At 73.5% G+C, this 113844-nt stretch carries 99 protein-coding genes, 1 pseudogene and 2 riboswitches (2 of these 102 only partly in view); of the genes and pseudogenes, 59 read left to right on the top strand and 41 right to left on the bottom strand.

The window, feature by feature from the left end; translation table 11 throughout:
* The 7 genes in view from HDG69_RS16340 to HDG69_RS16310 are tightly spaced (at most 25 nt apart) and all read left to right on the top strand, a layout consistent with a single transcriptional unit that may run on beyond the window.
* A protein-coding gene (locus HDG69_RS16340; protein ID WP_171784885.1) for an FAD-dependent oxidoreductase crosses the window boundary here: on the top strand, positions 1-950 show its 3' portion. It extends 259 nt beyond the left edge of the window; only the last 950 of its 1209 coding nucleotides appear in the window; its start codon lies off the left edge, out of view; the stop codon is at positions 948-950.
* Positions 947-1651, top strand: a complete 705-nt coding sequence (locus HDG69_RS16335) for a 4'-phosphopantetheinyl transferase superfamily protein (protein WP_171784884.1) — start codon at positions 947-949, stop codon at positions 1649-1651. The genes HDG69_RS16340 and HDG69_RS16335 overlap by 4 nt, the downstream gene beginning before the upstream one ends.
* Before the next feature lie 25 nt (positions 1652-1676).
* Entirely contained in the window at positions 1677-1913 is a 237-nt protein-coding gene (locus HDG69_RS16330) for a ferredoxin (RefSeq protein ID WP_171784883.1), read from the top strand.
* Positions 1914-3500, top strand: a complete 1587-nt coding sequence (locus HDG69_RS16325) for an ABC transporter substrate-binding protein (protein WP_216645790.1) — start codon at positions 1914-1916, stop codon at positions 3498-3500.
* Between the two features lie 10 nt (positions 3501-3510).
* Positions 3511-4476, top strand: coding sequence for an ABC transporter permease (locus tag HDG69_RS16320; protein ID WP_171784882.1), 966 nt, complete (start codon positions 3511-3513; stop codon positions 4474-4476).
* Positions 4473-5336, top strand: a complete 864-nt coding sequence (locus HDG69_RS16315) for an ABC transporter permease (RefSeq protein ID WP_171784881.1) — start codon at positions 4473-4475, stop codon at positions 5334-5336. The genes HDG69_RS16320 and HDG69_RS16315 overlap by 4 nt, the downstream gene beginning before the upstream one ends.
* On the top strand, positions 5333-6727 hold the full coding sequence (locus tag HDG69_RS16310) for an ABC transporter ATP-binding protein (RefSeq protein WP_171784880.1): 1395 nt from the start codon (positions 5333-5335) through the stop codon (positions 6725-6727). The genes HDG69_RS16315 and HDG69_RS16310 overlap by 4 nt, the downstream gene beginning before the upstream one ends.
* A 12-nt stretch (positions 6728-6739) precedes the next feature.
* Here HDG69_RS16310 and HDG69_RS16305 read toward each other — a convergent pair whose 3' ends face one another.
* The 6 genes from HDG69_RS16305 to HDG69_RS16280 are packed head-to-tail and all read right to left on the bottom strand — an operon-like array spanning position 6740 to position 18049.
* Complete coding sequence (locus tag HDG69_RS16305) at positions 6740-7444, bottom strand: methyltransferase (RefSeq protein WP_216645788.1); 705 nt, start codon at positions 7442-7444, stop codon at positions 6740-6742.
* Positions 7441-8214, bottom strand: a complete 774-nt coding sequence (locus tag HDG69_RS16300) for a thioesterase II family protein (RefSeq protein ID WP_171784879.1) — start codon at positions 8212-8214, stop codon at positions 7441-7443. Before HDG69_RS16300 ends, HDG69_RS16305 begins: the two co-directional genes overlap by 4 nt.
* Positions 8208-9452, bottom strand: coding sequence for a cytochrome P450 (locus tag HDG69_RS16295; protein ID WP_171784878.1), 1245 nt, complete (start codon positions 9450-9452; stop codon positions 8208-8210). Before HDG69_RS16295 ends, HDG69_RS16300 begins: the two co-directional genes overlap by 7 nt.
* Complete coding sequence (locus HDG69_RS16290; RefSeq protein ID WP_171784877.1) at positions 9445-11331, bottom strand: Gfo/Idh/MocA family oxidoreductase; 1887 nt, start codon at positions 11329-11331, stop codon at positions 9445-9447. Before HDG69_RS16290 ends, HDG69_RS16295 begins: the two co-directional genes overlap by 8 nt.
* Positions 11328-12545 (bottom strand): saccharopine dehydrogenase NADP-binding domain-containing protein, encoded by a 1218-nt coding sequence (locus HDG69_RS16285; RefSeq protein WP_171784876.1) that lies wholly within the window; start codon positions 12543-12545, stop codon positions 11328-11330. The genes HDG69_RS16290 and HDG69_RS16285 overlap by 4 nt, the downstream gene beginning before the upstream one ends.
* Positions 12542-18049, bottom strand: coding sequence for a non-ribosomal peptide synthetase (locus HDG69_RS16280; RefSeq protein ID WP_343036479.1), 5508 nt, complete (start codon positions 18047-18049; stop codon positions 12542-12544). Before HDG69_RS16280 ends, HDG69_RS16285 begins: the two co-directional genes overlap by 4 nt.
* A 126-nt stretch (positions 18050-18175) precedes the next feature.
* Between HDG69_RS16280 and HDG69_RS16275 the strand changes: the two genes are divergently transcribed.
* From HDG69_RS16275 to HDG69_RS16255, 5 genes are read left to right on the top strand one after another with little or no spacing between them, the layout of a single operon-like run.
* Positions 18176-19804, top strand: a complete 1629-nt coding sequence (locus HDG69_RS16275) for an AMP-binding protein (protein ID WP_171784875.1) — start codon at positions 18176-18178, stop codon at positions 19802-19804.
* A gap of 55 nt (positions 19805-19859) precedes the next feature.
* A complete protein-coding gene (locus HDG69_RS16270) occupies positions 19860-26516 on the top strand; it encodes a non-ribosomal peptide synthetase (RefSeq protein ID WP_171784874.1) in 6657 nt (2218 codons plus the stop codon).
* Positions 26513-28288 carry an ATP-binding cassette domain-containing protein gene (locus tag HDG69_RS16265; protein WP_171784873.1) on the top strand — a complete coding sequence of 592 codons (1776 nt, stop codon included), beginning with the start codon at positions 26513-26515 and terminating at the stop codon, positions 28286-28288. The genes HDG69_RS16270 and HDG69_RS16265 overlap by 4 nt, the downstream gene beginning before the upstream one ends.
* Positions 28285-30075: an ABC transporter ATP-binding protein gene (locus tag HDG69_RS16260; RefSeq protein WP_171784872.1), complete on the top strand. Its 1791-nt coding sequence runs from the start codon at positions 28285-28287 to the stop codon at positions 30073-30075. Before HDG69_RS16265 ends, HDG69_RS16260 begins: the two co-directional genes overlap by 4 nt.
* On the top strand, positions 30072-30620 hold the full coding sequence (locus HDG69_RS16255; protein WP_171784871.1) for a flavin reductase: 549 nt from the start codon (positions 30072-30074) through the stop codon (positions 30618-30620). Before HDG69_RS16260 ends, HDG69_RS16255 begins: the two co-directional genes overlap by 4 nt.
* Here HDG69_RS16255 and HDG69_RS16250 read toward each other — a convergent pair.
* The 3 genes from HDG69_RS16250 to HDG69_RS16240 are packed head-to-tail and all read right to left on the bottom strand — an operon-like array spanning position 30568 to position 34551.
* Complete coding sequence (locus tag HDG69_RS16250; RefSeq protein ID WP_171784870.1) at positions 30568-31107, bottom strand: hypothetical protein; 540 nt, start codon at positions 31105-31107, stop codon at positions 30568-30570. The two genes, HDG69_RS16255 and HDG69_RS16250, sit on opposite strands and share 53 nt — an antisense overlap.
* Positions 31100-31603, bottom strand: a complete 504-nt coding sequence (locus HDG69_RS16245) for a pyruvoyl-dependent arginine decarboxylase (protein ID WP_171784869.1) — start codon at positions 31601-31603, stop codon at positions 31100-31102. The genes HDG69_RS16250 and HDG69_RS16245 overlap by 8 nt, the downstream gene beginning before the upstream one ends.
* A complete protein-coding gene (locus HDG69_RS16240) occupies positions 31600-34551 on the bottom strand; it encodes a response regulator (protein WP_171784868.1) in 2952 nt (983 codons plus the stop codon). The genes HDG69_RS16245 and HDG69_RS16240 overlap by 4 nt, the downstream gene beginning before the upstream one ends.
* 159 nt (positions 34552-34710) lie before the next feature.
* Here HDG69_RS16240 and HDG69_RS16235 point away from each other — a divergent pair, with 159 nt between their 5' ends.
* From HDG69_RS16235 to HDG69_RS16225, 3 genes are all read left to right on the top strand, one after another.
* Positions 34711-35076, top strand: coding sequence for a response regulator (locus HDG69_RS16235; RefSeq protein WP_343036478.1), 366 nt, complete (start codon positions 34711-34713; stop codon positions 35074-35076).
* The gene (locus tag HDG69_RS16230) at positions 35073-35408 is read left to right on the top strand and encodes an Hpt domain-containing protein (protein WP_171784866.1); all 336 of its coding nucleotides are present in this window, start codon (positions 35073-35075) and stop codon (positions 35406-35408) included. The genes HDG69_RS16235 and HDG69_RS16230 overlap by 4 nt, the downstream gene beginning before the upstream one ends.
* A 191-nt stretch (positions 35409-35599) precedes the next feature.
* Positions 35600-35992 carry an Hpt domain-containing protein gene (locus tag HDG69_RS16225; protein WP_171784865.1) on the top strand — a complete coding sequence of 131 codons (393 nt, stop codon included), beginning with the start codon at positions 35600-35602 and terminating at the stop codon, positions 35990-35992.
* Here HDG69_RS16225 and HDG69_RS16220 read toward each other — a convergent pair.
* From HDG69_RS16220 to bla, 3 genes and pseudogenes are all read right to left on the bottom strand, one after another.
* A complete protein-coding gene (locus HDG69_RS16220) occupies positions 35968-36807 on the bottom strand; it encodes a response regulator transcription factor (RefSeq protein ID WP_171784864.1) in 840 nt (279 codons plus the stop codon). The two genes, HDG69_RS16225 and HDG69_RS16220, sit on opposite strands and share 25 nt — an antisense overlap.
* Positions 36808-36911: 104 nt before the next feature.
* A pseudogene (locus HDG69_RS16215) lies at positions 36912-37439 on the bottom strand (CGNR zinc finger domain-containing protein); the annotation flags it as partial.
* A gap of 124 nt (positions 37440-37563) precedes the next feature.
* Positions 37564-38631 carry a class A beta-lactamase gene (bla, locus tag HDG69_RS16210; protein ID WP_171784862.1) on the bottom strand — a complete coding sequence of 356 codons (1068 nt, stop codon included), beginning with the start codon at positions 38629-38631 and terminating at the stop codon, positions 37564-37566.
* 146 nt (positions 38632-38777) lie between these two features.
* Here bla and HDG69_RS16205 point away from each other — a divergent pair, with 146 nt between their 5' ends.
* Together HDG69_RS16205 and HDG69_RS16200 are read left to right on the top strand one after the other, a co-directional pair.
* Positions 38778-39611, top strand: coding sequence for an alpha/beta fold hydrolase (locus tag HDG69_RS16205; protein ID WP_171784861.1), 834 nt, complete (start codon positions 38778-38780; stop codon positions 39609-39611).
* Positions 39612-39877: 266 nt separating this feature from the next.
* Entirely contained in the window at positions 39878-41434 is a 1557-nt protein-coding gene (locus HDG69_RS16200; RefSeq protein ID WP_171784860.1) for a pectate lyase family protein, read from the top strand.
* Between the two features lie 11 nt (positions 41435-41445).
* On the opposite strand, the gene HDG69_RS16195 is transcribed toward HDG69_RS16200, so the two are convergent.
* Positions 41446-42177 carry a DUF2306 domain-containing protein gene (locus tag HDG69_RS16195; RefSeq protein ID WP_171784859.1) on the bottom strand — a complete coding sequence of 244 codons (732 nt, stop codon included), beginning with the start codon at positions 42175-42177 and terminating at the stop codon, positions 41446-41448.
* A 203-nt stretch (positions 42178-42380) separates the two neighbouring features.
* Between HDG69_RS16195 and HDG69_RS16190 the strand changes: the two genes are divergently transcribed.
* Positions 42381-42638, top strand: coding sequence for a hypothetical protein (locus tag HDG69_RS16190; protein ID WP_171784858.1), 258 nt, complete (start codon positions 42381-42383; stop codon positions 42636-42638).
* 20 nt (positions 42639-42658) lie between these two features.
* Here HDG69_RS16190 and HDG69_RS16185 read toward each other — a convergent pair whose 3' ends face one another.
* On the bottom strand, positions 42659-43432 hold the full coding sequence (locus HDG69_RS16185) for a GTP pyrophosphokinase (protein WP_246256700.1): 774 nt from the start codon (positions 43430-43432) through the stop codon (positions 42659-42661).
* Between the two features lie 74 nt (positions 43433-43506).
* On the opposite strand from HDG69_RS16185, the gene HDG69_RS16180 reads away from it, so the two are divergent.
* The 9 genes from HDG69_RS16180 (at position 43507) to HDG69_RS16140 (ending at position 53568) form a co-directional block, all read left to right on the top strand.
* Positions 43507-43824: a hypothetical protein gene (locus HDG69_RS16180; RefSeq protein WP_171784857.1), complete on the top strand. Its 318-nt coding sequence runs from the start codon at positions 43507-43509 to the stop codon at positions 43822-43824.
* Between the two features lie 528 nt (positions 43825-44352).
* Positions 44353-44628, top strand: a complete 276-nt coding sequence (locus HDG69_RS18725) for a hypothetical protein (RefSeq protein WP_216645787.1) — start codon at positions 44353-44355, stop codon at positions 44626-44628.
* Positions 44629-44762: 134 nt separating this feature from the next.
* The gene (locus HDG69_RS16170; protein WP_171784856.1) at positions 44763-46742 is read left to right on the top strand and encodes a carbohydrate-binding protein; all 1980 of its coding nucleotides are present in this window, start codon (positions 44763-44765) and stop codon (positions 46740-46742) included.
* A gap of 177 nt (positions 46743-46919) precedes the next feature.
* Positions 46920-47972 carry a LacI family DNA-binding transcriptional regulator gene (locus HDG69_RS16165; RefSeq protein WP_171784855.1) on the top strand — a complete coding sequence of 351 codons (1053 nt, stop codon included), beginning with the start codon at positions 46920-46922 and terminating at the stop codon, positions 47970-47972.
* A gap of 29 nt (positions 47973-48001) precedes the next feature.
* Positions 48002-49630, top strand: a complete 1629-nt coding sequence (locus HDG69_RS16160; RefSeq protein WP_171784854.1) for an FAD-dependent oxidoreductase — start codon at positions 48002-48004, stop codon at positions 49628-49630.
* 27 nt (positions 49631-49657) lie between these two features.
* Positions 49658-50965 (top strand): ABC transporter substrate-binding protein, encoded by a 1308-nt coding sequence (locus HDG69_RS16155; RefSeq protein ID WP_171784853.1) that lies wholly within the window; start codon positions 49658-49660, stop codon positions 50963-50965.
* Positions 50962-51894: a carbohydrate ABC transporter permease gene (locus HDG69_RS16150; RefSeq protein ID WP_343036477.1), complete on the top strand. Its 933-nt coding sequence runs from the start codon at positions 50962-50964 to the stop codon at positions 51892-51894. The genes HDG69_RS16155 and HDG69_RS16150 overlap by 4 nt, the downstream gene beginning before the upstream one ends.
* Positions 51884-52828: a carbohydrate ABC transporter permease gene (locus HDG69_RS16145; protein ID WP_171784852.1), complete on the top strand. Its 945-nt coding sequence runs from the start codon at positions 51884-51886 to the stop codon at positions 52826-52828. The genes HDG69_RS16150 and HDG69_RS16145 overlap by 11 nt, the downstream gene beginning before the upstream one ends.
* Positions 52829-52941: 113 nt before the next feature.
* Complete coding sequence (locus HDG69_RS16140; RefSeq protein ID WP_171784851.1) at positions 52942-53568, top strand: hypothetical protein; 627 nt, start codon at positions 52942-52944, stop codon at positions 53566-53568.
* Between the two features lie 206 nt (positions 53569-53774).
* Here the strand turns inward: HDG69_RS16140 and HDG69_RS16135 are convergent, their stop codons facing one another.
* Positions 53775-54701 carry an SDR family oxidoreductase gene (locus HDG69_RS16135; protein WP_171784850.1) on the bottom strand — a complete coding sequence of 309 codons (927 nt, stop codon included), beginning with the start codon at positions 54699-54701 and terminating at the stop codon, positions 53775-53777.
* A gap of 85 nt (positions 54702-54786) precedes the next feature.
* Here HDG69_RS16135 and HDG69_RS16130 point away from each other — a divergent pair, with 85 nt between their 5' ends.
* Positions 54787-55278 (top strand): low molecular weight protein-tyrosine-phosphatase, encoded by a 492-nt coding sequence (locus HDG69_RS16130; protein WP_171784997.1) that lies wholly within the window; start codon positions 54787-54789, stop codon positions 55276-55278.
* Here the strand turns inward: HDG69_RS16130 and HDG69_RS16125 are convergent.
* Genes HDG69_RS16125 through HDG69_RS16105 form a run of 5 tightly spaced genes read right to left on the bottom strand, consistent with a single transcriptional unit; the run spans position 55275 to position 59324 of the window.
* A complete protein-coding gene (locus HDG69_RS16125; RefSeq protein WP_171784849.1) occupies positions 55275-56363 on the bottom strand; it encodes an alpha/beta hydrolase in 1089 nt (362 codons plus the stop codon). The genes HDG69_RS16130 and HDG69_RS16125 overlap by 4 nt on opposite strands.
* A 50-nt stretch (positions 56364-56413) precedes the next feature.
* The gene (locus HDG69_RS16120; RefSeq protein WP_171784848.1) at positions 56414-57217 is read right to left on the bottom strand and encodes a Nif3-like dinuclear metal center hexameric protein; all 804 of its coding nucleotides are present in this window, start codon (positions 57215-57217) and stop codon (positions 56414-56416) included.
* A gap of 10 nt (positions 57218-57227) precedes the next feature.
* A complete protein-coding gene (locus tag HDG69_RS16115; protein WP_171784847.1) occupies positions 57228-57791 on the bottom strand; it encodes a DnaJ family domain-containing protein in 564 nt (187 codons plus the stop codon).
* Positions 57772-58989, bottom strand: coding sequence for an SMP-30/gluconolactonase/LRE family protein (locus tag HDG69_RS16110; RefSeq protein WP_171784846.1), 1218 nt, complete (start codon positions 58987-58989; stop codon positions 57772-57774). The genes HDG69_RS16115 and HDG69_RS16110 overlap by 20 nt, the downstream gene beginning before the upstream one ends.
* Positions 58986-59324 (bottom strand): hypothetical protein, encoded by a 339-nt coding sequence (locus HDG69_RS16105; protein ID WP_171784845.1) that lies wholly within the window; start codon positions 59322-59324, stop codon positions 58986-58988. Before HDG69_RS16105 ends, HDG69_RS16110 begins: the two co-directional genes overlap by 4 nt.
* Before the next feature lie 71 nt (positions 59325-59395).
* On the opposite strand from HDG69_RS16105, the gene HDG69_RS16100 reads away from it, so the two are divergent.
* Together HDG69_RS16100 and HDG69_RS16095 are read left to right on the top strand one after the other, a co-directional pair.
* Positions 59396-59749, top strand: coding sequence for a MerR family transcriptional regulator (locus HDG69_RS16100; protein WP_171784844.1), 354 nt, complete (start codon positions 59396-59398; stop codon positions 59747-59749).
* A gap of 40 nt (positions 59750-59789) precedes the next feature.
* Positions 59790-60959 (top strand): pyridoxal phosphate-dependent aminotransferase, encoded by a 1170-nt coding sequence (locus HDG69_RS16095; protein ID WP_171784843.1) that lies wholly within the window; start codon positions 59790-59792, stop codon positions 60957-60959.
* A 29-nt stretch (positions 60960-60988) separates the two neighbouring features.
* Here the strand turns inward: HDG69_RS16095 and HDG69_RS16090 are convergent, their stop codons facing one another.
* Positions 60989-61375: a CBU_0592 family membrane protein gene (locus HDG69_RS16090; protein ID WP_216645785.1), complete on the bottom strand. Its 387-nt coding sequence runs from the start codon at positions 61373-61375 to the stop codon at positions 60989-60991.
* A gap of 140 nt (positions 61376-61515) precedes the next feature.
* On the opposite strand from HDG69_RS16090, the gene HDG69_RS16085 reads away from it, so the two are divergent.
* The 7 genes from HDG69_RS16085 to HDG69_RS16055 all read left to right on the top strand — a co-directional run bounded on the left by HDG69_RS16085 (position 61516) and on the right by HDG69_RS16055 (position 68572).
* Positions 61516-62424: a LysR family transcriptional regulator gene (locus HDG69_RS16085; protein WP_171784842.1), complete on the top strand. Its 909-nt coding sequence runs from the start codon at positions 61516-61518 to the stop codon at positions 62422-62424.
* A gap of 51 nt (positions 62425-62475) precedes the next feature.
* Positions 62476-62736, top strand: coding sequence for a hypothetical protein (locus HDG69_RS16080; RefSeq protein WP_171784841.1), 261 nt, complete (start codon positions 62476-62478; stop codon positions 62734-62736).
* Between the two features lie 42 nt (positions 62737-62778).
* A riboswitch (glycine riboswitch) is annotated at positions 62779-62869 on the top strand.
* A gap of 149 nt (positions 62870-63018) precedes the next feature.
* Positions 63019-65937: an aminomethyl-transferring glycine dehydrogenase gene (gcvP, locus tag HDG69_RS16075; protein ID WP_171784840.1), complete on the top strand. Its 2919-nt coding sequence runs from the start codon at positions 63019-63021 to the stop codon at positions 65935-65937.
* A gap of 7 nt (positions 65938-65944) precedes the next feature.
* The gene (gene gcvT, locus HDG69_RS16070; RefSeq protein ID WP_171784839.1) at positions 65945-67114 is read left to right on the top strand and encodes a glycine cleavage system aminomethyltransferase GcvT; all 1170 of its coding nucleotides are present in this window, start codon (positions 65945-65947) and stop codon (positions 67112-67114) included.
* 95 nt (positions 67115-67209) lie between these two features.
* Entirely contained in the window at positions 67210-67578 is a 369-nt protein-coding gene (gene gcvH, locus HDG69_RS16065) for a glycine cleavage system protein GcvH (protein ID WP_171784838.1), read from the top strand.
* 242 nt (positions 67579-67820) lie between these two features.
* Positions 67821-68054 (top strand): helix-turn-helix domain-containing protein, encoded by a 234-nt coding sequence (locus HDG69_RS16060; protein ID WP_171784837.1) that lies wholly within the window; start codon positions 67821-67823, stop codon positions 68052-68054.
* Between the two features lie 104 nt (positions 68055-68158).
* On the top strand, positions 68159-68572 hold the full coding sequence (locus tag HDG69_RS16055) for a (deoxy)nucleoside triphosphate pyrophosphohydrolase (RefSeq protein ID WP_171784836.1): 414 nt from the start codon (positions 68159-68161) through the stop codon (positions 68570-68572).
* A gap of 25 nt (positions 68573-68597) precedes the next feature.
* On the opposite strand, the gene HDG69_RS16050 is transcribed toward HDG69_RS16055, so the two are convergent.
* The gene (locus tag HDG69_RS16050; RefSeq protein WP_171784835.1) at positions 68598-69131 is read right to left on the bottom strand and encodes a TetR/AcrR family transcriptional regulator; all 534 of its coding nucleotides are present in this window, start codon (positions 69129-69131) and stop codon (positions 68598-68600) included.
* Positions 69132-69211: 80 nt separating this feature from the next.
* On the opposite strand from HDG69_RS16050, the gene HDG69_RS16045 reads away from it, so the two are divergent.
* Positions 69212-70186, top strand: a complete 975-nt coding sequence (locus HDG69_RS16045; protein ID WP_171784834.1) for an SDR family NAD(P)-dependent oxidoreductase — start codon at positions 69212-69214, stop codon at positions 70184-70186.
* Positions 70187-70232: 46 nt separating this feature from the next.
* Here HDG69_RS16045 and HDG69_RS16040 read toward each other — a convergent pair whose 3' ends face one another.
* A complete protein-coding gene (locus HDG69_RS16040; RefSeq protein ID WP_171784833.1) occupies positions 70233-70820 on the bottom strand; it encodes a P-loop NTPase family protein in 588 nt (195 codons plus the stop codon).
* A gap of 42 nt (positions 70821-70862) precedes the next feature.
* Between HDG69_RS16040 and HDG69_RS16035 the strand changes: the two genes are divergently transcribed.
* Both HDG69_RS16035 and HDG69_RS16030 read left to right on the top strand, forming a co-directional pair.
* A complete protein-coding gene (locus HDG69_RS16035; protein ID WP_171784832.1) occupies positions 70863-71426 on the top strand; it encodes an MOSC domain-containing protein in 564 nt (187 codons plus the stop codon).
* A 23-nt stretch (positions 71427-71449) separates the two neighbouring features.
* Positions 71450-71668, top strand: coding sequence for a hypothetical protein (locus HDG69_RS16030; protein WP_171784831.1), 219 nt, complete (start codon positions 71450-71452; stop codon positions 71666-71668).
* 47 nt (positions 71669-71715) lie between these two features.
* Here HDG69_RS16030 and HDG69_RS16025 read toward each other — a convergent pair whose 3' ends face one another.
* From HDG69_RS16025 to HDG69_RS16005, 5 genes are all read right to left on the bottom strand, one after another.
* A complete protein-coding gene (locus HDG69_RS16025; protein ID WP_171784830.1) occupies positions 71716-72141 on the bottom strand; it encodes an Hsp20/alpha crystallin family protein in 426 nt (141 codons plus the stop codon).
* 177 nt (positions 72142-72318) lie between these two features.
* On the bottom strand, positions 72319-73776 hold the full coding sequence (locus tag HDG69_RS16020; RefSeq protein ID WP_171784829.1) for a ricin-type beta-trefoil lectin domain protein: 1458 nt from the start codon (positions 73774-73776) through the stop codon (positions 72319-72321).
* Between the two features lie 269 nt (positions 73777-74045).
* Positions 74046-74546, bottom strand: a complete 501-nt coding sequence (locus HDG69_RS16015; RefSeq protein ID WP_171784828.1) for an FBP domain-containing protein — start codon at positions 74544-74546, stop codon at positions 74046-74048.
* A 410-nt stretch (positions 74547-74956) separates the two neighbouring features.
* Positions 74957-77392 carry a 5-methyltetrahydropteroyltriglutamate--homocysteine S-methyltransferase gene (gene metE / locus HDG69_RS16010; protein ID WP_171784827.1) on the bottom strand — a complete coding sequence of 812 codons (2436 nt, stop codon included), beginning with the start codon at positions 77390-77392 and terminating at the stop codon, positions 74957-74959.
* A gap of 103 nt (positions 77393-77495) precedes the next feature.
* Positions 77496-78491 carry a methylenetetrahydrofolate reductase gene (locus tag HDG69_RS16005; protein ID WP_171784826.1) on the bottom strand — a complete coding sequence of 332 codons (996 nt, stop codon included), beginning with the start codon at positions 78489-78491 and terminating at the stop codon, positions 77496-77498.
* A 5-nt stretch (positions 78492-78496) separates the two neighbouring features.
* Positions 78497-78604, bottom strand: a riboswitch (SAM riboswitch).
* Position 78605: 1 nt separating this feature from the next.
* Between HDG69_RS16005 and HDG69_RS16000 the strand changes: the two genes are divergently transcribed.
* Positions 78606-78815 carry a hypothetical protein gene (locus tag HDG69_RS16000; RefSeq protein ID WP_171784825.1) on the top strand — a complete coding sequence of 70 codons (210 nt, stop codon included), beginning with the start codon at positions 78606-78608 and terminating at the stop codon, positions 78813-78815.
* Between the two features lie 24 nt (positions 78816-78839).
* On the opposite strand, the gene HDG69_RS15995 is transcribed toward HDG69_RS16000, so the two are convergent.
* Positions 78840-79013 carry a hypothetical protein gene (locus tag HDG69_RS15995; RefSeq protein ID WP_171784824.1) on the bottom strand — a complete coding sequence of 58 codons (174 nt, stop codon included), beginning with the start codon at positions 79011-79013 and terminating at the stop codon, positions 78840-78842.
* A gap of 171 nt (positions 79014-79184) precedes the next feature.
* Between HDG69_RS15995 and HDG69_RS15990 the strand changes: the two genes are divergently transcribed.
* From HDG69_RS15990 to HDG69_RS15965, 6 genes are all read left to right on the top strand, one after another.
* A complete protein-coding gene (locus tag HDG69_RS15990; RefSeq protein WP_171784823.1) occupies positions 79185-80444 on the top strand; it encodes an NYN domain-containing protein in 1260 nt (419 codons plus the stop codon).
* 47 nt (positions 80445-80491) lie between these two features.
* On the top strand, positions 80492-81139 hold the full coding sequence (locus HDG69_RS15985; RefSeq protein WP_171784822.1) for a 1-acyl-sn-glycerol-3-phosphate acyltransferase: 648 nt from the start codon (positions 80492-80494) through the stop codon (positions 81137-81139).
* Positions 81140-81194: 55 nt separating this feature from the next.
* Positions 81195-82565: a sensor histidine kinase gene (locus tag HDG69_RS15980; RefSeq protein ID WP_171784821.1), complete on the top strand. Its 1371-nt coding sequence runs from the start codon at positions 81195-81197 to the stop codon at positions 82563-82565.
* Positions 82562-83266, top strand: coding sequence for a response regulator transcription factor (locus HDG69_RS15975; RefSeq protein ID WP_343036476.1), 705 nt, complete (start codon positions 82562-82564; stop codon positions 83264-83266). Before HDG69_RS15980 ends, HDG69_RS15975 begins: the two co-directional genes overlap by 4 nt.
* 75 nt (positions 83267-83341) lie before the next feature.
* The gene (locus HDG69_RS15970; protein ID WP_171784820.1) at positions 83342-84460 is read left to right on the top strand and encodes a hypothetical protein; all 1119 of its coding nucleotides are present in this window, start codon (positions 83342-83344) and stop codon (positions 84458-84460) included.
* Positions 84461-84518: 58 nt separating this feature from the next.
* Positions 84519-85589, top strand: coding sequence for a class I SAM-dependent methyltransferase (locus HDG69_RS15965; protein WP_171784819.1), 1071 nt, complete (start codon positions 84519-84521; stop codon positions 85587-85589).
* A gap of 33 nt (positions 85590-85622) precedes the next feature.
* On the opposite strand, the gene HDG69_RS15960 is transcribed toward HDG69_RS15965, so the two are convergent.
* From HDG69_RS15960 to HDG69_RS15940, 6 genes are all read right to left on the bottom strand, one after another.
* Positions 85623-85991, bottom strand: coding sequence for a nuclear transport factor 2 family protein (locus tag HDG69_RS15960; protein WP_171784818.1), 369 nt, complete (start codon positions 85989-85991; stop codon positions 85623-85625).
* Between the two features lie 46 nt (positions 85992-86037).
* A complete protein-coding gene (locus HDG69_RS15955; RefSeq protein WP_343036475.1) occupies positions 86038-86718 on the bottom strand; it encodes a response regulator in 681 nt (226 codons plus the stop codon).
* Positions 86715-88121: a sensor histidine kinase gene (locus HDG69_RS15950; protein ID WP_246256734.1), complete on the bottom strand. Its 1407-nt coding sequence runs from the start codon at positions 88119-88121 to the stop codon at positions 86715-86717. Before HDG69_RS15950 ends, HDG69_RS15955 begins: the two co-directional genes overlap by 4 nt.
* Positions 88118-88306 (bottom strand): hypothetical protein, encoded by a 189-nt coding sequence (locus tag HDG69_RS18720; RefSeq protein WP_216645781.1) that lies wholly within the window; start codon positions 88304-88306, stop codon positions 88118-88120. Before HDG69_RS18720 ends, HDG69_RS15950 begins: the two co-directional genes overlap by 4 nt.
* A gap of 33 nt (positions 88307-88339) precedes the next feature.
* Positions 88340-89953, bottom strand: coding sequence for an SLC13 family permease (locus tag HDG69_RS15945; protein ID WP_171784817.1), 1614 nt, complete (start codon positions 89951-89953; stop codon positions 88340-88342).
* 75 nt (positions 89954-90028) lie between these two features.
* Positions 90029-91177 carry an App1 family protein phosphatidate phosphatase gene (locus tag HDG69_RS15940; RefSeq protein WP_171784816.1) on the bottom strand — a complete coding sequence of 383 codons (1149 nt, stop codon included), beginning with the start codon at positions 91175-91177 and terminating at the stop codon, positions 90029-90031.
* Between the two features lie 110 nt (positions 91178-91287).
* On the opposite strand from HDG69_RS15940, the gene HDG69_RS15935 reads away from it, so the two are divergent.
* Both HDG69_RS15935 and HDG69_RS15930 read left to right on the top strand, forming a co-directional pair.
* Complete coding sequence (locus tag HDG69_RS15935) at positions 91288-91749, top strand: DoxX family protein (protein WP_171784815.1); 462 nt, start codon at positions 91288-91290, stop codon at positions 91747-91749.
* A 30-nt stretch (positions 91750-91779) separates the two neighbouring features.
* A complete protein-coding gene (locus tag HDG69_RS15930) occupies positions 91780-92229 on the top strand; it encodes a hypothetical protein (RefSeq protein ID WP_171784814.1) in 450 nt (149 codons plus the stop codon).
* 419 nt (positions 92230-92648) lie between these two features.
* Here HDG69_RS15930 and HDG69_RS15920 read toward each other — a convergent pair whose 3' ends face one another.
* Complete coding sequence (locus HDG69_RS15920; protein WP_171784812.1) at positions 92649-93200, bottom strand: dihydrofolate reductase family protein; 552 nt, start codon at positions 93198-93200, stop codon at positions 92649-92651.
* Positions 93201-93529: 329 nt separating this feature from the next.
* Here HDG69_RS15920 and HDG69_RS15915 point away from each other — a divergent pair, with 329 nt between their 5' ends.
* On the top strand, positions 93530-94180 hold the full coding sequence (locus HDG69_RS15915) for a TetR/AcrR family transcriptional regulator C-terminal domain-containing protein (RefSeq protein ID WP_171784811.1): 651 nt from the start codon (positions 93530-93532) through the stop codon (positions 94178-94180).
* 10 nt (positions 94181-94190) lie between these two features.
* On the opposite strand, the gene HDG69_RS15910 is transcribed toward HDG69_RS15915, so the two are convergent.
* Positions 94191-94799: a DNA-3-methyladenine glycosylase I gene (locus HDG69_RS15910; protein WP_171784810.1), complete on the bottom strand. Its 609-nt coding sequence runs from the start codon at positions 94797-94799 to the stop codon at positions 94191-94193.
* A 77-nt stretch (positions 94800-94876) separates the two neighbouring features.
* The gene (locus tag HDG69_RS15905) at positions 94877-95803 is read right to left on the bottom strand and encodes a CPBP family intramembrane glutamic endopeptidase (protein WP_171784809.1); all 927 of its coding nucleotides are present in this window, start codon (positions 95801-95803) and stop codon (positions 94877-94879) included.
* Between the two features lie 520 nt (positions 95804-96323).
* Here HDG69_RS15905 and HDG69_RS15895 point away from each other — a divergent pair.
* From HDG69_RS15895 to HDG69_RS19440, 7 genes are all read left to right on the top strand, one after another.
* Complete coding sequence (locus HDG69_RS15895; RefSeq protein ID WP_171784808.1) at positions 96324-97346, top strand: substrate-binding domain-containing protein; 1023 nt, start codon at positions 96324-96326, stop codon at positions 97344-97346.
* Between the two features lie 82 nt (positions 97347-97428).
* Positions 97429-98709: a sugar ABC transporter substrate-binding protein gene (locus HDG69_RS15890; protein WP_171784807.1), complete on the top strand. Its 1281-nt coding sequence runs from the start codon at positions 97429-97431 to the stop codon at positions 98707-98709.
* Between the two features lie 25 nt (positions 98710-98734).
* On the top strand, positions 98735-99715 hold the full coding sequence (locus tag HDG69_RS15885) for a carbohydrate ABC transporter permease (protein ID WP_171784806.1): 981 nt from the start codon (positions 98735-98737) through the stop codon (positions 99713-99715).
* A complete protein-coding gene (locus tag HDG69_RS15880; protein WP_171784805.1) occupies positions 99712-100530 on the top strand; it encodes a carbohydrate ABC transporter permease in 819 nt (272 codons plus the stop codon). The genes HDG69_RS15885 and HDG69_RS15880 overlap by 4 nt, the downstream gene beginning before the upstream one ends.
* Before the next feature lie 13 nt (positions 100531-100543).
* Complete coding sequence (locus HDG69_RS15875) at positions 100544-102538, top strand: glycoside hydrolase family 127 protein (protein WP_171784804.1); 1995 nt, start codon at positions 100544-100546, stop codon at positions 102536-102538.
* 246 nt (positions 102539-102784) lie between these two features.
* Positions 102785-105466, top strand: coding sequence for a LamG-like jellyroll fold domain-containing protein (locus HDG69_RS15870; RefSeq protein WP_171784803.1), 2682 nt, complete (start codon positions 102785-102787; stop codon positions 105464-105466).
* 103 nt (positions 105467-105569) lie between these two features.
* Complete coding sequence (locus HDG69_RS19440; RefSeq protein WP_281360222.1) at positions 105570-109529, top strand: LamG-like jellyroll fold domain-containing protein; 3960 nt, start codon at positions 105570-105572, stop codon at positions 109527-109529.
* A 90-nt stretch (positions 109530-109619) separates the two neighbouring features.
* On the opposite strand, the gene HDG69_RS15860 is transcribed toward HDG69_RS19440, so the two are convergent.
* The 3 genes from HDG69_RS15860 to HDG69_RS15850 all read right to left on the bottom strand — a co-directional run bounded on the left by HDG69_RS15860 (position 109620) and on the right by HDG69_RS15850 (position 112146).
* Positions 109620-110819 carry a beta-ketoacyl-[acyl-carrier-protein] synthase family protein gene (locus tag HDG69_RS15860; protein ID WP_171784802.1) on the bottom strand — a complete coding sequence of 400 codons (1200 nt, stop codon included), beginning with the start codon at positions 110817-110819 and terminating at the stop codon, positions 109620-109622.
* Between the two features lie 82 nt (positions 110820-110901).
* Positions 110902-111423 carry an O-acetyl-ADP-ribose deacetylase gene (locus HDG69_RS15855; RefSeq protein ID WP_171784801.1) on the bottom strand — a complete coding sequence of 174 codons (522 nt, stop codon included), beginning with the start codon at positions 111421-111423 and terminating at the stop codon, positions 110902-110904.
* A gap of 108 nt (positions 111424-111531) precedes the next feature.
* The gene (locus tag HDG69_RS15850; protein WP_216645780.1) at positions 111532-112146 is read right to left on the bottom strand and encodes a TetR family transcriptional regulator; all 615 of its coding nucleotides are present in this window, start codon (positions 112144-112146) and stop codon (positions 111532-111534) included.
* Positions 112147-112207: 61 nt separating this feature from the next.
* Between HDG69_RS15850 and HDG69_RS15845 the strand changes: the two genes are divergently transcribed.
* Positions 112208-113110 carry an oxidoreductase gene (locus HDG69_RS15845; RefSeq protein WP_171784800.1) on the top strand — a complete coding sequence of 301 codons (903 nt, stop codon included), beginning with the start codon at positions 112208-112210 and terminating at the stop codon, positions 113108-113110.
* A gap of 73 nt (positions 113111-113183) precedes the next feature.
* Positions 113184-113844, top strand: the 5' portion of a protein-coding gene (locus tag HDG69_RS15840; RefSeq protein WP_171784799.1) for a hypothetical protein. It continues 359 nt past the right edge of the window; only the first 661 of its 1020 coding nucleotides appear in the window; its start codon is at positions 113184-113186; the stop codon falls past the right edge of the window.

Here is a 113844-nt window from a genome sequence, read left to right as displayed (position 1 = left end):
TCTCGGACGGCGGCATGCTGCTGGGCCCTCCGGACGGGCCCGTGGTCAGCGGAGCCCGGCTTGCCGCCAGGCTCCACGGCCTGCCCGTCGAGGTGCTGGAGGCGGCGGACGTCCGACGCCGGTACCCCGGCCACGCCACCCTGCCCGACGGGCACCTGGCCGTCGTCGAGCCGGAGGCCGCGCTCCTCGACGTCGACCAGGTGATCCGCGGGGCCCTCGAGCAGGCGCGCGACGCCGGCGCCAGGCTCCGCACCGGCGTCACGGTGCGCCGGGCCGAACGACGCGCGGGCGGGGTCCGGGTCGAGTGGTCCGGGCACGGGCCGGACGACGGCGGGACGATCGACGCGGACGTGCTCGTGCTCGCCGCCGGCGTCGGCAACGCCGGCCTCCTGCCGGACCTGGCACCCGGCCTCGTGCAGGCCGCGGGCTGGCGCACCGTCGTCATGCCGATGACGTTCCTGCGGGTCGACGACCCGGCCGGCCTGGGCGTCGACGACCTGCCGGTCTTCATGCGCGAGCTCGACGACGGGCGGGTGCTGTGGGGGCACGGCGTCCTCCCCGGCGCGGACCCGACGGTCGTCAAGCTCGGGGTCGAGGCCGCGACACCGCTACCGCCCGACGGCGAGGTGCGGCCGCTCGCTCCGCAGGACTGGGCGCCGGTGCTCGAGCGGGCACCGGTCGCCTTCCCCGGGGTGCGCGCCGAGGGCGTGACGGGCGCCGCCTGCCCGTACGACCGGACCCGGGACGGCCAGTTCGTGATCGGACCCGTCGACGACGGGCGGCAGGTCTGGGTGGCCGGCGGCTGCAACGCGCACGGCTTCAAGCACTCGGCGGGCATCGGCGAGGCCGTGGCCGAGGGGATCGTCGAGGGCCGGACGTCGTTGCCGGTCGGGGCGTTCGCGCCGGACCGGTTCGCCGGCACGGGCGCGCACGCCGTCGTCGGGGGGTGAGGCGGCTCGACCCGACCCTGCTGCCGGGCGGGCGCACCGGCACGCTGCGGGCCTGGGTGACGGACCGGATCGTCGACGACGGTCTGCTGCCCGCCGAGCGTGCCCTCGTCGCGGACGCCGTGCCTGTCCGGCGCGCCCAGTTCGCCTCGGCCCGGCGCTGCGCGCGTGCCGCGCTGCGGGACCTCGGCCGTCCGGCGGCGCCGGTCCTCCACGACCTGCGACGTCGACCCCGCTGGCCGGCCGGCGTCGTCGGTTCGATGTCGCACGGCACGGGGGTGGCCGCGGCGGTCGTCGGGTCGGCGGCCGCCTGGCAGGGCGTCGGGATCGATGTCGAGGCGGCGGTGCCACTGCCCGACGACGTCGTCGACATGCTCCTGACCCCGCAGGAGCGCCGCCGTCTGCACGGATGGGCACGACCCGAGGCGCCGGGCACCACGGTCGTGTTCAGCGTCAAGGAGTCGGCGTTCAAGATCTTCAGCCCGTTGACCGACGGCTGGCTGGACCCCGACGACGTCGACGTCCGCGTCGCGGCGGAGGGCGCGGCGACGGCGGAGCTCGCGCGGCCGCTCCCGGACGGGCGCACGCGGCTGCACGGGCGCTGGGGGGTGGTGGGGGGTGCGGTCGTCACTCTCCTCGCCGCGCCCGTCGTCGTGGATCGTCTCGGTGCGTGGGACTTTGCCGAGGGCACTGGTCAACGCTAGTTGGGAATGATTATCATGACCGCCTGTGGGAACGAGACTCGTGGTCGACCGCAGCCGGTGCATCGGCTCGGGGAACTGCGTGCTGGTCGCGGCAGACCTGTTCGACCAGGACGACACGCTGGGCGGGGTGATCCTGCTCCCGCCCGCTCAGGACGAGCTGACCGCTCAGGATGCCGCCGCCGCCCTCGAGGCGGTCGGGCGGTGCCCTGCCGGGGCGCTGCGTGTCGTTCCCACGGCCTCGAGCTCTGCTCATGCGACCTAGATGGGACCACGATCCACGATGAACGACGCGATGCTGACCCGACGCGGGCTGCTGCTCGCCGGTGGCCTCGGACTGGCGGCCGGCCTCGCCGGCTGCGCCATCTCCGGCTCCCCCTCCTCCTCCCCTGCCCCGGCGACGACCGCAGCCGGCGGAGGGACCGCCGGCGGGACGCTGCGCGCAGCCTTCCTCGGCGGAGGTGCCCAGGAGAGCCTCAACATCCTCCTCGGGCCCACCACCCTCGACTCGGTGCGGATGCGCTCGGTGCACGGCCAGCTCGGCTCGCTCGACCCCAGCGGCGAGGACGGCGTCCGGCTCGGGGTCGCGGAGCAGATCACCGCGGCCGGCGACCTGTCGACCTACACGGTGAAGCTGCGGCCCGGCGTGCAGTTCACCGACGGGAGCACGCTGACGGCCGCCGACGTCCTGCACTCCCTCCAGCTGCCGATGGTCCTGCCCGCGCTGCCCTACCTCCAGACGGTCGGGCAGAACTTCGACCTCGACTCGGCCCGCGTCCTCGACGACCTCACCCTCGAGCTGCCGACGCTGCAGCCCATCGCCGACGGCCACCTCCTGCTCTGCCAGAACAGCTTCATCGTCCGCGAGGGCACCGAGGAGTTCACGGTCGAGACGCCGAGCTGCGGACCGTTCCAGATCACGGAGTTCGTCCCCGGCGAGGGGACCGCTCTGGCCCGCTTCGACGACTACTACGGCGGCGGCACGCTCCTCGACGGGCTGGAGCTGCGCGGGATCCCCGCCACGGACGCCCGCGTCGCGGCGCTGCAGTCCGGCGACGTCGACTTCGCCGGCGACATCGGTCCGGTGCGGGCCCGGACGCTCGAGGGCGACGACAGCATCGTGGTCGAGTCGACCCAGGAGCCGTACCTGACGGCCCTGAACTTCGCGATGAACATGAACCACGAGCCGTTCGAGGACGTGGACGTGCGCCGCGCCTTCAAGCTGGCGATCGACCGCCAGGCTATCGTGGACACCGTCCTGTACGGGCGCGCCGAGGTCGGCAACGACCTGCCCGCCAAGGGCTTCCCGGACTACGCGTCGGACATCCCGCAGCGCGAGCACGACCCCGAGGCCGCCCGCGACCTGCTGCGCAAGGCAGGGGCCGAGGGTATGCGTGTCACGCTCACCACGGGCTCCGAGATCGAGGGCATGAACGAGGTGTCCACCGTCGTGGCCCAGCAGCTCTCCGAGATCGGCGTCGAGGTGGAGCTCAACTCCCTCCCCCAGGGCCAGCTCTACTCCGACATGGAGTCCTACTTCTCGGCCGACTTCGCCGCGGGCTACAGCCCGGCCACCCCGCTGCTGTCGGGGTACACCTCGACCCGCGTCGCCGGCGCGCCGAGCGCCTTCGGCTTCGACCGGCCCGACATCGACGAGCTGATCTTCGCCGCCCGTGGCACCGCCGACGCGGACGAGCGGGCCGCCAAGGCCCGTGAGGCCCAGGAGCTGATGTGGGACGAGGGCAACGGCATCACGCCGGTGTTCCTGCCGTCGGTGAGCGCGAGCTCCGCCGCCGTCTCGGGAGTGGTGCTGCGGTCGTGGCCGGACTTCTCCGAGGCGTCCCTGTCCTGAGCCCTCTCCGATGACTCCAGACCTCCTGACCGGCCGGGTCGGGTGGGTCCTCGGCCGCCTGCTCCTGGCGGCGGCGACCCTGCTGCTGCTGTCCGCGGTGATCTTCACCGTGACGGACGTGCTGCCGGGCGACGCCGCGGCCCGGCTCGCCGGCCCCGACGCCGACCCGGCGGAGGTGGCCCGGCTGCGGGCGGACCTCGGGCTGGATCGGCCCGCCCCGGAGCGGTACCTGGAGTGGCTCGGCGGTGCGCTGCGGGGCGATCTGGGGGTCAGTGCGATCTCCGGTCGCCCCGTGGCGGACGTCGTCGGCGAGCGCCTGCCGAACTCGGTCGTCCTGGCCGGGGTCGCCCTGCTGGTGGCGGCCCCGCTGGGCGTCGCGGCCGGACTCCTGGCGGGCATGCGGCCGGGGCGGCGCGCGGACCGCGCCGTGACGGGGCTGAGCGTCGTCGTCGTCGCGATCCCTGAGTTCGTGATGACGGTGCTGCTCATCGTCGTGCTGGCCACGACGCTCGGCTGGTTCCCGCAGGTCTCCACGGCCCCGCTCGGCGGGCGGCCGTGGGACGCCCCCGCCGCGATGGTGCTGCCGGTCCTCAGCCTGGTCCCCCTGGGCTTCGGGCTGTCGGCGCGCATGATGCGGTCGACGACGGCGGGCGTCGCGGCGACCCGCTACGTCGAGGCGGCGCGCCTGCGCGGGGTGACCGGCGGGGCGCTGGCCGTGCGCCACGTGCTGCCGAACGCCGTCCAGCCCGTGATCCAGGTCGTCGCGGTGCTGTTCGGTGGCCTCATCGGCGGGTCGATCGTGGTGGAGCTCGTCTTCAACTACCCCGGGATCGGACTCGAGCTGCAGCAGGCCGTCGGTCGTCAGGACCTGGTCATGGTGCAGGGCATCACTCTGGTCCTCGCCGCCCTGGCACTGGCCAGCCTGCTGCTCGGTGACCTCGTCGCGGGCCTCGTGGACCCCCGGGAGCGACGATGAGCACACGACGTCGGACGGCCCGCCCACGGCTCGCCGTGCCCGTCCCGCTCGGACGCCGCACGCGGAGGGCTGCGGGCGGGCTGGGACTGGCCGTGCTCCTCGCCGTGGCGTTGCTGGCGCTCCTCGGTCCGCTGTGGCCCGGGTCGCCGACGGCACAGGTCGGTCTGCCCTACACCGCGCCGGGCGTGGACGGCCGGCTGCTCGGCACGGACGGCATCGGCCGCGACGTCGCCCTGCGAGTGCTGCACGGCGGTGCCCGTCTCGTGCTCGTCGCGGCCGGGGCCACCGTCATCGGTGTGGTGGCGGCCGTCCTGCTCGGGGTCCTGCCCGCCCTGCTCTTCCCCCGGGCCGGTGGTGTCGTGATGCGGGGGGTGGACGCGCTCGGGGTGATGCCGGGGCTGCTCGTCCTGCTGCTGCTGGCCGCGGCCTTCCCCGGCGACGACCTCGTGCTCATGGTGGGCGTCGCCGTCGTCAGCGTGCCGTACTCCACCAGGGTCCTGCGGGCCGTCGCCCGCCAGATCTCCGGGGCGGGGTACGTCGAGGTCGCCCGGGCGCGCGGGGACCGCTGGTGGACGGTGATGCTGCACGACGTCCTGCCCAACCTCGCACCGCCGGTCGCCGCCGAGACGGGCCTGCGGTTCACCACGGCCCTGCACCTGAGCGCGACCGCCGGGTTCCTCGGGCTGGGCCGCGGCGCCCCGTGGCCGGACTGGGGGCTGATGGTCCAGGAGAACCTGCCGGGCATCTCGCTCAACCCGTGGGCCGTCGTCGTCCCCTCCGCGCTGCTCGTCCTGCTCATCGTCGGCGTCACCGTCGTCGCGGACCGGGCCGCCGCCCGCCTCGGGAGGGTGACCGCATGACCCGCGACCAGGACGCCCTGGCGACCGTGGACCGGCTGACGGTCAGCGCGGGCGGGCGCAGGATCCTCGACGGGGCCTCGTTGCGGATCGCCGACGGCGAGGTGGTCGGCCTCGTCGGTGCCAGCGGCGCGGGCAAGACCACCCTGGCGTCCACGCTCCTCGGGCACCTGCGTCCGGGCCTGCGGCGCGACGCCGGGACGGTGCGGGTGGCCGGGCTCGACCCGTTCTCCCCCGCGGACCGGCGGACGCTGCGCACCGACGTCGTCGCCTACCTGGGCCAGGACCCGGCGGTCGAGCTGAACCCTGCGTGGAGCATCGGGGCACAGCTGCGCGAACGCGCCCACCGGTGCGGCCGGCGGCTGACCCGTGCCGACGTCGACGACGCGCTGCAGCGGCTCGGGCTCCCTGACGGCTCCGCCGGGCGCCTGCCCCACCAGCTCTCCGGGGGGCAGGTCCGCCGGGCGGCGTTCGCGCTCGCCGTCGTCCACCGCCCGCGGCTGCTCGTCCTCGACGAACCGACGTCCGGCCTGGACACGGCCAGCGCCGAGCTGCTGGCCGGCCTCGTCGCGGAGCGCGCCGCCGACTGCTCGGTGCTGCTCATCACCCACGACCGCTCCGCGCTCGCGCGCAGCGCCGACCGCGTGCTGCACGTCGAGGCCGGTGCGGTGCGCGAGACCGCCGTCGCCACCCCGGAGGAGTCCGTCCGGCGGACCGACGGCGACCACTCCCGCGAGGTGCTCGTGGCCCGCGGGCTGCGCGCGGGCCACCGCGGCCGCCCGGCGCTGGCCCCGGTGGACCTGCGCCTGACCGCCGGCACGACGGCCGCCGTCGTCGGGCCGTCCGGTGCGGGCAAGAGCACGCTGGCGCGCGTCCTGGTCGGGCTGCACCGCCGGGACGGCGGAACCCTCGAGCTGCACGGCCGGCCGCTGCCCGCCACGCTCGGCGCCCGCAGCGGCGACCAGCGCCGCGCGGTGCAGCTCGTCCCCCAGGACGCGACCGGCTCGCTCAACCCGGCCGAGACGGTGCGGCGGACCCTGCGCCGTGCCCTGGCCGCCGGCGGGCGGGCCCGGACGGCGGACGAGCTGGCCGACGAGCCGGCCGGCCTGCTCGCGGCGGTGCGGCTGCACCATGACATGCTCCCGCGCCGGGCCGGCGAGCTCTCCGGCGGCGAGCGCCAGCGCGTCGCCGTGGCCCGTGCGCTGGCCTGCCGGCCGGCCGTGCTGATCTGCGACGAGATCACCTCGGCGCTGGACGCCGCGACCGCGACGTCCGTCCTGGAGGCGGTCGACGCGCTCCGGGCGGACGGCACCGCCGTCGTGCTCATCACGCACGACCGGGACGAGGTGGCCCGGTGGGCGCACCGCACCACCGAGATCGACGTCCCGGGGTAGGGAGCGACGGACTCAGGCCTCCAGGACCACGAGGGAGTCCGCCCCGGTGCCGACCGTGCGGGCGCGCAGCCCGCTCTCGGCCGCCAGCTCCTCCGGTTCGAGGACGTGCCACAGGTGCTCGTCGCCGACCTCCCGGCACACCCGGTCGCCCTCGAGGACCCGCCACCAGTTGACGTGCCGCACGACGCCGTCGCCCACGGGCTCGGCCGAGACCCACCACTCGTACGTCAGGCGGCCGACCGTCTCGTGCACGGTGCGGGTCGGGGGCATCGCCCGGGCCGACCCCATGAGCTCGACCACGAGGCACCCGCCGGGCACGAGGCGTTGCGACAGCCGCCGCCACAGCTCGGTGCGCTCGGGCCGCTCCAGGTGGCCGGCCACGCCGAAGACGACGGCGCACAGGATGCGGCCGGGCAGGTCGAGGTCCGGTGCCGACCGGGCGCTGACGGTGACCCGGGCCCGCAGGTCGGGGTCGGCCCAGGCGCGCGAGGTGAGCACGGCGCGCATCGGCGCCGACGGTTCCACCGCGAGGATGTCGACGTCCGCGATCGCCGCGGCGATCGTCCGGGTCACCCGGCCGGTCCCCGCCCCGACCTCGACGACGGGTGCGTCCGTCATCGGCAGGCCGCGCAGCACGTCGGCGAGGGCGGGTCCGGTGCTCAGCGACTGCCGGGCGGCGACGAGGTCGTAGAACTCGGCGATCTGGTCGTAGCTCACGGGCCGACCCCGGTGGTGGTCAGCGCCGGGTCGAGGCGGTCCAGGATCACCCGCAGCAGCGCGTCGCGGTGCGGTACCAGGTAGAAGTGGTCGCCGGGCAGCTCGACGACGTCGGTGTGCCCGGTGGTGAGGCGGTGCCAGTCGGCGACGTGCTCGGCGCGCAGCAACGGGTCGTCCTGGGCCAGCACGACCGTCGTCGGGCAGGCCAGGGGCGGTCCGGGCTGTGGGTGGTGGTTCTCGACGAGGCGGTAGTCGTGGTGGACGTACCGCAGGATGACGGCGGACAGGTCGGGGTCGGCGAGGACCTCCGGCGGGGTGCCGCCGAGCCGTTCGAGCTCGGCACGCAGGGCGGCCTCGCCGCCTCGGTGCACGTCCCCGCCGAGGAAACGGTCGGGGGCGCGCCGTCCGGAGACGACCAGGTGGTCGGGCTCGGGGCGCGCTGCGGAGCGCAGCGCCCGCACCGTCTCGTAGGCGACCGCGGCGCCCATGCTGTGCCCGAACACGACGGTGGTGCGGTCCCAGAAGGGGCGCAGGTCCGCGGCGAGCTGGGCGACGAGGTCGGGCATGGAGGCGGGCAGGGGGTCGGCGGAGCGGTCCTCGCGGCCTGGGTACTGCACGGACAGCACCTCGACGGTGTCGGGGAGCGCGGACGCCCAGTCACGGTAGGCGGTCGCGCCGCCGCCGGCGTGGGGGAAGCAGACGAGGCGGACGGGGGCCGAGGGCCGGGGCACCCACCGGCGCACGGAGGGGCGGGGTGCGGTGCTCACCATCGGACCGGCAGCTCCTCGATGCCGAAGGTGGCGGCGTCGTTGTTGAGCGCGACGTCGTCACCGGCGAGCTCCAGGCCGGGCAGCCCGGCGAACAGGCTGTGCAGGGCGACCTGCAGCTCGAGGCGGGCCAGGTGCTGACCGATGCACTGGTGGATGCCGAACCCGAACGCCAGGTGGTGGTTCGGCGTCCGGTCCGGGAACAGCCGGTCGGGGTCGGGGAAGGCCGCGGGGTCGTGGTTCGCCGCCGCGAGGAGGGAGATCACGCCCTCGCCCTGGCGGACCGGGTCGGCGGAGCCGGCGATCTCGTGGTCGGTGCCGGCCACTCGGATGGGGATGGAGTCGGCGACGCTCAGCAGGCGCAGGAGCTCCTCGACCAGCGGCTTCATGGCCTCGCCGCCGGCCTCGGCGACGGCCCGGGCCGCCGGGTCCTGCAGCAGCTTCCAGGTGCTCAGCGCGATCATCGACGTGGTGGTCTCGCGGCCGGCGATGATCGTGATCCCGACGGTGGACAGCAGCTCGTGGCGGGTCACCTCGCCGGTGAGCAGGTGGTTCTGCACGAGGGCGGACAGCAGATCCTCGCCCGGTTCCTGCGACCGCAGCGAGATGTGCTCGTCGAGCGTGCCGAACAGCGTGCCGAGCGCGGCGGTCACCTCCGCCTCGGTGCTCTGGCGCCCCCCGGAGATGCGGGTGATCTCGCGGAAGAAGTCGGGGTCGTCGTCGGGCAGCCCCATCAGGCCCAGGACGGTCGAGGTGGACACCACGTTGGCGTAGTCGCTCACGACGTCGGCGCGGCCCCGGGGCCGGAGCGCCTCGACGAGGTGGTCGGCGCGCTCGCGGATCCCGTCGGCCATGCGGGCCACGCGCCGCACGGTGAACTGGGCCTGGAGGATCCGCCGCTGGCGGGTGTGGTCCGGCGGGTCGGTGCGCAGGAAGGGCCGCGACTTCGCGGCAGCCTCCCGCTCGCCGAGCCCCAGGGCGGGCAGGGCCTCGTCGCGCGCGTCGGCGCTGGTGGTGCGGTCGGCGAGGAACCGGCGCACGTCCTCGTACCGGGTGAGCAGGCGTGCGGGGCGCCCGCCGGAGATCTCCACGTGCGGGGCGGGGTCGTGCTCGCGCAGCCGCGCGTAGTCCTCGGGCGGGGAGAACGGGCACGAGCGCGGCACCGGGAACGCCAGCCGGTCCTGCGGGCCGGAGCGGTTGCCCCGGGTCGGGGCGTCGGGGCGGGTGAGGGACTCAGACATGACTCTCCTGGGGCGTGAGCCGGAAGACGGCCATCGGGGTGGACGTGGGGTGCGACAGGTCGGCGTCGAGGGCGAAGCCGTGCTGTCCGGCGACCGCGGCGACGTCGGCCAGGGAGCTGGTGCGCCACCGGTGGGACGCCGTGCTCTCGCGGTCCGGGCCGTCCGGGGTACGGACCTGCCAGCGGCTCGACATCCGCACGTGGTCGGGGCCGTCGGGCCGCGCGGACCACCGCCAGTGGTAGGAGTGCCGGCCGACCTGCCGGGTGGCGAGCTCGGCCTCGTCGACGTGCTGCGGGGTGGCGAGGTGCATCAGCTCGACCACCACGGGTGCCCCGGGGGCGAGGTGCTCGCCCAGCCGGGCCCAGAGGCGGTCGTGCTCGCGGTCGTCGAGGTGGCCCAGGACACCGCAGAGCAGGACCGCCCCGGCGCGCTCGGGCAGCGCCACGGAGGCGGCGTCGTCGGGCAGCACGGTGACGCGCCGCCCCAGGCCGTGGTCGAGCACCCGGGCCATGAGCACGGCACGCATGGGCCCCGCCGGCTCGGCGGCCCACCACGGCACGTCCGCGGGCAGGGCCGACGCCGCGACCACGGTGAGCAGGCCGGTCCCGGCGCCGATCTCGACCACCGGGCGGCCGGGGCCGACCGGCGCGCCGGCCAGCGCCTCGACGACCAGGGGTGCGCTGACCGGGCCGACGTGGCCGGCGGCCGCCAGGTCGAAGAACTCGGCCTCGTCGACGTACGGCTCCCAGCCCGGAGCGTCCGCGTCCGGCGCTCCCGGCACGGACGGCGCTTGCGGCACGGGCGGGGCGGAGGTGGCGGCCGGTGTCGAGGCGCCGGCCGGCAGGTCGAGGACGGCGGCGGTGCCCAGCAGCGCGACCGGGCGGGCGTCGACGACCTCGGGCGGGCCGAGCGCCTCGGCGACCTGGTGCCACAGCTGGACGACGGACATCGTCCACGCCGCGGCGCGCAGCGGGTCGCGGCCGGTGTCGACGTCCTCGCAGAGCTCGTCGAGCACCCGCACCAGCGCAGCAGGCCACCGCTCGGAGAAGACCTCGTCGAAGGTGCCCGGGGCGCCCGTCGTCGACACGGTCGGCTCGTCCGTCGCCGTCTGCGGGCCCCGGCCGCCGATCTGCCAGCGGGGCGCCCACTCCACGGGCCCGTGCAGGTCGGCCAGCGTCAGCACGCCCGCGGGGAACCCGACGGCGAGGCGCGGCCAGCACACCGTGTGGTTGTCCCGGTCGCCGGGGCACAGCTGGTTCTGGACGCGCAGCGTCACCGGCACCCCGCCGAGCGACAGGGTCAGGACGGTGAAGGGCGAGCCGCCCTGCTCGGTGAGCACGTCCCCCACCACGACCGGCCGCGCGGCCCCGAGGGCTCCGGCGAGCAGGTCGAGCACGGGCAGCAGCAGGTGCACCGGGGTGACGACGTCGGCGAAGAGCGGCGCCTGGCGGTCGCGCAGCCTGGCGGCGGAGTCCAGGAACGACGGCGCGGGGTCCACCCACCGGTAGTGCAGGTTCATCCGGTAGGAGGTGCCGGTGCGGCGCGCGGTGCGCAGCAGGTCGGCGAGCTCGCGAGGGTGCACCGGGTGCTCCTGCACGACGTGGACGCCCCGCTCCAGCCATGCGGTGGCGATCTCGCTGCCGGGACCGTCCTGGATGGTCGAGCCGACGGCCACGCAGGCCAGGTCGGTGGGCGGGCAGTCCGCCACCGCGGTGACCAGCGGCACGCCGTGGCGCTCGGCGAGCGCGCGCGAGGCGGCAGAGCCGCGCCCGAGCACCGCGACCAGGCGCAGCCCGGGGTGGCGGTCGACCGCCTCGGCGGAGAAGCGACCGAACCGGCTGCCGCAGACGACCACCGACCGCGGGGGCGTCGGGCTCACAGCGCCCCCTCCTCGACCGGCGCCGCCGCGGCCACCGGTGCGAGCACGGGTGCGTCCCCGGGGCCGACCCGCAGGTCGATCCGAGGATGGCTCTCCAGGTCGGCGACCACCTCGGCGGGGTCGAGGAGGTCCGCGGCGAACCCCGCGCCGAGCCGCGGCCGGGCGAGCACCGTGCGGACCGCCCGTGCGGCGACCAGCGCGGTGACCAGCGACGAGGAGTCGGTGCGCAGCTCGGCGACCGTCGCTCGCCCGGACGCGGTGTGCTCCAGGCGGAAGCGCATCAGGTACCACGGCCGGCGGCCCAGCACGTCGAGCTCGGCGGCGCGGCACAGGTAGCCGACGACGTCGCGGGTGGAGGTGGTCGGGTCCTGCAGGAGGACCGGCAGGGTCGACAGCACCGACCAGGCGTGACCGTCGGGCCACAGGTTCCACCACTGCGCCGAGCGCAGCCCCAGCGCGGCCGCCAGGCGGGCCGTCTCGGCGCTGAGGAACGGCTGACCGATCACCGGGCCGCGGGCGCCGGGCACCCGGTGGGCGGGAGCGACCTCGAGGGCCCGCTGCCGCACCTCCCCGGCGAACCAGGCCGCCGAGGGAGTGCCGAACGGGGTGCCGTCCGGGCCGCCCCGGCTCAGGGAGAGCAGCATGTCCTCCGCGACGGTGGCCGAGCAGGACTCCATGCCTCCGACGTGCGCGGTCAGGGAGTCGCCCTGCGGCAGCAGCGAGGCCAGGTGCCGGGGCAGCAGTGCCGACGCCCCGGGCAGCGCACCGGAGGAGGCCACGACGGTCGGTGTCCCCGGCCCGCCGGGCGCCCGGCGGGCGAGCGACTCGAGCAGCGGGTCGTCTCCCCCGACGTCGACGTAGCCGGCCCCGGCGGCGACGGCGGCCAGCGCCACCCGGCCACCGACCCGGTAGGTCGGGCCGGCCACCGACACCACGACGTCGGCCCCCGCGCAGAACGCCGCCAGCGACCTGTCGTCCCACAGGTCGCACTCCTGCGTCTCCACGGTCGTGCGCCCGTGGCTCGCGGTCGCGGTGAGCCCCGCGGCGGTGGCGCGCAGGGCGTCCGCCCGGCGCCCGCCCAGACGCAGCCGCAGCGGGCCCGTCGTGGCGGCGCCACGGTCGGCCGCGAGCAGGCGCACCAGCTCGCCGCCGATGGAACCGGTCGCCCCGACGACGGCGACGGTCGGCACGGTCGTTCCCGGCGCCCCGCTCATCGCAGCACCGCCCCGTCGGTCGTGCGCTGCAGGATCTCCACGATCCCGGCCGAGTTCTCGGACGTCAGGCACGTGAAGTGGTCGCCGGCGACGTCGAGGATGTCGAGGTCGCCGAGCACCACCTGCTCCCACTGGGCGGTGACGGCCTCCTTGCTGCCCGGAAAGGGGTACGTGCCGCTGTGCCGGCAGAAGGTGACGTCGCCCAGGTAGGGGTCGGGGCGGTAGCGCGAGATCGCGAAGACGGACTGCCGGAACGTGCGCAGCAGCCGCATCATGTGCTCGGGCGAGTACATGCCGGCGTCGGCCGGCACGGCCTCGCACATGCGCTCGACGCGCTGCTCCACGGTCAGCTCCGCCAGGGCCCCGAAGGCGGCGCCGACGTCGGCGAAGTCGCCGTCGAGGGCGGCGAGCCCGCCGTCGGGGATGACCCCCGGGGAGCGGCGCAGCACCTCGTCGGTCGCCTGCGCGACGCGCAGCTCGTCGCCCGGATAGCCGAGGTCGGCCGGGTCGATGCCCATCATGACCGAGAACGAGTACTCGGCCAGGACCTCGTCGTCGAGCCGGAACGCGGGGCTGTGGCTCGACACGACGGTCAGGGACCGCACGTCGTGCCCGCGGTCGGCGAGGTGCCGGGCGACCTCGGTGGCGATCAGCCCGCCGAGGCAGTACCCGACCAGGTGGATCTCGCCGGGGTCGGAGGACACCAGCGCCTCGGCGTAGTCCGCGGCGATCCGCTCGATGAGGCCGTCCGGGTCGTCGTCCTGGAACGCTGCGAGGTCGCAGATCTCCAGGGCCGCGATCGAGGACGTCCCTGCCGAGCGCCGGCGGATGTCGGTGACGAGGGCCCGGTACGGCATCGCCGTGCCGGTGCCGGCGTGGACCAGCACCGTCGTCGGGCCGTCGCCCGAGCCGTGCAGCGGCACCAGCGGGCTGGTGCGCACGGCCGTGGGGGCCGCGGCGGCGGGGTCCTGCGCCCGGGACACCTCGGTGAGGTACCGGGCCAGGTGGGCCACGGTCGGCTGACGCAGCATGTGCCGCAGCACGACCTCCCACTGCACGGCGATGACGTCCGGGACGCGCTCGCGCAGCAGACCGACGAACCGCGCGACCAGCAGCGAGTCGCCGCCGAGGGCGAAGAAGTCGTCGTCGCGGCCCACGTGGTCGAGCCCCAGGAGCTCGGCCCACAGGCCGGCGATCTGGCGCTCCATGACGGACATCGGCTCGTCGGCACCCGCCGCGGCCTCGGTGGCGCGCGGGCCGGCCAGGGCCAGCAGGGCGGCGCGGTCGACCTTCCTGTTGGCCGTGGTCGGCAACCGGTCCAGCACCCGCCACCGGGAGGGCACCATGTACTCGGGCAGCCGTCGGCGCACCGAGCGCTCCACGTCCTCGGCGCGCACCGGGGTGCGGTCGGGCTTGGCGCGGGCCAGCACGAGGTGCTGGCCGGCGGTGGCCAGGCCGTCCTCCGGTGCCGGTCCCGAGACGACGGGCACCGCCCCGGCCGCCTCCAGGGCGTCGTGCAGCTCCGCGGTGTCCAGGAACAGCCGGTCCGAGGACGCCCGCCGGTCGTCGAACGGCCCGTGCGTCATCTCCAGCAGCTCCATCGACACGGCGAGCGCCGGGTCGTCGTCGCGCACGTTGTCCACGACCACGAGCCATCCGCCGGGGCGGAGCAGCTCGACGAGCCGGGCGAGCGCCGCCGGGACGTCGCGGCACGTGTGCAGGCTGTGGGCGGCGATCACGACGTCGACGGAGCAGGGCTCGCGGCCCTGCGCCGACAGGTCGACGTCGGGGTCGAACCGTTCGCAGCGCACCTGCTCGACGCCGTCGAACCGCTCGGCGAGCCGGGCCGCGGCCAGCGGGGAGGCGTCGGTGGCCACGACCGTCACGTCCAGGCTGGCCGTCGCGGCGACGACGGCCTCGGTGGTGTCGCCCGCCCCGGCGCCGACCTCCAGGACGGTGGCGCCGTCGACCAGGGCACACTGCTCGCCGATCGCGACGGCGAGGGCGTCGGTGAGCTCGGCGACGGCGAGGTTGTGCCGGTAGGCGGCGGCCATCACGGCGGTCCCGGCCTGCTCGCCGGTGCCGGGGGCGTCGACCAGCAGCGAGCGGATGTCCCGTTCCCCGCGCAGCAGCGCGGGCATCTCCTTGCCGCAGCGCGCCAGGAGCTCCGGCAGGGCGGTGCTCCAGCCGGCGGCGCCGGCACGGGCGGCGAGCTCGTCCGCGTGCCGGTCGACGGGCCGGTCGGACGCCTCGGGGGCGAGGCGGTGCCGGGGTCCGTCGGCGAACGCGAGGTCGTGGCGCGTCAGGACGCGCAGCCAGCGGCGCACCACGGACCGCATCTCGGGGGCGACGTCGAGCCGGTCGCTGATCTCCTCGGCGGTCAGCGCGGCACCGTCCCCCAGCGCCGGGGCGAGGGTGGTGACGATGACGTCGAGGCCGACCTGGTCGGCGGCCTCCACCGAGGCGGCGACCGCCGCGCTGTCGACCCGGGGGGTGACCAGGCGGGTCCGGAGCGAGGCCACCGCGGGCTCGGCGGAGGGGTCCGGCACGGGGCGGGCGGCCGGTTCGACGGCGGCGACCAGGTGGCGGCGCTCGTCGTCCACGACGACGGCGGCCTGCCCGACGCCGGGGTGGTCCAGCACCGCGGCCTCGACCTCGGCCAGCTCGATCCGGTAGCCGCGGATCTTGACCTGGGAGTCCTCGCGGCCCAGGAACTCCAGGGTGCCGTCCCCCACCCACCGGCCGACGTCGCCGGTGCGGTAGGTGCGCAGACCGTCGGTTCCGACGCCGAACCGCTCGCCGGTGCGCTCGGGGTCGCCGAGGTAGCCGTCGGCGACGCCCGCACCGATGATCTCCAGCTCGCCGGGGACCCAGGCGGGGGCGTCCCGGCCGCGGTGGTCGCGCACCGCGAACCGCTGGTTGCGCAGCGGGGTGCCGTACGGGATGCTCGGGCGCTCGCGGTCCACGGCCCCGACCGGGTGCCAGATCGACCAGATGGCGCCCTCCGTGGCGCCACCGAGGCTGACGACCTCCAGGCCGGGGAGCTGCTCACGGACCTGGTCCGGCAGCGTCACCGGGATCCAGTCGCCGGACAGCAGCGCGAGGCGCAGCGTGCGCAGCTGGGCGGCGCCGGAGGAACGGGCGTAGTCGGACAGCATCTGGAGCTGGCCGGGCACCGTGTTCCACAGGGTCACGCCGTGCTGCTCGACGAGCTCGGCCCAGTGGGCGGCGTCGCCGCGCCGGTCCGCCGCGGGCAGCACGAGGCGCCCCCCGGCACCCAGGACGCCGAAGACGTCCCACACCGACAGGTCGAACCCGAGGCCGGCCAGCCCCAGGACGGCGTCCTGCGGACCGACGGCGAACCTCTCGTCGACGTCCACGCAGGTGTTGCGGGCCGCGCGGTGCGCGATCATGACGCCCTTCGGCGTCCCGGTGGAGCCAGAGGTGTAGATGACGTACGCGAGGTCGTCCGGCGTGGTGCTCGTGCTCGGGGCGTCGTCGCGCGGCGGTACCTCGTCGACGGCGACCACGGGCACGTCCACGCCCTGCGACGCGGCGGTGCGCAGCGCCGCGACGGTCAGCACGGCGGTCGCGCCGGCGTCCGCGACGATGGCGGCGCGCCGGGAGGCGGGGGACGTGGTCTCGACCGGCACGTAGACCGCACCGGCCAGCAGGACGCCCAGCGCGGCCACGACCTGCTCGGGACACTTGTCCATGACGATCGCGACCCGGTCCTGCGGGGCGACGCCCTCGGCGGTGAGTGCGTGCGCGACCCCGCGGGCGCGGCCCACGAGCTCGCCGAACGTCAGCGAGCCGTCGGCGCCGACGACGGCGGTGCGGTCCGGGGCGGTGCGCGCCACGGTGAGCACGTCGTCGTGCAGCAGGCCGTCCGGCAGCGGCGCGTCGGTGGCGTTGGCGGCCTCGCGTCGCGCCCGGTCGGCGGCGGGGAGCCGGACCGGGTCCGGGTCGGACCAGGTCGAAGGGTCGTCGACGAGCCGGTCGACCAGGTCGACCCAGGCGGAGAACATGTCGTCGGTGACGCCGTCGGGCAGGACGCCGTCGCGCACGTCCCAGGACAGCACGAGGCCGTCGCCGTCGCGCATCACCTGGCAGTCGAGCCAGACCTGCGGCGACTGCGTCCGGGCGTGGGCGACCCGTCCCGCGGTGGGCGGCAGGTCCTGGTCGACGGTCGAGGTGAAGACGACGGGGAACAGCTCGGGGTTGCCGTCGTCGCGGCTGCGCTCGGTCTGCACCTGCGAGCCGCTGAAGCTGCGGTGCGCGAGGTCCTCCAGGAGCTGCGCCTGCAGCCTCCTGCCCCGCTCGACGGGCGTGGCGGGGCCGGCGGTGTCGACCGCGAGCAGCTCGGTGGCGGTGAAGTCGCCCAGCACGCGGTCGATGTCGGGGTGCGGCCGGGTGTCTCCGGCGATCTCCCGGGTGAACGTGGGGATGACGACGGTGAACCCGGGGCGCCGGCTCCAGCGTCCGACGACCTCGGCGTAGCAGGTCAGCAGGACCGTCGACAGGCTCAGGCCCGCCTCCCGCGCGCGCTCGGTCAGGGTGGCCGTGCGGACGGGGTCCAGGAGGGTGGCGTGGCGGCGGAACGGCCGGCCGGCCGGCGGCGGCGTGGTGGCCCACTCGGCGCGCGGCAGCTCGGGGGCGGGCGGCAGCGTGGCGAGCCGCTCCTGCCAGTAGGCCCGGTCGCGCTCGTGCTGCGGACCGTCCAGCTCGCCGCGCCGGGCGACGACGTAGTCGCGGAACGTGCATCCTGGCGGCTCGGGAGCGGCGTCGTCGAAGAGGCGCGCCTCGAGCTCGGTGACCAGCAGGTGCAGGCTCGCGTGGTCGAGCACGACGAGGTCGACGGACAGGTGCAGGAGCGTGTGGTCGTCGTGGTCGGTGACCTCGACGGCGATCAGCGGCCAGCGGTCCGGCTGCGGGACGCGCTGCTCGAGGCGCTCGCGGACCTCGTCGGCGAGCTCGCCCCGGTGCACGGGCACCGCCGGCGCCGTGACCTCGGGCAGGACGCTCTGGAACCCGTCGGTGTGGATGACGGCGCGCAGCATGTCGTGCGCCGACACCACGGCCCGCCATGCGACGTCGAGGCGTCCGTCGGTCAGCCGGGCGCGCTGCTCGGGCCGGTCGTACCGCAGCTCGAGGTAGGCGTGGCAGGCGACGCCGCCGTACTCGAACGCCGATCCGCGCCCGAGCAGGTAGGCCGCCTGGAGCTCGGTGAGGGGGAAGGGTCGGTGCCGGTCCTCGGGGGCGGGGACGAGGGCCGGGCCGGGGCGGTCGGCGCTCGCGAGCGCCGTCGTCGGGGTCTCGCGGGTGGCGCCGACGTGGCGCAGGTGGGCGAGCACCTCCGCCTTGTTCTCGGTCAACCAGGCCTTGCGACCCGCGTCGAGCGAGCCTGCCGGGGCCCGGAATCGAAGCTGTTCCCCGTCGGCCCAGAGGCCGACACCGTCCTGTGCCAGGTCGGTGATCGCTGCGGCGATCGACACGATGCTCACACTCCCGTCGTCGTGGTGGTGGTGACTCTAACTGAAAATCATTCTCGTAATCATTATCGACTAGGCTGCCCCGGGGATGCGGCCCCCACGGTGCGCCGCACCTGTCACCGGGAGGAGAGGACCGTCGTGAGCAAGGACTGGCCGGGCTGGCCCGCCGAGGACGCCGAGCGTTACCACCAGGCCGGGTGGTGGGCCGGGGAGACCTTCTCGGCCGCGCTGGGACGCTGGGCGGCACGTCGCCCCGAGCACGTCGCCGTCGTCGACCACCGCCGCCGGCTCACCTACGCCGACCTCGTCGCCGAGTCGCGCGCCGTCGCCGGCGGGCTCGCCGACCACGGCGTCCGGCGGGGCGACCGGGTCGTCGTCCAGCTGCCGAACGTGGCCGAGTTCCTCACGACCTGGTTCGCGCTGCAGCACCTCGGGGCCGTCCCCGTCCATGCGATGCCCGCCCACCGGTCCGCGGAGCTCGAGCACCTGACGGACCTCGCCGACGCCCGCGCCTACGTCACCACCGACGTCCACCAGGGCTTCGACCACCGCACCCTGGCGGACCACCTCGCCGCCGCGCGCGTCCGGGCCGGCCGGGAGGCGCCGCTGGTCGTCATCGTGGGTGAGGTCGGCGATCGCGACGCCGTCGCCTACGACCGGCTGCTCGCCGCGGCCGACCCTGCCGTCCCCGACCTCGCCGTCTCCAGCCGCGACCTCGCCCTGCTCCTGCTGTCCGGCGGGACCACCGGGCTGCCCAAGCTCATCCCCCGCACCCACGACGACTACCTCTACAACGCACGGCTCAGCGCCGAACGGTGCGGGATGGGCCCAGACACGGTGTTCCTGGCTGCGCTGCCCGTCGCCTTCAACTATTCCTGGTGCTGCCCCGGCGCGCTCGGGACCCTGAGCGCGGGCGGCACGGTCGTGCTGGCGCGAGACCCCAGCCCGGACACCGTGCTCGACCTCGTCGAGGCGGAGCGGGTCACGTCCCTGACGCTCAACCCGCCCCTGGCGGGCCTGTACGTCGAGGAGATCGGCTTCGGCGGCCGGGACACCTCGAGCGTGCAGGTCGTCGACGTCGGCTCCGCACGCCTGCCCGACGACGTCGCGGCGAGGGTCGGCCCGGCGTTCGGCGCCACGCTCCAGCAGGTCTACGGCATGGCCGAGGGGCTCATCTGCTACACGGGCCTGGACGACCCGGACGAGCTCGTCACCACCACGCAGGGCGTGCCGATGTCGCCCGGTGACGAGGTGCGCGTCGTCGACGGCGAGGGCCGGGACGTGGCCCCCGGTGAGCCGGGCGAGCTGCTCACCCGCGGGCCGTACACGCTGCGGGGGTACTGGCGGGCCGCCGAGCACGACGCCGTCGCGTTCACCCCCGACGGCTTCTACCGCACCGGCGACCTCGTGCGCCGGCTCGACTCCGGCCACCTCGTCGTCGTCGGACGGGTCAAGGAACAGATCAACCGGGGCGGCGAGAAGGTCGCCCCCGCCGAGGTCGAGAGTCACCTCGTGACCCACCCGCTGGTCGAGATCGCGGCCGTCTTCGGCGTGCCGGACCCGCTGTACGGCGAGCGGGTGGCCGCGGCCGTGCGCCCCCGGCCGGGCGGCCCCGCCCCCGACGCGGCGGCCCTGAGCGTGCACCTGCGCGAGCGCGGCCTGGCCGCCTACAAGATCCCCGAGAGCTTCACCATCGTCGACGACGTCCCGCTGACCGCCGTCGCGAAGATCGACAAGGCCGCCCTGCGCGAGGCCGTCCGGCCGTGACCCGGCTCGCCGCGCACCCCACCCTCGACCGCGACCGACCGGGAGCCCTGCTGCGATGACCGAGCCCGCCACCCTCACCGACCAGCCCGCCGTGCCGCGGTGGCTGCGCGAGACCGTCACCGCCGCCCTCCCCGACACCGGCGGCACTCCCGGCGACGACGACAACCTCTTCGCGCACGGGCTCGACTCCCTCGCCCTGATCCGGCTGATCGGCGGCTGGCGCCGCCAAGGCGTCCGCGCCCGGTTCGACGAGCTGGCTGCCACCCCCACGCTGCGCGAGTGGTCCCGGATCGTCACGCCCCCGCAGGAGACAGCCCCTGCCGCGCCCGGGACCGACGTCCTGCGCGTGCCCGACGGCGAGCCCTACCCGTTGGCGACCATGCAGCACGCGTACTGGATCGGCCGCGACCCGGACCAGCCCTGGGGAGGCGTCGCCGCGCACTACTACGTCGAGCTCGACGGGCGCGACGTCGACCCCGCCCGGCTGCGCCGGGCGCTCGCGGTGCTCGTCACCCGCCACGGCATGCTGCGCACCCGGTTCGGCGACGACGGGCTGGCCGTCACCACGCCCGTCGGCGGGGAGCCGGCGGCGAGCCCGAACGGCGACGTCGAGGTCCACGACCTGCGCTCACTCGGCGACGCGGCGGTCGCCGCGCGGCTCGACGAGCTGCGCGACCGCTACACCCACCAGCACCTCGACATCGCGGCCGGGCAGGTGCTGATGGTGGCGCTCAGCCTCCTGCCGGGCGGACGGACCCGGCTGCACCTGGACCTCGACATGGTCGCCGCCGACGCCCTGAGCATGCGCATCCTGCTGGCGGACCTGCGCGCGGCGTACGCCGAGCCCGAGCAGGTGGCCGCCCGGCCGGAGCCCGGCCTGGGGTTCGCCGACTACCTGGCCACCGAGCACCGCGACCGCACGGACGACCGCCGCGCCGACGCGGAGTACTGGCGTGGCCGCCTCGGCACGCTGCCCGGCGGGCCGCAGCTCCCCGTGGCTGCCGCGGCCGGCGACCGCCCGGCGCGCAGCCGTCGCCTGCACCACCGGCTCGGCCCGGAGCAGGTCGAGACGCTCGGGCGGCGGGCCGCCGAGCACGGCGTCACCCCGGCGGCCGTGCTGGCCACCGTCTTCGCGGAGACGGTGGGCGCCTGGAGCAGCAGCGGGCACTTCGTGCTCAACCTGCCGCTCTTCGGCCGCGACGAGATCCACCCGGACGTCGGCGCGCTCGTGGGCGACTTCTCGTCGTCGGTCCTCCTGGAGGTCGACCTGCGCCGTCCCGCCACGATGGCGGACCGGACCCGCGCGGTCGCGGACGGGCTCGCGCAGGCCGTGTCGCACGGCAGCCACCCGGGGGTCGAGGTCCTGCGGGACAAGGCACGGCAGGACGGGGCGCCGGTGCTGGCGCCCGTGGTCTACACCAGCGCGATCGGCCTGGGCGAGCTCTACGAGCGGACGGTGTGCGAGACGTTCGGCGAGCCCGTCTGGATCATCTCCCAAGGTCCTCAGGTGTGGTTGGACGCGCAGGTCACCGAGTTCCGCGACGGGCTCCTGGTCAACTGGGACGTCCGCGACGACGTGCTGCGCGACGGTGTCGCCGACGCGGCCTTCGCCTTCTACCGCTCCCTGATCGATGACCTGCTGGCCGATCCCGGAGCGTGGCAGCGGCCCGCGCCGGGCGGCCTGCCCGCGACGTCGCGGCAGGTGCGTGACCGGGTCAACGACACCGCCGTCGCCCACCCCCCGCAGCTGCTGCACACGACCGTGGCCGAGCTGGACCCCGCGTGGCGGGACCGGGTGGCCGTGGCCGACGCGCACGGCACGATGACCTACGCCGAGCTGGCGGCGGCCAGCGCCGGGGTGGCCGCGTGGTTGCGCGCGCGGTCCGTCGGCGCGGGGCGCACCGTCGCCGTCACGCTGCCGAAGGGTCGCGCGCAGGCGGTGGCCGTGCTCGGCGTGCTGCGGGCGGGCGCGACGTACCTGCCGATCAGCGTCGACCAGCCGGCGGCGCGCGCGGCCACGATGCGGCGCGTCGGGGACGTCGTCGCGACGATCGACGCCACCACCTACGACGACGCCGTCGCGTCCGCCCCCCAGGACGGGTCGGACGGCGGGTCGGACGGCGGGCCGCGCAGCGACCCGGCCACGGAGGGGAGCCGCCCGGCCTACGTCCTGTTCACCTCCGGCTCGACCGGCGAGCCCAAGGGCGTCGAGGTCAGCCACGCGGCCGCCATGAACACGATCGCGGCGCTCAACCGGCACCTCGGGCTCGGACCGGACGACGCGACGCTCGCGCTGTCCGCGCTGGAGTTCGACCTCAGCGTCTACGACCTGTTCGCCCCCCTCGCCGTGGGCGGCACCGCCGTGCTGGTCGGCGAGGACGAGCGCCGGGACCCGGAGGCGTGGTGGCGGCTGATCGGGCAGCACCGCGTCACCGTGTGGAACAGCGTGCCCGCGCTGCTCGGGCTGCTGCTGGCCGCCGCGCCGTCGGACACCTCCGACGTGACGCTGCGCGCCGCGCTGCTCGGCGGGGACCTCGTCCCCACCGACCTGGCCGACCGCTTCCACACCGTCGCGCCCCGCGGGCGCTTCCTGGCGCTCGGCGGGATGACAGAGGCGGCGATCCACTCGACCGTCGCGGAGATCGGCTCCCCCGCCGGCGCGCTGCCCGACGGCGTCCCCTGGGGCGTGCCGCTGGACAACGTCCGGTGCCGGGTGGTCGACGACCGCGGCGAGGACTGCCGCGACGAGGTGGTCGGCGAGCTGTGGATGGGCGGTGCCGGGCTCGCCGAGGGGTACCGCGGGCGCCCGGAGGCCACCGCGGAGAAGTTCGTGACTGTCGACGGCGAGCGCTGGTACCGCACCGGCGACCTCGCCTCGTACCGCGACGACGGGACGCTGCTGTTCCACGGCCGCCGCGACGCGCAGCTGCAGCTGCTCGGCCACCGCATCGAGCCCGGGGAGATCGAGTCCGCCCTGCGTGCGATGCCCGGTGTCACTGACGCCGCCGTGCGGGCCGTGCACCGGCGGGGGGCGACCCGCCTCGCGGCGGTGGTCGCCGCCCGCGAGCCGCGGCCGTCCGCGCAGGATCTGCGCGCCGGGTTGGCCGAGGCCGTCCCGGGGTACATGGTCTGCGACCCCGTGGTCGTCGTCCCCGAGCTGCCCCTGTCGGCCAACGGCAAGGTCCTCGGCTCCGCGGTCGAGACCCTGGTCGACGCGGCGCTCGACGGCGACCAGGGCGGCGGCGGGACGGCCGGGAGGCCCCCCGGCACCGCCTCGGAGCGGCAGGTCGCCGAGGTGTGGGCCGAGCTGCTCGACCCGCCGCGGCCGATCGGCTGCGGGGACGACTTCTTCTCCCTGGGAGGCGACTCCCTGCTCGCCACGCGCGCGACGGCCGCGCTGCGCCGCCGGGGGGCGCAGGGCGCCCGCGTCTCCGCGCTGCTGCGCGCCACCAGCCTGGCGGAGTACGCGGCGTCCCTGACCTGGCCGGTCGAGCCCGGCGAAGGCCCCGGAGGCGACGGGCACGTCACGGGGCGGGGTGTCGCGTCCGGCGTCGTCCGGCCGGTCGAGCCGCGACCCGAGGAGCGGCACCTGCCCTTCCCCGGCACGGACGTCCAGCAGGCCTACCTGCTCGGCCGGGACCCGGCGCTGCCGCTGGGCGGGGTCGGCACCTGGCAGTACGCCGAGTTCGACCCCCCACCCGGCGGGTTCGACGTCGCCGCCCTCGAGGGCGCCTGGCGCCGGCTCGTGGCGCGCCACGAGATGCTGCGCACGAGCGTCGCCGCCGACGGGATGCTGACCATCCACCCGGAGCTGCCCGGTGGGGAGCAGTGGGAGCTGCCCGTCCGCGAGGTGGGGTCCGCGACCGAGCTCGGACGACTGCGCGACGAGTGGTCCCACCAGATGCTCGACCTGTCCCGGCCGCCGCTGTGGCACCTCGAGCTCGTCCGTCACCCGGACGGGGAGCGCCTGGCGGTCGGGCTCGACTACATCGTGTTCGACGCCCTGTCGATCATGACGCTCTTCACCGAGCTCGACCTGCTCGTCGGGGACCCGGGCGCCGAGCTCGCCCCGATCGAGCTGTCCTTCCGCGACTACGTGCTGCAGCACCGCCCCGACCCGGCGGCCGTCGACGCCGACCAGCAGTACTGGCGCCGGCGGCTCGCCGAGCTGCCGCCCGGGCCGACCCTCCCGCTGAGCCGCACCGTGGACGAGGCGGCACCGCGGTTCGAGCGCCGCCAGCACCGCCTCGACCCGCAGGACTGGGGACGCCTGCAACAGCTCGCCCGCCGGCTGCGGCTGACCCCGTCGACGGTGCTGCTCGCGCTGTACGCGCACGTCCTCGGCCGGTGGAGCGACCGCGCTGACCTGACGGTGACGCTGACCATGTTCAACCGGCGCGAGGTGCACCCCGACATCTACCGCGTCCTCGGCGACTTCACCACCGTGTCCCTCGCGGACTACCGACCGGGCGACGGCGCCGACTGGCAGCAGGCGGCCACCGCCCTGCAGGCCAGGCTCGCCGAGGACCTGGACCACCGCGAGGTGGAGTCCTCGTGGCTGCTGCGCGAGCTCACCCGCCTCAACGGCCGCCTCGAGTCGGTCCCGGTGGTGTTCACCAGCGGCCTCGGCGTCGGGGGCCCGGGGGTCGGCATGGACATGTCGCCGTCCTTCGGGCGCCGTGTCCACGGCATCTCCCAGTCGCCGCAGGTGACCCTCGACAACCAGGTGACCGAGTCCGAGGGCGGTCTGCTCGTCACGTGGGACTCCGTCGTCGGGCTCTTCGCCGACGGCGTCGTCGACGCGATGTTCTCGCTGTACCGCGACGCGATCACGGCCTGCACCCAGGACGACGACTCCGTCGTCGAGCGGGTCGCCCGGGTGCTGGACACGCTGCCGATCGGGCAGCGAGCCGTGCGTGACGAGGTCAACGACACCGCCGTGGTGCGCGAGCCCCGCACGCTGCACGGGGCCGTGCTGGACGCCTCGACCGGGCGCGACGGGGTCGCGCTGCGCGGGGCCGACGGGACCACGGTCAGCCACCGCGACCTGCGCCCGCGGGTGCTCGAGCTCGCCGGGGCGCTGCGGGACCGGGGGGTCCGACCGGGTGACCGCGTCGGGGTGCGGATGCCGAAGGGCCCCGACCAGGTGCTGGCGGCGCTCGCCGTGCTGGCCGCCGGCGGGGCGTACGTCCCGGTCGGCGTCGACCAGCCGCCCGCGCGGGTCGGCCGCATCGCGGCGTCGGCCCGGCTCGTGCACACGGTCGAGGGTCTCGAGGACCTCACGGGGGCGGAGCCGCTCGGCGCTCCCCACGCCGGGGACCCGCACGAGGTCGCCTACGTCATCTTCACCTCCGGCTCGACCGGGGAGCCGAAGGGGGTGGAGATCACGCACGCCGCGGCGGCGAACACCGTCGACGACCTGGTCGAGCGCTGCGGCCTCACCGCGGACGACGTGGTGCTCGGCTCGGCGGCGCTGGACTTCGACCTGTCGGTGTTCGACGTCTTCGGCACTCTTGCCGTCGGCGCGGAGCTGGTGCTGCCGAGCGAGGCCGACCGGCGCGACGCGGAGCGCTGGGCCGAGCTCGTGAGCCTCCACGGGGTGACGTGGTGGAACAGCGTCCCCCTGCTGTACGACCTGCTGCTCGGCGTGGCGGAGCGGCACGACGGGTCCGCTTCGCTCGCCTCGTTGCGTCAGGTGCTGCTCTCCGGCGACTGGGTGGGCCTGGACCTGGCCGAGCGGTCGGCGGCACAGGCTCCGCAGGCCCGGCTGCTGGCCCTCGGCGGCGCCACCGAGGCGGCCATCTGGTCGAACGCTCAGCCGTTCGACCGGGCCGAGCCGCACTGGCCGTCGGTGCCGTACGGGCGCCCGCTGTCCAACCAGGAGTTCCGGGTCGTCGACGACCTGCGTCGCGACCGGCCCGACCGCGTCGTCGGCGAGCTGTGGATCGGCGGCGCGGGCCTGGCCCGCGGCTACTGCGGGGACCCCGGGCTCACGGCGGAGAAGTTCGTCGTCGACGCCGGACGCCGCTGGTACCGGACCGGTGACCTGGGCCGCTACTGGCCGGACGGCACCCTGGAGTTCTGCGGGCGGTGCGACGCCCAGGTCAAGGTGGGCGGGCACCGGGTCGAGCTCGGCGAGGTCGAGGCGGCGCTGGAACGTCTCCCGGGAGTCGAGAGAGGGGTCGCCGTCCTGGCCGACGACCGGTCGCGGCTGCTGGCGATGGTGACCACCGGAGCGGAGGCGCAGGTCGACGAGACCGCGCTGCGCGACCTGCTGCGCGAGGACCTGCCGCCGTCCGCCGTCCCCGCGCGGGTGGTCGCCGTCGACGAGCTGCCGCTGACAGCCAACGGCAAGCTGGATCGTGCCGCCGTCGCCGCGGAGCTCGCCGCCACCTTCGCCGGGCACGCCGCCGGGCACAGCGCCGGACGCGACCCCGGCGCGGTGCCGGCCGAGCCGGCCGAGCTCGTCGGGCTGGCCGGCGAGGTCGCCAGGCTGTGGGCCGAGGTGGGGGTCGTCGTCGACGGCGACCGGACGAACTTCTTCACCGCCGGGGGCAACAGCCTCGCCGCGCTGCGCTTCGTCCAGGCGGCCGGCCGGCGGTGGGACGTGGACTACACGGTCCGTGCCTTCCTGCAGCAGCCCACGGTGGACGCCGTCGCGGCCGAGCTGTCACGGCTCGGCGCGGGACAGATCGAGGAGGGTGCGCTGTGAGACAGGTACTGGGGCCGGTCCGGGGCAGGCTGCTCACGGCGACGGTGCTGCAGGCGGCGGGGAGCGTGGTCGGGACGGTCGCGCTGATCGTCCTGGCCGAGCTGGGCGCCCGGGCCGCCGACGCGGCCACGGGCGGGTCTCCGGTGGGCCGTGCCGAGGTCGTGGCGAGCGTCGGCTGGGCCGGTGCGGCGCTGCTCGCCGCCGCGGTGCTGGTCGGGGCGGCGACGACGGTCAGCCACCTGGCCGACAGCGACCTGCAGCTCTCGCTGCGGGCGCGTCTGGTGGACCGACTCTCCCGGGTGCGGCTCGGCTGGTTCGCCGGTACCGACGCCGGCCGGGTCAAGAAGGCGGTGCAGGACGACACCGGGTCGATGCACCACCTCGTCGCGCACGCGCTGCTCGACGCCGTGGGAGCCGTGACCGTCCCGGTGACGGTGCTCGTCTACCTGCTCGCCACGCGGCCGCTCCTTGGGCTGCCGCTCCTCGTGCTGGTCGTCGTGGCGGTCTGGACGTTCCAGGCCACGATGCGCGGGTCCGGGCAGCGGATGGCCGAGTTCGGGCGCCGGATGGCAGAGCTCAACGGGGCCGCGGTCGAGACGGTGGAGTGCATCGACGTGGTGCGTCTCTACGCCCGCCGCGGCGGTCAGGCACGGCGGCTCGAGCAGGCCGGCGAGGACTTCCACGGTTTCTTCCGCTCGTGGGTCGGGCAGACCAGCACGACGACGGCGGTCGCCTTCGTCCTCGCCCTGCCGCTCACCGCGATCCTCGTCGTGGTGCTCACCGCCGTCGGGCTCGTCGCGGCGGGGCTGACGGACGTCGCGGCGGTCGTGCCCGTGCTGGTGCCCGCGGTCGTGCTGGCACCGTTGTGCACCGCCCCGGTGAGCACGGTCGGGACGAGGCTCCCGGCGCTGCGCAGCGGCATGGCGGCCGCCGCGTCGGTGCAGGAGGTCCTGGACCTGCCCACGATGCCGACCCCGGGCCGGGCGACGGCGGAGCCGGACGGTCACGGCCTGCGGCTGGAGGACGTGACGTTCGGCTACGACGCCGAGCGCCCCGTGCTGCACGAGGTGTCGTTCGGGTGCGAGCCGGGGACGGTCACCGCCGTCGTGGGCGCCTCGGGGGCGGGCAAGTCGACGCTGGCCGCGCTGCTGGCCCGGTTCGAGGACGTCGACTCCGGCCGCATCACGCTCGGTGGCGTCGACCTGCGCGACCTGACGACGGAGCAGCTGTACGCACGGGTCGGCTTCGTCTTCCAGGACGTCGTCCTGCTGCGCGGCAGCGTGCACGACGCCGTCGCGTGCGGTCGCCCCGGCGTCGGGCGCGAGGACGTGGTCGCCGCGGCACGCTCGGCCGGCATCCACGACCGGGTCCTGGCGGAACCGCGCGGCTACGACGCGGAGATCGGCCGCGACGTCGAGTTCTCCCAGGGCGAGGCGCAGCGGATCTCCGTCGCACGGGCGCTGCTGGCCGACACCCCCGTCCTCGTCCTCGACGAGGCGACGGCCTACGCCGACGCCGAGTCCGAGGCGCACGTGCAGCGGGCGCTGTCGCACCTGGCCCGCGGGCGCACCGTCGTGGTGGTGGCGCACCGCCTGTCCACCGTCCGTCACGTCGACCAGATCGTCGTCCTGGACGACGGGCGCGTGGTCCAGCGCGGGACGCACGACGAGCTGCTGACCGACGACGCCGGGCGCTACGCGGCGCTCTGGCGTGCGCACGGGCACGACGGCGCCACCGGTGCCGACGCCGAACCGATGGAGGCGCGTTCATGATCGCCGAGATGTTCCAGGCCCTCGGACCGCAGCACCGCGGGCCGGTGCTGCGCCTCGTGGGGTGGATGGTCCTCGCCGCGGGGCTGCAGGCGGGCGCCCTGCTGTGCCTCGTCCCCCTGCTGCGCGCCGTGCTCGTGCCGTCGGCCGCAGATCCCCTGCGAGCCCTCGTCGTGCTCATCGTGGTGGCCCTGGCCGCCACGGCGGTCTCGGTCCTGGTCCAGCGGGGAGCGTTCCTGGTGGGTGCCGACATCGGCCGGGCGCTCCAGGCCCGCCTCGCCGCGGCGGTCGACCGGCTGCCCCGGTCCTGGTTCCGTCGCGGCCGGTCCGGTGAGGTGGCGCGGCTCGCCGGGGGGACGGTGACCGCCACGATGAACGTCCCCGCGCACTTCCTGCGCCCGCTGGTGACGGCGGTGGTGGCCCCGGTCGTCCTGGTGGGCGGGCTGCTCGTCGTCGACCCGGTCGTGGGCCTGGTCCTCCTCGCGGGCACGCCGCTGCTCGTGGCGTCGATCCTGCTCACCGACCGGATGGTGGCGGCGGCCGACGGCGGTCGGCACCACCTGGCCGACACGACGGCGGAGCGCGTCCTGGAGTTCGTCCGGGCGCAGCCGGTGCTGCGCGCCTTCGGGAGGCTGTCGCAGGACCGCGGGCGGCTGGGCGACACCCTCGTGGCGCAGCGTGCCGCGGACCGGCGGCTGATCCGGGTGGCGGTGCCCGCCGTGCTGGTGCACGAGCTCCTCACCACGGCGGTCTTCCTGGTCGCGGTCGGGGTGTCAGCGGTGCGGTTCGCGGACGGCGCGACGGGTGTCGTCGAGCTGCTGGCGGTGCTGGTGCTGGGGCTGCGGGTGGTGGACGCCGTCTCCGCCGCCGCGGCGCTGGCCGCGGGGATGCGGATGACCCGACGTTCCCTGGCGCAGCTCAACGAGGTGTTCGCCGCGGCGCGGGACGCCGGGCACGGGCAGCCTGCTCCGGCGGACGACGGCGTACCGCTGCCCGACGGTGCGCCGGGCGGTAGACCGGGTGCTGCCGTGCCAGTGGCCTTCCAGGGGGTCTCGCACCGCTACGGCGACGGCCCGGACGCGGAGTGGGCGGTGCGGGACGTCGACCTGGAGGTCTCCGCTCCGGGGATGACCGCCCTGGTCGGGCCCTCGGGGGCGGGAAAGACCACGCTGGCCATGCTGGTCGCCCGCACGGCCGACGCGACGCAGGGCGTCGTCACCGTCGCCGGCACGGACGTGCGCCGGTTCTCCGCCGACCAGCTGCTCGACCTCGTGGCGGTCGTCCCACAGGACTGCGTGCTGCTGGACGGCTCGCTGCGGCACAACCTGCAGGTGGGCCGGCCGAGGGCGAGCGAGGCCGAGCTGCTCGACGCCGTCGGGCAGGCAGGGCTGACCGAGCTGGTCGCGACCCGGGACGGTGGCCTGGACGCCCCGGTGGGGCCGCGCGGCTCGATGCTCTCCGGCGGCGAGCGGCAACGGGTGGCGCTGGCCCGCGCTGTCCTCACCGGGGCGCCGGTGCTGGTGCTCGACGAGGTGACGTCCTCGCTCGACGCCGTCCACGACGAGGCGATCACCGCCGGGCTGCGTCGTCTCGCCGAGACCCGCACCGTCGTGGTGGTGGCGCACCGGCTACGTTCCGTCGTCGAGGCCGACGCCGTCGTCGTCCTGGAGAGCGGCCGGGTCGTCCAGCGCGGTCGCCACGACGAGCTCGTCGCCGTCGACGGGCTCTACCGACGGCTGTGGACCACGCAGCAGGAGGCGGCCGGCTGGCAGCTCGTGGACGCGTCGTGACGAGCCCGCCGGAAGAGCTCGTCTCCCTCGGGACCGGGCTGCGCACGGTGTTCGCCGACCAGCCGGCGGCGGTCTCGGTGGTCCTGTGGTCCGGGCCGGACGGGACGGGCGGGATGACGGTGACCTCGGTGAACGCGGCGTCGCTCGACCCGCCGCTGCTGGTCTTCTGCGTCGACCGCCGCTCCTCCCGGCTGGCGGCGCTGCGCCGGACGCCGGAGATCTCGGTGAACCTGCTCGGCGCCGGGCAGGGGGATGTCGCCGACCGGTACGCGCGCCGGGGCGACCCGGGGCGCTGGGACGCGAGCACCGTCGCCGGGGGTGCCGGCCGCCCGCACGTGCCCGGCGCCCGGTGGAGCCTCCTGGGGCGGGTCGTCGCGGTGCACGACGTCGGGGCGAGCGACCTGTTCGTCGTGCAGGTGTCGGAGGTGCTGGAGGGCCCGTCGTCGGACCCGCTCGTGCACCACCAGCGCGCCTACGGCAGCGTCACGGGAATCAGTGGAACGTCGTCGCGTAGTACGTCTGCCGGTCGACCGTCTCCACGGTGACGTCCTGGGTGCGCTCGAGGTGGCGGCGCAGGTTGTCGGCGAACCGCAGGCCGTCGTCGTTGAACCGGGAGACGTCGTAGGCGCACACCACGCGGTGCTCGGCCAGGTGGGCGACGAGCGCGTCGATCATGTCCATGAAGGTGCGGGTCGCCCGGCGCCCCGGGTGGGCGAGGGTGAAGCCGACGTACCAGACGGCTCCGCGGGCGGCGTGCTCGGGGTACCGGGCGGCGAAGAACTCCGGGCTGACCCACGGCACGGCGGCGAGGTCGGTCGCGAGCGTGGTCAGCCCGACCGACTCGCCGGCGTCGTCGTGGGCGAGCAGCTTGAGGATGCGGGGGTCGGCCATCTCGTCGTCGAACTCCTCGCGGTGCAGCACGTGCCGTGCGGCGGCACGGGTGCGCAGGGGTTCGAAGGCCTCGAGGTACAGCTCCCAGAAGCGGTCGGCGACCGGCCCCTGGACGACGGGCTCGATCGTGACGTCAGCCATCGGCCAGACCTTCCCACCCGGCGCGCCGGAAGGTCGCGACGACGACGGCGCACACCGGCAGCGTGTCGCAGGTGATGCCGGTGACGCGTCGGCCCTCGGGGTGGTAGGCGCCACCGCGGGTGGCCGACAGGTCCTCCAGGCTGTGGGTCAGGTCGGTCGCGACCTGCTCGTGCGAGGGGCCCTCGTGCTCCACGAAGAGGCCGGCGCCGCTGCCGTCGTCGCGCCGTGACCAGGCGACGCCCGCCCACGCCTCGTGGCCCGGCAGGGAGGCGTGGGCCTCGGCGTACACGCAGAAGAGCGCGTCGCCGTGCTGCCCGGCCAGCTGTCCTGCGGCGTCCACGTCGAGGATCGTGCTGCCCGGCGGGACCACCGAGCTCAGCCGGACCAGGTTGAAGTCGCCGACACCGGCGGCGACGAGGGCGGCGTCGAAGGCCGCGAGGGTGGTCCGGCCGGTGCCGGTGCCGGTGCTGACACGGATCGTCAGAGGGTCGGTCATGAGGTCCTCGAGGGTGGGTCGTCGGGGGGATCGGCGCCGGGTCGGCCGGCGACGGCGTCAAGGAGGTCGAGCACGGGGTGGAGGAGCTGCTCCGGGGCCACGTGCTCCTTGGCCAGGAAGACAGTACGGCTTCGACGGAGGTCCTCGCGCTCCCGCGCGTCGAGCTGCGCACCGGAGTAGACCACGATCGGTACCCGTTGCAGGCGGCCGTCGCGCCGCAGCGCCTCCACGAGCTCGTGGCCGGGGCGGTCCGGGAGCATCAGGTCGAGCACCACCAGGTCCGGTCGCACGACGGACAGCGCCTCGTGGGCCTCGCCGGCCGTGCGTGCCTGGGTGACCATCAGCCCGCCGCCCTCGAGCACCGAGGCCACGACCCCGCGCAGGTCGTCGTCGTCCTCGACCACCAGGATCCGTTCGTGGTGGGGACGCAGCCGGATCACGTCCCGCACCGTGCTCAGCAGCCGGGCCGGGTCGACGGGCTTGACCAGCCACCCGTCGGCGAGCACGGCCGTCTCCCGGGCGTCGGCCGGATCGGTCCCCGAGACCACGACGACCGGGACCCGTGCCGTCGCGGCGGCGTGCCGCAGCTCGGCCAGCACCTCCGCCCCGTCCGTACCGGGCATCGCCAGGTCGAGGACGATCGCCGCGGGGTGCTCCTCGGCGACGAGCTCCAGGGCGGCACGACCGTCGGTGATGCCGACGGCCTCGTACCCGCGGTCCTCCAGCAGGGCGCTCAGCACCTCCACGACGTACGGGTCGTCGTCCACGACGACCACGCGGGGGCGGTCCCGGCCGTCCGCGCCGGCCCGCTGCACCGCCGTCGGCCGCGGGGCTCGCACCGCGGGGGCGCTCCCGGGTCGTGCCGTCCCGGGGCGAGCGCTGGAGCGTCCGCCGCGCCGCAACGTGAACCGCACGCTCGTCCCGGTCCCCACGCCGTCGCTGACGGCCCAGATCCGGCCGCCGTGCCGGTCGACGATGCTGCGGGCGATGGGCAGGCCGAGCCCGGTGCCGCCGCGTTCGCGGGCGTCGGAGGCGTCGACCTGCTCGAAGCGGCGGAACACGGCCTCCAGCTTCGCGGGCGGGATCCCACGCCCCGGGTCGTCGACGCGCACCTCGATCATGTCTCCGACCGGGGCGGCGCTGGTGCGCACGGTGCTGCCGGCCGGGGAGAACTTGACCGCGTTGGACAACAGGTTGACGAGGGTCTGCACGATCCGGTCGGCGTCGGCCCTGACGTGCTCGTCGGACGGTACGTGCTCGAGGGTGATCCCGGCGTTCTCCGCGAGGATCACGACCTGCTCCACCGCGGTGGCCACCAGCTCGTCCACCGCGTGGTCGGCCAGCTCCAGCGGTGTCGTGCCGGCGGTCATGCGCTCGATGTCGAGGATGTCGTCCACCAGCCGGCCCAGGCGCTCGCTGCTGGTCAGGGCGATGTGGACCATGCGGCGTGCCCTCTCGGGCGTCTCCTGCAGCACGCCGCTGTCCAGGAGACCCAGCGCGCCACGGATCGACGTGAGGGGGGTGCGCAGCTCGTGGCTGACGACGGAGACGAACTCGTCCTTGATGCGTTCCAGCTCGCGGCGCTCGGTGACGTCGCGGAAGACGACGACGGCACCGCGGATCACGCCGTCGTCGCGCAGCGGGCTGGCGGTGACCTCGACCGGGACGACCTTGCCGTCCAGGCGCCGGTAGACGTCCTGCTCGGAGGTGGTGGTGACGCCGTCACGCACCGCCTCGGTGATGTAGCACCCCTCGGCCGAGAACGGTGTTCCGTCGGACTTCGGCGCGTGGAACGTCCCGTGCGCGGAGCGCCCGATCAGGTCGTCCGGGGTGGCGCCGAGGGTTCGGGCTCCGGCGGCGTTGACGAAGGTCAGCAGGCCCGCGGCGTCGACGCCGTAGATGCCGTCCGCGACCGACTCGAGGGTGCGCTCGCGTTCTCCGGCGAGCGCGCGCAGCTGTGCGGTGCGTTCCTCGACCCGTCGTTCGAGGCCGTGGCGCAGCGACTCGTTGTCCACGACCACGAGGATCTGCCGTGCCACGACGGCCACCAGCACGGCGATCCACAGGGCGTTCGCCACCCAGGGGAAGTTCGCCCCCGACTGGACGACGCGGACGAGCGCGGCGGCGAGGAACAGCAGGAACGTCACGACGGTCCCGAGCACCGGCGAGCCGTCCCGCCGTCGGGTGTCGACCGGGCTGCCGGACGCCGCCGGGTGCCGGGCGGCCACGGCGATGGCGGTGTACCCGCCGACCCAGCCCAGGTCCACGGGGCTGCCGAACGCGAAGCCGCCCGTGGCGGAGACGAGCGCGAACGAGACGTCGGAGACGGCGAAGAGCACGAACCCGCCACCGACGAGCGCCAGCGGTACCCGTTCCCCGGCGCTGGAGCGGGTCATGACCAGCACGGCGAGAGTGGCGAGCAGCGCGTCGACCACCGGCAGGACGTAGGCGCTCAGGGCCGGTTCCGCGGAGAAGTCGCGCTCGCCGAGGACGACGGCGAAGACGGCGATGTACAGCACGGACCCGCCGACCACGACGCCGTCGAGCAGCATCCGCACGACCTCCTGGCCGCGCGGGCGCACGGTGGGGAAGGAGGCGAGGCCGAAGATGCCGAGCAGCAGCGCGGCGATGTAGGCGATGTCGCCCGTCGCCGGGTCGCCGACGACGCCGGCGTACACGTTGCCCAGGAGGCCGACGGCGCCACCGAGCGAGAGCGCCCCCCAGGCGCGGCGACGGCGCCCCGTCGAGCGGGCGGCACGCCAGCCACAGCTCAACGACGCCAGGATGGCGGCCACCACCAGGGCTGTCCAGGAGGTCATCTCGCGCAGGGACGCAGCGAAGGGTCCGGCGAGGATGACGGCGATCACGAGGAAGGCGGCCCCGGTGGCCCAGCTCCAGCGCAGGAAGGCGCCGTACGCCCGTGCTGTCGCGCCTCGAGCCTCGCCCATGGCCCGAGCGTAGGGGACCACCCCTCCCGACGCGCGTCCTCGCGGGCGGGCGACGGCGTCCTGACGTGGTGTGACGGGCGCGCGGGGCGCGCGCGCGGTACGGTCGACGACATCCGGTCACCGGGGGGGACGGAGCACGTGGGAAGCAGCGGGCGGTGCGTGGTGGTCGTCGACGACGACCCGTCGATCCGCGAGGTCGCGGCCCTGGCCCTGTCCGCCGTCGGAGGGCACGACGTGCAGACCGCGGGCGACGGCGCCGACGGCGTCGAGCTCGCGCTGCGGGTACGACCGGACGTCGTCCTGCTCGACGTCATGATGCCGACCCTCGACGGACCGACCGTGCTGGCGTGGATGCGCACCATCGACGAGCTGCGGGAGGTGCCCGTCGTCTTCCTCACCGCGAAGGTGGGGTCGCAGGACATCGACCGGCTCGACGGTCTGGGGGCGGTCGGGGTGATCACCAAGCCCTTCGACCCGCTCGGTCTGCCCGGACGGCTCGCCGACGTCCTCGGCTGGTCGTCATGAGCGCCGGACCGCCCGGCAGCGGTGCCGGGGGCGACGCGATGGACGACGCGGTGGCGCGCCTCGCCGCCGCCGCCCGTCGGCGCAACCTCGAACGTGCCGACCGTGTCCTGGACCTGGTCCCGCCCGGCGAGGACCTGTTCGACGTCGCGGCGCGTGACGAGGCGGTCCTGCTGTGCCACTCGATCGCCGGGTCGGCCGGGACGTTCGGTGACGGTGAGCTCGCCGAGGCCGCCCGGGACCTCGAGTCCCTCCTGCGTGACGGGCGCTCCGCGCGGCGTGTCCCGGCCCTGGGCCGCCTGCGAGCGACGGTGCAGGACCTGCGTCGTCGCTGACCAGGGGTGCTGCTGCGGTGATCTTGAGCGGATCCTGAGCGAATCCTGCTGAGATCGGCAGCCCTCCGCGAGGTGGGTTGGCCACGATCGAGGGGATGACGCCGATCGACCCTGGAGTCCGACATGACCGTCCTGCGCGCGCGACGCCTGTCACGTCCCGCCGCGCCGGGCGCGCCGACCGCCCGTCGGACATGATCGGCCCCGAGCCCGTCGCGGCCGTGGCCCGGGCGTGGCAGGGCCTGGTCGACGAGCTCGAGGGGGACGAGTCGGCGGTGGACCGGTTCGCGTCCATCTGGCTCGAGCTGCTCCCTCGCCGCCTGACCTCCTGCCGCAACGCGTTGGCGCGTGGTGACCGGGAGGCCGCGCGGGTGCGGCTGCTGACGCTGCACAGCTCGGCGGTGATGCTGGGTCTGGACGACTTCGCCCAGGCTGCGTGGCGTTGCCAGGCGGCGCTGGACGAGGGCCGGGGCGACGACGACGTGGCGTCCGCCCGCAGTCTGGCGCGCGACGTGATGGACGAGGCGCAGACGGCGGCGGCCCTGGTGCGGGCCGCGCTCGGTCAGGGCCGGTGGTCGAAGCGGTAGCCGACCCCGCGGACCGTGCGGATCCAGCGCGGTGAGGAAGGGTCGTCACCGATCTTGCGCCGCAGGTTCGCCATGTGGACCTCGATGCTGCGTCGGTCGGCGGGGGTGACCAGGGTGCCGGCGTCGTACTCGTCGCCCCACAGGACCCTGACGAGCGTGTCCTTGGACAGCACGCGGCCCGGGGCGCGGGCGAGGGCGGCCAGGAGGTCGAACTCGCTGCGGGTCAGGTGCACCTCCTCGCCGTCCACGCTGACGGTGCGGCCCGCTGTGTCGACGAGGAGGCCGTCGATGGTGCCGATGGCCGAGGCCTCCGTCGCGCCCGAGGCGTGGGGCAGCGCCAGGGCCGGTGCGGGCGCCGGGACGCCGTCCGGGGCGGAGCCGGTCGACAGGGCGCCCGGCGGGTCGGCACGGCGCTGGCGGCGCAGCATCGCCTCGATGCGGGCGCGGAGCTCGCGGGGGCGGAACGGCTTGGTCTGGTAGTCGTCCGCGCCGGCGTCGAGGCCCATGAGGGCGTCGATCTCGTCGGTGCGGGCGGTGAGCATGACCACGAAGGTGTTCGACACGGCGCGGATCCGGCGGCACACCTCGAACCCGTCGATGTCGGGCAGGGAGACGTCGAGCGTGGTCACCAGGGGGTTCGTGCGCGTCACGAGCTCCACGCCGCTGTGACCGTCGACGGCGGTGTACGTCACGAACCCGGCCTGCGTGAGGACCTCGTCGAGGAGTGCCCGGATCTCGGCGTCGTCCTCGACGATGACCGCGGTGCGTTCGTGGCCGGCGGCGTCCGTGCGTTGCTGTTCCGGTCCGGCGGTCATGGCGCCACGGTAGTGGGGGGTTGCCTGGAGCGCACGGTCATCGCTGGCGATTCGGTGAGCTGGTCGCCTCGGGGGAGGTCGACGGAGGCGCGGTTCCCGGCGCGTGCACGGGTCCGGTGCCGGCGGACGGCGGCCCGGTTGGCGCACCGGACCGAGCAGTAGCGCCGTCGTCCGTTGCGGGTGACGTCGACGACGACGGCGGTGCACGGGTCGCCAGGTTCCGTCCCTGCCTCGCACCGGCGCAGGCGGTGCATGCCGCGGGTGGTCAGGTGCAGGGCCGTGCCGACGCTGATGACGGCGTGCAGCACGTGGGGCAGCGACTGGTCGTCGTCGCGGTAGTGCAGGTGCCATCCCTCGCCGTCGTGGTCGGTGAGGCGCGGGTAGGCGGCGGCGGCGGCCATCTGGGCGTTGAGGAGGCGGGCCCGCTCGCCGGGGTCGTCGGCGTCGACGACGGCGAGCCAGTCGTCGACGACGCGCCGGGTGCGCGCGTGGTCGTCGGGTGCGACGGGGAAGGCCATGGTCATGCCGAACTCGCGGGCGCGGGCCTCGATGCCGTCGCGGTCGGCGGGCCAGTCGTCGGCGAGCGACGCGGCGAGCAGGACCGCGTACTCGCCGTAAGGGTTGAGATGCACAAGACCATGACACCACGCTGGGTGGCATGACGACTCTCGAGACCCACGGCGAACAGCACCTGACGACGGCGGCCACGCACGAGCACGGCTGGATCGTCGAGTCGAGCCACCCGGTCTCGACCGGTCACGTCCTGTACGTGCGCTGCGTCGACTGCGGCACGCGGCGCGTCGACCTGCAGGACCACCGGCACCCGGCGCCGGTGGCGCTGACCCGCGAGCTGCCGTGACGCCCGGACCGCTGGCTGAGCCGGTCCAGGACGGCGGCTGCGGTCCGTGCGACCAGCTCGTCGTCCGTGCCTGCGTCCGGGTCGTCCCGCTCGGTGAGGATCGTCACCACGACGGGGTCACGGCCCGGGGGCGTGACGACGGCGACGTCGTGGCGCAGCGCGCCCGCGCCCCCGGACTTGTCCGCGACCGTCCAGCCCTCCGGCGCACCCGCGCGGACCAGCGAGTCGCCCGTGGCGTTGCCCGTCATCCACCCGAGGAGCAGGTCGGCATCCTCCGGCGCGAGCCACCCGCCGTGCAGGATCGTGTCGAGGTCGGCGGTGAACGCGGCCGGCGTGGTCGTGTCGTCGGTGCTGCCCGGCTCGACCGTGTTCAGGTCGGGCTCCGTGCGCACCGGCTCGGTCGTCGTGTCATCGAGCAGCTCGAACGCCGCACGCAGGCCGTCGGGGCCGCCGATGCGCTCGAAGAGCAGGTTGGTGGCCGCGTTGTCGCTCTCGCGGACGGCCGCCTCGGCCAGCTCGTCGAGGGTCAGGCCGTCGTCGAGGTGCTCGCCGGTCACCGGGGAGTAGCCGGCGACCTCCACCTCCTGCGCCGACCAGGTGACCCGCTCGGCCCGCTGCTCGGCGGTGGTGGTGCGCAGCAGCTCGGCCGCGACGAAGACCTTGATCGTCGAGGCGTAGCCCCAGCGCTCGTCGGCCCGGTGCTCGACGCGCTCACCGGTGCCCGTGTCGAGCGCGGCGACCCCGATGCGGGCCTCGTACTCCTCCTCGAGGGCCGCCATCGCGTCGTCGACGGCGGGTGCGCCGTCCGCCGTCGGGCTCGGCGCGGGAGCCGAGGTGGTGGGGCTCGCGGTGGGACCGTCGGTCGGGCCCGTCGGCGGTCCGGCTGCGGACGGCTCGGCCGCCGTGCAGGCCGCCAGTGCCAGGACGACCAGGCCAGCCAGGGCCGGTCTGCGGGGGTATGGCACGGACGCTCTCTCCTCAGGGGTCGGGGCCTGCGTGCAGGGTGCTCCTGAGGAAGACTGCCACGGGAGGTGCCCGGCACGGGCCCAGGGGGGCACCGATGAGTCCCCGCGCGGACGGAGGTCGACCTGTCCGACGAGAGGACCGCATGATGACCGACCCGCACACGATCGACCTGCCCGACGGGCGACCCCTCGTGGTGCACGACAGCGCCCCGGGCGCCCAGGAGCGGAGCGTCCCGGTGGTCGTGTGGCACCACGGGTCGCCGCAGTCCGGCGCTCTGCTCGCCCCGGTGCTCGCCGCGGCCGAGGCGCGGGGGTTGCGCGTGCTGTCACCTGCTCGCCCCGGCTACGGCGGTTCCCCGCGCGTGCCCGGACGTTCGGTGGCGGATGCCGCCGCCGACGTCGCCCACGCCCTCGACGCGCTCGGGGTGACCCGCTGCGTCGCCGTCGGCGCCTCCGGGGGCGGCCCGCACGCCCTCGCGCTGGCGGCCGTGCGCCCCGAGCTCGTGACCGGCGTGGTGACCCTGGCCGGGATCGCACCGTACGACGGCACCGAGACATGGTTCACCGGGATGGCCGACGACGGCGGCCTGCGCGCCGCGCTCGACGGTCCCGCGGCGCGCGAACGGTACGCCGAGACGGCCGAGTTCGAGCCGTCGAGCTTCACGGACGGCGACTACGCCGTGCTCGCTGGCGCCTGGGCGGATCTCGGGGACGACGCCGCACGCGCCGGGCGGGAGTGGCCGGGCGGGCTCGTGGACGACGACCTCGCGTTCGTCCGCCCGTGGGGCGTGGCGCTCGCGGACGTCTCGGCGCCGACGCTGGTGGTGCAGGGCGGCGCCGACCGGGTGGTCCCCCGCCACCACGGTGAGCGGTTGCTCGCCGGGCCGCCCGCCGGCGAGCTGTGGCTGCGGCCGCGGGACGGGCACATCGGTGTGCTGGCGGCCCTCCCGGTCGCCCTGGACCGGTTGCGGGCCGCCTGATCAGCCCCCACGTCGTCCGGCAACTCGGCAGCGGGTGAATCTGTGGGTGAACTTGCGGTGCGAGAAACCGGTCTCTATGGTGAGAAAGCGGTTCCCCGTGAACGACCTCATCTGGGTGTCGTGATCCAGCGTCGGACCACGGCACGCGGGGGCTCTCTCGATGAGGCCACGCGTCGCCCCGGGCAGCGTTGCCCGACGGCGGAAAGTCCGCTGCGACGCGTCGCACCACCCGCAACGCCCGATTTCGATGACGAAGTGAGGCAACGATGACGAAGACAGCCGCAGCACGACTCACGGCGGCGGGGGCCACCCTGGCCCTGGCCGGCGCCCTGGGGGTGACCGCCCTGTGGACGCACGACGCGCACGCCGCGACCGGCAGCGCCACCGGGTTCGCCACCCAGAACGGCGGGACCACCGGCGGGGCCGGCGGCGAGACCGTCCGGGCCACCACCGGTACCCAGATCCACGCCGCGCTGTGCGACCGCGCCGCGAGCGACACCCCGATCGTCATCGAGGTGGAAGGGACGATCAACCACGGCAACACCAGCAAGGTCTCCGGCAGCAGCTGCAACACCGCCGACGACGTCATCGAGCTGAAGGAGATCAGCAACGTCACGCTCGTCGGCATCGGCGCCGGCGCCCTGTTCGACCAGCTCGGCATCCACATCCGCGACTCGAGCAACATCATCATCCAGAACGTGCACGTGCGGAACGTCAAGAAGTCCGGCTCGCCCACCTCCAACGGCGGCGACGCCATCGGCATGGAGAAGGACGTCAGCAACGTCTGGGTCGACCACGTGACCCTCGAGGCGTCCGGCGGCGAGGACGACGGCTACGACGCGCTGTTCGACATGAAGAACAACACGCGGTACGTGACCCTCTCGTACAGCATCCTGCGCAACTCCGGTCGTGGCGGGCTCGTCGGCTCCAGCGACAGCGACACGGGCAACGGCCCCGTGACGTACCACCACAACCTGTACCAGAACATCGACTCCCGGGCCCCGCTGCTGCGCGCCGGGACCGCCCACACGTACAACAACCACTTCGTGGGCATCACCAAGTCCGGCATCAACTCGCGAGTGGGCGCCCAGGTCAAGGTCGACCACAACTACTTCGAGGACTCCAAGGACGTCCTCGGCACCTTCTACACGGACAAGGGCGGCGACTGGGAGGTCGACGGCAACATCTTCGACAACGTCACCTGGTCCAGCCCCGGCAGCGACAACAACCCTGCCGGACCGAACCCGACGTCGACCACCACCGTCGCCATCCCCTACTCCTACGACCTCGACGACGCGAGCTGCGTGCCGAACCTGCTGGCGGCCACCGCCGGGGCGAACAAGGGGAACCAGGTCTCGGACGGCTCCTGCACCCCGCAGAACCCCGACCCGACCGACCCGACCGAGCCGACGCCGGACCCTGAGCCGACCGACCCTGAGCCGACCGACCCGCCCACCGGCACCAACCTCTCGATCGGTGCCGGCTCGGACGGCTCGTCGAAGGCCAGCGGCACCAGCTACGGCGACGTGCGCGACGGCGACATGAGCAGCTTCTGGTCGCCCTCGGGGTCGACCGGCCGGATCTCCGTCAAGTGGGGCAGCGACACCACCGTGTCGTCGATCAACGTCCGCGAGGCCGCGGACGCCGTCGGCAACATCGGGTCGTGGCGTGTGGTGAACAACGACACCGGTGCGGTGCTGGCCACCGGCAGCGGTGCCGGTGTGATCACGTTCCCCGCGACGACGCTGCGCAAGATCAACTTCGAGATCACCGGGTCGACCGGCACCCCGAAGGTCGCCGAGCTCGAGACCTACGGCGGCTGACCACCACCTCCCTACGGGGCCACGAGGGCCTCCCTGACCGGTCCCTCGTGGCCCCGACCGCCCTGCCGGCGTCGCCTGCGCACCAGCCACTCGGCCACTGCCAGGTTCGGCACCCAGCACAGGAACGGCACCAGGGCGTAGGCACGGTCGAACGCCGTCCCGGCGTCGAACGAGTCGCCCAGCGCCAGCTCCTGCGCGCCGACCAGCACCCCTGTCCAGACGCGGAGCGTGACCGCGGCGAAGGTGAGTGCGAAGGCGCGCGTCATCCACGTCCGGTGCGCCTCGACGTCGTGCCGCCGGATCGCCGCGAACCCGAGCCACGACGTCCAGAGCCACAGCACGCCGAGCGCCCCGAAGCCGAGCGTCCCGACCGTGCCGGCCTGGTTGCCGGGGGCGAGGACGAGCCCGGGCAGCCCGGCGACGGCGACGGCCGGCAGGATCGCCCGCCCCGTCCACCGGTGCAGCCGCGGGTGGCGACGACGAAGCCCCGGCCAGAGCTGCCACGGGCTGAGCAGCAGGGCGATGCCGCCTGCCACCACGTGGAGGTAGAACGCGACCAGGACGCCGACCGGACGGTCGACGTACCCGGCGGCCAGCCCGGCGTCGTCGGCAGCGAGCTCGGCGAGTGTCGTGGCGAGGTACGGCGTGACGGCGACGGCCGCGACGGTGACCGACAGCAGGGTGAGCGCGGTGAGGCTCCAGGTCCGGCGGCGGTCCACCGCGGCCGGTGCGGGCTGGTTCATGGCTCCATTGACCCAGCGTGCGTGGGGGCAGCACATCAGGGATCTGCCTGAGCCTGACCCTGGACGCACCCTGGGCATGGGCGCCCGGGACGGTGTAGGGGTGGACCTCGTCGGCGAGCTCTCTTGCCCGCACCGACGACCGTGTGCCAGCGTGTCCGCGATCCGCTCGTCGGCGGAAGCGGCCCGGACGTCTGGAGCGGTCCATGAACGGTGAGCAGCGCGTGTCGAGCCCCTGGAACGCCTCGGCGGTACCGGTCGGGGCGGCCATGTTCCTCGTGGCGCAGTTCGTGATGTTTGCGCTCTTCGCCACCCCGCAGGTCGCGCTGACGCTGGTCGCCGGGTGGTTCGTCGTCGCGTTCGTCGTCCAGTTCTGGGGCTCACGGACCGACCGGGTCGTCGCCCTCGTCGGACTGGTGCTCATGGCCCTCGCGGTGTACCTGCTGGTCCTGCTGGGCGGGTAGGCCCCCGTCGGCTCGACGGCCTACAGGGCGTCCAGGACGCCGTGGTCGCGCGGCCGGATCTCGTCGCGCAGCCGCCCCATGCGTTCGTCGAGCTCGGCGGCCACCCGACCGGCGTCCTCGATCTCCGCGGCCAGGTGCGACGGCAGCTCGTTGCGGTACTTGTAGAAGAGCTTGTGCTCGGTGCTCGCCCAGAAGTCCATCGCGATGGTGCGGATCTGCAGCTCGACCGGGATGTGCTCGACGCCCGCGGAGAGGAACACCGGCACCTCGACGATGAGGTGCAGCGAGCGGTAGCCGTTGGCCTTGGGCGCCGCGATGTAGTCCTTGGTGGCGAGGACGGTCAGGTCCTGCTGGGCGGAGAGCATCTCGGCGATCCAGTAGACGTCGGAGACGAAGCTGCAGGTGATCCGGATGCCGGCGATGTCGCGGATCTCCGCGCGGACGGCCGGCAGCGTCAGGTCGGTGCCCTGCCGCACGGCCTTCGCGAGCAGGCTGTCCGCCGACTTCAGGCGGGTGCGGACATGCTCGATCGGGCTGTAGTCGTGGATGCTCTCGAACTCCTGGCGCAGGATGTTGACCTTCGTCGAGACCTCGTCGATCCCGAACTGGTAGTAGAGCTGCAGCCGCGTGAACTCGTCGCGCAGCGCACGGAGCTGCGCGAGCATCGGGTCGATCTGTGCGGGGTCCGGTAGGTCGTCGGGGGTCCGGTCGGCCCATCGGGCGAGCAGCTGCTGCTCGAGGCCGGCCTCCGCGAAGGGGACGGCACCGGCGTCGGCGCTGTCTGTCGTGGTCATGGCCTGCTCCTCGGTGGTGGCGGTGGGCGGCGGGCATCGTCACCGGGTCCGGTCCGTCGCTCTATGCTCGTGGGATGAACGATCCGCGCCCGGCTGCCGTTCCAGGCAACGCCCTGTCCAAGAGCTTCCTCGTGATCGCGCTCGTCGAGGGCGCCGTCCTGGCGACGGCGGTGGTGCTGCTCTCGTTGGACGTCATCCCCTTCGGCATCTTCATCGGTGTGGTCGGGCTGTGCGTCGCCGGCACGGGGATCGCCATCCTGAGCGTGGTCCGTCGCGGCCAGGAGCGCGCGAGGGCGAACGGTGCCGGGACGGGGTCGACCGCCAGCAAGGACGCCGGGAGCACCGGCCCCGGCTCGACGATCGACCGGTCGAACCCGTTCACGCATCAGTGATGCGTCGTGCGGGGGTCACCGTCGGCTGGTTGCCGGTGTCCGGGGGGCGAGCAGACTGGCAGTGGATTCAAGAGTTATGAGTTGCCCGCAGGGCAGTCGTCGCACGACTCAAAGTGATGCATAGCCACGCAGTCCCCTGCTCGCCGCAGCTTTCAAGCGGGCCGGATCGGTCGAGCGACGGGGGAAGGGCGTCAACGGCATGTTCGAGCAGCAGTTGCGAGCCGGCCGTGACGCTCCCGACTACTCGCGGAGCACTCCCGATTCCGTGACGGTGACGGTCCCCCTCGGGACTGCGGACCTCGATCGCGTGCGTCTTCTCCTTGCGTGGGAGGACGAACGACAGCGAACTCTCGAGCTCCCGGAGCTCCTGGTGGTCCACGAGGTGAAGGGTGCGGGGTCGGCCAGCGGCGCCGAGATGGCGAGCGCTCCAGGACTGTCCCTCGCCAGGGCGCGCTCGGTGGTGCGACATGCCTCGTCGAACAGGGCATCCTCGAAGCCCGTGGGGACGGTCGGAACCGTCGGTACCACGTGACGGCACGCTTCTACGACCGTGCTGAAGACCGGAACGCCGACGTTCGGGTCAGGGGTGTCGATCCGTTGCAGCAGGAGCGAACGATCCTTGACCACGTCGGCGCCTTCGGCTCGATCACTCGTGGACGCGCCGCCGAGCTCTGCCAGACCTCACCGCCACAAGCCAGGACCATCCTGAAGCGGCTCGTCGACGGCGGGAGGCTCAAGGCCGTCGGCGAGAGGCGGGCGGCACGGTACGAATCCGCAGGGCCTGGGCCGTCGACGGAGGTCTGACCCTCGCCGGCTCGGCAGTAATAATGCGCATCATGTCGTTGACCTGAGTCGCAGGACCTCCGGAGACTGCCGGTGCCGGGCACGCCCCGGCGCCGACGGCGACGATGCCGTCGCGCTCACCGACGGAGGTCAACGTGACACAGCGACGATCCCGACGCGGACGCCGGTTCACGGCGCTCGCCACGACAGCGGTCCTGATGATCGGCGCTCTCGTGGCGCCGTCGGCGGCCACCGCCGCTCCGGGTGGTCCCGCCACGACGGCGGACGACGACGAGCCGCGGCTCCCGCAGTTCGCGTTCTCGGGCCGGATCATCGACAAGGACGAGATGATCTTCAACCCGACCGACGAGTTCATCTTCCCGAGCGTCTTCCACGCCGGCGAGCACCTCACCGACCCGCTCGGTGAGTGGTACCTGTACTACGCCCCGCACGACCCCCCGGGTGGCATCGCGCTGATGTACGCGGACTCCCTGGACGGCCCGTGGACCGAGCACGCCGAGAACCCGCTCATCGCGAACGAGTGGCCGCCGCACTACGACCGGGTCTCCCACGTGTCCTCGCCGGACGCCGTGTGGGACGACGCCGCCGGTGAGGTGCTGCTGTACTTCCACGGCGAGAACTCCACGACGCGGTGGGCGAGCTCGGACGACGGCGTCACGTTCGACGACTCGGGTGTCGCGGTGACGAACGCGGACGGGGGTCCGGGGACCACCGAGACGTCGTACGCCCGCGTCTTCGCGCACCCGGACCCGGGCTCCGCGTACCGGTGGGGCATGTTCTACATGCAGAACCGCACCGACGACATCCGCCGCATCAAGATGGCCGAGTCGGTCGACGGCAGGTCCTGGGACGTGCGCCCTGACCCGGTGGTGGTCCCCGACGCCGAGACCGGACGCAACGTCTCGGGAGGCAACCTCTTCCGGTGGCAGGGCCAGGACTACATCACCTACCACGGGTCCTCGGGCGTGACCTATGCCCGCACGGTCGACCCGACGGTCACGGAGGTCGGGCCGCAGCGGGTGCTGCACCGTGCTTCCGGGATCGGCGACGACGTCGGGCGGGTCGCCGCGCCGGAGATCGTCACGGACGGCGAGGACACCTACCTGTTCTACGAGTCGGGCGACCGGCTCGGCGCCACCATCGCCTACGCCACGCGTGTCGAGCCGTCGCCGCCCGACCCGGACCCCTTGCGGGAGCAGTGCAGCGGGGCGGCGTCGGACGAGTTCGGCGGCAGCACCCTCGACGAGCGCTGGGAGGTCGTCAACCCGGACGTCGCCCGGCACGCCGTGGCCGACGGCGCACTGACGGTCCCGACGTACGGCTCCGGGGTGGCGGGGGCCGCGTTCCCGGTGCAGCAGGTCCCCGAGGGCCCCTGGGAGGTCACCACCCAGGTGGACGTCGACCCGCGTGAGCGCTTCCAGCAGGCCGGCCTGATCCTGCACACCTCCGGCGACACCTACGCCAAGCTCGACTACGGGTACGGGACGAACGGGCTGCGCTTCTCGTACATCTGGCGGCAGGCCGGCTCGGAGCGCAACAGCTCGATCGACACCCCTCCGGTCCCGGCGGGCACGGGGACGACGGTCTGGCTTCGCCTGACCAGCGACGGCACCGACGTCCTCGCCCGCGCCTCGGTCGACGGGCAGGAGTTCGTCCCGGTCGGCCGTGCGGTGCCGCTCGCCGAGCTCGCGCCGACCGGCCTCGGCGTCTCGGCGCTGCGCGGTGCTACCGCGGCCCCGGAGATCGAGGCGACCTTCGACTGGTTCCGCTGGACGCCGACGGCGGCCGAGTCGGCCGCGTGCGACGCCCCCGGCGACGCGTGGGACGCCACGGCGGTGTACGTCGGCGGGGACGTGGTCGCGTACGACGACGCCACCTGGGAGGCGCTGTGGTGGAGCAGCGGCGACGAACCCGGTGCGAGCCTCCACGGGCCGTGGGCCGAGCAGGGCGCGGCCACCGGCTGCGGCGTCGCCTGGACGGCGAGCGCCGTGCACGGGGCGGGTGACGTCGTCGTGCACGACGGTCACCGGTGGGCGGCAGCCTGGTGGACCCGTGGCCAGGAGCCCGGGTCGTCGCTGTGGGGCCCCTGGCAGGACGAGGGCGCCTGCGTCTGACCGCCACCGACGCCAGGCGCTCGGATAATGCGCCGGGAAGGGCCCTCAGCCGCGAGATGCTGCGGCTGAGGGCCCTTTCGTGGGACCGATAATAATGCGCATAATCGTCTTGTTCCCGCCCCTCGCGCCGAGGCAGACTTCCGATCACGTCGCCGTCGACGGATCGAGGAGGATCGGATGCCGAAGCGCCGCATCACGCAGGCCGACGTGGCCGCCATGGCCGGTGTCAGCCAGGCCACCGTGTCGTTCGTGCTGAACGACCGGCTCCCCGCCGGCGTCCGCCTCAGCGCCGAGACCCGGCAGCGCGTCCTCGACGCGATCCGCATCACCGGCTACTCCGCCAACCCCGTCGCGCAGCGCCTCGCCGGGGGCCGCAACCAGATCATCGGCGTCTTCACCTACGAGGCGACGTTCCCGGGCGGCGGACGGGACTTCTACGGACCGTTCCTCGTGGGGATCGAGCACGCGGCCGAACAGCTCGGGATCGACATCCTGCTGTTCACCAGCGCCCGGGTGGTCGAGGGGCGACGACGCCTGACCCGCGACGGCTGGCAGCGGCTCGGCATCGCCGACGGCTGCCTGCTGCTCGGCCAGCACGAGGACCGCAGCGAGCTGCAGCACCTGCTCGACACGAACTACCCCTTCGCGTTCATCGGCAAGCGGTCCAGCGAGGGCGGCCGGCTCCCCTACGTCGGGGCCGACTACACCGGCGCCACCCGGCGGGTGGTGGAACGGCTCGTCGCCCTCGGCCACCGACGCATCGGCTACGTCGGCGCGATGGGCACCGACCAGCCGACCACCGACCGCTGGGAGGGCTACCGCGACGCCCTGCGCGACGCGGGCCTCGGCGCCCGGCTCGTGCCGGAGGAGGAGCCCGACGCCGTCGTGGCGGCCGTCGTCGAGCAGCGGCTCACCGCCGTCGTGCTGTCGCCCGAGCGGGACGCCGAGGAGCTGCACGACGCGTTGGCCCGGCACGGCCTGGACGTCCCGCGCGACGTCTCGGTGCTGCTGCTCGGTCAGCCGCACCACCGGCTGCGACGCCCGCAGCAGTGGTCCGGCTTCGCGATCCCCCGCGAGGAGATGGGTGCGCGGGCGCTGCTGCTGCTCTCGCGTCTCATCGCGGCCGACGACGTCCCGGACGCCGACCTGCACCGGCTCCTGGAGTGCACGGAGGTCGAGGGCGCCACGGTGGCCGCACCGACCCACCACGCCGAGCCCCTCGTTCCCTGAACCACCCCTCGACAGATCGGACCGCACCCGTGCCCACTCCCGACACCGACCTCACCACCGACGTCCTCGTCGTCGGCGGCGGCCTCGGCGGCGTCGCCGCAGCCCTCGCCGCCGTGGACCGCGGCGCCCGCGTCGTGCTCACCGAGGAGCACCCGTGGATCGGCGGCCAGCTCACCTCCCAGGGCGTCCCGCCGGACGAGCACCCGTGGGTCGAGGACTTCGGCGTCACCCGCCGCTACCGTGCCGTGCGCGACGGCATCCGCGAGGTGTACCGCCGCCGCTACCCGTTGACCGCCGCCGCACGGGCGCAGACCGCCCTCAACCCCGGCGCGGGCTGGGTCTCGAAGCTGTGCCACGAGCCGAGGGTCGCCGTCGGTGTCCTGGAGGAGATGCTGCTGCCCGGGCGTGCGTCGGGCCGTCTCACCCTGCTCGAGCGGGTCCGTCCGGTCGCGGCCGACGTCGACGGCGACACGGTGCGTGCCGTGACGCTGGAGTCGGTGCTCGACGGCGCCCGCACGACGGTCACGGCCGGCTACGTGCTCGACGCCACCGAGACCGGCGAGCTGCTGCCCCTGACCGGCACCGAGTACGTCACCGGGTTCGAGTCGCGGGACGTCACCGGCGAGCCCAGCGCCCCGGCCGAGGCGCAGCCGCAGAACGTCCAGGCGCTCAGCGTCTGCTTCGCCGTCGAGCACACCGACGGGGACCACACCATCGACCGGCCCGAGCGCTACGACTTCTGGAGCACCTACCGGCCCGGGCCGTGGAACGGAGAGCGGATGCTCTCGTGGCACGCGCCCAACCCCCGCACCCTCGCGATGGACGTCCGCAGCTTCACGCCCAACCCCGGCGACGACGCCGGAGCGGTCGTCGCCGACCAGTCGCGCGACCCTGGCGACGGGAACCTGTGGACGTTCCGTCGCATCCTGGCGCGCGACCAGCTCGAGCCGGGCGCGGTGGGCAGCGACGTCTGCCTCGTCAACTGGCCGGCCATCGACTACTTCCTCGAGCCGGTGCTCGACGTCCCCCGCGACGTCGAGCTCGCCCGGATCGAGGACGCCCGGCAGCTCAGCCTCTCGATGCTGTACTGGATGCAGACCGAGGCACCGCGCCCCGACGGGGGCACGGGTTTCCCGGGGCTGCGGCTGCGGCCCGACGTCATGGGCACCGCCGACGGCCTGGCGCAGGCGGCGTACCACCGCGAGGGCCGGCGGATCCGCGCCGTCACCACCGTGACGGAGAACGACGTGTCGTTCGCGGTGCGCGGGGACCGCGGTGCCACCCGCTACGAGGACAGCGTGGGCGTGGGCATGTACCGCATCGACCTGCACCCCTCCACCGGGGGCGACACCTACATCGACGTGCCGTCCACCCCGTTCGAGATCCCGCTGGGCGCGCTGCTGCCCGAGCGCACCACCAACCTGCTGGCAGCCGCCAAGAACATCGGCACCACGCACATCACCAACGGCTGCTACCGCCTGCACCCCGTGGAGTGGAACGTCGGCGAGGCTGCCGGCCATCTCGCGGCGTTCTGCACCGAGCGCGGCGTGCGGCCGCACGACGTGCACGCCAAGCCCGACCTGCTCGCCGAGCTGCAGGACGAGCTCGTCGCCGCCGGCGTCGAGATCCGCTGGGCGTCCGGCGCCCATCCGTACTGACCGTCCATCCAGTTCGAAGGAGCACTGATGCACACCACCCGACGCCGCGGCCTCGCCGCGGCTGCCGCGACCACGGCGGTCCTGGCCCTGACGGCCTGCGGCTCGTCCGACCCCGAGGCCGCCGGCGAGCCCGAGACCCCGAGCGAGCCGGTCCCGCTGACCATGACCGTCTGGACGGCCGACGAGGTACAGCTCGCCCTCTTCCAGTCGATCGCCGACGCCTACGTCGCCGAGAACCCCGACCTCGTCTCCGAGGTGACGTTCGAGGCGATCCCCTTCGACGACTACACGACGTCGCTCACGACCCGGCTCGCCGGCGGCAACGCGCCCGACCTCGCGTGGATCCTCGAGAGCTACGCGCCGGAGTTCGTGCAGAGCGGCGCGCTCGTGGACGTCGGTCCGGTGCTCGAGGGCACCGAGGGCTACGCCTACGACGACCTGCTCGACAGCTCGCTGGCGCTGTGGCAGCAGGACGGCGGGCTCTTCGCCTACCCGTTCTCCAACAGCCCGTTCGCGATGTTCGTCAACACCGACCAGGTCGAGGCGGCCGGGCAGGACTCGCCCGCCGATCTCGTCGCGGACGGGGAGTGGACGTACGACGCCGCCCGGGACGTCGCCGCCGCGGCCGCCGAGGAGTCCGGCAAGCAGGGCCTGGTGGTCCGTGACTTCGACTACAAGGTGTGGGAGAACCTCTCGACCGTCTGGGACGGGTGGGGCGCCGCGCCCTGGAGCGAGGACGGCGCCACCTGCACCTTCACCGACCCCGCGATGGTCGACGCGATGACGTGGATCCACGACGCCACGTTCGACGACGGCGCGATGCCCGGCCCGGGCACGACCGCCGACTTCTTCGCCGGGGACGCCGCCATGACGATCACGCAGATCTCTCGCGCCTCCGCGCTGGACGACAGCTTCGCCTGGGACGTCGTGCCGCTGCCTGCCGGGCCGCAGGGCCGGCAGAACGTCATCGGGCAGGCGGGCATCGGCGTCTTCGCCCAGGGGGAGAACCCGGACGTCGCGGCCGACTTCCTCGCCTGGTTCACCAACCCGGAGCACGCGGAGCAGCTCGCCCAGTACTTCCCGCCGCCGCGGGAGTCGCTGCTCACCGCGGACCTCCTGGGTGCGGCCAACCCGCTGCTGAGCGACGAGCAGCTGCAGGCGGTCGTCGTCGACGGCATCCAGGACGCCGTGACCAAGCCGGCGCACCCGAGCTTCGCCAAGCTGCAGGACACGGTCCGCGCAGGGCTCGACCCCCTGTGGACGGCGGGCGCGGACGTCGAGGCGGTGCTCGCGGACGTGTGCACGTCGATCGACCCGATCCTGGCCGGGTCGTGACCTCGGGACCGGTCGCCGTGCGGCCGCGGGTGCGCTCCTCGCGCACCCGCGGCTCCGCGGCGGAGCGAGACCGCCTGGTGGGCTACGCCATGGTGGCCCCGCAGGTGCTCGGCACCATCGCGTTCGTCGTCGTGCCGCTGGTCACCGTGGCCTGGTACTCGCTGCACGAGTGGAACGTCCTCGCGGGGACCTTCACCTTCAGCGGCACCGCCAACTACGAGCGGATGCTCGCCGACCCCGGGCTGCGCGACGCGCTGGCGGCGAGCCTGTGGTTCTCGATCGGCCTCGTGGTGCTCAACGTGTCGCTCGCCCTGCTCCTGGCGGTGCTGCTCGACCAGAGGCTGCCGGGCACGACGACGTTCCGCACGTTCTTCTTCTCGCCGGTGGTGGTCTCCCTGGTCGCCTGGACCATCGTGTGGGGCTTCCTGCTGCAGGACGACGGCGGGATCAACGGGTTTCTCGCGGCCCTGGGCGTCGACGGGCCGAACTGGCTGCGCAGCGGTCCCACCGCCATGCTCGCCGTCATCGTGGTGCAGGTCTTCAAGAACGTGGGCCTCAACATGATCCTGTTCCTCGCCGCGCTGCAGAGCGTGCCGGAAGAGGTCCAGGAGGCGGCGCGCATCGACGGCGCCGGGGCGTGGCGCCGGTTCCGGTCGATCACTCTGCCGCTCATCAGCCCCACGGTGCTGCTGGTCTCGATCCTCACCGTGGTGGGCTCGCTGGAGGTCTTCGCGCAGATCGACGTGCTCACCGGCGGAGGGCCGGGGAACTCCACCACGGTGCTCGTCTACTACCTGTACCAGCAGGCCTTCCGCTTCAACGAGTTCGGCTACGCGAGCGCGATCTCCGTGCTCCTGTTCGTCATCGTGCTGGCCCTGACCCTGATCCAGTGGCGCACGCGAAAGAGGTGGGTCCACGATGAGGTCTGACGTCTCCCCCGCACCGGTGGCCGGCCCGGCGACCGACGACCCGCCGGCGCTCGCCGGACCTCCGCCGGCCGTCGGTGACGTCCCGGTCGCGCGGCGCCGTCGTCGGCCACGGGCGGTCCGTGGTCTGCTCGTCGCGCTGCTGGTGGTGCTCAGCGTCCCGTTCGTCTTCCCCACCTGGTGGATGGCGACGTCGAGCCTCAAGCCGATGAGCGAGATCCTGCGGGTGCCGCCCACGCTGTGGCCGCAGGACGTCTCGTGGGGCGCGTACGCCGACGTGTTCGCCCTGCAGCCGTTCGCCCAGCAGTACTGGAACAGCCTCTACATCGCCGTGCTCGTCACGGCCGGCACGATCCTGGTGGCGTCGCTCGCGGGCTACGCGTTCGCGCGGATCTCCTTCCCGGGCGCGAACGTGCTGTTCGTGCTGGTGCTCGCCGGGATGCTGGTGCCGGCCGAGGTGACGATCGTGCCGCTGTTCCGCCTGGTCAACACCCTCGGCCTGATCGACACGCACTGGCCGCTGATCGTCGTGCCGATCTTCGGGGCACCGAGCGTGCTCGCGACGTTCATCATGCGGCAGTTCTTCCTCGGGCTGCCGCGCGAGCTGGAGGAGGCCGGGCGCATGGACGGGCTGAGCCGCTGGGGCATCTTCTGGCGGATCGCGTTCCCGCTGGCCCGCCCGGCGGTGGCCGCCGTCGCGATCTTCACGTTCCTCAAGTCCTGGAACCTCTACCTGGAACCCATCGTGTACCTGTCCAGCCGGGAGAACTTCACGCTGCCGCAGGCGCTGACCCAGTACGTCGACGCCTACGGCGGGCCGATGTGGAACGTCCAGCTCGCGGCGACGACGCTGACGGTGATCCCGGTGCTGGCGGTGTTCCTCGTGGCGCAGCGGCAGTTCGTCCAGGGCCTCGCTCACACGGGGCTCAAGGGGTGACAGGTGTCACACCGTTGCCGAATCGTTGTCGCCGTGATGCGGTTTCACCCTGTCGTGAAGCGCTTTCCATCGGATAGGTTGCGGCAGCGATGCGCAACGATGCGGGAGGTTCGATGTTCGACCGACGACGGTGGACGATGACGACGGCGGGCTGTGCGGTGCTGCTGCTGGCGGGGTGCGCGGGGGCCGACAGCCCCGGCACGGACGCCGCGGCCTCGCCGAGCGCCTCGGCCGAGACGGCGCCCGCCGTCGAGAGCAGCTGTGGCGACGGCGTGTCCGTCGAGTGGCAGGGCAGCCCGGGCTCGCAGGACCTCTACACGGCGGTGAAGGTGGTCAAGGTCGCCGCCGACGGCGCCACCACGGTGCGCAGCGAGTGGGTCCGCGGTGAGTCCGCCGGCGCCACCGCCACGTCCGGGGCGACGGAGAACCAGCAGGCGATGGTGCGCGACGCCGTGGCGGGCGGGCTGGTCGACGTGGCCGAGGTGCCCGACGTCGTCGAGTCCGACGGGCTGCTCGCCGACGTGGGCAAGGGCACCCACGTGCTCTACGCCTACGCCGAGCGCACCACGGGCGACGTGACGATCACCTGCGGCGACGGCAGCGACGCGGTGGACGCGGCGGTCATCTCGTTCGAGGAGCTCGAGGTGGACGTCGCGGACTGCGCGTCCTCGCCCGACCCCGTCACGCAGTACGTCGCCGCGGACGCGATCTCCGACTACTGCGAGCGCGGCAAGGGCTAGCAGGCACGGAAAGACCCGCGGGTCGGAGTCTTCTCCCGCCGTGCTGGACGATGGCACGGCACCCGCGGGTCCCGGTGGTCACGGGACTCAGCCCGCGACCACCTCGCTGGTCCGAAGAGTCTTCACTTCTCGGATCACCTCCCTTCGTTGGTGAGCACGACGCTATGCCCGACGGCGGAGCGTGCCAAGGGAATTACGGTGCCCCTTCAGCCCGGCCCCGCCCGACCGCCGTGCACCAGGTGCTGCCACTCGAGCGGGTAGTCGTCGATCCACTGCTCGAACGAGCGGGCCGGGCGCCCGACCAGGCGCGAGACGTCGTGCGACACGTGCTCCAGCTCCCCGGCCGCGATGGCCGTGTAGGACGTCACCCACCCCTCGAGCTCGACGTCCGAGGCCCCGAGACCTGCCCGGGACGCGTACGCCTCCTCGACGGTCTCCGCGTGGTACCGGATCTGGCGTCCTGTCGCCAGGGTGAGCAGCGCCGCGACCTGCGTCAGGCTCAGGGCGATCGGCCCGGTCACGTCGTACGTCACGCCGTCGTGCCGGTGGGGGTCCTCGTCCAGGAGGACCGCGGTCGCGACGTCCGCGACGTCGTCGTGCGCCACGGAGGCCACCAGGCCGTCACCCGCCGGGCCGCGGATCACGTCGTCGGTACCCACGAAGCTCGCCAACGCCTGGTGGTACAGGTTGTCGCGCAGGATCGTCCACCGCAGCCCGCTGCGCCGCAGGTGCTGCTCCGTCGCCCAGTGGTGCCGGGCGAAGGTGAACGTGGCGTCCGGCGCGGCACCGACGAACGAGACGTACACCAGGCGCTCGACGCCGGCGGCGACCGCGGCGTCGATGGCCGCGGTGTGCACGGCCACCCGGTCCGCGGACTCGCGGGCGCTCACGAGGAAGGCCGTGGGTACCCCGTCGAACGCCGCTCGCATGCCCGCGACGTCCTCGTAGCCGTCGGCGACGGCGACCTCGCACTCGGGCAGCGGACGGCCGTCACCCAGGCGTGGCACCCGCGTGGGGTCGCGCACCACCAGACGCTGGTGCGCTCCTTCGGCGGCCAGCCGGAACGCGAGACGCGAGCCCAGCCGTCCCGACGCACCCGTCACCGCGATCAGACCGTCCGCAGACCACCTCATGCAACAACGCTACGCGGCGGGCTGCCGACCCGCCCGGGCGGGGATCTGCGAGCATGTGGGCGTGAGCCCAGAGACCTTTCGCGTGATGACCGTCTGCACCGGGAACATCTGCCGGTCCCCCATGGCCCAGGTGGTGCTCCGCGACCGGCTCGCGGCGGCGGGCCTGGAGGAGGTCCAGGTCGACTCGACCGGGATCAGCGACGAGGAGCACGGCAACCCGGTGGACCCGCGGGCGCGCCGGGTGCTGGCCGCCCACGGCTACCCCACGGGTGAGGGGCACCGCGCCCGGCGGGTCCGTGCCGAGCAGCTCGGCGAGCGTGACCTCGTGCTCGCCATGACCGCGCGGCACGTCCAGTTCCTGCGGCGCCTCGCGAACGGTACAGACGCCGACATCAGGATGTACAGGTCGTTCGACCCGGCAGCCCCGACCGTCCCGGAGGGCGACGACGAGTCCGTGCTCGACGTCGACGACCCCTGGTACGGGGACCAGGACGGGTTCGAGGACTGCCTCGCCGAGATCGAGACGGCCGCCGACGGCATCGTCGAGCACGTCCGGACGGTGCTCGACGGCCGCTAGCCCCTGGGGGTCCGAGCCGGGAACCGCCCGGAGAACCAGCGACGCCAGCCCCGCGGTCCCGGCGCCGGCTCGGGAGCCGGGAGCGGCGGGACGTACGCGCGGAACCAGCGGGTGGTCTCGAACCACACCGCGTCGCGCACCTCGGGTGCGGACAGGGTCACGTCGTGCAGGGCACCGTCGATGCGGGCCAGGGTGGTGAGCGGGCCGAGCTGCGGCACCCGCGCCGCCACCCCGGCGACGTCGAGCACGGTGTCGGTGCGCATCATCTCGTCCGACCACCGCACCGGCGGCGTCGAGCGGGCGGAGAGGAGCACGAGGACGGGCACGTCGATCGACAGCCCCCGCGAGACCCGGTCGTGGCCCGAGAAGATCGCCGCCAACCAGGCAGGCGTGGTGCGCCAGCCGTCGTCGGGCCGCCAGGCGGGGTCGACCTCCCACGCGCCGTCGTGCCGGGCGGAGATCGAGCGCGCGTAGAAGCCGAGGTCGAGGTTCACCAGGTGGCTGCGTGGTGCGATGGCCGCCTGCGCCCGGATGCTCGGCTCCAGCACGAGGCGGCCGACCTTGCGCGTCTGGAACTCCAGCCACGGGCTGTTCAGGATCAGAGCGTCCGCACGGCCCGGCCGGTGGTGCGTCCAGAGGCTGAGGACGAGGCCGCCCGTGGAGTGCCCCATGAGCACCAGCCGTCGGTCCGTCCGGTCGCGCGGGCCGTGGCCGATCTCGGCCAGCGCCGCCTCGATGTCCTCGTCGTACGTGCGCAGGCTCGTGACGAAGCCCGGCGTGTGGTGCGGGCGCAGGCTCCGGCCGTACTTGCGCAGGTCCAGCGCGTGGAACCGGACACCCAGACCCTCCCAGAAGTCCGCCAGGTGGGTCTGGAAGAAGTAGTCGGTCCAGCCGTGGACGTACACCAGGTCGACGCCCGCGTCGTCGGCCGGTGGTGCGTCCCGGCGCGGCCGCACCAGGGTGGCGACGACGTCCCCCTCGAAGTCCGGCGCCAGCTCCAGGGTGCGTCGCTCGTAGCCCTCCAGGAGGTCGGGCTCCCAGCCGCGTGCCGCCGTCGGCCCGGGTGCCACGAGAGGTTCCTGCATGCCGGAAACCTAGGCCGCGCGCCGGGCGCGCGCGACCCGGCGGGCGCTTCTCACACCGCCGTCAGCAGGTCCGGCGTCGGCAGGAAGGCCACCGGCAGGCCCGGCACGACGGCGCGCAGCTCGTCGGCGAACAGCCTCATCCCCGCCTGCTCGCTGGGCAGGTGGCCGGCCACGACGAGGCCGGCGCCGCCCAGCCGGGCACGGTCCGTGGCGTACGAGACGGTCTCCCACTCGTGCGCCTCCCCCACCACCACGGCGTCGATCCCGGCCGACCCGAGCAGGGCGCGGTTGCGCGCGAACCCGCGGAAACCGAGGTCGAGGCCGACGCGACGCACCGTGCGGTGCGGGTCGCCCACGTAGCGCGTCTGCGTCGAGCCGAGCGTGTCGGCGACGTGCCGGGCCAGCGCGCCCACCGTCGTCGTCGGGACGTCGCACCAGGCGACGCCGGTCGCCGCGCCCTGCGGGTCCAGCGTCCAGCCCAGCGCCCGGGCCGTGCCGTCGTCGATGCCGTCGGGACGGCGGTCGTGCCAGGCGTCGTGCATCCGCCACACCACCAGCCCGTGCTCCGCGACGAGCGCGGCCTTGGCGGCGTGCACGGGGTCCGACTCACGGACCAGGTCCGCCGTCGCGGCGCCCTGGTGGTCGTAGAAGAGGGGCTCGTGCGTCACCACGACGTTCGCGCCGACGGCCACCGCCCGATCGAGGACCTCCAGGGAGGCCAGGGTGGTCACGGCCACGCCCCGGACGACGGCGGAGGGGTCGCCCGCGACCAGCCCGTCGACCGTCGTCGGGCGGGCGCGCAGCCTGAGGGCCGACGTCGTGCGCGTCACGAGCTCGGCGGCGGTGCAGGTCATGCGGGCGAGACTACCGACGCCGCTGGCGCCAGCGGGACACCTCGCGCTCCACGTCACGGGTCGGGGTGACGACCGGCGGACCGCCGGTGAGCTGGCGCCGCGCGTCGATCACCCGGGCGTTGAAGTCCGCGACGATCTCCCGGACGCGCTGCTCGTCGTGCTCCTGGTCCAGCGTCGCGTCCATCGCGGAGTGCTCCGCGCGCAGCTGCGCAGCGGGCAGCAGCCCGGTGATCTGCTCGCGCTCGACCAGGTTCTTCAACCACCAGTCGGGGTCGTGGCTGCCGCCGATGCCGGGCAGCGGCTTGCCCTGCAGGGGCAGGTCGTCGAACTCGCCGCGACGCATCGCCTGGTCGACGACCGTGTCGACCCACAGGGCGCGGTCGTCCATCCGGCGGCGTGGAGGTGCGTCCGGTGCGTCCAGGGCGTCCGGTGAACCGCCGTCCCGTCCTTGTCCGGCCTGCTCGCGAGCGATCTCGCGGTCCACGCGGTACTGCGCGGCCCGGCGGGCCGGGTCCTGGTCCGCGGCCTGGCCGCCCGGATCGACGGGGTGACGCTCACGCCGGTGCGCTTCCATGCGGCCACGGTACCCAGAGGTGCGCGGACGAGCAGGTCGTGTGCCCGCTGCCTGCGGCTGCTGCGCTCGAGCGGTGCGGGACGGTCACGGTGCGCAGGCCGGCACCCTCGAGGGTTCCCAGGAGGTACGCGCCGTCCAGCAGTGCGATGTTCGACACGGCGGGGTGGAAGCCGGTGAGCTGACGGACCGTCTCCCCCTCGGCGTCGACCGTGAGGATGGAGCCCGACAGTGGTTCCCGGGCACCGAGGACGGCGGGAGGTAGCCGGACCGTGACGTGCCGGAGCAGCGTGCCGGGCAGGACGAACCTGTCGAGCGCGTCGACGCGGTCGTACATGGGCAGGTGGATCAGGCCTGATTCGTCCCGGGTGATGCCGTCGAGGATGCCCGGGACGTCGTCGAGGAAGGTCTCCCGTTCACCGGCTCGGTCCCCGGCGATCCAGTGCCGGCTGATCCGGTAGCGCGTGGACTCCGTGACCAGCAGTGCGGTCTCGTCCTCGCTGAGCAGGATGCCGTTGGGGAAGTGGAGGTCCGTGACGAGCTCGGTGCTCTGTCCGGACGTCGGGTCGTACGCGATCACCCGGCCGGCTGCGCGCCCTTCCAGGAAGTCGTACAGCGAGTACGAGGCGAGGCCCGGGATCTCGGTGCTGTTGTACTTCGGGTTCGAGTCGGAGAGGTAGACCGTGCCGTCGCTGCCCACCGCGACGTCGTTCGCGGAGCGGATCGCACGTCCGCCGGCCCTGGTCGTGAGCACAGCCACCTCCCCCTGGGGCGAGACGCTCTGCAGGCCGATCCCATGGTTGGCGACGAGCAGGTCGCCCCCGTGGCCGAACGCGAGGCCGAGCGGTCGCCCGCCCACCTCGGCGAGGACCTCGGTGTCGCCCGAGGGCAGCACACGGACGATCTTGCCGTCCTGGGTCCCGGTGTACGGACGGCCGTGCTCGTCGATCTCGATGTCCTCCGGGCCGCGGACGGCTTCCCCGACGTACGGCGTCGTCGTCCCGGCGAGGTCGCGGTCGACCTTCGCCTCGTCGACCGAGAAGCCGGGACCGGGCGACCAGGCGGTGGGATGGAACGAGCCGCCTGGAGGCGGGAAGAAGAGGACGAGTGCGAGCACGGCGGCGACCAGCGCGGCGAGCGCCGCCATCGACACCCGTGTCGCCCGTCGCACGGCGCGGGGCAGGGACTTCGTGTGCGTCACGGCTTCTGCTCGACGGCGAGCGCGCGGGTCAGGAGCACCACCATCGCCAGGCTGAGGACCACGCCGAGGAGGCTCGCCAGCCCCAGGTCTCCCCGCACGGCGTAGGAGGCGACGGAGACGCTGAAGACCGCCGCGGCGGCAGCGAAGCCGGCGAGGAGCACCGGCCGGGCCGATCGCCGAGGGAGCAGCGCCCCGATCACGAGCACGAGACACAGCAGCAGGTCGGGGACGAGGAAGAGGTTGTCCAGCCGGAAGGTGTCGTGGATGAACAAGAAGGCGAAGGTGGCGGCGCTCAGTGCCAGCGCCACGGCACGGGTCGGTGCGAGCTCTTTCATCGGACCTCCTGGTCGGGATGTGTCGTGCGACACTGCCGACCATGAACCATGCAGCTGCTGCAAGGTCAACCATGTCGATCAACGAGCTCGCCACGCTCCACGGCCTGACCCCGGCGACGATCCGGCACTACGAGAAGCTGGGGCTCTTCGACCACCGCCACGTCGCTCGCCGACCGAACGGCTACCGTGCGTTCAGCCCGCTCGCCTCCGAGCGGCTGCAGCTGATCAGGCTCGGTCGGCTCGTGGGGTTCACCCTGCGGGAGATGGCCGGGCGGCTGCGGCACTGGGACGACGGCTCGATGACCGTCGAGGAGAAGAAGACGGTCCTGGGTGCGCAGCTCTCCCAGGTGCGCACGCGCATCGACGAGCTGCGCGACATCGAGGGCTACCTCGAGAAGAAGATCGCGAAGGAGTGCCCGCGCTGACCGGCTCGCTCAGCGCGCCGCGCGCGGCATCATGGTCCCCATGAAGGTCTCCCGCCGCAGCCACGTCCCGCCGTTCGCGGTCATGGAGGTGCTCGCCGCGGCCAACGCGCGCCGGGCCGCCGGCCACGACGTGCTCAACCTGTGCGCCGGGGAGCCGTCCACCGGCGCCGCCGACGTCGTCCGCGAACGTGCGGCCGACCTGCTGCGGCGCGGCGACCTCGGCTACACCGAGGCGCGGGGCGTGCCCGCGTTGCGCGCCGAGATCGCCGGGCACTACGCCCGCTGGTACGACGTCGAGGTGGACCCGGCGCGGATCGCCGTCACCACCGGCTCCAGCGGAGCGTTCGTCCTCGCGTTCCTGGCCGCCTTCGACGTCGGGGACCGGGTGGCGCTCGCCCGGCCCGGCTACCCGGCGTACAAGAACATCCTCGCGGCGCTCGGCTGCGAGGTCGTCGAGCTCGACTGCGGGCCCGAGACCCGCTACCAGCCGACGGTCTCCCAGCTCATGGAGGCCTACTACGGCGGAGGGCTGGACGGTGTGATCGTCGCCTCCCCCGCGAACCCGACCGGGACGATGATCGCCCCGGCCGAGCTCGACGCCGTCGCCCGCTGGTGTGCCGAGCACGAGGTGCGGCTCATCAGTGACGAGATCTACCACGGCATCGCCTACAGCCAGGACGTCCAGCAGGCGACGGCCGCCGTGCACACCGACCGTGGTGCCGTCGTCGTGAACTCGTTCTCGAAGTACTGGGCGATGACCGGCTGGCGGCTCGGGTGGTTGGTGCTGCCCGACGAGCTGGTCGGGCCGGTCGACGCGCTGGCCGGCAACGTCGCCCTGTCTCCCCCGGCGCTCGCCCAGCACGCGGGGATCGCGGCCTTCTCCGCCGCGGGCTACGCGGCCGCCGCCGAGAACGTGGAGCGCTACGCGGCGTCCCGCACCGCGCTGCTGGACCGTGTCGGCGAGCTGGGGTGGCGGCCCGTGGCGCCGGCCGACGGCGCCTTCTACCTCTACGGGAACGTGTCCCGGTTCGGTCTGGACTCGGTGACGTACTGCGCCCGCCTGCTGGCCGAGGCGGACGTCGCGATCACGCCGGGCACGGACTTCGACGGCGAGCGCGGCCACGACTGGGTGCGGCTGTCGTTCGCGGCCGCCCCGGACGTCGTCACGCGTGCCGTCGACCGGATCGTGGCCTGGCAGCAGAGCCTCTGAGCGGGGCCGCCCGCCCGTGGATCAGTCGATCAGCGGAGCACGGGTGCGGGGGCGGCGACCGCGAAGCGCTCGACCGCGGGCTCGGCGGGCGTCACGTCGATGCGCGTGATCGCCACGTCCTCCGCCACGAGCGGGAGCTCGACCGTCGTCGGGCGGGCCGCGCGGCGGGCGCGGGCGATCACCAGCAGCGCCTGGGCACCGATGACCATCCAGGCGATGTTCGCCGCCGCCGAGGGCCAGACGCCGTTCACCGCGGCCACGAGGAACATCAGCGACGTGGCGCAGAGGTTCGAGAGCTGGAACGGCAGCGAGGTCGGGGCCCAGCGACCCCGTGAGACCTGGAGGTAGGCGATGAGGCCGACGATCGCGCCGACCCAACCAAGAACAGTGACCACGAACAACAGGTACGGCGACATACGAGCCTCCTCACGGGGGATGGGTGGGGTGTGCGCCGGCCTCGGGCAGTGTTCTCCGGCGGGCGCCGTGGACCATGGTGCGACACGAAACTCGTTCAGCGCAATTGAATGTTTCTGCAGAACCAACTTAGTATTGCTACATGGCTACCGACCCACGAAGGCTTGCCTTCCTCCTTGCCGTGCACCGTGCCGGAGGCGTCCTCGCCGCGGCAGATCTTTTGCACGTGACGCCCTCTGCCGTGTCTCAGCAAATCGCGCGTCTGGAGTCCGAGGAGGGCTTCCCCGTGCTCGACCGAGGCCCCCGCGGAGTCAGCCTCACCCCCGCCGGGCGCGTGCTCGCCGACGTGGCCGAACGCATCGAGGCCGAGCTCCTCGAGGCGCGCCAGGAGATCGCGAACCTCGGCGAGGGCGTCACCGGAACGGTCAAGGTCGGCGCCTTCCAGTCCGCCATCCGCGCCGTCGTCGCGCCCCTGCTCGCACCGCTCGCCGAGGAGCACCCGGGGGTCACCATCGACGTCCGCGAGCACGAGCCCGCCGAGTCGGTGCGGATGCTCCGGGCCGGGGACCTCGACGTCGTGCTGCTGGAGCACGACGGCGACGTCGACGCCCCCGCCCCCCGCGGTGCGCACGACATCCCGCTGCTCGACGAGCCCTGGCGACTCGTGGTGCCCGTGTCGCTGCCGACGCCGGAACGGCTCGACGACCTGCGCGACCTGCCATGGGTCGGTGCCGTCGGCGGGACCGCCGCAGACCGCGCCCTGCGCCGCCTCGGCCGCTCCCTGGGGGCCACGCTCGAGCCGCGGCACGCCTACTTCGACTTCGACACCGCGCTCGCGCTCGTCGCCGCCGGGCAAGGCATCGCCATGCTGCCGGCGCTCGCCGTCGAGAGCGGCGAGCTGCCCGACGGTGTCGACGTGGTCGCGATGCCGGGCCTCGGGTCGCGACGGGTCATCGTGCGCCACCGAGCCACCCGGCACGAGCCCGGGCCGGCGGTACGGGCCGTCGTCGACGCGATGGTCGACGTCGCTCGCCAGCTCGAGCTCGGCTGAGGTGGGGCGGCGGTCCTACCGTGCGGACCCGGGCCTCGCTAGGCTGGTCGGGTGGACCCCCTGCCGCAGTTCGCCCCGGTCGCCTACGACGTCGGCTGGTCCGTCCTCGCGCTCGCCGCGCTGGCGTTGACGGCCTGGGCGCTGAAGGAGCTGTGGACCTCCACCTGGGCGACCGGCGTCGCTGGCGTGCTGTGGTTCCTGATCGTCCTGGCCGTGCCGGTGGTCGGCCCGGCGGTCTTCCTCCTGACCGACCGCTCGCGGGAACGGCTCCCCGCACCCGCCGGCGGCCGGCACCCGGGACCGCGTGGGTAGACTGACGCGCGGCCCCAGCGGCCGCACAACCGCATAGCCGCTCGAACCGCGTCGGGAGAGCCCGGCCCCGGCCGGCGCCGAAGGAGCAAACCCTCCCCGGGAATCTCTCAGGCCCCCGTACCGTCGCGGCGAGGCAACTCTGAAAAGTGGTCGGACGCCCTGGGGGCGGACGGCCCACCGACGGTGCAAGTCGGCGCGCCCCGCGAGGCGGACCGGCAAAACTCTCAGGTCCCATGACAGAGCGGGGAGGGTCCTCCTCCACCGACCCTCGGAGCGCTCCTCGTGACCCACTCCCCCTTCGACCCGGACCTCTTCGCCGACCGGCACATCGGCCCGCGCGGTCACGAGACGAGCGCGATGCTCGCCGAGCTCGGCTACGCGGACCTGGACGCGCTCGTCGACGCCGCCGTCCCCGCGTCGATCCGTGAGCGCGAGCCGCTCGACCTGCCGGCCGCGCGCAGCGAGGCCGAGGTGCTGGACGACCTGCGCCAGATCGCCGCGAAGAACCAGGTCAAGCGCCAGATGATCGGCCTGGGGTACTACCCGACCCTCACTCCCCCGGTGATCCGCCGCAACGTGCTCGAGTCCCCCGCCTGGTACACGGCGTACACGCCGTACCAGCCGGAGATCTCCCAGGGCCGTCTGGAGGCGCTGCTCAACTTCCAGCAGGTGGTCGAGGACCTGACGGGCCTGGCGATCGCCGGTGCCTCGCTGCTGGACGAGGCGACCGCCGTCGCGGAGGCCGTCGCCCTCATGTGGCGGGCGTCGCGGGCCAAGCAGGGGTACGTGGTGCTCGACGCCGAGCTGTTCGGCCAGTCGCTCGCCGTCACCCAGGGCCGTGCCGAGGCCGTGGGGCTGCCGGTCGTCGTGCTCTCGCTGGAGGACGGCCTCGACGCCGGGATCGCCGCGTTCGAGGCGGACGGCGGCACGCTCCCTCCGGGCCGGCTGGTGGGCGTCGTCGTGCAGCAGGCGGGGGCGTCGGGCCGCGTGCTGGACACGCGGGGCGTCGTGGCCGAGGCGAAGGAGCGCGGCGCGCTGGTCACCATGGCCACCGACCTGCTGGCATTGACGATGCTGGTCTCCCCCGGTGAGCTCGGTGCGGACATCGCCGTGGGGTCGGCGCAGCGGTTCGGCGTCCCGCTCTTCTACGGCGGCCCGCACGCGGCGTTCATGGCGGTGCGCAAGGGTCTGGAGCGCCAGCTCCCCGGGCGGCTCGTCGGGGTCTCGGTCGACGCCGACGGCGCGGTCGCGTACCGGCTCGCCCTCGCGACGCGCGAGCAGCACATCCGCCGCGAGCGGGCGACGTCGAACATCTGCACGGCCCAGGCGCTGCTGGCGATCGTGGCGTCGATGTACGCGGTCTACCACGGTCCGGACGGTCTGCGGGCGATCGGTGAGCGGGTGCACGGCCGGGCGGTCGCGCTCGCGGGCGGGCTGCGTGCCGCCGGCACCGAGGTCGAGCACGGGGCGTTCTTCGACACCGTGCGGGTGGCGGTGCCGGGCCGTGCCGCAGCGGTCGGTGCGGCCGCCGTCGAGGCGGGGTACAACCTGTACGTGGCGGACAGCGACCATGTACAGATCGCCTGCGACGAGACGACGACCGAGGCGGACGTCGTGGCGCTGCTCGGGCTGTTCGGCGCCGCACCGGCGGATGCGGCCGAAGGGGTCGGCCTGGACGACGCGCTCCTGCGCGGGACCGAGTACCTGCAGCACCCGGTGTTCCACCAGCACCGGTCGGAGACGGCGATGCTGCGCTACCTACGGTCCTTGAGCGACAAGGACCTGGCGCTGGACCGCACGATGATCCCGCTCGGCTCGTGCACCATGAAGCTCAACGCCACCGCGGAGATGGAGCCCATCAGCTGGCCGGGATTCGCCGACCTGCACCCCTACGTGCCCGCCGACCAGGCGCAGGGCTACGCGGAGCTGATCGGCACTCTCGAGCGTCAGCTCGCCGAGATCACCGGGTACGCCGCGGTGTCGGTGCAGCCCAACGCGGGCTCGCAGGGTGAGCTCGCGGGGCTGCTCGCCATCCGCGCCTTCCACGCCTCCCGGGGCGAGGAGGTCCGCGACCTGGTGCTGATCCCCGCGTCGGCGCACGGGACGAACGCCGCGTCGGCGGCCCTCGCCGGGCTGCGGGTGGTGGTGGTGGCCACGGCCGACGACGGCGAGATCGAGCTGGACGACCTGCACGCCAAGCTCGCGCAGCACGGTGACCACGTGGCCGGGATCATGATCACGTACCCGTCCACGCACGGGGTCTACGAGGAGCACGTCCGCGAGGTGTGCGCTGCTGTACACGACGCGGGCGGTCAGGTGTACATCGACGGGGCGAACCTCAACGCGCTCGTCGGGCTCGCCCGCCCGGGGCGCTTCGGCGGCGACGTGTCGCACCTCAACCTGCACAAGACGTTCTGCATCCCGCACGGTGGCGGCGGTCCGGGTGTGGGCCCCGTCGCGGTCGCCGAGCACCTGGTGCCGTTCCTGCCGGGCGACCCCGCGCCGTCGGGCACGGCGGCCGGCGGCGACGCGGCGGCCGGGGGAGTGCCGCCGGTGTCCGCGGCGCCGCACGGCTCGGCCGGCATCCTGCCGATCTCCTACGCCTACCTCGCGCTCATGGGCCCGGACGGGCTGACGGCAGCCACCGAGAACGCGGTGCTCACGGCGAACTACGTGGCCTCCCGGCTCCGCGGCCACTACCCGGTGCTCTACGCCGGGGCGAACGGCCTGGTGGCCCACGAGTGCATCCTGGACCTGCGCCGGCTCACCGCCGAGACCGGCGTCACGGTCGACGACGTCGCCAAGCGGCTGGTCGACTTCGGCTTCCACGCCCCGACGATGGCGTTCCCCGTGCCCGGCACCCTCATGGTCGAGCCGACCGAGTCCGAGGACCTCGCCGAGCTCGACCGGTTCGTGGAGGCGATGATCGCCATCCGCGGCGAGATCGACGCCGTCGCCGCCGGCCGCTGGTCGGTCGAGGACTCCCCTCTGCGTAACGCCCCGCACACCGCGTCGTCGCTGCTCGGGGCCGCGTGGGAACGCCCGTACTCGCGCGAGGACGGTGCGTACCCGGTCGCGAGCCTGCGCCGTGGCAAGTACTGGCCCCCGGTCCGCCGGATCGACCAGGCGCACGGGGACCGCAACCTGCAGTGCTCCTGCCCGCCCATCGACGCCTACGCCGAGCCTCTCGGTGAGAACTGAGGACGCCATGACCGAGAAGAAGACGCCGCTGCACGCCGAGCACGAGGCGCTCGGAGCGTCGATGACGGACTTCGGCGGCTGGCAGATGCCGCTGCGGTACACGTCGGACCTCGCCGAGCACCGTGCGGTCCGCGAGGCCGCCGGGCTGTTCGACCTGTCGCACATGGGCGGGCTGAGCATCGCCGGGCCGCAGGCCGCACGGTTCCTGGACCACGCGCTGGTCGGCAGCTTCAGCGCGCTGCGCCGGGGGAAGGCGCGGTACACGATGATCTGCGCCGCTGACGGGGGAGTGCTGGACGACCTCATCGCCTACCGCACCGGTGACGAGGAGTTCTTCGTCGTGGCCAACGCCGCGAACGCCGAGACGGTGCTTGTCGCGCTGCTCGAGCGGGCGGCCGGGTTCGACGTCCAGGTGCGCGACGTCTCGGCCGCCCAGGCGCTGGTCGCGGTGCAGGGCCCTCGAGCGGCCGAGATCGTCCGCGAGGTGCTGCAGGACGCGCAGGGCACCGACGGCGCCGCGTTCGACGAGCTGAAGTACTACGCGTGCCTGGGCATGCGGTTCGGCGACGAGGAGGTCCTCGTGGCCCGCACCGGGTACACCGGGGAGGACGGCTTCGAGATCTGGGTGGCGGCCCCGCACGCCGTGGCGCTGTGGCGGGCGCTGCTCGCGGCCGGCGAGCCGCAGGGCCTGGTTCCCGCCGGCCTCTCCGCGCGCGACTCCCTGCGGCTCGAGGCCGGTATGCCCCTCTACGGTCACGAGCTCGACACGACCACGACGCCGTACGACGCGGGCATGGGGCGCATCGTCAAGCTCGACAAGGTGTCCGACGACGGCACCCCGGTCGAGTTCGTCGGGCGCGACGCGCTGGCCGCACGCCGGGAGAGCGCGCCGGCGCGGGTGCTGGTGGGGCTGCGCGGCACCGCTCGGCGGCCGGCACGCGCGGGACACGCCGTCGTGCAGCCGGACCCGGCCCGGCCCGACGACGTCGCCGCCGCCCTGCAGGTCGGCACCGTGACGTCCGGGGCACCGTCGCCGACGCTCGGTCACCCGGTCGCGATGGCGTACGTGACGCCGGAGGTGTCCGCCGAGGGGACCGAGCTGGCCGTCGACGTGCGGGGGAGGGCGGAACCCTTCGTCGTCGTCCCGCTGCCGTTCTACCGCCGCGACCGCGGCTGAGGCGTCCGCACGCGCTCGACGCCACCCCGTGGCACCTTTGTCCGACAGAATCTGCTGAGTTCCCCGAGCCGCACCCTCATGACAGGAGCACCACCATGGCCGACTTCCCCGACAACCTGCGCTACTCCGTCGAGCACGAGTGGGTCGACGACGCGTCCCCCGCGACGGTGGGCGTGACGTCCGTGGCCGCCGAGGCGCTCGGCGACGTCGTGTACCTCGAGCTGCCGGAGGTCGGCGCGACGATTGAGGCGGGCACCGTCATCGGCGAGATCGAGTCCACCAAGTCGGTCTCCGAGCTGTACTCGCCCGTCTCCGGCACGGTGGTGGAGGTCAACCAGGCGGCGATCGACGACCCGGCCGTGGTCAACGCCGAGCCGTTCGGTGCGGGCTGGCTGTTCAAGGTGGAGGTCTCGGAGGCCGGGCAGCTGCTGTCCGCGGAGGAGTACGCGCAGCACGCTGGTTGATCGTGACCAAATCGTGATGATCGGACTTTCGTTGCTTCACGCAACACCGTGATAACGGTCTGGCCTGCGCAATCACCCCCACGGGAGCCCTGCGCAGGGCCCTGTGGGAGCGCTCCGACCGCGGTTGCACTCTCACGATCCGTGTGGCGCGCGTCATGAACGTGTTCCTCGACACTCTCCATACGTGACGGCAGATCCCCAAGTCGATCGTGGCGATCGGCGGCCGTCATGGAGGAAGAACGATGAGTGCAATCGAGATGGACCGTCCGGTCCTCGACCCAGGCCTGACGGTCCGTGAGCAGGTCGTGCTGTCCAACCTCTCCGAGGAAGTCACGCTCGAGCAGATCGCCAGCAAGCTTTTCGTCACGCGGAACACGGTCAAGTCACAGGTGCGCAGCGTCTACCGCAAGCTCGGGGTCTCGACCCGCGCGGACGCCGTCGCCTGGGCACGGACCGTCGGGATGCGCACGCCCTGACCGGCTGAGACCTCTGGCCCCGCCACCACTCGGGGGATGTTGGTGGCGGGGCACACGTCTCTTCTGGCCTGGGATCGTCGTGTCCTGATGGCAGACTCGCGGCCATGACCCGTCGCCTCGTCGTGGCCGCCGCCCTCGTCGACTCGCTCGAACGACCCTCTCGGCTGCTCGCTGCCCGGCGCTCGCGCCCGGCCGAGATCGCCGGGCGCTGGGAGTTCCCCGGCGGCAAGGCCGAGCCGGGGGAGGAGCCGCACGAGGCGCTGCACCGCGAGCTGCGCGAGGAGCTGGGAGTCTCCGTGGCGCTGGGCACGGAGCTGCGCGGCCCGGACGACGGTGGGTGGATCATCACCGACCGCCACGTGCTGCGGCTGTGGTTCGCCACGCTGCTCTCCGGCGAGCCGGAACCCCTCGTCGAGCACGACGAGCTGCGCTGGCTGGACGCCGGCACCCTGTGGGAGGTCGACTGGCTCGACGGCGACGTGCGGATCGTCAAGACGCTCGCCGACCTGCTCGGCTAGGCCGCAGCCGCCGGCAGTCGCGTGCTCAGGGCCGGAGCCCAGCGATCATCACGCCGAGCAAGAGGTCGCGGTCGTGGCCATCGCCCAGGCGGACGGCGTGCTCGACACCGCACACGAGGCGCTGGACCTGCTCGATCGAGACGTCCGGCCTGACCTGCCCGTCGCGGACCGCGGCGTCGAGCGCGACGGCGGACAGGTCGAGCAGCTCCTCCCGCAGCGCGCGGACCTCGGGGGAGACGTCCTTCGCGACGAGCACCGCCTGCAGCCCGTCGCGCGAGAGCTGCAGCTCGGCACCCGTCTTCACGAGGTCGGTGAACGCCTTGCCGGGGGAGGGGCTGCTGGCCGCGTCACGTGCGACCGCGACCAGTTCGCCCAGCGCGTCGCGGTGGAGGGCTTCGAGGAGCGACGTCACGGTCGGGAAGTGCCGGTACACCGTTCCGACCCCGAGGCCTGTGTCGCGGGCGAGGTCGTTGTGGCGGATGCCGTCGGGAGGCAGCGCGCGCGCCGCCTCGAGGATCCGGGCGCGGGAGCGGGCGGCGTCGGCTCTGAGGGCGGGCACGCCGCCATCCTAGCAAAGCGGATGGAACATCCGTCTGTGCTACCTTCAAGTGGATGATCCATCCGTTTCAAGGAGAGCGCATGAACTGGAACCCAGAGCGACTGCCCGACCTGACGGGCCGCGTCTACGTGGTCACCGGCGCGACTGGCGGCATCGGCTACTTCGCCGCCGAGCAGCTCGCGTCCGCCGGTGCGGAGGTCGTGCTCGCTTCTCGCTCCCGGGAGAAGCTGCAGAGGGCGAGCGAGGCCATCCGCGAGCAGGCTCCCGGGGCGGTCACGCACCACACCGCGATCGACCTGACGTCGCTCGCGTCGGTGCGAGCGGCGGCCGACCAGCTGGCGTCGCTGCGCCGCCTGGACGGCATCTTCCTCAACGGCGGCCCGATGCACTTCTCGCGCAGCGCGCGCACCGAGGACGGCCTGCCGCTGATGCTCGGCGCGCACACCGTGGCGAACGTCGCACTCGTCGCCAGGCTGTTGCCGGTCCTCGCTGACCAGGACGTGGACCGCCCCCGCCGTGTCGTCCACGCCTCCACCGGGTTCGTCCGGCAGTTCCCCACCAGCGTGGCCGACGTCGAGCGGACGCCGCGCACCGGCATCGGCGCCTACGTGAAGGCGAAGACGGCCACCGAGGTGTTCGCGTTCGAGCTGGACCGTCGACTGCGAGCGGCGGGCCTCCCGCTCGCGTCGATCGTCACGAGCCCGGGAGTGGGGGTGGATGCGCGCACGCCGCGCCGGGCCGGCATCCGGGACAAGACCGTGCCCTACCGGCGCAACCCGTACACGCCGTGGGCACAGGGCAAGGATGCCGCGGCGTGGTCGGGCGTGCGGGCGCTCACGGACCCGGAAGCAGCGGGCGGCGAGTACTACGCGCCGGCCGGGGGAGCGCGCGGCGAACCCGTGCTGATCGCTCCCGACCCGCGCACCAGCACTCCCGAGGGAGACGTCGCGGAGCGGGTCTGGAATCGGCTCGTCGAGCTGAGCGGTGCCGATCCCCTCCGGTTGAGCCGACTCCTGGCAGCGGCGCAGGGGGCGGGTGGTCCGTCCGCGTCCTGACGTGCTCCACGAGAGTCGCGGCGCGCCGCCCACGGGCGACCCGGAGTCAGCTGTTCGCCGCGCCGTCGCGACGCAGGGGAGCTCTGCCTCGGCCCGCGCGCGCAGCCACCGCCGCGAGCCACTCCTCGGCCTCGGCGTGGCTGCGCAGGCGCACGACCCGCAGGTGCGGCGCCCGCTCGGCCAGCAGGTCGTCGAGGCCGTCGAGCGTGCGGCGCGTCCGCCATGCCCAGCGCACGATGTGGTCGGCATCGGTCCAGAAGGTGCGCAGCGGAGGCTCCATGTTGCCGTTCCACAGCACGGTACGACGACGACGGCGGCGCACCGTGCGGCGGATCACCTGCGTCATCCGAACCCGCAGCGGCAGGTCGAGCCAGACCAGCAGCTCCGCCCGCTCCAGCAGCAGCGGCCGGGCCGTCCGGTACTGCCACTCGGTCACCCAGCTCTCGCCGACGACCAGGGTGCGGACGTCGTCGAGGAACTCGGCCCGGGGCGTCCACCCCGGGCCGTGGAACAGGGCGTCGATCTCCGTGTGGGGGATGTCGAGCGCCACCGCCAGACGCGTCGCCAGCGTGGTCTTGCCGGCGCCGGACGTTCCGGCGACCAGCACGCGGCGGGGGAGTCCGGGCTCAGGCATCCCGCGATCCTAGCGAGCGGGCCATGGTGCCAGACTTCAGGGGTGACGACGTTCGAGTACCCGGTCGAGATCGAGCACCTGCTCGTGTCGCCCGAGCACGCCTACTTCGGCCGCCCCCGGGACGGCGCGGCCGACGTGCCGACGTCCGCGCCCGACACGGTCGAGGTCGTGGCGGGCAAGGGGCTGGTGGGCGACCGGTTCTTCGGCAAGGCCGCTCACATGGACGCCGCGGTCACCCTCTTCGCGGCCGAGGCGCTCGAGGAGATCGCCCGTGAGCTCGGCACCGGGCCGCTCGACCCGGTGCTCACGCGGCGCAACGTCGTGCTGCGTGGCGCCGAGCTGGCCCCGCTGGTCGGGCACGAGCTGACGCTCCGCGCCGGGAGCGACTCCGTGACGCTGCGCGGGGGACGACCCGCGCACCCGTGCGCCTGGATGGACCGGATGCTGGCACCGGGGGTGCACGCCGCCATGCGCGGGCGGGGCGGGGTGCGCTGCATGCCTCTGACCGACGGGCTGCTGCGCCGCGGCCCAGCGGTGCTCGTGAGCCCGGTCGAGCTGGACCCCGGGCGCGCGGGTGCTGCCGTCCGCCGGCCGCGGCTGCCCTGAGCCGCTCGGGCTAGGCTGGCCCCATGAGCGACTTCAGAGTGAACCCGGCCCCGCAGAACGACGCCCCGGGCGCGATGCTCGGCCGCGTGATCGTCTCGATGGTGCTGTTCCTCGGTGGCCTGGTCCTCATCGGCATCGGCGCCACCGCCGACCCGGCGATCGCCCCGTTCGTGTTCACCGGCGGCATCCTGGCGACCTGCCTGGCGTTCGGGCTGCCGATGATCGGCGCCAGCAAGGGCTGAGCCCTCACCGGCGCCGATCCTCGGCGCTTCCGTGGCGGTGGTGCCCGTCAGCTCGTGCCGGCCTCGATCTCCTCGCGGTCCGACCGGTGGCTGACCTCGATGCGGCGCGGCTTCGCGTCCTCGGCCACCGGGATGGTCAGCGTCAGCACGCCGTCGGCGTAGGACGCGCTGATCTGGTCGAGCGCCAGCCCGCGACCCAGCGTGAGCTGCCGCGCCACGGTGCCGGAGGGCCGCTCGCGCAGGAGCCACTGGCCCTCGCCCGAGCGTGGGGTGCGCTCGGCCCGGATGGTCAGGGTGCGGTCCTCGCACGAGACGTCGATGCTGCCCGGGTCGATCCCGGGCAGGTCCGCGGCGAGGACGTAGTGGTCGCCGTCGCGGAACAGGTCCATCGGCATGCCCGGTGCGTTCCTCGACGTGGTGAGCGACCCGAAGAGTCGGTCCATCTCCTGGAACGGGTCCCAGTAGGTAGCCATCGCGCATCACCTCCTCGACGGGGGCCACGGGGTGCGGCCCCGACCGCGATCAACGCGCCGGTCCGTCCGGCGTCGTCTGGCTACACCTCCTGATTTAGCACTCTCGACCCGAGAGTGCCAAGGGGGCTGCTTTCGCTCTCGGCGAACACGTGCCTCCAGCGTCGGCGTCCGGCAGAGTCAGACGGTCCAGCGCTGGTTGGCGCCGCCCCAGCAGGAGTACTGCTGCAGCCGGGTACCGTTCGCCGTCGACCCGCTCGGCAGGTCGAGGCACTTGCCGGAGTGGCGGGCGACGAGCTCGTGGCCGCTGCCGGCGGCGCGCAGCTCCCACTGCTGGTTGGTGCCGCTGCCGCAGGTGTACTGGATGATCGCCGCGCCGTCGGCGATGGATCCGCCGGTGACGTCGAGGCACTTGTCGGAGTGCTGGGCGACCAGCTGGTGGTAGCCGTTGCCCAGGTCTCGCAGCTCGAACCGCTGGTTCGAGCCGCTGCCGCACGTGTACTGGACCACCTCGGCGGCGTCCGCCGTGGAGGCGGAGACCACGTCGACGCACTTGCCGGACGCCTCGCTGACGATCTGCGTCACCGTGCCGCCGGGCCCGCCGCCCGAGACGTCGTCGCCCCACCCGTACCGCAACCGGTCTGCCCCGGACTGGTTGCGCAGCGTGAGGCCGAGATCGGTGCCGCTGCCGCTCAGGGCGTACATCGAGTACCAGTCGTAGCCGATCTGGCCCGTCTTGCCGCCGACCGCCGGCCAGTACGTCCCGCCCATCGAGTTCTCCCGCATGACCTGGGTCACTGCGCGGAGATAGCGCACGAAGTTGTCCGAGCTGCCGGCGTCGGCGTAGTTGCGACCGTCGCTCATCGGGGCGCCGTACTCGGTCACGACCGCGCGTGAGGCGCAGCTGCCGAGCCTCTCGCGGACGTGGCTCACCCAGCTGTCGTAGGTCTGCGAGCCGTACAGGAAGGCGTAGTGATGGAACGAGAACAGCGTGTCCGCGAACCGGGAGTCGTCGCACAGGTCACGCAGGTCCTGGCTGAACCCTGTCCCGCCGATCAGCACCCGGCTCGGCACGGCCGAGTAGTGGTAGTCGAGCCAGTCGGCAGCGAGGTTCCGCCACGCGGTCGAGCTGTAGCCGTGCGGCTCGTTCATCGGCTCGAAGTACACCAGGCTGTTCGAGCCGTACTGCGACGTCACCTGCGACCACATCGAGTTCCACGCGGCGAGGTCGGTGATGCGGCCACCGGAGGCGGCGCCGTCCTCCCAGTACGCCAGGATGACCTTCCAGCCGCGGTCGGTCGCTGCGTCGATGGTGGCGCGGTAGCTGTTCCACCAGCCCGAGCCGACCGTGTGCGTGTTGACCGGCAGGCGGACGGTGTTCACACCGAGCGTGCTCTCCATGTCGTCGTACAGGGCGTTGGCCTTGGCCTCGACGGCCGCGTAGCTGTCGGAGCTGCTGAGGCCGTCCAGGACGAGCGGGCCGGTGACGAAGTTGTCACCCAGCACCGCCCAGTTCATCCCGCGGAAGTCCTCGGTGGCGGCGGCGGCCGGCGCGGCGGACACCGTCACCGCGGCGACCGGCAGCAGGACCAGCGCGGCCAGCCCCGCCAGGAGCCGGGACAGGAGCTTGTTCATCATCAGAACCTCTCGTGCGTCGTTGCAGGGGAGTGGGTTCACCGAGATGGCAGCCGCTTCGGCGCGACGACCACGTCGGTGCGCGTGCCGACCGGGTGGAGATCACGTCGCCCGTGTCGACTGGCTCCGCACGGTAGTGCATAGGCGGTCACCGCAGTCCCGTCGAGGGCAGGCTCAATCTCAAACAAACACTTTCGATCAGTCGGCGTGCGACGAGCTGCTGGACGGCGGAGATCGTCGACGACGCACAGAGCACCCCGACGACGGCGCGGTCAGGCGGTGCTGCGCACCTCCTCGAGGAACCGCCGGCTGCGTTCGCGCAGGCTCTCGATCCGACGGTCGACGACGGTGGCGCGTGCGGCGTCGTCGTCGACCCCGGACTCGGCGAGGGTGGGCCTGCGCCGAACGTTGCGCGAGCAACGGAAGTCCGTGCAGATCAGGGTCCCGATGGTGTTCCCCTTGCGACCGGGGGCACCGGCTCGCCGGGCGACGTACAGCGACGTGTCGTTGCCGTCGCCGACGTCCTCGCACCAGGCGCACATCGCGGCGCGGCGGCTGCTGGTCTCCGGGGCGCGGAGGATGATGCCGACGGGTTCGCCGTCGAGCTCGGTGACCGCGTAGGCGGCGAGCGGCTGCTTGCGGTCCCGCCACCCGAGGTAGTCGAGACGGTCCCAGCGGATCGCCGCCAGGTCGGGCAGGATCATCCGCTGTCGCTCGCTGCGCGTGGCGTTGACGAGGCTGGCGCGGATCTGCTGTTCGGTGAGGGGGTTCATGGGTCGGCCTTCAGGAGCGGGCACCACCCGGGGTCGACGGCGCGACGAGCGCAGCGGCTCGGCGCTCGGCAGGCGGTGGTGCGGGCGGAGGTGGGCACGGCAGGGCCAGGTCACCTCCGCGCACGATCCGGTGTCGGATCAGCGGCAGGCGGCCTGGGTCGACGGGGTGCCCGAGCAGGCCTCGACGGCCACCCCGCTCCCCGCGACGACGCGCTGCATCTCTCGCTCCTCGACTCGGTGTCCCGGCCCGCCACTGCGGCACGACCGTCCACCATGGTGACACACGACGGTTGCCCCGGACCATGGAATACGTCCGGCGCCCTGGACCGCCGAACATGCGACGGGGGCCCGTCCGGCTGACCGGACGGGCCCCCATCACATGCTCGGCACCGAGGGTGGGTGGTGGGTGGTCAGAGCCCGGCGCGCACCGTCCGTGCCGCCTCGACCAGGTGGCGCAGCGACGGCTCCACCTCGGCGTAGGCCCGGGTCTTGAGCCCGCAGTCCGGGTTCGCCCACACCACCTCCGGGTCGATCGACCTCACCGCGAGACCGAGCAGCTCGGTGAGCTCGGCGGCCGACGGCACGCGGGGGGAGTGGATGTCGTAGACGCCCGGCCCGACGCCACGCGCATACCCGGCCGCGTCCAGCTCGGGGACGACCTCCATGCGCGAGCGCGCCGCCTCGATGGACGTCACGTCCGCGTCGAGGCCGTCGATCGCCCCGATGACCTCGCCGAACTCCGAGTAGCACAGGTGCGTGTGCACCTGCGTGGAGGCGGCCGCCCCCGCCGTCGCCAGGCGGAACGACCCCACCGACCACTCCAGGTAGGCCGGCTGGTCCGCACGGCGCAGCGGCAGCAGCTCGCGCAGCGCCGGCTCGTCCACCTGCACGACGGCCGTCCCGGCGGCCTCGAGGTCACGGACCTCGTCGCGCAGGGCGAGGGCCACCTGGTTCGCGGTGTCCGCCAGCGGCTGGTCGTCCCGCACGAACGACCACGCCAGGATCGTCACCGGGCCGGTGAGCATCCCCTTCACCGGGCGCGGCGTGAGCGACTGGGCGTGGCGCGTCCACTCCACCGTCATCGGCGCCGGCCGGGTGACGTCACCCCACAGGATCGGCGGACGCACGCACCGCGACCCGTACGACTGCACCCACCCGAGGTCCGTCGTCGCGAACCCGTCCAGCAGCTCCGCGAAGTACTGCACCATGTCGTTGCGCTCCGGCTCGCCGTGCACCAGCACGTCCAGCCCGATCTCCTCCTGCAGCCGGACCACGCGCTCGATCTCGGCACGCATCGCCGCGGTGTACGCCTCGTCGCCGAGCTCGCCCTTGGCCCAGGCCGACCGCGCCTTGCGGATCTCGGACGTCTGCGGGAAGGACCCGATGGTGGTCGTCGGCAGCGGCGGCAGCCCGAGCCGCTCGCGCTGGGCGGCGACCCGCTCGTCGTGCGCGCCCCGGGCGAAGTCCGCGTCGGTCAGGGCGGCCAGGCGCTCGCGGACGGCCGGGACGACGACGCCGACCGCGGCCGCGCGCTCGGCCAGGGCCGCGCTCGCCGCGTCGAGGTCCTCGCGGACCGCGTCCGGACCGTCGCTCAGGGCGCGGGCCAGCACGGTCACCTCGCGGACCTTCTGGTCGGCGAACGCCAGCCAGCGTCGGAGCTCGGGGGTCCGCCCGGCCCGGTCGGCCGCCGTGCCCTCCCAGGTCTCGTCCTCCACGTCGTGCGGGACGTGCAGCAGGGACGTCGACGTGCCGACCGTGAGGGCACCGGCGCCCAGCGGGCGCAGCGCGTCGAGCGTGTCGAGCCGGGCGGCCAGGTCCGTGCGCCAGATGTTGTGGCCGTCGACGACGCCCGCCACGAGCGTCTTGCTGCCCAGGCCGGGCACCGTGCCGTCCGTGCCGTCGCCGGTCGGGACCGCCCCCTTGACCAGGTCGATCGCGATCGCCTCGACGCCGGTGCCCGCGAGCAGCGCCAGCCCGTCGCGAGCCGGGACGGAGCCGTCCGACGTGTCCGTGGCCAGACCGCCGAACGGGGCGGCCACGAGCACGGCCGGACGCTCGGTGCCGACGGCGAGGTCGGTCAACGCCCCGTACGCGCTGGTGATCGCGGCGTCGATGCGGGCGGCGGGTGCGTCGACGGTGTCCGAGACGAGGACGGGCTCGTCGAGCTGCACCCACGGCACCCCGGCCGCGGCCAGCGCCCGGAGCAGGTCCGCGTACGCGGCGACGACGTCGTCGAGCCGGTCGAGCGGGTGGAAGCCCTCACCGGCGTCGTCCGCGGCCTTGGACAGGGCGAGGAACGTCACCGGTCCGACGAGCACCGGGCGGGTGGTGATCCCGGCCTCCCGGGCCTCGGCGAACTCCCGCACGACGCGGTCCCCGGCGAACGAGACCGGTGTGGACTCGCTGATCTCGGGGACCAGGTAGTGGTAGTTCGTGTCGAACCACTTGGTCATCTCGAGCGGCGCGTCCTCGCCGCGGCCCCGGGCGACGGTGAAGTAGCCCGCCAGGTCGAGCGCGCCGTCGTCGGCGACGAGGTCGCGGAACCGCTCCGGGACGGCGCCGAGCAGCGCGACGACGTCGAGCACCTGGTCGTAGAAGGAGAAGGAGCCGGGCACGGAGCCGTCGTCCGGGTCCAGCCCGAGCTGGACGAGGCGCTGCAGGGTGGCGCGGCGCAGCGCGGCGGCGGTGTCCTCGAGCTCGGCGACGTCGGTGCGCCCGGCCCAGTACGCCTCGACGGCGCGCTTGAGCTCGCGGCGCCGGCCCACGCGGGGGTAGCCGAGGATCGTGCCGCCGGGGAAGGCGGTGCCGGCCGGCGTGCCGGTCGAGGTGGTGTCGGTGGTGGTCATGAGCACTCCTGGTGTCGGTTTTCCCGCCGTGTTCGTCGCCGACCAGGAGGTTGTGCCCGTTCTCGTCGATCGTTGCGGGCGCAACCTCCTGCTCGGCGCCGGGTCAGACGGCGGGAGCCTGTGTCGGGATGCTCGGTACCAGCGGCCTTCTGGCCAGGTCGGGGACGCCGTGCGGCGTCCGACCGCCGAGGTGGACACCCTCGAGCAGGTCCAGAGCGGGTCGGTACTTGTTGAACGTGTACACGTGCAGACCGGGCGCGCCCGCATCGAGCACGCGCTGCGCGAGCTCGACGCCGAACGCGGTCCCGTAGGCGTGCTGCGCCTCCGGGTCCGGCAGGGCGTCCAGGGCGTCCAGCAGGTGCTGGGGCGCCGGGACGCCGGTGAGCTCCTCGACGCGACGGAGCCGGCGCGGCTCGGTCGCGGGCATCAGCCCGGCGAGGATCGGGATCGTCACTCCGGCCGCGCGGGCCTCGGTGACGAAGTCGGTGTAGCTGTCCGCGGCGTAGAACAGCTGGGTGATCGCGAAGGAGGCGCCGGCCTGCTGCTTCTCCAGCAGGCGGTGCACCTCCTGGGCGCGGGTGGTCCCGGCCTGGCGGTTGCCGTCGGGGAACGTCGCGACGGCGACCGTCAGGGGGCGTGCGGCTCCTCGGACGGCCGCGGCGGGGTCGACGGCGCAGCGGCGGGCCTCGACCTCGCGCAGCAGCGCGACGAGCTCGATCGAGGAGTGCACGCCGTCGGCCGGCGGCCGCCAGTCGGGCTGGTCGCGCGGGGGGTCGCCGCGCAGGGCGAGGAAGCTGCGCACGCCGGCCTCGAGGAACTCGTCGACGACGGCGGAGACGTCCTCGCGGGAGGCTCCCACGCAGGTCAGGTGGGCGATGGGGAGCACCGGTGTGCCCTCGAGGAGGGTGGCCACCACCTGGCGCGCGGTGGCGCGGTCACCGCCCCCGGCGCCGTAGGTCACGGAGACGAAGTCGGGGTTCGTGGCGACGAGCCGGCGTGCCGTCTCCCAGAACTTCGGGGCAGCCTCGGGCCGCCGCGGCGGCATGAGCTCGAAGCTCACCGTCGGGCGGTAGCGGTACGTCAGTGCCTCGGCGACCATGCGTCACTCCATCGGGCCTGGTGTTGAGCACCTTCGTCCTCGGGAGGCTTCCGTCGGAGAACGGGTTGCTGCGGCGTCGTCGAGCCAGGACTCTCGGCCGCTCTGGATGGCTTCGTGACCGACTCTACGCACCGACCACCCTACGGACAACCGCGACCGCATGATGAGATCGCGTCGCGGACGTCGATCCTCCGCCGCGCCGGCGACCTGCTCGACGACGCCGGCCACCGGGTCCTGCGGCTGCGAGGCGCCCGGGCCCTGCGCGACCGGGCCCTCGAGGCGCTCGCGGTGAGCGGGCTCGGTACCGAGCGGCCGGCACGGTGACGGTGCTCGGGGCCGAGCGGCGGCTCACCGGCTCGGCTCGGGGACCGCACGGCGACGCCGGGCCATGACCCGCACGATCGTCAGCAGCGCGAGCCCTGCGACGACGAGCGTCCAGGCTCCGACGATCCCGTAGACGGTGGCGGCCGCGCCGGTCATGGCCAGCGCTCCGCCCGATCCGATGGTGGTTCCCTGGTACATGGGTCTCCCTCCCTGGTGGTATGACCACACGGTCGGTCGGGATCCGGGGCCTCCAGCGGGCCCGGTCGGTCGGCTGGGCGGAGCGCGGCGAGGATCTGGGCGGAGCGCTGTGACGGGATGGGTGGTCCCGGGACCACGCAGGGTGTCCCGCGCACCCGTAGGCTGGCGGGCATGGACACCGAAGAGCGCCTTGCCGTCTTCCTCGACTACGAGAACCTCGCGCTCGGCGCCCGGGAGCACCTGGGTGGCATGCAGTTCGACTTCCAGCCGATCGCCGACGCCCTCGCGGTGCGCGGCCGGGTGGTGACGCGGCGCGCGTACGCGGACTGGTCGTACTTCGACGAGGACCGCCGGATGCTCACCCGCCACCAGGTCGAGCTCATCGAGATGCCGCAGCGGATGGGCGCCTCGCGCAAGAACGCTGCTGACATCAAGATGGTCGTCGACGCCATCGAGATGGCCTTCGAGCGGGAGTACATCTCGACCTTCGTCATGTGTACAGGCGACTCCGACTTCTCCCCGCTGGTGCACAAGCTGCGCGAACTCGACAAGCGCGTCATCGGCGTCGGCGTCGAGAAGTCGACCTCCCGCCTGCTGCCCTCCGCCTGCGACGAGTTCCTCTTCTACGACCGCCTCGAGGGTGTGGACGTCCCCGACGAGAGCGAGTCGCGGCCCAAGAAGAGCACCACGAAGCGCTCCGGCTCCGGCCGTGCCGGCACCCGTACCGCCGGCACCAGCACCGGCCGGGCCAAGACCGCACCCGTGCCTGACAGTGCCCCGGCCGACGCCGCGGCCACCCCGGCCGACGCCACCGCCGACGCGCCGTCGGGCACGGCGTCCGGCACGACGGGCAGGACGCGACGCAAGAAGCCCGAGATCACGCTCCCGGAACCCGTGGACGTGCCCGACCGGGCGCCCGAGCCGGCCAACGACGAGGACGACGACGCCCCCGCGGGCGAGCCGCCCACCATGGAGGTCAAGGTCGCCCAGACCCTCGCCGGTCTGCAGGGGTCGGCCTCCGGCTCCGTCACCGCCTCCCAGCTCAAGCGCACGCTCGTGCGCAAGGAGCCGACCTTCAGCGAGTCCGACTACGGCTTCCGCACCTTCGGGGAGTTCCTGCGCTACCTCGCCGACCGCGACGTCGTCGTCCTCACCGACGGGCCGTCCTCCGGCGACCCCGTGGTCGAGCTGCCCGAGCAGCCCGACAGCGCCAAGGCGTTCGACCTGCTGCGCACCGTCGTCCAGGAGGCGGGTGGCACCGCCGCGCTCTCCGGCCTGAAGAACCACGTGCGCAAGCGCCGGCCCGACTTCTCCGAGAAGGCGCTCGGCTACGGCGGGTTCCTGCAGTTCTGCAAGGCTGCTGCTGCCGCCGACGCCGTCGCCCTGGCCTGGGACGACGACGCCGAGGACTACCTCGTCACGCTCGGCTGAACCGAGAGGGGGGTGCCTCGGGCAGCGACCGGGGGCACAATGGGCCGGTGACGTACCGCATCCTCAAGCTCGTGCTGTCGCTCCTGGTGTACGTGTTCCTGCGTCCCCAGGTCACCGGCCTGCACCACATCCCCCGTCGCGGTCCCGTCATCATCGCGAGCAACCACCTGTCGTTCATCGACTCGATCATCCTGCCGCTGGTGGTGCCGCGGCACGTCACCTTCATCGCCAAGGCGGAGTACTGGACAGGTCGGGGCGTGCGGGGCCGCGTCTCGCGCTGGTTCTTCACGACCATGGGGCACATCCCCGTGGACCGCGAGGACCCGCGCGCCGGGCAGCGGTCCCTCGAGGACGCCCTGCAGGTGCTCCGACGCGGCGACGCGTTCGGCATCTACCCCGAGGGCACCCGGTCCCGGGACGGACGGCTGCAGAAGGGCCACACCGGGGTGGCCTGGCTGGCGCTCGCCGGCGCCGCACCCGTGGTGCCGGTCGCCCTGCGCGGCACCGACAAGGTGCAGCCCGTCGGCAAGCGGATACCTCGGCTCACCCGGGGGATCAGGGTCGACTTCGGCACCCCGATCGACCCCTCCCGGCAGATCGAGGCCGGCGCGCGGCCGGCCCAGGCGCGACGCCGGCTCACCGACGAGGTCATGACGTCGATCCACCGGATGAGCGGCCAGCAGCTCGCCGCCTGAGACGTTCCCCCGACCGGGGGAGGCGCTGCGCCGACGTGCTCGGCAGACTGGCCGAATGGCGACCCCCACGGCCCGACGACGGCGCCCCGGACCGCGGGGCGCCCTGCGCCCGCTGACCAGCGCGTCGACCGTGCGGGCCGGGGTCTACCTGATCATCGGCGGCGTCCTCGCGGGCGCCTACCTGACGCTGGTCGTCGGATTCGTGCAGATGCTCGCCGACACGGGGGTGCCCCGCGCCGCCGTCGTCGTCCTCGCCCTGCTGTCCGCCGCGATCGTCGGGACACCGCCGTTCCTCGAGCCGGTCCGCACGCTCCAGGTCCTGGCCGTGCGGACCTTCCTCGACGTGGACGCCGTCGACCTCCCCGAGCCGTCGGGCCGGCCGAGCCCCGCCACCCGGTGGCGGGGCGCCGCCTGGTACGTCCTGCACCTGGTGCTCGGTGCCGCCGTCACCGTCGGCCTCCTGCTCGCGGTGCCGCTGGCCACCCAGCTCGTGCTCTCCGCGGTGGGGGTCGACCGGGACTTCCTGCGCGTCACCGTGCCGATGATCAGTGACAGCCCGGTCGCCTGGGTCGCGCTGGCGGTCGTCCTGCTGCTCGCGCTGCCGTACCTCGTCGCGCTCGCCCGCCGGGTGCTGCGGCAGGCGGCGGTCCCCCTGCTCGGGCCCGACCAGTCGGCACGCATCGCCGAGCTCGAGGCCGACGCCCGCCGTGCCGCCGAACGGGGCCGGCTCGCCCGCGAGCTGCACGACTCGGTGGGCCACGCCCTGACGATCACCACGTTGCAGGCGGCCGCGGCCGCACGCCAGATCGACTCCGACCCCGAGGCCGCCCGCCGGGCGCTCGCCGCCGTCGAGGAGACCGGTCGCACCGCGATGGCCGACCTCGACCACGTGCTCGGGCTGCTGCGAGCGCACACCGGGTCCACCGACACGCCACCGACCGGCACCCCCGTCCCGGCGCCACCGGCGCGCGGCCTGCGCCACCTGGCCGACCTGGTGGCGGAGGCACGGCGCGCGGGGACCAGCGCCGTGCTGTCCACCGACCCGCAGGTGGACCGGACCGACGTGCCGGCGGCCGTGTCCCGGGAGGCCTACCGCATCGTGCAGGAGGCGCTGACCAACGCCGTCCGGCACGCGCCGGGCGCCACGGTCGAGGTCGCTCTGGCGGTGCAGGACGAGGCGTTGGAGATCGAGGTCTTCAACGCGGTCCGGCCCGCGACGTCGACGCCGGTGGGCGGCGCCGCAGCGGGCCGTGCGGCAGGCGGGGGTCGTGGCCTGCCCGGGATGGCCGACCGGGTGCGTCTCCTCGACGGCCACCTCGCGGCTGGGCCCGAACCGGCGGTCGCGGCGCCGGGGGACCGGGACGGCGCGCACCGGTGGGCGGTGCGGGCGCGCCTCCCGCTGGGTGCGAGAGGATCCGCCACGTGAGGTCCTTCCACGGTGACGGTGACGGCGACGGCGCAGCGACCGGCGCAGGACCGGTGCGGGTCGCGATCGTCGACGACGAGCCGCTGGTGCGTGCCGGGCTGCGGGTCGTGCTCGACGCCGAGCCGGGCCTCCGGGTGGTCGGGGAGGCCGAGGACGGCACGGGCGTCCTGCGGCTCGTCGCCGACACGACGCCCGACGTGGTGCTCATGGACGTGCGGATGCCGCGCGTGGACGGCATCGCCGCGACGCGAGCCCTCCTCGACCCCGCCCGACGAGGGCCCACGCCCCGGGTGCTCGTGCTGACCACCTTCGAGAACGACGACCACGTGCTCGACGCCCTCCAGGCGGGCGCGCAGGGGTTCCTGCTGAAGCGAGCGCGTCCCGACGAGATCGCGCGGGCCGCCGTGCACCTGGTCGCCCGGGGCGACTCGCTGCTGTTCCCCGACGCCGTGCGACGCCTCGCCACCGCACGGCCGCCGTCGGGCGACGCGCTCGCCTCGGCCCGGCTCACCGAGCGGGAGGGGGAGGTGCTGCGGCTGATGGCGGACGGGATGTCGAACGCCGAGATCGCGGCCGCGCTATACCTCGGTGTCGAGACGGTGCGCACCCACGTGGGCAACGTGCTGGGCAAGCTGGGCGTCCGGGACCGCACCCAGGCCGTGGTCCGGGCGTACACCTCGGGGTTCGTGCAGGCCGGCTGACGTTCCCCCGACCGGGGGAGGGGAGTGGTCGCGGCGGGGGATCCGCCGTCCTCCGGCTCCCGCGAGGCTCGAGGCATGACCACGAACGAAGCACCGCACCGGTCCTCACCGCCCAGCGTCCCGCCACCCAGGGCCCCGCCACCCAGGGTCCCGTCACGAGGGGGCCGCCGGGTCGAGACCCTCGCCGTCCTGTGGTGGCTCGCCGGCCTGGCCCTCGCCCTCGTCCTGCGGGGGACGGTAGGCCCCGCGGTCGCCGCACCCGAGGCGATCAACCACGGGCTGCTCCGCGACGTCTCCGCTACCACCCTTGCCGGTGGGGTCGTGGCGCTCGCAGCCCTCGGGTCGCTGCTCGCGGTGTGGATGCGTGCGGGGCGGCCGACCGGGCGCGGCGCGCGCGTCGTCCTGGTCGGTGGCACGAGCGTCGTCCTGCTGGCCTGCCTGCTCCTGGTGGACGCGACGGTCCTGGCCGGTCTCGGCTACCTGCCCGCGCTCGTGGTGACGTCGGCGTTCAGCGCCGAGGTGCGCGAGGCCCTCGGCTACTACGGGGAGCCGGCGTTCCTGCTCCAGGCCGGGGCGCTGGGCGGCGCGGTGCTGCTCGCGGTGGCCACGGTCCGGTCCGCGCGGCGCGGCAGAGGAGCGTGCGAGCGGTGCGGGCGCCGGCACGACGGCGTGGTCCCGGCGTGGACGACGCCGGCAGCCGCGCTGCGACGGGGCCGCACCGCGGCGCTCGTGGCTGCGGCCGTCCCGGCGTTCTACGGCCTCACCCGCATCGCGTGGGCACTGGGGATCCCGCTGGGCTTCTCGCGGGAGGAGGTCGAGTCGATGCGCGGGGTGGACCTGCTCGGGCCGGTCGGGCTGGGCTCGTTCGCCCTGCTGGGCGCGGTGCTCACGCTCGGTCTCTACCAGCGCTGGGGCGACGTCTTCCCCCGCTGGACGCTGGGCCTCGCCGGCGAGCGGGTCCCGGTCGGTCTCGCCGTCGTCCCCGCGACCGTCGTCGCGGTGGCCGTGCTTCCCGCCGGGGTGTCCATGATCGCGATCGGTCTGTCCGAGGGACTGTTCGGGCTCGACGCCGAGACGTGGGCTGCCGTGGGACCAGCCTTCCTGTGGCCGCTCTGGTCGCTCGCCCTCGGTGCGGCCACCTACGCCTACTGGCTGCGGCGGCGTGGCACGTGCCGCACCTGCGGGCGGGGCTGAGCGCAGATTCACCCTGCGGCGCGGTCGCGAGCGCCGGGACGAGGCGCACCATCGAAGGATGGGCATCGACGCGCCCCTCGCCGACCGGGTCTTCGAGACCGGCGTCGCGATGATGGAAGGGCTCAGCATCTACCTCGGGGACCGGCTGGGCTGGTACCGCGAGCTGGCTGCGGTCGGCCGGCTCACCCCGGCCGAGCTCGCCGAGCGGACGCACACCCAGGAGCGCTACGCCCGGGAGTGGTGCGAGCAGCAGGCGGCGGCGGGATTCCTCACCGTCGACGACGGAGGGGTGTCCGGAGGCGGCGGGGCAGGCCCGCGCTTCGGCCTCGACGCGGAGGGTGTCGCCGTGTTCACCGACGTCCGCTCGACCGATCTCCTCGCGCCGTTCGTCCGGCTCGTCGCAGCCTCCGCGGTCCAGCTCCCCGCCCTGGTGGAGGCGTACCGCCACGGCGGCGGGGTGTCGTGGGACCAGCTCGGCGACGACGCCCGCGAGGGTCAGGCGGACATGAACCGGCCGTGGTTCGAGCAGGTGCTGCCCGGTGAGCTCGCCGGCGTGCCGCACCTGCACGAGGCGCTCGGCCGGCCCGGGGCGGCCGTGGCGGACGTCGGGTGCGGGTACGGCTGGTCGACGGTCGCGCTGGCACGCGCCTACCCGCAGGCCAGGGTGGTGGGCATCGACGTCGACGGCCCTTCGGTCGAGCGCGCCCGGACCATCGCCGCGGAGCGGGGCGTCGAGAACGTCGAGCTCGTCCACAGCGCCGGGGAGGACGTCGAGGGTGGTCCGTACGACGTCGTGTTTCTCTTCGAGTGCCTGCACGACATGCCCCGCCCGGTGGAGGTGCTCACCGCGGTGCGCAGGTCGCTCTCCGACGGGGGCTTCGTCGTCGTCATGGACGAGGCCGCCGACGACGCGCTCACCACCCCCGCCGACCTCGTCCAGCGCGCGCTGTACGGGTTCAGCACGTTGTGCTGCCTGCCCGACAGCCTCAGCCACCCCGGCAGCGCCGGCACCGGGACGGTGATGCGGCGTCCTGTGCTGGAGCGGTACGCCCACGAGGCCGGCTTCAAGGACGTGACCGACCTGCCGATCGAGGACTTCGGCTTCTGGCGGTTCTCCGAGCTGCGCTGAGCAGGGGGGCGGAGGGGCCTGCGGCCTCCGCCGTCACTCCGGCCGGGACCCCGGCGGCGGGGTCTGGTCGACGTCCGTCCACACCTCCGTCATCTCGGTGACGAGCCCGTCGTGCACCGTGACGAAGCTCGCCACCTCGAAGTGCTGCCGCTCACCGGCGCTCGTCCCGGTGACGTGGGCGCGCGAGACCGCCCGGTCGCCCTCGGCGACGCAGTCGAGCAGCTCGAACCGCTCGAACCCCGGGTACTCGGCGTTGAGCCGCACCCACCCGACGCGGTCGAACGTCTCGCCGGTGTGCACCAGCCGGCAGGTGAAGTCCGGGTGGAGCAGACCGGGCAGGTCCTCCCAGCGGTGACCGTCGATGACCTCGGCGAGCTGCTCGATCACGTCTCTCGATGACATGAGCCGAGCGTCCCAGGCGGCTCCGACATCCCTGGGCCGACGGCGCTCAGGAGCGCCAGCGGTAGATGTGCTCCGGGCGCCCGGGCCCGCCGTACCGGGGGACCCGGACGGCGAGGTCGTGGTGCGCGAGGTGCTCGAGGTAGCGGCGCGCCGTCACCCGTGCGGTGCCGAGCCGGTCGCCCAGGTCGGCGGCGGACAGGCCCGCCTCGCCGGCCGCGCGCAACAGGTCCACGACGGCGTCTAGCGTGGCCTCGCTCAGGCCCTTCGGCACCGCCGCCTGACCGCCGCCTCGCAGCGCCGCGAACGCGCGGTCGACGTCCTGCTGGGCCGCCTCGGTGCCGTGCTCGGTGAGCTGGTCGCGGAAGGCGGCGTAGCGCTCGAGCTTGTCCTTGAAGGCGGCGAGCGTGAACGGCTTGAGCAGGTACTGGACCACGCCGTAGGCCACGACCGACCGGACCACGCGGATGTCCCGGGCGGAGGTGACCGCGATGATGTCGACCAGGTGGCCCTTCGCCCGCAGGCCCCGGCAGACGTCGAGCCCGGTCATGTCCGGGAGGTAGAAGTCCAGCAGGACGAGGTCGACGTCGTGGCTCGCGACGAACTCCCAGGCCTCCTTGCCGCGGTGCACGACGCCGGCAGTGGTGAAACCGGGGACGCGCGTGACGAACTCGGCGTGCGCCGCGGCGATCTGCGGGTCGTCCTCCACGACGAGCGTCCTGATCGTCACGCCGCATCACCTCCGGGTCGCGTGCCGGGCAGCCGCACGGTGAACGTCGTCGCGCCGTCGTGCGTCACGTCGACGCTGCCCCCGTGCCGGCCGATGACCTGGCGGACGAGCGCGAGGCCGAGGCCCTGACCCCGGGCGCCGGCGGCTTCCTTGGTGGTCCATCCGCGGGTGAAGATGTCGTCCACCCGGTCCGCGTCCACACCGGCACCGGAGTCGGAGACCTCGAGCACCAGGCCGCCCTGCAGGCCCTGGGCCGTGACGGTGACCCGGCGCGGTGGCGGTGCGGCCAGCGCCGCGTCGATGGCGTTGTCGACGAGGTTGCCGACGACGGTGACGAGGTCGCGGGGCGGGACGTCGACGTCCCGCACCTCGGTGTCGTCGGTGACCACCAGCTCGACCCCCTTCTCGTGGGCCTGCGCCGCCTTGCCGAGCAGCAGCGCGGCGAGGGCGGGCTCGTCCACCGACCCGACCACCTGGTCGGCGAGCTGCTGGGCGGTGGCGAGCTCGACGGTGGCGAGCTCGACCGCCTTCTCCGGCTGGCCGAGCTCGATCATCGTCACCACGGTGTGCAGGCGGTTCGCCGACTCGTGCGCCTGGGCGCGCAGCGCCTCGGCGAACCCCCGGGCGGAGTCGAGCTCGTCGTTCAGGGTCTCGAGCTCGGTGTGGTCGCGCAGCGTGGTGACCACACCGAGCACCGTGCCGTCCTTCGTCGCCGGCTCCGAGCTGGCGACGAGGACCCGGTCGCGGTACACGAGCAGCCGGTCGCTCACCGGCTCGCCGGAGATCAGCAGGGAGCGCAACGGCTCGTCGAGCCCGAGCTCGTCCACGTCCCGTCCCTGCGCGTCCTCGGGAAGGTCGAGGAGACGGGCGGCCTCGTCGTTGGCGAGCGACAGCCTCCCGTCGAGGTCGACGATCAGCAGGCCCTCCCGCACCGCATGGAGCACGGCGTCGTGCTGCTCGTACATGCGGGTGATCTCCACGGGTCCGAGCCCCAGGGTCTGCCGGTCCAGCCGCCGGCTGATGGCCCAGGAGCCGAGCGCGGCGACCGCGATCGCGGCACCGGCCACCCCCAGCAGGGCCGGGACCCTCGCGAGGAGCTCCTGGCCGATCTGCGTGCGCAGGACGCCGATGGAGAGCAGCGCCGCGACCTCGCCCTCCTCGTCGTGCACCGGCAGCACGGCCCGGACCGACGGGCCGAGCGTGCCCTCGTAGGTCTCGGTCACCGTGCCGCCCTCCAGGGCCGGTCCCACGGTGCCGAGGAACGCCTCGCCGATCTGGTCCGGGTCCGGGTGGGTGTAGCGGGTACGGTCGGTGGCCATGAACACGACGAAGTCGGTGCCGGTGGCCTCGCGCACCGACTCGGCGACCGGCTGGAGGGCCGCCGACGGATCGTCCTCGGTCAGTGCGGAGCGGACCTCGGGCAGCTCGGCCAGGGCCGAGCCAGGGTGAGCACCCTGCGCTCGGCCCCGGCCTCGCTGACGCGCTGCGCGTCGAGGAACGCGACCAGCGTCCCCGCACCGACCAGGAGCACCACCACACCGACCTGCAGCAGGAAGAGCTGTCGAGCCAGGCTCGTGCGACGGCGCATGGGTTCAGTGTTCCAGGCCTCGTGGCGCGACCGTCAGACGGTGATGCCCAGGGCCCAGCCGCCGAGCAGCAGCATCGCCCCGGTGATCAGCACCGTGCCGATGAGGTTGAGCCAGACGCCGGCGCGCAGCATCTGTCCCATCGTGACGTAGCCGGAGCCGAAGACGATCGCGTTCGGGGGCGTGCCCACCGGCAGCATGAAGCTGCAGGTGGCGGCGAAGGCTGCCGGGACCAGCAGCAGCATCGGGTCGATGCCGATGCCCAGCGCCACACCGGCGAGGACGGGCAGGAACGTCGCCGCGGTGGCGGTGTTGCTGGTGAGCTCGGTGAGGGCCAGGACCACCAGGCACACCGCCGCCACGAGCAGCACGGCCGGCAGGACGCCCAGCCCGTCGAGCTGGGTGCCGATGTAGCCGCTCAGCTCGGTCTCCTGCACGGCCCGGGCCAGGGAGAGGCCGCCGCCGAAGAGCAGCAGCACGCCCCACGGGATGCCGGACTGTGCGGTGCGCCAGTCCAGCGTCATGACGGGCTTGCCCTGCTTCGACGAGGCGGGGACGAGGAACAGCACGACCGCGGCCGCGATGGCGATCATCGCGTCGTCGACGTGCTCCATGAAGGGCAGCAGCCCCGAGTCGGTGAGCACGTCGCGGAACACCCACAGCAGCGCCGTCGTGGTGAAGACCGCCGCGACGATCCACTCGCCGCGCGACATCCGGCCCAGCTTCGCGAGCTCGGCGTCGATGACCTCCCGCCCACCGACGACGTCGGTCAGCCTGGTCCGGTAGACGACCCTCGTCAGCAGGAGCCAGGCCACCACGAGGAACACGGCCGACAGCGGGACGCCGATCTTCATCCAGTCCGCGAACCCGATCGTCATGTCGAGGCTCTCCTCGGCGAACCCGGCCAGGATGAGGTTCGGCGGGCTGCCGATCAGGGTCGCGAGGCCTCCGATGGTCGCGGCGAACGCGATGGAGAGCATCAGGCAGACGGCGAAGTTCCGGGTGTCCTTGTCCCCGAACATCTGGGACACGGGGCCCTTGCCCTCGGCAGGGCCGGCAGCGCCGGCATCGTTCGTGCGGGTGTCCTTGTCCTGGCTCGCGACCAGGGCGAGGACGCTGATGCCGATGGGCAGCATCATCAACGTGGTCGCGGTGTTGCTGACCCACATCGACAGGAACGCGGTGGCGATCATGACGCCGAGCACGAGCTGGCGTGGCTTGGTCCCGATCGCTCGCATCACCACCAGCGCGATCCGCTTGTGCAGGTTCCACTTCTGCATGGCGAGGGCGAGCATGAACCCGCCCATGAACAGGAACACCGTCGGTGAGGCGTAGGGCGCCGTGGCGTCGTTGACGGACAGGACCCCGGCGACGGGGAACGCGACGATGGGCACCAGCGAGGTGACCGCGAGCGGCAGCGCCTCGGTCATCCACCACACGGCCATCGTGATCGCGACGGCGGCGGTGGCGCGGGCGCCGTCCGTGAGCGCCGCGTCCTGGGGCAGCAGGAGATAGGCGGCCAGCCCGAGGACGGGGCCGAGGACGCGCCCGATCCACAGCCGCGCCCCCGGCAGGTGTTCCTCGTCAGCTCCTGGTCGTGGGCCCGCCGAGCGGCGGGCTCGTTCCTCGGTCACCTCGAGCGTGGTCATCGTCGACACCTCCGTGTTTGCCTCGTTGCCCTGCGAAGGTGACACGGATCACGCTGTCGAGTCTCGCTACTGTTCCTAACGGTCGCGGGGGGAGGGGAGCACGCCGGGCACGTCGCGCAACCGGTCGGCGAGCTCGTGGCCGTCCGTCCCGGTGACGGTCGGCACGGCGGACCGCCGTCCGGAGCCCTCGAGCGCCGCACCCTCCGGCCCGGCCCCCGGGCCGCCGTCGGGCGGGTTGCCTGCGAGCACGTGCTCGGTGCGTCCGAGCCGGCGGATCGCGACGGCTGCGACCTGGCCGGGCCGCCGCTCGACGGCGCGGGCGTAGATGCCGGTGTCGTGCTGGCCGTCGTCGCCGACCAGCAGCCACCGCACGTGCGGGAACCAGTCCATCAGGAGGGCGAGGCTCGCGTCCTTGTGGGCCTCCCCGCTGCGGAACCAGCCGGTCATCGTGGGGCCCCAGTCGGTGAGCAGCAGCGGCCCCGGAGGATAGGCGTTGCGGGCGAGGAACGCCCGGAGCGTCGCCGCGGTGTTCCAGGCGCCGGTCGAGACGTAGACGAACGGGCTCTCGGGGTGGGCGTCGCGCAGCTCCCGGTAGAGCTCGGGCATCCCCGGCACCGCGCGCCGTGCGCTGGAGTGGCGCACGAACGTGTTCCACGCGGCGAGCAGCGGGCGCGGCACCGACGTGACCATCGTGGTGTCGTCGATGTCGCTGACCACGCCGAACCGGGTCTGCCCGTCGATGACGAGGAGCGGCGCGTCGACGGAGCTCCGGGGCCCGACGGCGCCGCGCCCGGCCGCGTCGTCCGCCGTCGGCGGCGCTCCGACGTCCCGCAGGCGCGCACGCTGCCATCCGGGCGGCAACGGCGGGTCGGCCGGGACGTCCACCTGGACGTCGAGGTAGCCCGCGCGGTCGGTGAGGACGACCTCGTGGGCCCCGCCGACCTGCACCTCGACACGGCGGTGGGGGGCGGGCACGGTGAGGAAGTGCCGGAAGCCGCGCCGCCCGGCCCGCGACGCGGAGTCCCCCGCGACCCGGCCGGGCCGGGCCAGCAGCACCCGGGCGAGCACCCGTACCCGCTCCGGCGACCCGTACCCGGTGTAGGCCTCGATCCAGGGCCGCCAGCCGGCACGGGCGAGCAACCAACCGGCCACGTCGTAGAAGCGGTCCTCGATCACGGCGGCCAGGTGCGGCCGCTGCGACGGGTGCGGTGTCTGGGTCATCATGCGGACTTCCTCCGATCGTGGACGGCCGGGCGTGCCGGCCCCTCCGGAGCCGTCCACGCCGCTATCAGACCAGGTCGCGGGCCTCCGCGCACGGTGCCACCATCGCTGCCATGGATCTCTCCGTGCTGACCCGGCCCGCCCCTCGTACCTCCGTGCCGCGTACGCTGACGCGGATCGTGCTCGGGCTGGCGCTCGTGGGTGCCGGCGTGTCGCACCTGACGACGGCGCGCGGGGAGTTCCAGGCTCAGGTGCCCGGCTGGTTGCCGGTGGACGAGGACGTCACGGTCCTGGCCTCGGGCGTGGTCGAGATCGTCCTCGGCGGGTCGCTGGTGGTGCTGTCGCGCTGGAAGGTCGCCGTGGGGCTGGCGGCAGCGGCGTTCTTCGTGGTGATCTTCCCCGGGAACGTCGCCCAGTGGCTCGAGGGCAAGGACGGGTTCGGGCTGGACACCGACGCCAAGCGGCTCGCGCGGTTGCCGTTCCAGGCGGTGCTGATCGCCGCCGCACTCTGGTCGACGGGCGCGTGGTCCGCGCTGCGCGGCACCGACGAGCCGGGCCGCCGCTCCGACGGGTGAGCAGGTCGCTCCCGTGCCTAGCATGCGGCGATGAGCGACACCGACCTGCCCGACGGCGAGCACCAGACCCCCGCGGGGGTCACGGACGCGACCGTCGAGGCGCTCGGGATGCTGAGCGAGGCGTTGGAGACCGTCGAGCGTGCCCGCGGGCACCTGTACACGTTCCACCAGCTCACCGGCGAGGCCGACCTGGCCCTCGGCGACGCGGTGGACAAGCTGCGCGAGGCGGGGCACGACGACGTCGCGCGCCGGATCTCCGAGGACCTCGTCGGGCGCAACGTGCTCCCCGGCCGGTGGACGTTCCAGATCGTCGAGGACTACGACGACGGGTACTGGCAGGTCTTCCGCGACCACGAGCGCAGTGCGCGCGAGGCGCTCGCAGGCGGGGTGCGGCACCTGTGGGAGGCCCGGATGAAGCAGGAGCGCCGGACGCGAGGCCGCCCGGGGCACGAGGTGGCTCCGGGCGACGCGGACGGTTAGCCCGCTGTCGGCCGGTCGCCTGCCGGGTCGGCCGGCAGGCCCTCCCACAGCCGGGAGGCGACCGCCGCGGCACCCTCGGCGTCTCGCGCCGCGCAGAGGCTGATGAGTTCCTCGTGCCGCTCGAGCGAGCCCTGCGCGTACTTCCCCGGCGGCGTCGTGACCCTCCGGCACCAGTTCGAGCTCGACGCCGGACGCGTCACGCGGCTCGCCATCGAGGTGTGACCGCTCGCACGACCGCCACCCGAGCGGACGCCGGTGCGGTGAGGCCGGCCTCGTCAGGTGACCGGCAGGACGCCCGGGTGGCGCGTCGCGGCTGAGACGGGTGTCTCGCGCACCGCCGACGCGGCCTCGGGTTTCGACGACCTCCACACCGGCATCGGCGGCCTACGCCCCATCGACCGCGTCGACAACGTGCCGAGTCAGTACACCGAGCGAAGGACGCGGTAGCGAAGGTGGGTCTCGCTCGCGAAGGCCGACGTCTCGAGGCGTTCCAGCTCGATGCGCTGACCCAGACCGGCGAAGAGCGAGATGCCCTCACCGAGCAGGAACGGTGCGACGTCGAGGTGGAGCTCGTCGACGAGTCCGAGCCGGAGGCACTGCCGCGAGATGCTTCCTCCGAGCAGGCTGACCCACTTGTCGCCCGCCGCCTGCTTGGCCGACTCGACCGCCCGCGCGACGTCGTCGACCACGAAGGTGTAGGTGATGCCGTCCCGCTCGATCGGCTCGTGCGCGGTGCGGGTCATGAGGTACACCGGCACCTTCAGCATGCCGCCGTAGGGGATCTCGCCGTCGACGATGGTCTGCGTCGTGTTCGCTCCTCCGACGACGGCCCCGATGCGGCGGACGACCTTCTCGACGACGTCGTCGTCCTCGGGAGCAGAGGGTCGGCCGAACATCCAGTCGACCCCGCCGTCCGCGTCCGCGATGAACCCGTCGACGGTCATCGTTGCGTGGACGATCACTCGGGCCATGATCTGCTCCTCCGGTAGAGGTGAGTCAGGCGACTTGCCTCTACCGAAAGTACCGGTTGCCATGAGGTGAGTCAACCGACTCGCCTCCAGGACCGCTGGGGTGCTGGGCGTAACGCCTTGCGCGCCGCACGCCGGCCGGCCTCCAGCCTGGCGATGACGTCGCCGGCACTGGTCGTGGCCCATCGGGGCGGTCGTCGCGTCCCAGGGTCTTCATCGAGACCCCACATGAGGCCGATGAGGCCCGCAGTGCCAGATCACTCACCTCAACTGCGTGGAACCGCTGAACGCTTCATCCTGATTCGTGACTACTGAGTCGACATACTGGGCGAGTGACACGTCCGCTCCCCTCGTACCACCGCGATGTCGCCGCGACGAACCGCGCGGCGATCCTCGACGCGGCGGTGCGACTGTTCCTCGAGTCCGGGTACGACCGCACGTCGCTGGCACGCGTCGCCCAGGACGCGGGCGTCTCCAAGGCGACCCTGTTCAAGCAGTTTCCGACGAAGGCCGAGCTGTTCGAGGCGACGGTGCTCACAGCGGGCGGGCCGCCCGACGCCGAGGTCGCGGACCCTCGGACGGGGGACCTCCACGCAGGCCTGGTGGCGCTGGGTCGCGCGTATGCGGAGCTGTTGACCCGCCCCCGCATGGTCGCCCTGATGCGGGTGGTCATCGCCGAGTCGCCACGATTCCCCGAGCTGCGTGAGCGCACCTTCGACTTCGGCACGTTGCCCGTGCTCGCGGCCCTCGGACGCTATCTCCGAGCGGAGCACGAGGCGGGATCCGCCAGGATCGAGGACCTGGACACTGCGTCGGCCCAGTTTCTCGGCATGATCGCGTCCGCGATCTTCTGGCCGCGCCTCGTGCACGGGACCTGGACGATCACCGACGACGAGCAGCTCCGCGCCGTCGACGAGGCCGCTCGCACGATCGCCGCACGCTATGCCGCGCCCGCGGGCTCGACTCCTTCGGCGACGGCTTAGCCCCGCCGGCTCAGAGCGTCCGGCCCTCGGGCGCGGACGGGCTCGCGCCGGTGACCGTCGGGCACGTGGCGAGGTGGTCGTCGACCAGCCCGCACGCCTGCATGGCCGCGTACGCCGTCGTCGGCCCGAAGAACCGGAAGCCCTCCTTCTTGAGGGCCTTGGCCAGCGCCTTCGACTCGTCGGTGGCCGCCGGGACGTCCTGCCAGGTGGCGAGCCGTTCTGTCCGGGGCGGGGGAGCGAAGGACCAGAACAGCTCGTCGAGTGTGCGGCCGGACTCGTGCAGAGCCAGGACGGCGCGGCCGTTGGAGACGGTGGCCTCGACCTTGGCGCGGTTGCGCACGATGCGGGCGTCGCCCAGGAGCCGCTCGACGTCGTCGGGCGTCATCGCCGCCACCCGCTCGGGCGCGAAGCCGTGGAACACCTCCCGGAACGCGTCGCGCTTGCGCAGGATGGTCAGCCAGGACAGCCCGGACTGGAAGCCCTCCAGGGCGATCCGTTCGAGGAGCTCGGCCTCGCCGTGCACGGGGTGGCCCCACTCCGTGTCGTGGTACGCGGCGTAGAGCGGGTCGCCGTCGCCGAAGCAGCGTCCGACGATGGCCGGCGTCGTCTCCTGGGTCATGGGCACAGCCTGCCGGACGGGACCGACAGAGGCGGTCCCGCTGCGCGAGGGGAGGACCCCTCGCGCAGCGACACCACTCAGGTCGACGGCGTGGTCACCGGGCCTGACCGCCGGGTACGAACCCAGACCACCGCGACGATGATGGCGAGGGCGAGGGTCACGGGCACGAACAGCGCCGGGGTCATCGCACCCACGGACCGGTCGAACCGGTCGGCGAGGTCGGCGTGCGGCACGAGCCCGAGGCTGAAGTAGAGGACGTTGAACACGCTGTGGATGACGACAGCGATCTCGATCCCTCCGGTGCGCCACGTGACGAGTGCCGTGGCGACGGACACGACGACGTAGAGGACGTTCCACCAGGGGTCGGCTGCGAGGTGCAGCACGGCGAACACCAGCGCAGACATCGCGATGCCGATGACGAGCGACGCCGTGCGACCGCGAGCCCAGCTGCCCGCGACGCGGAAGACGAGCCCGCGGAGGCCGTACTCCTCACCCGCGGCCTGGAGCGGCACCAGGAGCACGACGACGAGGAACACCCCGATGATGTCCTGGCGGTCCCACACGCCGGTTCCGGCGGGTTCCACGAACTCGGTGACGGAGAGCGCGACCGCGAGGAGCGGCACGATCAGCACCAGCGCACGCCCGAACAGGTCGAAACGGAAGCGGCTCTCGACCGAGTGGAGCGACGCGGGCGACACCCCGTAGAGCCAGCGCTGGATGATCATGCTGAACGGGATGAGCAGGGCGACCCCGATCAGGCCCGAGGCGAGCAGCACGGGCGAGGTGTACATCGAGCCCGGCTCTCCTCCGGATCGCAGGAGCCCGTCGGCCCACGAGGCGACGATGCTCAGCAACGCGGTCGCGCCGAACATGCCGATGAACAGCAGGGCGATGGCGAGGATGCCGCGGCCGATGCGTCGCTTCTCTCCCGCCAGCACCCGGTGGTACTCCACCCCCGGCGGGACGAGCCTCGGTGCCTGTGATGTCGGTGCTGGAGCTGTCATGGTCCTTCTCCCTCTCTGAGCCGTCGATCAACTCAGCCGAGTACAAACCATGACGTCGCGTCGGGGTCAAGGCCCTCTCGGACAGGTGCCGCGACAGGTGAACCGAGGCGTGCCAGGCACCAGCCCGACAAGGGCCGGGGCGTCACGTCAGCAGGCGGCCTCCCCGACCACGACGGCGTCCTCGACGTCCGCGAAGGTGTCCCGCAGACCGCCCCTGACGATCGGGTGGTCGTCGACGATCAGGAGCCGGATCATCGGTCGGCCTCCTGCGTGGCGCTCGCGCCCCCGGGGCGATCGCCGGGACGCGCGTACTGCTCTGCACCTCGACGTGACCGCCGACCCCTCGGACGCGCTGGCGCATGCTCGTCAGGCCGGAGTCCGTTGAAAGAGGCGAATCGGTTCGATGATTGCCGCGGAAAACGGCTGGATCACGGTCGTGTCACGCCCCTTGCGTGACCTGGAACACGTAGGTTAGTGTCGAACCGGTTCGCAAGAGTTCAACGGAGATCGAGGAGGCACGGTGGCCACCATCGGGGACGTCGCCCGCGTCGCGGGGGTCTCGCGCAGCACGGCGTCCTACGCGCTGTCCGGCAAGCGCACGATCTCCGTCGACGTCCGTCGCCGCGTCGAGGACGCCGTCCGCGAGCTCGGCTACACCCCGAACGCCGGTGCGCGGGCCCTCGCCACCTCGCAGACCCGCGTGATCGGTCTGCTCGCCCAGTTCCTCGAGGACGAGTTCGCCCCCGCGATGCTGCAGTACATGCTCGGGGTCTCGAACACCGCCCGCGAGCTCGGCTACGACATCCTGCTGTCCACCGAGGCCGACGGCCGGAACGCACTGCGCCGCATGACCGACTCGCGCATGGTCGACGGCATCGTGCTGCTCAACGTGGCCGAGCACGACGACCGCCTGCCCATCCTGCGCGACGCCCCGCAGCCGGGTGCGCTCGTCGGGCTGCCCGCGGACTGCACCGGCGTGGACGTCTTCGACCTCGACTTCGAGGACGCCGGCCGCACGATGGTGGAGCACCTGCACCGCCTCGGCCACCGTGAGCTGGTCCTCGTGTCGCAGCCGGAGCACGTCGTCGAGCGCGGCGGCGCCTACGTCTGGCGGCTGCAGAACGCCGCCGTCGAGGCCGCGCGCGCCCGGGGCATCACCCTGCACGCCGCGTTCGGCGCGGCGCACCAGCCCGACGTCGGCCGCGACCTGCACGCGCTGCTGGACGCCCATCCCCGCGCCACGGGCCTGCTCATCAACAACGAGGCCGCCGCGGCGGCGCTGCCGACCGTGCTGCACGACCGCAAGCTCTCCGCGCCGGCCGACCTGTCCGTCGTCGGGCGCTACTCGGACGAGTTCGCCCGCACGTTCTCCCTGCCGTACTCCTCGATCGAGAGCGCACCCGACCGTCTCGGCCGCATGGCCGTGCGCGAGCTCGTGCGCCGCATCGAGGGTCAGGCGGGACCCGACGAGCCGCACCTGGTGCGGTTCGTCTCGCCCGAGCTGATCGACCGGGGCAGCACGGCCGCCCCGCGAGGGGACTGATTCCGCGCACCGACCCGTCGGTGCTTCTCGCACGACACGTTTCGAACCGGTTCGACAGTCATATCCGTTCAAGGAGGAACACATGATCCCCACCCGGCGCACCCGCACCACGCTCGCGGCGACGACAGCGCTCGCCGTCGTCGGCGTCCTCGCCGCCTGCTCGTCCGACGACGGCGGCGGCGGCACCGGCGAGTCCACCGGCGAAGCAGCCGGCGGCACCTACACCTGGTGGGACCCGTACCCCCAGCACGAGGGCTCCTCCGACTGGGAGAGCCGCGTGCAGCAGTGCGGCGAGGACGCGGGGGTGACGATCGAACGCACCGCGTACGACACCACCGCGCTGACCAACCAGGCGCTGCTCGCCGCCCAGGAGGGCACCTCGCCCGACGTCATCCTGCTCGACAACCCCGCAGTGTCCACGCTCGCCGAGACCGGCATGCTCACCACGGTGGACGAGTTCGGCCTGGACACCTCGGCGATCGACGCGAACCTCCTCGACGCCGGCGTCCTCGAGGGCGACGCGTACGGCATCCCCATCGGAGCCAACACGCTGTCGCTCTACTACAACGCCGAGATCCTGGACGAGGCCGGCGTCGACCCGGCCTCGATCACCGACTGGGACTCCCTGACCGCCGCGCTCGCGCAGGTCGACGACGCGGGCCACCGCGGCATCACCTTCGCCGGCATCGGCACCGAGGAGGGCTCCTTCCAGTTCCTGCCGTGGTTCTGGGGCGCCGGCGCGGACCTGAGCCAGCTCGACTCCCCCGAGGCCGTCGAGGCCCTCGAGCTGTGGACGGGCTGGCTCGACGAGGGCTACGCCCCCAACTCCGTGATCAACAACTCCCAGAACACCGTGTGGGAGGAGTTCCTCACCGGCGACTTCGCGTTCGCGGAGAACGGCACCTGGCAGGTCAACAGCGCCGCGGAGGCCGAGTTCGAGACCGGCATCGTCCAGCTCCCGGGCAAGGACGGCGGCGTCGCGCCGGCCCCGACGGGCGGCGAGTTCATCGTGGTGCCGGTCCAGTCCGACACCGCGCGCTACGACGTCACCCGCCAGATCGTCGAGTGCATGACGACGCCGGAGGGCTTCGTCGAGACGGCGAACACCTTCGCGTACTACATCCCGCCGACGGCGGAGGGCCAGGAGCAGCTGCTCGCCGAGAGCGCTGGGGACGCCGACCTCGAGCCGTGGGTCGAGGCCGTGCAGAACGCCAAGGGCCGCACCAGCGACAACCTCGGCACCGACTACCCGAAGATCTCCGAGGCCCTGTGGACGGCCGTGCAGAACGCCCTGTCCGGCGCTGCCACGCCGACCGAGGCCCTGGAGACCGCGCAGGCCGACGCCGAGGCCGCTCGCAGCTGACGCACCACCGACGAAGGACGGCACCATGAGCAGCACCCCGACAGTCGTCGGGTCGCGCGAGGAGCCGCGCGGCGCGGCGGGCACCCGGCCCGCCGTGCCGCACGGCCGGCGACGACGACGGACGCTGAACCCGAGCCAGTGGACGGCCCTGGGCTTCGCCGCACCGCTCCTGACCTACCTCGTGGTGTTCTACGCCTACCCGCTGTGGCGCAACATCGACCTGTCGCTGCACGACTACACGATCCGCGCCTTCGTCCAGGGGGACGCCGAGTTCGTCGGGCTCGAGAACTACGCCGAGGTCTTCAGCTCCTCGACGTTCACGACGGCGCTGGTCAACACCGCCCTGTTCACCATCGGCTCGATCGTCTTCCAGTTCGCGATCGGCCTCGCGCTGGCCGTCTTCTTCCGGTCGAGCTTCCGGCTGTCGAACGTGCTGCGTGCCCTGTTCCTCGTGCCGTGGCTGCTGCCGCTCATCGTCTCGGCCTCCACCTGGGCGTGGATGCTCAACAGCGACAACGGCATCGTGAACTCGGTGATCCAGGCGTTCGGCGGCGAGCAGATCAACTGGCTCACCTCGCCGGACACCGCTCTGCTGTCGGTGACCATCGCCAACATCTGGCTCGGTATCCCGTTCAACCTCGTCATCCTCTACTCGGGGCTGCAGAACATCCCCGGCGAGGTCTACGAGGCGTCCTCGCTGGACGGCGCGGGCCCCTGGCGACAGTTCTGGAGCATCACCTTCCCGCTGCTGCGGCCCGTCTCGGCCATCACCATCCTGCTCGGGCTGATCTACACGCTCAAGGTCGTCGACGTCATCTGGGTGATGACCACCGGTGGGCCCGGCGACGCCTCGACGACGCTCGCCATCTGGTCCTACCGGGAGGCGTTCGGTACGGGGATGCCGTCCTTCTCGCCCGCGGCCGCGGTCGGCAACCTGCTCATCGTCATCGCGCTCGTCTTCGGGTTCCTGCACCTGCAGCTCCAGCGCCGACAGGAGGCCTCATGACCACCCAGCGCGCCTGGTGGAAGACGGCACTCGGCGTCTTCTTCACCCTCGTGATGCTGTTCCCCGTCTACTGGATGGTGAACGTCTCGTTCACCGAGACGCGTGACCTGCGCTCCTCCCCGCCGCACTGGTTCCCCTGGAACCCCACGTTCGAGGGGTACGAGGCAGTCTTCGCCCAGCAGCTGCCCGCCCTGGGGACCAGCCTGCTGATCGGGCTGGGCTGCGTGGTGCTGACCGTCGTCATCGCCGCACCAGCCGGCTATGCGCTGGCGCTGCTCAACCTGCGCGGCGGACGCACCCTGAACTTCCTGCTGCTGGTGGCGCAGATGATCCCGGCGGTCGTCATGGCCATGGGCTTCTACGCCATCTACAACAGCCTCGGGCTGCTCAACAGCGTCGGTGGCCTCATCATCGCGGACTCCACGATCGCGGTGCCGTTCGGCGTGCTGCTGTTCACCGCGTTCATGTCCGGCATCCCGCGCGAGCTGCTGCAGGCCGCCCGGGTGGACGGGGCGGGCGCCTGGCGGACCTTCCGGGCGATCGTCCTGCCGATGAGCCGCAACTCGATCCTCACGGTCTCGCTGTTCGCGTTCCTGTGGGCCTGGTCGGACTTCATCTTCGCCTCGACCCTCAACCGCAACGGCGACCTCATCCCGATCACGCTCTCCATCTACAACTACATCGGCAACAACACCACGCAGTGGAACGCGATCATGGCGACCGCCGTCGTCGCCTCGATCCCGGCGTCCATCCTGCTCGTCGTCGCCCAGCGCTACGTCGCGGCGGGGGTGACCGCCGGTGCCGTCAAGGACTGACAAGGACATCTTCGTGACGAACACCCTCCTCACCAGCGGCGAGCAGGCTCGCCCGGTCGCCCCCGGCGGCAGCCGGCGCGGCGTCGGGATCGGCGAGCTGCGGCTGGACGGCGGATTCTGGGGCGCGCTCCAGGAGACGAACGCCCGCGCGACCCTCGCGCACTGCCTCGACTGGATGGAGCGGCTCGGCTGGCTCGCCAACTTCGACCGGGTCGCTGACGGCACCGCCGGCACCCCCGGCACGCCGCGCCCCGGCTGGCAGTTCTCGGACTCCGAGGTCTACAAGCTGCTCGAGGCGGCGGCCTGGGAGCTGGGCCGGACCGCCGACCCCGCGACCGAGGCCCTGTGGACGAAGGTCGTGACGCGCGTCGCGGCCGCCCAGGACGACGACGGCTACCTCAACACCTGCTACGGCCACGGTGGGCAGGGCGCGCGGTACTCCGACCTGTCCACCGGGCACGAGCTGTACTGCACCGGGCACCTGCTGCAGGCGGCCGTCGCCCGGGTGCGCACCCACGGCGAGGACCAGCTCGTCGAGGTCGCCCGCCGCGCCGCCGACCACGTGTGCCGGGAGTTCGGTGCGGACGGCCGGGCCGGCATCTGCGGCCACCCCGAGATCGAGGTGGGTCTCGCGGAGCTGGGCCGGGCGCTCGGCGAGCCCCGGTACACCGAGCAGGCCCGGCTGTTCGTCGAGCGGCGCGGGCACGGCACGCTCGCCCCGATCGCGCTGCTGAGCCCGGCCTACTTCCAGGACGACGTCCCGGTCCGCGAGGCGGACGTGTGGCGCGGGCACGCGGTCCGCGCGCTGTACCTGGCGGCCGGCGCGGTGGACGTCGCCGTCGACACCGGGGACGACGAGCTGCGCGCCGCCGTCGAACGCCAGTGGACGCGCTCGGTGGAGCGGCGCACCTACCTCACCGGGGGCATGGGCTCGCGGCACCAGGACGAGGGGTTCGGCGACGACTTCGAGCTGCCTCCGGACCGTGCCTACTGCGAGACCTGCGCGGGCATCGCCTCGGTGATGGTGTCGTGGCGGCTGCTGCTGGCCACCGACGACGTCCGGTACGCCGACCTCGTCGAACGCACCCTGTTCAACGTGGTCGCGACCTCGCCGCGCACCGACGGCCGGGCGTTCTTCTACGCCAACCCGCTGCAGCAGCGCGAGGAGGGTGCACGGATGCAGCCCGACGCGGTGAACCCGCGTGCCGAGGGCGGGGCCCGCGCCCCGTGGTTCGACGTCTCCTGCTGTCCCACGAACGTGGCACGCACGCTCGCGTCGTGGCACACCTACGCCGCGTTCGTCGAGGAGGCCCCCGACGGCGCGTCCGTCGTCACGCTCGCCCAGTACGCGAGAGGGGACCTGCGGGTCGCCGTCGCCGACGGTGAGCTCGCGCTGCGGGTCGACACCGACTACCCGGCGGCGGGGACGGTGCGGGTCACCGTGCTCGAGACCCCCGACCGGCCCGTGACGCTGCGCCTGCGGGTGCCGCACTGGGCTGCCGGTGCCACGGCCGACGACGGCGCGACGCTCGCGACGTCGTCCGGCTCGGCGGGCACGGGCGACGCGGCGCCGCGACCCGTGGAGCCCGGCTGGGCCGAGGTGGCGGCGCTCGCGGTCGGCGACGTCGTCGTGCTCGAGCTGCCCGTCTCGCCGCGCCTGACCTGGCCGGACCCGCGGGTGGACGCCGCGCGGGGCACCGTGGCCGTGGAGCGCGGACCGCTCGTGCTGTGCCTGGAGTCGGTGGACCTGCCGGCCGGCGCCGCGCTGGAGGAGGTCCGCCTCGACGCGGCGGCCGGGGCGCGAGCGCACGACGACGGCGCGCTGGTGCGGGTGCGCAGGCTCGCGCTGCCCGACGGCGGCACGGGGCTGCCGCCGTTCACCTCCGGCCCGTCCGGCTCGGCGGCCGACGGCGGTCCGGCGGACGCGATCGACGTCCCGCTCGTGCCGTACCACCGGTGGGCCGAGCGCGGCCCGTCGACCATGCGCGTGTTCCTGCCGACCACCTGACCACGGATCCGAGGAGACCTGGCGACGACTCGACACAGCCCCTGGGCGAACCGGTTCGACGACGAGTGACGAGGAGGGAGGAGGCACGGCCCCCCGGACGCCCGGGGGCAGATCGACGACATTCGAACGATCACGTCTGCGGAGGGCACGACGCCGTGCCGTCCGCCTCACACGAGGAGTACGAAGATGTCTCTGACGAGAAGATCACCGGCGCCTTCCTGGCGTCGGCGGACCGCGTTGACCGCCATGACGGCCGCGAGCGCCGTAGCCCTCGGCACCGTGGGCGCCGCCCTGAGCACGACGACGGCGGCCGCTGAGCCGGGCCCGGAGTCCACGCTGGTCGTCGACGCCGACGAGCCGTTCCGTGAGGTCTCCCACGTGGCGACGGGTTCGCTCTACGGCATCGCCGACGAGGGTGTGCCGTCCGACGACCTCATCGCCCCGATCAAGCCGAACACGTTCGTCCAGATGCCGCCTGGCGGTCGGCAGCAGCCGACCGGCGACACGCTCAAGGTGTGGGAGACGGCCGCCCGCCACGACGCGGGGATCGTCGTTCGGATCGTCGACTACTACCCCGGGTGGCCGTACCAGTTCAGCTGGGAGAACACCGCCGACCGGAAGGCCTGGGAAGACGTCATCCGAGACGTCGTGGCCGACGTCGAGGCGTCCGGAGCGACGAACATCGTGGCGTATGCCCCGTGGAACGAGTCGGACCACACCTGGCTGGAGGAGAACGGCACCTTCGAGGAGCTGTGGGAGTTCAGCTACAACGTCTTGCGCGAGGAGCTGGGACCCGACGTGCCGATCCAGGGGCCGAGCTTCTCCGACAACATCACCGACATGCGGCAGTTCCTCGAGTTCGCGAAGGAGACGGACACCGTCCCCGACGTGCTCGAGTGGCACGAGCTGATCCGGTCGTCGAAGATCAAGGGCGACGTGGAGTCCGTGCGTGCCATGCTCGACGAGCTGGGTCTGCCCGATCTGCCGATCGACATCGCCGAGTACGCCTCCCCGCAGGAGGTGGGACTGCCCGGACCGCTCGTCGGGTACATCTCCAAGTTCGAGCGATTCGGCATCGACCGCGCCGAGCTCGCCTTCTGGAACCAGTCCGGAACCCTGGGCGATCTGCTCGTGGAGCGCGGCGGCGCACCCAACGGCGCCTACTGGCTGTACACCTGGTACGCCGACATGGTCGGGGACATGGTCACCACGACCCCGCCGTCGAACGAGAGCCCGTTGGACGGCGCGGCGTCGGTGAACGACGCCAAGGACGAGGTGCGGGTCATCGCGGGCGGAAACAGCGGGCCGACCTCGATCCAGGTCAACGGTCTCGACCAGCTCGCCCTCGGTGAGGACGTCAACGTGAAGCTCGAGGTCACGCCGTCCTACGGGCGAACCACGCCCACCGCGGGGCCGATCACCGTCTCGGAGACGACGTATGCCGTCGGCGAGGACGGTTCGATCACCGTCCCGGTCGTGATGAACCCGGCGTACGGCTACCACGTCGTCGTGTCCGAGGCCGGGGAGGCCGAGAGCCTGGCGGGGACGTACAGCCTGGACAACGTCCACTCCGGCCTGCCCCTCGGCTCGGGCGACGGCGGTGCCGTCCAGGCCGCGGCCGGCCAGGGCAGCACGTGGGAGATCCGTGACGCCGGCTCAGGCCTGTACACCGTCATCGACACTGCCAGCGGACTGCTCCTCGGCGCGCAGCCGGGGGCGATCGGCAACGGCGCACCTACCGTCCTTCAGGAGGAGGACGGTAGCGGGGACCAGCTGTGGCAGCTCGTCCCCGACGGCCAGGGCAACGTCCGGCTGGCCAACTACGCGACCGGCCTGACCGCCGCCGTCGACCAGATGAGCACCGAGCCGGGTGCAGCCGTGGTCCAGTGGACGGACGGGACCCCGACGTCGAACTGCACGCCCGCCGGTCCGCGGCAGCCGGGACGGTTCGGGACGGCGCTCGACATGTGCGGCACGAACTCCTACGTCACGTTGCCGGACGGCGTCGTCGACGGGCTCGACGGCGACTGGTCGGTCTCGACCTGGGTCAAGCCGTCCGCGCTGCCGACGTGGGCGCGGGTCTTCGACATCGGCTCGGGATCGGGGTCGAGCATGTTCCTCACCCTGAACGCCGGGAGCGGGCCGCGGTTCGTCATCACCACCGGTGGAGCAGGAGGCGAGCAGCGGCTCGACTACCCGGGGCAGAACCTGCCGTTGAACGAGTGGACGCAGGTGACGGTCACCGTCTCGGGGACCACCGGCACGCTGTACATCGATGGCGAGGCCGTCGTGACGAACGACCAGATCACGATCTCACCGGCCGACCTGGGTGCCTCGAACGGACGGAACTGGCTCGGCAGGTCGCAGTACGGCAACGACCCGACCTTCGACGGCGCCCTGGACGACTTCGCGATCCACAGCCGGGCCCTGTCCGCCGCCGAGGTCTCCGAGCTGGCTGCGGGGCAGCCCGCTGACGGTGACGTGGTCGCCTACGCCTTCGACGAGCCCGACGGCGGCACGACGGTGGTGGACTCCTCGGGCAACGGGGCGGACGGCATCATCACGGTCGGGCTCGGCGCCGGCGACAGGACCACGGCGACCGACGAGGAGACCGCCGACCGGTTCTGGACGCTCACGCCGGTGGACGCCGGCCCTGTGGACCCCAGCCCGGTGGACGTTGCCGTCGCGACGCAGTGCCGCGGCGCCCAGGCGTTCGTCGTGGTCCGGACGACCAACGCCTCGGACACCCGCACCGACGTGACCGTCAGCCTGCTGGGCGACTCGAGAGCACGCGACGTGCTGAAGCCCGGCAAGACCTGGCAGACGCCCTTCGCGGCGGGCGCTCCCACGCTCGACGCCGGATCGGTGACCGTCCTGGCCGATGGCGTCGTGACCACCCACCCGTACGAGGGCATCAGGTGTCGCTGACGAACGCCTGAGAAGTGCGCTCGGTCGGCGCCCGGCCAGGGCGTCGACCGAGCGCCGCCCGTGTGCGACCCCCAGAGAAGACCGAACACCAAGGAGGCACTCGATGACGAGCACGACACCTTCACGGGGCAGACCGCGGCGGACCGCCGTCGCGCTGTCCGCCGTCCTGGCGCTCGGCGCCGGGGCAGGCGCCACCGCGCTGCCCGCCGCGGCCGACGAGGTCCCGGCACCCGACCTGCACTACACGATGGACGACGTCGCCGACGGCGTCGTCCCCGACACCTCCGGCAACGGACACGACGGCACGATCTCCGGCAGCACCGAGATCGTCGAGGGGGCCGGGGCTGACGACCTGGCGCTCGACCTCGCCGGCGGGACGGACGGCGGGTACGTCACCCTGCCGCGCGAGGTGCTCGAGGGCGCCGGCGATCTGACCGTCTCCGCCCGGGTCCGCTGGGACGGCGGAGGCGCCTGGCAGCGGGTCTTCGACCTCGGGAGCAACACCAGCCGCTACCTGTTCACCACGCCGTCCAACGGCGACGGGAACCTCCGTACCGCCGTGACCACCGGTGGTGGCGGCAGCGAGGCCCAGGTCACCGGGTACGGCGCGCTGCGGACCGGTGAGTGGGCCACCATCACCACCACGCTCGACACCTCCGCGGGCAGCGTCACCACCTACCTCGACGGCGTCGCCGTCGCGATCGCCCCCACCCCCCTCCAGGCCGGGGAGCTGCTGACCGGTGGGGCGACGTCGGCCGGGTACATCGGCCGCTCGTTCTACCCGGACCCGCTGTTCGACGGCGCGGTCGACGACTTCCAGGTCTACCGCACGGCTCTCAGCGGGGAGCAGGTCGCCGGGCTCGTCGACGAGGTTCCCACGCTCGACTCGCTGCCCACGGAGCAGCTCGAGGTGCGGACCGTCGTCGCCGCCGCGCCCGACCTGCCCGCCGTCGTCCGCGCCGGCTACTCCGACGGCTACGACCGCGCGGTCGCGGTCGTGTGGGACGAGATCGACCCGGCGCAGTACGCGCAGACCGGGACCTTCACGGTGGACGGGGAGGCTGCCGGCCAGACGGTCACGGCCACGGTGACCGTGCATCGCGGTGGTCTGGAGGTCGACCTCGGGAGCGACACCGGGGAGTTCCACGGCGGCGCCTCCGGGCTGCTGTACGGGCTGTACACGGAGGGCATGCCGACGAACAACCTCGTCGAGGGCATGGGCGTGCGGACCATCGCGACGAAGGCGCAGGACGGTGCCCAGCACCCCGGCTCCGACGCGCTCGAGGTGACCCGACAGCTCGCCGACACCACCGGCGGGGACGTCTACCTGCGGGTCACCGACTGGTACCGCGGGTTCCCCTACCAGTGGCCGTCCCCCGACGCGCCGAACGCCTCGCCCGAGGAGAAGCTCGCGGACTACGCCCGGGTGCTCGACGAGCAGCTCGACATGATCGAGTCGCTCGAGCCCGAGTACCGCGACAACCTCGTCATGGAGCCGTTCAACGAGCCCGAGGGGAACATGTTCGGCACCGGGCCGTGGAGCCTGGACGGCACCTCGTGGCGCACCGACCCCACGGACTACTTCGCTGCCTGGGACGAGACCTACCGCACCATCAAGGAGCGGTTCCCCGACATGCGCATCTCCGGGCCGAACACGAGCATCCTGTACAACGAGGTGCGCGGCTTCATGGACCACGCCGTGGCCGAGGGGACCGTGCCGGACATCATCTCGTGGCACGAGCTGAGCCACCCGCAGAACATCCGCAACTCGGTGGAGCGGTTCCGTGACTGGGAGGCGGCGGCGTTCGAGGGTACGGACTACGAGGGCACCGAGCTGCCGATCAACGTCAACGAGTACGCGTTCAACTACCACACGTCGGTCCCCGGCCAGATGATCCAGTGGATGTCCGCCATCGAGGACTCCAAGGTCGACGCGATGATCGCGTTCTGGAACATCAACGGCAACCTGTCCGACTCCGCGGTGCAGACCAACCGGGGCAACGGGCAGTGGTGGCTGTACAACGCCTACTCGCAGATGACCGGCCGCACCGTCGAGGTCACCCCGCCGTTCCCCGGGGAGAACTACACCCTGCAGGGCGTCGCCTCGCTCGACGAGGACCGCGCGGTGTCCCGGACGATCCTGGGCGGGGCCGACGGCGCCGCACCGGTCGACCTGGTGAACGTACCGGCCGACGTGTTCGGGGACGACGTCCGGGTCACCGCTCGGGAGATCCCGTGGACGGGCCAGCTCGGCGACTCGGCACCGCCGAGGACCCTCGCCGAGTGGACCACCGCCGTCGACGGCGGCACGGTGACCCTGGACTTCGACGGCGGGGACCTGCCGCTGCTGGACGAGTCGTCGGCGTACGAGATCGTCGTGACGCCCGCCGGGGTCGGTGAGACCACGCAGGTCGCTCCCACCCTGTGGGCGGGCTCGTACGAGGCGGAGGACGCCGCGCACTCCGGCTCGGGGCACTCGGTCAACGGCCCGGAGGGCTCACCGGCCGACGTGGGCAAGTTCTACACGTCCGGCGGGCACAACGTGGGCGGTCTGCGCACGGGCTCGGACGTCGTTCTCGACTTCGAGGTCACGGTCCCGGCGGACGGCACGTACGACCTGTCCGTCTTCGCGAACAGCCTCAACACCCACGACCTGGTCGCCGACCAAGGACCCACCAACGTGTTCCTGCGGGTCGACGGCGCCGACGAGCAGGAGCTGTTCCTGCCGCTCGGCTACAAGTGGGTGGTGTGGGACCACGCCGACACGACCGTCGAGCTGACCGAGGGGACGCACACCATCTCGCTGGCGGCGCAGAGCCTCGACGGGACCGGTGCGACGCAGGGCGACGCGCTGATCGACCGCATCACGCTGTCGTTGCCCGACCCGGAGGCCGCCACGGCGGTCTACGAGGCCGAGCACGCGACGCACGAGGGTACGGCTGCTTACACGGCGCCCGACGGCGTCGGTGCGGACGAGGTCTCCGGTGCGGGTTCCGTGGCCCTGGCGGACGGCGAGCCGGTGACCTTCTGGGTCTACGGCGAGCAGGACGCCGAGGCGACGCTCGGGGTGGACGTGCTCGGCGCGGCGTCCGGCACGGTCACGGTCAACGGCCGTGACGTGCTCGACCTGGCCGACGCCGACGAGGTCGCCGTGCACCTCGCCGGTGGCGTCAACAAGGTGGTCGTGACCGGTGGCGCCGACGGCGCCGTCGTCGACCGGCTCACCGTGGCCGAGGGCACCGGTGCGCTCCCGACGACGGAGCACCAGGCCGAGGACGCCGAGCTGGCCGGCGACGCGCACGTCGTCGACCTCTCGCTGGCCGAGGGTGGTCAGGCCGTCGCGGGCGTCGGCGGTGAGCCGGGCAACGACAGCACGCTGACGTTCCAGGTCACGGCTGACGCGGCCGGTCCGCACGCCGTCGCCGTCCGGTTCTCCAACCCGGAGCAGGTGGACGGGACGCACTACAACCCGAACCCGGTCGCCCGGCACGCCGACATCTCGGTCAACGGCGGTGACGCCGACCGGGTGATGTTCGTGCCGACGCTCCACGAGAACAACTTCTGGGAGCGGACGATCGTGCTCGACCTCGACGAGGGGGAGAACTCGATCGAGTGGCGCTCGGAAGAGGCGACCAACTGGGACGGGGAGACGCTCGCGTCGGAGATCTGGCCCGCGGACTACCTGCTGAGGGCGGACGAGGCACCGATCGTCGACCGGATCACCGTCTCGCCGCTGGCTGCGGTCGAGGGCTCGTCGGAGGAGCCGCAGGCACCCGCCTGGGACGCCGCCGCGACGTACACCGCCGGTGACCAGGTGTCGTTCGGCGGGTCGCTGTGGGAGGCGACCTGGTGGACCCGGGACCAGGAGCCGGGGTCCTCACCGTGGGGTCCGTGGCAGGAGATCGCGGTCACGGCCGACGGGACCGCCGTCTGGACGGAGTCGCGGATCTTCACCGCCGGTGACGTCGTCGAGCACGGTGGCGACCGCTTCGAGGCGCAGTGGTGGACCCGCAACCAGGAGCCGGGCGCCTCGCCGTGGGGCCCCTGGAAGCCCACTTCCTGACACCACTCCCACCACGAGCGTCTCTGTCCGTCAGGAATCAGCCACTGATTCCTGACGGACAGAGACGCTCGTGCGTCCTGGCCGCGCAGCTCAGCTGCGCGCGAGCACCAGCGCGGCCGAGTGGCCGCCGAAGCCGAACGCGTCGACCAGAGCGACCTCCGCCGTCGTCGGCCGCGACTCGATGACCAGGTCCAGATCGGCCTCGGGGTCCAGGTCGCAGGTGTGGAGCGTGGGCGGCACGACGCCGTCGCGCATCGCGCCGAGCGCCGCCAGCACCCCGAGCGGCCCCGACCCGCCCAGCAGGTGCCCCGTGGAGGCCTTCGTCGCCGTCACGGGCGCGGTCACCCCGACCGAGCGCAGCGCACGGACCTCGTTGAGGTCGCCCGCCGGGGTGGACGTCGCGTGGGCGTGCACCAGGCCGACGTCCGACGCCGCGACATCGGCGGAGCGGAGGGCCAGCTCGATCGTCCGGGCCTGGTTCGACGGCTCCCCGCCGACGATGTCGTGAGCGTCCGAGGTGAGCGAGAAGCCCTCGACCGCAGCGAGCACCTGTGCCCCCCGGGCGCGGGCGTGCGACTCCTCCTCCAGCACGACCATGACGCTTCCCTCGCCCATGACGAACCCGTCGCGGCTCGCGTCGAACGGGCGCGACGCCGTCTCGGGGTCGTCCTGCGTGGACATCGCCCGGGCCCGCGAGAAGGCGGAGACGACCAGGTCGAGCACGCTCGCCTCCACCCCGCCGCACACGAACATGTCGGCCTCGCCGGCCAGGATGGCCTGCCGGCCCATGCCGATCGCCTCGGAGCCGGCCGCGCAGGCGGTGACCGGAGCGCGGGCCCCCGCCTTCGCACCGAGGTCGATCGACAACCAGGCGGCGGGGCTGTTCGCCATCACCATGGTCACGGCGTGCGGCGACACGGCCCGGTGCCCACGGTCGTCGAGCAGGGCGTGCTGGGCCAGGGTCGTCCCGTAACCGCCGTTCGCGGTGCCGACGGCGACGCCGAGCCGCTCGGGCTCGATGTCCGGGCTTCCGGCGTCCGCCCAGGCTGCGCGACCGGCCACCAGGGTCAGCTGGGCGACGCGGTCCGTCCGGCGCACCTCGCGCACCGTCAGGGCGTCGGCGAACCCGTCGTCCACGCGGGCCGCGACGTGCACGGGCAGGGCGTCGGCCCAGGGTTCCTTGAGCGCCGTCACCCCGTTCACCCCGCCCCGCAGACTGGCCCAGGTCTCGCTGGCCGTCAGTCCCAGGGGCGAGACCGCCCCGATCCCGGTGATGACTGCTCGTCGCACGTGTGCTCCATCTCTCGTCAGGTGCCCCCTGCGCGATGGTGCGCATGTTTTCACGGGCAACAGGAGAGCGCCACAGCGACGGTCAGCGCCCGCATGCTTCCTCGAAGGCCTCCAGCGCAGCAGCGCTCGAGAGCACGAACCGGACCTCGTCGACGGCGCCCAGGTTCTCCGCGTCCCAGGACCGCACGGCGTCGACCGCCAGGCGGGCGACGTCGTCCACGTCCCAGCCGTACGCCCCGGCGCCCACCGCGGGGAACGCGACGCTGCGGGCCTTGGCGTCCGCGGCGGCCCCCAGCGAGGCGGTGAAGCACGAGGCGAGGAGCTCCGGGTCGGTCTCGTCCCGGTGCCGGTTCGGTCCGACGGTGTGGACGACCCACGCGGCCGGCAGGTCGAAGCCCGGCGTGACGACGGCGTCGCCGACGCCCAGGCCGTCCGGCAGGGTGGTGCGGCGCAGCTCGCGGCAGGCGTCCAGGAGCCGCGGCCCGGCCGCGGCGTGGATGGCGCCGTCGACGCCGCCCCCGCCCAGCAGCGTGGAGTTCGCGGCGTTGACGATCGCGTCGGTGGTGGAGGTGGTCAGGTCGCCGTGCTCGAGGTCGATGCGCATGGTGCTCCTCGCGGTGGTCGGGCGGTGCGTCCTCCTCCGACGCTAACGTGCGGAGCGGCCACCCGGCCCGGCGATGGTGACGCCGTCGGCTGCCAGGTGTACCGACGGCTAGGGCATCTCCGGTGGTGCCGGACGCGCTCCTCGCACGAACTGTTCGACCGCTCGGTCCACCAGGTCGTCGAGCAGCTCCGGTTTCACCATGTCGCCGTTGATCAGCGTGGCGATGCCCTGCATCGTGGCGAACAGGACGATGCCGAGCTGCTCGACGTCTCCGGGGGCGAGCTCGCCCGCGGCCTGTCCCTGGGCGATCTGCTCGTACATCAGGGTGAAGGACGGCACGGCGGCCGCCATGACCTGATCCGCACCCGGCCTGTGCTTGCCGGTGAACATCAGCTCGAGCAGTGCCGCGTCCTCGGTGGCGAAGCGGATGTACGCGGCGACCGTGGCCTTCAAGCGTGACGTGAAGTCCTCGGCGCCGTCGGCGGTTGCCGTGCGCAGCCGGTTGTCCAGGCGCTCGAAGCCTGCGACGGCCAGGGCGTCGAGCAGAGCCTGTCGATCGGGGAAGTGGCGGCGTGGGGCGGCATGGCTGACGCCGACCTCCCGGGCGAGCTCCCGCAGGGAGAGCTGATCGACACCACCCTCCCGCACGGTGCGCATCGCGGCGTCGAGCAGGGCGGATCGCAGCCGGCCGTGGTGGTACGCCCGCTCGCTCACGTCAGACACGGGTCGATCCTAAGCGATGTTGGCATTGACAACAGAGTAGACACTGCCTACATTCGTCCACATGGCTACCTTCTCGCTCGCGGACATCCCGGACATGACGGGCCGGACCGCCGTCGTCACCGGCGCCAACAGCGGCCTCGGCCGCGTGACCGCCCGTGCTCTCGCCGCTCGAGGAGCTCGGGTCGTGCTGGCCGTGCGAGACCCTGCCAGGGGTCGCGAGGCTGCCGCGACGATGGACGGCGACGTCGAGGTCCGCCGCCTCGACCTTGCCGACCTCGCGTCGGTCCGCACGTTCGCCGACGGCCTCGACGAGCCCGTCGACCTGCTCGTCAACAACGCCGGCGTGATGGTCCCGCCGCTCGGGCGCACCGCGGACGGGTTCGAGCTGCAGTTCGGCACCAACCACCTCGGGCACTTCGCGCTGACCAACCTGCTCCTGCCGACCCTCAGGGAGCGCGTGGTCACGGTGTCGTCCAACGGGCACCGGGCCGGCTCGATCGACCTCGACGACCTCAACTGGGAGCGTCGGCCGTACCGGGCGACCAGGGCCTACGGGCAGTCCAAGCTCGCCAACCTGCTGTTCACGGCCGAGCTGCAACGACGACTCACGGCGATCGGCTCACCGGTGCTGGCGACGGCCGCCCACCCGGGCATGGCGTCCACGAACCTGCTGCGCCCGCCGGGCGAGCGACCCCGGCTCGAGGCGATCCAGCAGCGGATCGCCCACCTGATGGCCCAGAGCGACGAGGACGGTGCCCTGCCCACGCTCTACGCGGCCGTGGCCGACGTCCCGGGCAACAGCTATGTCGGGCCGACCGGGTTCCTGCAGGGCCGCGGCGCGCCAGGGCTGGTGAACCGGTCCAGGAAGGCCGCCGACGGCGAACTCGCAGCCCGCCTGTGGACGGTCTCGGAACGGCTCACCGGCATCACCTTCCCGCTGCGAGCGGCTACCGTTCGGCCGTGACGCCCTCGCCCGCCGGGGGCTGATCGTCCGCACCCCGGGACGTGGACGTCCCGGCCGAACCGGAGGACCGCTCGTGCTCCCTCGTGCCCTCGTCGCCGTCGCCCTGGGCGGCGTCGCCGCGCTCGTTCCCGCACCCGCCGCCGTGGCGGCGACCCCGTCGCCCGAGGCGGACCAGATCACCTGGTCGGTCGTCCCGGCGGACGCGTCGGGGCCGGACGGGCGCAGCGTCATCGACGTGGAGCTCGACGGCGGGCAGAGCACGCTCGAGCACGTGGCCGTGACGAACCACGGGGAGAAGGCCGTGACCTTCGCGATGAGCGCGAACGACGGCTACCTCACCGCGAACGGCTCGTTCGACATGCGCCCCTCGGGCACGCCGGCCACCGACGGCGGGTCCTGGATCGCCGTGCCCGACGAGGTCACCGTGGACGGTGGTGACACCGCCGTCGTGCCCGTCGAGATCGAGGTGCCCACCGGCGCCACCCCGGGCGACCACCCGGCCGGCGTGGCGGCCTCGGTGGTGAGCAGCGAGAACCAGGTCGACGTCGAGCACCGGGTCGGGGTGCGGGTCGACCTGCGCGTGCCGGGGGAGGTCGTCGCCGCGCTCGACGTGTCGCAGGTGCGCGCCACCTTCGAGCCCTCCTGGAACCCGTTCGAGCCCGGCACCCTCGACGTCACGCTGGACGTGACGAACACGGGCACCGTCCGCCTGGACGCCACGGCCGAGGTGGAGG

It is taken from the genome of Isoptericola halotolerans (assembly GCF_013149785.1).
Lineage (GTDB): Bacteria > Actinomycetota > Actinomycetes > Actinomycetales > Cellulomonadaceae > Isoptericola > Isoptericola halotolerans.
Note: the sequence above shows the minus strand (reverse complement) of the source record. Positions and strands in the feature narration are given on the sequence as shown.

Bases quoted from the DNA above. Each gene is read 5' to 3' on its own strand.
- HDG69_RS16020 (WP_171784829.1), bottom strand. From the start codon at position 73,776: ATGATGAACAAGCTCCTGTCCCGGCTCCTGGCGGGGCTGGCCGCGCTG.
- gcvT (WP_171784839.1), top strand. From the start codon at position 65,945: ATGACCGAGAAGAAGACGCCGCTGCACGCCGAGCACGAGGCGCTCGGA.
- HDG69_RS15995 (WP_171784824.1), bottom strand. From the start codon at position 79,013: ATGTACCAGGGAACCACCATCGGATCGGGCGGAGCGCTGGCCATGACC.
- HDG69_RS16225 (WP_171784865.1), top strand. From the start codon at position 35,600: ATGATCGGCCCCGAGCCCGTCGCGGCCGTGGCCCGGGCGTGGCAGGGC.
- HDG69_RS15960 (WP_171784818.1), bottom strand. From the start codon at position 85,991: ATGTCATCGAGAGACGTGATCGAGCAGCTCGCCGAGGTCATCGACGGT.
- HDG69_RS16025 (WP_171784830.1), bottom strand. From the start codon at position 72,141: ATGGCTACCTACTGGGACCCGTTCCAGGAGATGGACCGACTCTTCGGG.
- HDG69_RS16260 (WP_171784872.1), top strand. From the start codon at position 28,285: ATGATCGCCGAGATGTTCCAGGCCCTCGGACCGCAGCACCGCGGGCCG.
- HDG69_RS16130 (WP_171784997.1), top strand. From the start codon at position 54,787: ATGACCGTCTGCACCGGGAACATCTGCCGGTCCCCCATGGCCCAGGTG.
- HDG69_RS16300 (WP_171784879.1), bottom strand. From the start codon at position 8,214: ATGGTGAGCACCGCACCCCGCCCCTCCGTGCGCCGGTGGGTGCCCCGG.
- HDG69_RS16060 (WP_171784837.1), top strand. From the start codon at position 67,821: ATGAGTGCAATCGAGATGGACCGTCCGGTCCTCGACCCAGGCCTGACG.
- HDG69_RS15910 (WP_171784810.1), bottom strand. From the start codon at position 94,799: ATGACCCAGGAGACGACGCCGGCCATCGTCGGACGCTGCTTCGGCGAC.
- HDG69_RS16045 (WP_171784834.1), top strand. From the start codon at position 69,212: ATGAACTGGAACCCAGAGCGACTGCCCGACCTGACGGGCCGCGTCTAC.
- HDG69_RS16205 (WP_171784861.1), top strand. From the start codon at position 38,778: ATGACCGACCCGCACACGATCGACCTGCCCGACGGGCGACCCCTCGTG.
- HDG69_RS16240 (WP_171784868.1), bottom strand. From the start codon at position 34,551: ATGGGCGAGGCTCGAGGCGCGACAGCACGGGCGTACGGCGCCTTCCTG.
- HDG69_RS15920 (WP_171784812.1), bottom strand. From the start codon at position 93,200: ATGGCCCGAGTGATCGTCCACGCAACGATGACCGTCGACGGGTTCATC.
- HDG69_RS16190 (WP_171784858.1), top strand. From the start codon at position 42,381: ATGAACGGTGAGCAGCGCGTGTCGAGCCCCTGGAACGCCTCGGCGGTA.
- HDG69_RS16085 (WP_171784842.1), top strand. From the start codon at position 61,516: ATGGCTACCGACCCACGAAGGCTTGCCTTCCTCCTTGCCGTGCACCGT.
- HDG69_RS16090 (WP_216645785.1), bottom strand. From the start codon at position 61,375: ATGTCGCCGTACCTGTTGTTCGTGGTCACTGTTCTTGGTTGGGTCGGC.
- HDG69_RS16285 (WP_171784876.1), bottom strand. From the start codon at position 12,545: ATGAGCGGGGCGCCGGGAACGACCGTGCCGACCGTCGCCGTCGTCGGG.
- HDG69_RS15855 (WP_171784801.1), bottom strand. From the start codon at position 111,423: ATGCGCATCGACCTCGAGCACGGCGACCTGACCACCTCCACCACCGAC.
- HDG69_RS19440 (WP_281360222.1), top strand. From the start codon at position 105,570: ATGACGAGCACGACACCTTCACGGGGCAGACCGCGGCGGACCGCCGTC.
- HDG69_RS16315 (WP_171784881.1), top strand. From the start codon at position 4,473: ATGAGCACACGACGTCGGACGGCCCGCCCACGGCTCGCCGTGCCCGTC.
- HDG69_RS15870 (WP_171784803.1), top strand. From the start codon at position 102,785: ATGACGGCCGCGAGCGCCGTAGCCCTCGGCACCGTGGGCGCCGCCCTG.
- HDG69_RS16180 (WP_171784857.1), top strand. From the start codon at position 43,507: ATGAACGATCCGCGCCCGGCTGCCGTTCCAGGCAACGCCCTGTCCAAG.
- HDG69_RS15890 (WP_171784807.1), top strand. From the start codon at position 97,429: ATGATCCCCACCCGGCGCACCCGCACCACGCTCGCGGCGACGACAGCG.
- HDG69_RS15945 (WP_171784817.1), bottom strand. From the start codon at position 89,953: ATGACCACGCTCGAGGTGACCGAGGAACGAGCCCGCCGCTCGGCGGGC.
- HDG69_RS15940 (WP_171784816.1), bottom strand. From the start codon at position 91,177: ATGATGACCCAGACACCGCACCCGTCGCAGCGGCCGCACCTGGCCGCC.
- HDG69_RS16155 (WP_171784853.1), top strand. From the start codon at position 49,658: ATGCACACCACCCGACGCCGCGGCCTCGCCGCGGCTGCCGCGACCACG.
- HDG69_RS16040 (WP_171784833.1), bottom strand. From the start codon at position 70,820: ATGCCTGAGCCCGGACTCCCCCGCCGCGTGCTGGTCGCCGGAACGTCC.
- HDG69_RS16165 (WP_171784855.1), top strand. From the start codon at position 46,920: ATGCCGAAGCGCCGCATCACGCAGGCCGACGTGGCCGCCATGGCCGGT.
- HDG69_RS15970 (WP_171784820.1), top strand. From the start codon at position 83,342: ATGACCACGAACGAAGCACCGCACCGGTCCTCACCGCCCAGCGTCCCG.
- HDG69_RS15905 (WP_171784809.1), bottom strand. From the start codon at position 95,803: ATGACAGCTCCAGCACCGACATCACAGGCACCGAGGCTCGTCCCGCCG.
- HDG69_RS15965 (WP_171784819.1), top strand. From the start codon at position 84,519: ATGGGCATCGACGCGCCCCTCGCCGACCGGGTCTTCGAGACCGGCGTC.
- HDG69_RS16295 (WP_171784878.1), bottom strand. From the start codon at position 9,452: ATGTCTGAGTCCCTCACCCGCCCCGACGCCCCGACCCGGGGCAACCGC.
- HDG69_RS16195 (WP_171784859.1), bottom strand. From the start codon at position 42,177: ATGAACCAGCCCGCACCGGCCGCGGTGGACCGCCGCCGGACCTGGAGC.
- HDG69_RS16125 (WP_171784849.1), bottom strand. From the start codon at position 56,363: ATGCAGGAACCTCTCGTGGCACCCGGGCCGACGGCGGCACGCGGCTGG.
- HDG69_RS16200 (WP_171784860.1), top strand. From the start codon at position 39,878: ATGACGAAGACAGCCGCAGCACGACTCACGGCGGCGGGGGCCACCCTG.
- HDG69_RS16245 (WP_171784869.1), bottom strand. From the start codon at position 31,603: ATGACCGACCCTCTGACGATCCGTGTCAGCACCGGCACCGGCACCGGC.
- HDG69_RS15885 (WP_171784806.1), top strand. From the start codon at position 98,735: ATGAGCAGCACCCCGACAGTCGTCGGGTCGCGCGAGGAGCCGCGCGGC.
- HDG69_RS16220 (WP_171784864.1), bottom strand. From the start codon at position 36,807: ATGACCGCCGGACCGGAACAGCAACGCACGGACGCCGCCGGCCACGAA.
- HDG69_RS16270 (WP_171784874.1), top strand. From the start codon at position 19,860: ATGACCGAGCCCGCCACCCTCACCGACCAGCCCGCCGTGCCGCGGTGG.
- HDG69_RS16310 (WP_171784880.1), top strand. From the start codon at position 5,333: ATGACCCGCGACCAGGACGCCCTGGCGACCGTGGACCGGCTGACGGTC.
- HDG69_RS15845 (WP_171784800.1), top strand. From the start codon at position 112,208: ATGGCTACCTTCTCGCTCGCGGACATCCCGGACATGACGGGCCGGACC.
- HDG69_RS18720 (WP_216645781.1), bottom strand. From the start codon at position 88,306: ATGCGCCGTCGCACGAGCCTGGCTCGACAGCTCTTCCTGCTGCAGGTC.
- HDG69_RS15930 (WP_171784814.1), top strand. From the start codon at position 91,780: ATGAGCGACACCGACCTGCCCGACGGCGAGCACCAGACCCCCGCGGGG.
- HDG69_RS16320 (WP_171784882.1), top strand. From the start codon at position 3,511: ATGACTCCAGACCTCCTGACCGGCCGGGTCGGGTGGGTCCTCGGCCGC.
- HDG69_RS15935 (WP_171784815.1), top strand. From the start codon at position 91,288: ATGGATCTCTCCGTGCTGACCCGGCCCGCCCCTCGTACCTCCGTGCCG.
- metE (WP_171784827.1), bottom strand. From the start codon at position 77,392: ATGACCACCACCGACACCACCTCGACCGGCACGCCGGCCGGCACCGCC.
- HDG69_RS16250 (WP_171784870.1), bottom strand. From the start codon at position 31,107: ATGGCTGACGTCACGATCGAGCCCGTCGTCCAGGGGCCGGTCGCCGAC.
- HDG69_RS16135 (WP_171784850.1), bottom strand. From the start codon at position 54,701: ATGAGGTGGTCTGCGGACGGTCTGATCGCGGTGACGGGTGCGTCGGGA.
- HDG69_RS15990 (WP_171784823.1), top strand. From the start codon at position 79,185: ATGGACACCGAAGAGCGCCTTGCCGTCTTCCTCGACTACGAGAACCTC.
- HDG69_RS16030 (WP_171784831.1), top strand. From the start codon at position 71,450: ATGAGCGACTTCAGAGTGAACCCGGCCCCGCAGAACGACGCCCCGGGC.
- HDG69_RS16005 (WP_171784826.1), bottom strand. From the start codon at position 78,491: ATGGTCGCCGAGGCACTGACGTACCGCTACCGCCCGACGGTGAGCTTC.
- HDG69_RS16325 (WP_216645790.1), top strand. From the start codon at position 1,914: ATGGGACCACGATCCACGATGAACGACGCGATGCTGACCCGACGCGGG.
- HDG69_RS16115 (WP_171784847.1), bottom strand. From the start codon at position 57,791: ATGGAAGCGCACCGGCGTGAGCGTCACCCCGTCGATCCGGGCGGCCAG.
- HDG69_RS15880 (WP_171784805.1), top strand. From the start codon at position 99,712: ATGACCACCCAGCGCGCCTGGTGGAAGACGGCACTCGGCGTCTTCTTC.
- HDG69_RS16055 (WP_171784836.1), top strand. From the start codon at position 68,159: ATGACCCGTCGCCTCGTCGTGGCCGCCGCCCTCGTCGACTCGCTCGAA.
- HDG69_RS16145 (WP_171784852.1), top strand. From the start codon at position 51,884: ATGAGGTCTGACGTCTCCCCCGCACCGGTGGCCGGCCCGGCGACCGAC.
- HDG69_RS16185 (WP_246256700.1), bottom strand. From the start codon at position 43,432: ATGACCACGACAGACAGCGCCGACGCCGGTGCCGTCCCCTTCGCGGAG.
- HDG69_RS15980 (WP_171784821.1), top strand. From the start codon at position 81,195: ATGGCGACCCCCACGGCCCGACGACGGCGCCCCGGACCGCGGGGCGCC.
- HDG69_RS16140 (WP_171784851.1), top strand. From the start codon at position 52,942: ATGTTCGACCGACGACGGTGGACGATGACGACGGCGGGCTGTGCGGTG.
- HDG69_RS16105 (WP_171784845.1), bottom strand. From the start codon at position 59,324: ATGAAAGAGCTCGCACCGACCCGTGCCGTGGCGCTGGCACTGAGCGCC.
- HDG69_RS16230 (WP_171784866.1), top strand. From the start codon at position 35,073: ATGAGCGCCGGACCGCCCGGCAGCGGTGCCGGGGGCGACGCGATGGAC.
- HDG69_RS16100 (WP_171784844.1), top strand. From the start codon at position 59,396: ATGTCGATCAACGAGCTCGCCACGCTCCACGGCCTGACCCCGGCGACG.
- gcvH (WP_171784838.1), top strand. From the start codon at position 67,210: ATGGCCGACTTCCCCGACAACCTGCGCTACTCCGTCGAGCACGAGTGG.
- HDG69_RS16120 (WP_171784848.1), bottom strand. From the start codon at position 57,217: ATGACCTGCACCGCCGCCGAGCTCGTGACGCGCACGACGTCGGCCCTC.
- HDG69_RS16015 (WP_171784828.1), bottom strand. From the start codon at position 74,546: ATGAACCCCCTCACCGAACAGCAGATCCGCGCCAGCCTCGTCAACGCC.
- HDG69_RS16095 (WP_171784843.1), top strand. From the start codon at position 59,790: ATGAAGGTCTCCCGCCGCAGCCACGTCCCGCCGTTCGCGGTCATGGAG.